This is a genomic window from Pseudomonas sp. P5_B3 (assembly GCF_056400405.1).
This window is the reverse complement of record NZ_JBFULI010000019.1, coordinates 1-90,020: the sequence shown is the minus strand read 5'-3', so window position 1 is coordinate 90,020 and position 90,020 is coordinate 1. Positions and strand designations below refer to the sequence as shown.

The window sequence follows — 90,020 nt, the reverse complement described above, 5'->3', positions numbered from 1 at the left end:
CAGGCCGGCGGTGCGTTGCCGGTACTGACGCTCGAAACCGATCAGGCCGCCGAGGATGAAGGCCGCGCTGAGGCTGACCAGGGTGTCGAGCAGGGAGGTCAGGTTGAGGTTGTTGATGGCTTGCATATGAAAATCCTTGAAAAACACACGATCCCTGTAGGAGCGAGCCTGCTCGCGATGACTGAGTGTCAGGCGATATCCATGTCAACTGATACACCGTCATCGCGAGCAGGCTCGCTCCTACAGGGATCGTGTGTTTTTCAAGGATTTTCATATGCAAGCCATCAACAACCTCAACCTGACCTCCCTGCTCGACACCCTGGTCAGCCTCAGCGCGGCCTTCATCCTCGGCGGCCTGATCGGTTTCGAGCGTCAGTACCGGCAACGCACCGCCGGCCTGCGCACCAACGTGCTGGTGGCGGTGGGCGCGGCGATTTTCGTCGACATGGCCAACCGGCTCGGCGGGGCCGAAGGGGCCGTGCGGGTGGTGGCGTACGTGGTTTCCGGTATCGGCTTTCTCGGCGCCGGGGTGATCATGCGCGAAGAAGGCAATGTGCGCGGCCTCAATACCGCCGCCACGCTCTGGACCTCGGCGGCAGTCGGTGCCTGCGCCGGTGCCGACCTGCTGGCCGAAGCGTTGCTTGGCACGCTGTTCGTGCTTGCGGCCAACACCTTGCTGCGGCCGATCGTCAACACCATCAACCGTCAGCCGCTGGATGTGATTTCGGCGGAAGTCACCAACATCGTCTATGTCATTGCCCGGCGTACGCAGCAGAAAACCGTGCTGGCCCTGCTCGAGGCCGAGCTTGCGCGCAGCAACTATCCGGCCAGCGATGTCGATGTGCATGCCTTCGGCACGGACGAAATTGAAATCGAAGCCACCCTGGCGACCACCTCGGTCGATGGTGATGAACTGGATGCGCTGGTGGCACGGATTTCGACGTCGAGCCTGGTGGTGCAGGCGTTCTGGAGTCCGAGTACCACGGAGTAACGGCCAAGGTTTCCCGGGCAAGAGTCAGATTAACCGGCATTATTTTAGGAATATTCCTACATAAAACCAGGAAGGTCTTCCGTAGGCTTTGCGACCTCTTGAAACCGACATCCTTTTGGAGGTCACCTTGCCGAACAAATCCTTGCGCATCCTGATCGCCGATGCGCAGCACTTCAACAGCCTGCGGATCGAGCGACTGTTCAACCAGCTCGGCTATTTTCGGGTGGCTCCGGTGCAGAGCCTCGACGAGCTCCTTGCACTGGTGGAGTACGGTTGCGAGCCTCTGGACCTGGTGCTGGTCAATGGGGCGATGGCAATTGGAGCGCTGGACCTGTTCAGTTTCCTTGACGACAACCCGCAGGTTCATCACGCGTTTATCTTCAATGAACGGCAGGCGCCGTTGTCGCCAGTCGCGGGCAAAGTCCAGTTGAGCCAGGCCGCTCTGCCGGACCTGGCGTCCATTACGCAGTTGATGAGCGCTGTCGATCGTCAGATACCGTTCGTCGGAACTGTCATTTCTGTCAGGTAGTACTTTCCAGCCTTCCATGCAAAAGTCTATGCGCAGCGTTGTGCCCAACCGCTGCGGTGCCTGGAGGGCATTTTTTGCCCGATCGTGTTGTTTTGCACGGGAGTTGTCATGAAGTCAGCACTGATTGTGGAAGATCATCCGGTGGTTCGCTCCATGATCAAACTCGTACTCAAGGGTGAAGGATTCAAGAGTATTTACGAGGCCTCCCGTGGCGATGAGGTCCTGGCATTGATCCGGGAGCATCAACCGGATGTCGTGTTGCTTGATCTGGGCCTCCCGGGTGTGGCGGGGCTTGAGGTGATGGACCGTATCAAGGCCGAAAAGACGCGATGTCGCGTGGTGGTGTTCACTTCACTGGAGGCCCAGTTCTATCAGGACCGCTGCATGCGGGCCGGGGCGGTTGCCTATGTTTCCAAGAGCAAGGACCTGGATGACTTGAAGGCGGCGGTGCATTCGGTGATGGCCGGCTATACCTATTTTGCCCAGATCCCTTCGAGTTCCGTGTCGATGGGGGATTTGCAACGCAGTGAAAGGCAGTTGATCGACAAGCTCTCCAATCGTGAGTTGACCATTCTGCAGTACCTGGCCCGGGGTTCGAAAAACCTGGAAATCGCCGAGATCATGCACCTGAGCTACAAGACCGTCAGTACCTACAAGACCCGCCTCACCCTCAAGCTCAACGTGAGCTCGTCGGTGCACTTGAGGGATTTCGCCCTGCGCAATCATTTGATCTGAATGAACGCTCTCCGACGATTGGCAGGCGGGGTGCTGATTGGCCTTCTTCTCTGGGCATCGACGGTCTGTGCACAACAATCGTTGACCCTGTTGGGACGCTCGAGTGCCGAAGGCCTGAGCGTCAGGTGGTCGGAAACCGAGTTACGCTGGTTGCAGCAAAAGGGCCGATTGGTGCTGGCTGTCTCGGCTCCCGACTATCCCCCCTTCGAGTTCAACACGGCAGGCAAGGTGTTCGAAGGCGTAACAGCCGATTACGCCGGGTTGCTCGAACAATTGTTGAACGTCGTCATCGAGGTTCAATGTTATCCATCGCGGGCCGACGCGGTGCAGGCCATCAAGAACGGGCAGGCCGACCTGCTGGGAACGGCCAACCGATTCGAAGCCGAAGATCCGCAGCTACAGATGTCCAGCGCCTACGCGGTGGATCAACCGGTGCTGGTCACCCGCACCGATTTCCCTCCGGTGCTCGACCCGACACTGGCCGGCAAGCGACTGGTGATGCTGTATCACTACTTGCCCGAATACAGCGTGCAACAGTTCTATTCCAAAGCGCAGGTCCAGCTGTTTCCCTCGACACTGGCGGCGATGGGTGCCGTGGCGTTCGGCCAGGCCGATGTCTACCTCGGTGATGCGATCAATGCCCATTATCTGATCAGCAGGAATTACCTGAACAACGTTCACCTGACGGACTTCTCGCCCATGGAGTCCGGGCGTTTTGCCTTTGCGATGACCCGCGACAACGTTTCGCTATTACGCATCGTCAACAAGGCGCTGGCGGCCATCACCGCCAATGAACAAATGAACATCCTGCGCCGTTGGGGGGCCAACGGGGTATCTATCCCGGGCACTCAGTCTTTGCAATTGAGCGTGGCCGAACAGCACTGGCTCGAACGGCACCCGCGGGTGAAGGTCGCAATCAACGAAAATATCCCGCCGATTTCATTTGTCGACAGCGAAGGCAAGTTTCGCGGCATTGGCGTCGATGTGCTGACGAAAATCAGTTTGCGCACCGGGCTGCAATTTGACATCCAGGGCATGAAGTCGGTGGCCGAGATGATGACGGGCATCACGAGCGGCCAGATCGATGTGTTGGCCGGTATCGGCCTCAGTTCCCAGCGTGAAGACGAATTGCGGTTCACCCGGTCGTTTCTGAGCAGCCCGTCGGTGCTGGTGACCCGCGTGGACGCGGACAGCCCCAGGACGCTGGATGACATGGCGGGGAAAACCCTGGCGCTGACCCAGGGCAACATTGCCGCCGAGTACCTTCGCCAGCATTACCCGCTGATCCAGCTGGCGGATGCGCCACTGTCCACGGACGCCATGGAGATGGTCGCCCAGGGCAAGGCCCATGGCGGCATCAACTCGTTGATCAGCGCCCGTTACCTGATTTCCCGGCAGTATCGCGATCGTCTGCAAGTGACCAGCACCGTGGGCACCGACCCCGCCCGAAGCACCCTGGCAACCAGTCGCGAGGCCACCGAGCTGCATTCGATTCTGGACAAGGCATTACTGAGTATTCCCCCCGAAGAAATTGACGAGCTGACTCAACCCTGGCGCTATGACGCGATGGTCGAGCAGAGTTACTGGCTGCGACACCGACAAGCGATCGTGCAGGCGTTTGCGGCGGCGGGTGTCTTGTTGTTGCTCGCGTTGGCCGGGATCGTCTGGCAGCGGCGGCAGATTCGCCAGCGTCAGCAATTGCTTGGGCAATTGCAGGAAGCCAAGGACGCGGCGGATGACGCCAACCGGGCCAAGACCACGTTCCTGGCCACCATGAGCCATGAAATCCGCACGCCGATGAACGCCTTGATCGGCATGCTCGAACTGGCACTCAAACGCGCCGATGAAGGGGTGACCGACCGCGCCGCCATCGAGGTGGCGTCCAACGCCGGGCAGCAGTTGCTGGATTTGATCGGCGACATCCTGGACGTCGCGCGGATCGAATCCGGGCATTTGTCGCTGGCGCCGGAGCGGGTCAATCTGCACGCGCTGGTGACGTCGGTCTGCCGGGTTTTCGAAGGGCTGGCGATGCAAAAGAATCTGCAGTGGCGGGTCGATCTCGACGCGCGCAGTGACTGTGACGTGATGCTCGATCCCACGCGCTTCAAACAGGTGCTGTCCAATCTGCTGAGCAATGCGATCAAGTTCACCCGAGAAGGTGAGGTGAGCCTGACACTGCGGGTGCTGCCTCAAGCCCCGGCGCTTCTGTCTGTCAGGCTGAGTATCGAGGACAGTGGCATCGGTATCAGCGCTCTCGACCAGCAACGCCTGTTCAGTCCGTTTGTGCAGGCGGGCAATAGCCAGCAGACCGCCCGGCAGGGTTCCGGCCTGGGCCTGGTGATCAGTCGTACCCTGTGTGAAATGATGGGCGGCCGGTTGCAACTCGACAGTGAGCCTGTGCGCGGCACGCGGGTGGACATCAGCCTGGTGCTGCCCGTCCTGCAAACGTTACCCGCCGAGGTGGTGTCCCAGGATCCGGCGCAGCTCACGACCCGGGCATTGTCGATTCTGGTGGTTGACGATTATCCGGCCAATCGCCAGTTGCTCTCGCGGCAGTTGAGCTATCTGGGCCATCGCGTGGTGCTGGCGGAGGACGGGGCGCAGGGGCTTGAACAGTGGCGCGGGCAGGGGTACGGGTACGGTTTCGATCTGGTCATCACCGACTGCAATATGCCGCAGCTCAGTGGTTATGAATTGGCGGGCGCGATACGTGAGCAAGAGCAGGTGCAGGGGCTGTCGTCGACGCCGATTCTGGGCTTTACCGCCAATGCGCAGGCTGAGGAGAAGGACCGGTGCAAGGCGGCGGGCATGGACGATTGCCTGTTCAAACCCATTCGCCTGGTGGACTTGCAGGCGTGGCTGGCCCGGCGGTTTTCCAGTGCACCCCAAGCGGCGATCGTCGACCCTGGCTTCGCCGAGTTCGATTTGAGCGGGCTGGAACGTTATGCGGATTCGGATCGTGAGTTGATCGATCAACTGATACGCGATCTGGCGCTGACCAACCGCGAGGATCGCGTGCATTTGCTGGCCTTGCACGCCGGCGGCAATCGCCCGGGCTTGCAGGAACTGGCACACCGGATCAAGGGCGGGGCGCTAATGGTGCGAGCGCTCGCCCTGGTCGAGTGTTGCGAACAACTGGAACAGGCGTGCAATGACGGCCGCGCGGCACTGATCGACGATGCTGTCGACCAGTTGCAGCAAGCCATGGCCCGCCTGGACCAGAGTATCGGGCAGGATTGAGGCTCAATCCCAATGCGGCGCGATGCCCTTGGGGCTGGTCAGCCGGTGGCCGCGATCCAGCGTTGCGATCATGGCCATATCGGCCTCGCTCAAGGTCAGCTCGCGAGCCTTCAAGTTGCTTTCGAGGTTGGCCCGGCGCGTGGAGGATGGGATCACCGCGTAACCCGATTGCATGGCCCAGGCCAGAGTGACTTGGGCCGGCGTCGCGTGCAGGCGTTCGGCGATCTGCTGGATGAGCGGGTCGTTGAGGACTTCACCGTAGGCCAGGGTCATGTATGACGTAATGCCGATGCCCTGGCTCTGTGCGAACGCGACGACGTTGCGGTTTTGCAGGTACGGGTGCAGTTCGATCTGGTGGGTGGCGATGTGCTCGGCGCCGATGGCTGCAATCGCTTGCTGCATCAGGTCGATGGTGAAGTTGGACACGCCGATCTGCCGGGTCAGGCCCAGGCGCCTGGCTTCAAGCAGGGCGCCCATAAATTCTGCGACAGGCACTTGATCGTCCGGCGACGGCCAGTGGATCAGGGTCAGGTCCAGGTAATCGGTCTGCAGTTTGCGCAGGCTTTCCTTCAGACTGTCGATCAGACGATCACCGGCCAGGTTGGCGACCCAGATCTTGCTGGTGATGAACAGTTCTTCCCGGGCGATGCCGCTGGCAGCGATAGCCTCGCCGACGTCGGCTTCATTCTCGTAGATTTGTGCGGTATCGATCACCCGGTAGCCGAGCGCCAGGGCGGTGCTTACCGAATCGATGACCACCTGGCCTTGCAGGCGAAACGTGCCCAGACCGAAGGCGGGAATAGACATTGATGACTCCAGAGGTTGCAGTGGGAATGGGCGGCAGTATCGGCGCCTGCATCCGTGAGAAAAACCGCTGGAGCGGCAAAGCAATGTTTACCGAAAGTCATGAATCATCGGCAGTCTGGTTCGGTGAGGGTGCTTGATCCGGCGCCTTCGCTGGCAAGCCAGCTCCTACAGGGTTTGCGCAAACCCTGTAGGAGCTGGCTTGCCAGCGAAGGCCGCGACTCGTTCTGAAGCCTTACCCCATCAACTTTCCGCTTGCAGCTGAAAGCTTGTAGCTGCCTTCAGGCAATATCACTACGACTGAATTCCTCCCCAAGAAAATCGATCAACGTGCGCACCGATGGCAGCAAGCCCCGACGCGAAGGAAAGATCGCATGGATGACACCGCTCTTCGGCGCCCAGCCCGGCACCAGCTCCACGAGTTGCCCGGCAGCGATTTCATCGCGCACCACCACACTGGGCAGGTGCACGATGCCGATCCCGGCGACCGCCGCATGGCGCAACGCCAACAGGTCATCGGTGACCATCCTCGGCGCGTGACGAATCATTGCAGTGCTGCCATCGGCACCGAACAGTTCCCACTGATATTCGCGCTGCGCCGCACCCCAGTGCAGGCTCGGCAAGCCGCTGAGGTCGGCCGGGGAGACCGGTGTCGACAGGCGCGATAAATAGGCCGGGCTGCCGACCACGCTCTGGGTGCTGTTGCCCAGCACCTTCATCACCATGTCGGTGTTTTCCAGCGGCGGAAAGCGTACCCGCAAGGCAATGTCGAAGCCTTCGTGAATCAGGTCGACCCGGCGATTGGTGCTCTCGATGAACAACTCCACCAGCGGGTACTTGAGCATGTAGCGGGTCAACATCGGCCCGACCCAGGAATTGAGCAGCGCCGTCGGGCAACTGACACGCACCAGGCCTTGGGGCTCGGAGCGGTTGCGCTCGATCAGTTCGGCGGCGCTTTCCGCCTCCACGCGCATGGCCAGGCAGCGCTGGTAGTAGGCCTGGCCGATTTCCGTCAACGAGCAATGCCGGCTGGTGCGATGCAGCAGGCGTACGCCGAGGCGTTCTTCGAGTTCGGCAATGCGTCGGCTGAGCTTGGACTTGGGCATGTCCAGCGCCCGGCCCGCTGCGGCGAAACCGTGATGCTCCACTACCTGGGTGAAGTAGTAGAGGGTGTTGAGGTCTTCCACCATCGTTCTCCAAATAGAACGCTAAAGCTGATTTTTGCAGTCTAGCGCAGCAAAGGTCACGGTTTTAAGCTCTGTCCATGGCTTCACTCACCTCATTAGGAGACACCATGAAAAACATCATCGGTATCTACACCAGTCCACGGGCCCATTGGGTTGGCGACGGTTTTCCGGTTCGCACGCTGTTTTCCTACGACAACCTGGGCAAACACATCAGCCCGTTCCTGATGCTGGATCACGCCGGCCCCGCTGAATTCACCCCGACCACCGAACGACGTGGCGTTGGTCAGCATCCTCATCGTGGCTTCGAAACCGTGACTATCGTTTACAAGGGCGAACTGGAGCACCGGGACTCCACCGGCAGTGGCGGCAAGATCGGCCCCGGCGATGTGCAATGGATGACCGCTGCCTCGGGGATCCTGCATGAAGAGTTTCACTCCCAGGGTTTCGCCAAGAGCGGTGGCACCCTGGAGATGGTGCAACTGTGGGTCAATCTGCCGGCCAGGGACAAGATGGCCGACCCCGGTTACCAAACGATCCTCGACGGCGACATCCCGAACATCGCCTTGAAGGACAACGCCGGCAGCCTGCGCCTGATCGCCGGTGAGTTCGACGGTCACCAAGGCCCGGCGCGCACCTTTACCCCGGTCGACGTGTGGGACATTCGTTTGAATGCCGGCAAGTTGCTCACGCTGGATCTGCATGAAGGGCGCAACACCGCACTGGTGGTTTTGCGCGGCACGGTTCAGGTCAATGGCCTGGAGTCGGTGCGCCAGGGGCAGTTGGCCCTGTTCGACCGCAAGGGCGAACAGATGACCCTCGAAGCCAGCGAAGATGCTGTAGTGCTGTTGCTCAGCGGCGAGCCGATCGATGAACCGATCGTCGGTCACGGGCCGTTCGTGATGAACACCGAGCAGGAGATTCACCAGGCCTTCGCCGACTTCCAGTCCGGTCGATTCGGCCGGATGCACGCTTAATTCGCAGCGCTTTTACACCCGACTCTACACAGGATGAGTAGGCCGGTTTTCAGGCCAGGGATGGCTGTTGCCCAAAAGAAAGAGGAAACGCACATGAACACTGTCTACGCGGCCAACTTCAACGGCCAGAAACCGACCATCGACCCCAACGACAGTGCGATGCTGTTGATCGATCACCAGAGCGGACTGTTCCAGATCGTCAAGGACATGGACGTGCCCCAACTGCGCGCCAACGCCATTGCCCTGGCCAAGGCCGCGACCCTGCTGAAGATGCCGGTGATCACTACCGCTTCCGTTCCCCAGGGGCCGAACGGGCCGTTGATCCCGGAAATCCACGAGGCCGCACCCCATGCGCAATACGTGGCGCGCAAAGGTGAAATCAACGCCTGGGACAACCCGGAGTTTCACGCGGCGGTCAAAGCCACCGGCAAGAAAACCCTGGTGATCGCCGGCACCTTGACCAGCGTGTGCCTGGCGTTCCCGTCCATCGCCGCCGTGCATGAAGGCTACAAGGTGTTTGCCGTGGTCGACGCCTCCGGCAACCACTCGAAACTGGCCACCGAGCTGACCGTTGCCCGTCTGGCCCAGGCCGGGGTGGTGCCGATCGACATCATGGCGACGTTATCCGAACTGCAAGGTTCGTGGAACCGTCCGGATGCCGAACAGTGGGCCGCTGTCTACGCCCAGGCCATGCCGCATTATCAGTTGCTGATCGAGAGTTACCTCAAGGCCCAGCAAGTAGCGAACGAACACGAGGCGCTGGACTCCCAGCGCTGACCGGTGACCCCACGCCGATTTCGCCTGGCCCCTGTGGGAGCGAGCTCGCTCCCACATTGGTTTTGTGGTGTTTTTGGGAGGGTGTTCATCCCGCCAAATCAATTGCTCCTACACTATGGCCAATCTGTGCGATCTTCGCGTTATTAGCCCTGGCTGGAGTTGCTTGATGCTGTCTTTCCTCACCGAACACCCATTGATCTGCGCCATGGCGCTGATCCTGATTGACCTCGGGTTGTGGCGTTTAATCGGTGACAACCGCAACCCTTGGAAGCTTCTGTTGCGGGTCACGATTTTCGCGCTATACAGCCTGCTGCTGTTCAACGAAGGCCTGAACCCGATGGAGCCGCCGCCCTGGGCCGACAACGTACCGTTGCACCTGGCGGCCACCGGACTGCAGATCGGCTGGTGGTTGTTCGGCGCGCGGATGCTGACGGTGCTGATCGGCGCGGTGATGATGCAACGGGTGGGGCATACCGGGCGATTGCTCCAGGATTTGCTCGGAGCGGTGATTTTCCTGATCGCGATCATTGCCGCCCTGGCCTATGTACTCGATCTGCCGGTCAAGGGCGTGCTGGCGACGTCCGGTGCGTTGGCGATCATCGTCGGCCTGGCCTTGCAAAGTACCCTCAGCGATGTGTTCTCCGGGATCGTCCTGAACACCACCAAACCCTACCAACTGGATGACTACATCTCCATCGATGGCATGGAAGGCCGGGTCACCGATATCGACTGGCGTGCCACGCGCCTGCAGACCTCCCAGGGTTGCATGGCGGTCATACCCAACTCCCTGGCCGCCAAGGCCAAGATCATCAACTTCAGTCGGCCGAACGATATGTTCGGCATTTCCGTCTCGTTGGAAGTGAGCCCGCATGCGCGACCGAACACGGTGATCGAAGCCCTGGAGCGGGCCATGCAGGGCTGCCGCTTTCTGCTGGAGACACCGTCGCCGAGTGTCGGCCTGAAAAATGCCAGCAACACCGGAGTGGTCTATGAAATCAGCGGGTTTGTCGCGTCGATGGACGAGAAGCGTTCGGTGCGCAATCAACTGTTCGACCTGGCCTACCGGCACTTGCAGGCGTCCGGCGTCAACCTGCTGTCGAGCGTGGAGCCCAATCCGTCGGGCAACCTGTCGCGGCCCCGGGCGTTGCTCGACAGCTCGCCGATTTTCTCCACCTTGCGCCAGGAAGAGAAAGAGACCTTCAGCCAGAACATGACGTTGCAATCGTTCCGCGCCGGGGAAACGATCCTGGAGGCGGGGGAGGTCAGTGATCACTTGTTCATCATTGAGTCCGGTGTGGTCTCGGTGACGTTGTTGCGCCACGGAGCGCCATTCGAATCCGGGCGCATGGGGCCGGGGGAAGTGATCGGCGAGGCCGGCATTCTGACCGACAGTTCGGTGCCGGCGCGGTTTACCGCCAAGACCTTCTGTGGCCTGTACCGCATCGAAAAGTCATACCTCAAGCCGTGCCTGGATGCCCGCCACGACATCAACGATGCGATGCAGGCCTTGCTCGATTACCGGCTGCACAAAGCGAAAACCCTGACCCAGGAGTTGCCGGTGACGGTGGCGAAAAAGGGCTTTTTGCAGTGGTTGCGCAATCGGGTTTGAACTCGGTGGTGAATGGCCGCTGCGCGGCTCGTCGGATCGCCGCCCGGAGCAAGCTCGCTCCCACAGGGAAGTGCGGTCAAATGTGGGAGCGAGCTTGCTCGCGATGACGGCAGTGAACTCACCAAAAGTGAAGAGTGAAATCCATCACACCCGCGCCAGTGGCCTCCTCGACTTCTGAAAAATTGGCTATTTGTGTAAACCGGCCGCGGGACTAACGTAGTGGCACACCCACTTGCCCTGGAGCACGCCATGAAAACCCGTATCGATTTCTACACCGCGTCCCCTGACGCCCTCAAAGCGATGATCGCTTTGGAAACAGCGGTGTCGAAACTGCCGCTGGAAAAAAACCTGATCGAACTGGTCAAGCTGCGTACCTCGCAAATCAACGGCTGCGCCTTCTGCCTGGACATGCACAGCGCCGATGCGCGCAAGGGCGGTGAATCCGAGCGTCGCCTGGCCACACTGTCGGCCTGGCGCGAAACGCCGTTCTTCACCGAGCGTGAACGCGCCGCACTGGCCTGGACCGAGTCTCTGACCCTGATCAGTCAGACCCATGCCCCGGACGAAGACTATGAACTGGCTACCGCACAGTTCGATGCCAAGGAAATGGTCGACCTGACTGTCGCCATCACCACCATCAACGCCTGGAATCGCCTGGCCATCGGCTTCCGAAAAATGCCTCAGGCCTGACCCGCACAAGCATCAATGCGCATCGGCACTCGGCGCGGCCGGTGGTTGCACTTTGCGCATCAAGGGCACCATCGCCGTGGCGACGATGAAGCAGACCATGATCATCAAGAACGCATCGCCATAGGTTTGTGTCTGGGCTTCGCGGTAGGTCAGCAACCATAGTTGATGCAGGCTGGCGGTGACCCCGGCGTCACCACTCTGGCCGAGGGTGGCGAAATTGTTGCCGACCTGGGACAGCCATTGGTTGAGCGCCTCGTTGGTGCTGTTGAGGTTCTCCGCCAGCCGGGTGAAATGCAGGTTGGTACGGTCATTGAGAATGGTCGCACACGCGGCGATGCCGATAGCCCCACCCAGGTTACGCATCAGGTTGAACAACCCCGACGCATGTTTGAGCCGCGCCGGCGCCAGGCCACCGAGCGTCAGCGTCACCGCGGGCGGCACCGCCAGTTGCTGGGCAATCCCGCGCAAGGCTTGCGGCAGCATCAGTTCCTTGGCCCCCCAGTCATGGGTGATCGGGCTGAAATCCCACATCGACAAGGCGAACAGCCCAAGGCCGGTCATCATGATCCAGCGCAGGTCGACGCGGTTGGCCAGAAAGGCGTACAGCGGAATCGCCATGATCTGGAACACCCCGGTGGAGAAAACCGCCAGTCCAATGTCCAGCGCTCCATAGCCCCGCACCCGGCCGAGAAACAGCGGCGTCAGGTAAATGGTGGCGAACAGGCCGATGCCGGTGACGAACGAGAAGAAACAGCCAAGGGCGAAGTTGCGATCCTTCAAGGCGCGCAAATCGACAATCGGATTGGCTACATGCAAGGTCCGGCCGATGAATGCCAGGCCGGCCAGGCCACTGATCCAGGCTGTGGTCAGGATCGTGCGGTCGCTGAACCAGTTCCAGCGCGGGCCTTCTTCGAGGGTGTATTCCAGGCAGCCGAGGAACAGCGCCAGAAACACCATGCTCAAGTAATCCGCGCCTTTGAGCAGCGACAGTTCCGGCTGGTCGATTTTCACCAGCATCGGCACGGCCACGGCGACAAAGATGCCGGGGACCAGGTTGATGTAGAACAGCCAGTGCCAGGACGATATGTCAGTGATCCAGCCACCGATCACCGGCCCCAGGGTCGGTGCCAATGAGGCCACCGCGCCGATGGTCGCGGCGGCGATCACCCGTTGCTTGCCGGTGAAGAACACGAACGCGGTGGTGAACACCATCGGGATCATCGAGCCGCCCAGAAACCCTTGCAGGGCACGGAAGGCGATCATGCTCTGGATGTTCCAGGCCACGCCGCACAGCAGGCTGGTCAGGGTGAAGCCCACGGCGGACGCGCAGAACAGCCAGCGCGTCGAGAACACCCGGGACAGCCAGCCCGACAGCGGGATCACGATGATTTCGGCGATCAGGTAACTGGTTTGCACCCACGCGGTTTCGTCGGTGCCGGCGGAGAGCCCGCCGCCTATGTCACGCAACGAAGCCGAGACAATCTGGATATCCAGCAGCGCAATGAACATGCCGATGCACATGCTGGCAAAGGCGAAGACCTTGGTCGCCGTCGCCATGTTCGCGGCATTGAACGGTTGCGCCGGGGCGGCGAGGGCGCGGCTCATGGCGCGCTGGCCACGGCTGGCGCTTCAGGCTCCTTGCGCGTGTCCACTTCAGCGGTGACCGACAACCCCGGACGCAGGTGGCCGAGTACGCTGTCGGCCGGATCGAGGTGAATCCGCACCGGCACCCGCTGCACGATCTTGGTGAAGTTGCCGGTGGCGTTTTCCGGTGGCAACACACTGAATTGCGAACCGCTGGCGGGGGCGAGGCTGTCCAGGTGACCGTGGAACTCCTGACCCGACAGCACATCGGCATGGATCACCACCCGTTGCCCCGGCACCATGTGCGCCAGTTGGTCTTCCTTGAAGTTGGCATCGACCCACAATCCGCTGGAAGGCACCACCGAGAGCAATTGCGAGCCGGCCTGGGCATAGGCGCCGACCCGTGCCCGGCGATTGCCGATCACACCGTCAACCGGTGCCTTCAGTTCGGTGTAGCCGACATTCAATTGCGCCAGATCGCGCTCGGCCCTGGCCTGGATCAAGGCGGCCCGGGCTTGTTGTTTCTGGGTGTCGATCACATTCAACTGGCGTTGCGCGGCCAGCAGTTCAGCCTGGGCGCGGTTGCTTTGGGCCTGGGCCGTCTTGAACGTGGCGTTGGCCCGCTGGGCGCTTTCCACCGAGACGGCGTTGGTGGTCACCAGTTTTTTGTAGCGGGCATCGTCATCCCGCGAACGGTCAGCTTCCGCACCGGCGGCGTCGATGCCGGCACGGGCCTGGCCGATGACGGCCTGTTGCAGTTGTTCGGTGGCATCGAGGTTGGCCAGCAAGGCCTCCTGGGCGGCCACGGCGCCTTCGGCCTTGGCCAGGTTGGCGCGGTAGTCGCGCGAATCGAGACGGATCAGCACGTCGCCGGCCTTGACCTTCTGATTGTCGGTCACCAGCACTTCGTCGATATAACCCGCCACTTTCGGCCCGATCACTGTTACGTCACCACCAATGTAGGCGTCGTCGGTTTCCTCGATGAAGCGGCCGGCGCTCCACCAATGCGCGCCATACACACCGGCCAATACCAGCGCTGCGATTGCCACGGCGGGCAAAAGCAGGCGTTTGAGCAGGGGGGGCTTGGCGGCAGTCACCGGGGCAGCCAGGTCGGGTTCAACGGTGGACATGCTGGTCATGGAGGATTACCTGTTGGAGCGGGGGGTTAATTATTACGGATGTAATATGATGTATGTAATATTTCGTGGCAAGTGGTTTTTGCTGCCGGTCGTCAGGTGTTATTTCAGCCAGTCGCCGGGGGTGAGGCCGGTCATGTCCTTGAAGAACGCGATGAACGCGCTGTCACTGGCAAATCCCAGTTCAAAGGTGCTGTAGCCGATGTTTCGTCCCGTCGCGAGCAATTCGATGGCGCGCATCAAGCGCCACTGTTGCCGCCATTGCTGATAGCTCATGCCGGTCTCGCGCTGGAAGATTCGTCCGATGGTTCGGCCGCTGGCACCGATTTGATCCTGCAGCACCTGAAGTTGGGGCGGCAGCTTCTCCACGTTGTTGAGCAGTGGTGCCAGACGCTTGTCAGTCGGCAACGGCAGCAGCATGGGCTGACGGGCCGCGTCGCGAATTTCGCTCAGGCACAGTCCCAGCAGATGGACGTATTTTCCCTGCTGCCAGGCGGTGTCGAAGCTGGCGTGGGCTATCGACTCCAGCACGACCCGCAGCAACGGGCTGACTTCAATCACGCAGACCTGTTGCGGCAGGTCCGCGCATAACGCGGGGCTCAGGTAAATGGAACGGTAATCGACGCTCTGTTGCATCACGGCGCGATGGGCCACACCGCAAGGAATCCAGGCCGCGCGCGAGGGTGGCAACAGGCACAGCTGCTGCGCCAGGGTAATGCGCGTACAGCCCTGGCGGGTGAACAGCAGTTGCCCGCGTTGATGTCGATGCATGCCCGAATCGTGAACGCCGAGGGTGGCGGCGATGCCGACAACCGGTGCGGTGAAGCTGTCGGGATCGAAGGGTGCGTGGGCGTCGAGCCAGGCCATGGGTTGTCCGATTTCAACTATAAATTGGCAGAATCTTGATATTACGTCAGTCACGACTTCTTAAGCTGCATCGCAGTTTCTTTCAGGAGTGAAGTCGTGATGGATGACAGGAAAATCGTGGTATTGGCTGTCGCGCTGCTGATGTTCCCGCAGTTGGCGCAATCCATTTATAGCCCGGCGCTGGCGGACATTGCCCGGGTCTTCGGCGTCGGTCCGCAGGCGTCGGCGCAAATGCTTTCCGTGTATTTCCTGGCGTTCGCGTTCGGTGTGGTGGTGTGGGGCCGGATGTGCGACCTGATCGGGCGTCGCCCGACGATGCTTGCCGGGTTCGCCCTGTACGCCGCTGCTTCGTTGATGGCGCTCAGTGTCAGCACATTCGATGCACTGTTGGCGACCCAAGGCCTGGCCGCCTTTGGCGCAGCGGTGGGCTCGGTCGTTACGCAAACCTTGTTGCGCGACCGCTTCAAGGGGGCGGCACTGGCCCAGGTGTTTTCGGTCATGGGCATCGCACTGGCTGCCAGCCCGGCCATTGGGCTGTTCACCGGCGCAAGCCTGGTGCAAGGCTTCGGTTATCCAGGCGTGCCGGGAGGGCTTCTGGTGCTATCGGTTGGACTGTGGTTCTGGTGCCTGCGGGTTTTACCGGAAACCCGCCCACGGCAGGTGGCTTCGCCCGCGCTGTTCGAGACACTGTGGCAAATGCTCCGGGATCGCGATATCTGGCGTTCGACGTTGTTGGTAGCAACCTTCAACATTGCCCTGTTCAGCTACTACAGCCTGGGGCCCTTCATGTTTGAGCGGCTGGGGCTGAGTGCGCAAATGTTCGGCTACAGTGGCGTCATCCTGGCCCTGGGTTCCGGCCTTGGCGCCTGGCTCAACAAGAGGCTGTTGCAACGAGGGTTGAGTGGTGCCCAATTGATCCAGATGTCGGGATCACTGACATTGCTTGGCGCCAGTTTCGTCTGGCTGATGGAGGACAGTGTGCTGTTCGTGCTGGCGATGTTGTTGGTGGTGCTGGCCTTCGGCATGGCCATCCCGAACATCCTTGGTTCAGCCCTGGTCAACTATGGCGATCGACTGGGTACGGCGGGGGCATTGTTTGGTTTGCTGTATTACTTGTTGATCGGTGGCGGGCTGATGCTCGTGGCGTGGGGGCAAGCACTGGGTGAAACCTTGATGGTATGCGCTGTGCTGGCGATGGTGATTGCCGGACGAGCCCGTCATGCGCGGATTTGCGTCGGTTGAAGAGGTCTATGTGGGAGCAAGCTCGTACCCACATAGAATCGCTACTGGTTTACTGGAATGAAAAAGGCCGGTGATCAGCGCGATCACCGGCCTTTTTTACTGCTATTGCTTAGGTGCGTTCGAAAATCGCCGCAATCCCCTGGCCACCACCGATGCACATGGTCACCAGCGCATAACGGCCGCCGGTGCGGTGCAATTCGTGGATGGCCTTGGTGGCGATGATCGCGCCGGTGGCGCCCACTGGGTGACCCAGGGCGATGCCCGAGCCGTTCGGGTTGACCTTGGCCGGGTCGAGATCGAGTTCCTGGCTCACTGCACAGGCCTGGGCGGCGAAGGCGATGTTGGCTTCGATTACGTCCAGGTCGGCGACGGTCAGGCCGGCGCGCTTGAGCGCCAGGCGGGTGGCCGGGATCGGGCCCAGGCCCATGAATTCCGGTTCGACGCCGGCGTGGGCGTAACTGACCAGGCGGGCGAGGGGTTTCAGGTTGTTGGCCTGGACCGCGTTGCCGCTGGCCATGACCAGTGCCGCTGCACCGTCGTTGAGACCCGAGGCGTTGCCGGCGGTGACTGAGCCGTCCTTCTTGAACGCTGGCTTCATCGCCGCCAGTTGTTCCAGGGACGTGGCGCGCGGATGTTCGTCGACGCTGAACAGTTTAACGCCTTTGCGATCCTGGATTTCCACGGTCGCGATCTGCTCGCTGAAGTAGCCGTTGGCAATCGCGTGGGCCGCGCGTTGCTGGTCTTCCAGGGCCAGGGCGTCCTGCATTTCGCGGGTGATGCCGTTGCGCGCGGCGACGTTCTCGGCGGTGATGCCCATGTGGATGCCATGGAAGGGGTCATGCAGGATACCGAGCATGTAGTCGATGACCTGGGCGTTGCCCATGCGCGAACCCCAACGGGCGGCCGGCATCAGGTACGGGCCGCGGCTCATGGATTCGGCACCGGCGCCGACGACGATGTCGGCATCGCCGAGCATCAGGGTCTGGGCGGCGTTGATGATCGCTTGCAGGCCCGAACCGCACAGGCGGTTGACGTTGTAGGCCGGGGTTTCTTTCGGAATGCCGGCGTTCATCGCGGCGACGCGGGAGATGTAGGCATCGCGGGTTTCAGTCGGGATCACGTTGCCCATCACCAGATGGCCAACGAGCGCCGGGTCCACGGCGGCTCGCTCCAGGGCGGCTTTCACGGCCGTGGTCGCGAGGTCGGCCAGTGGCACGTCCTTGAGCGAACCGCCGAAGGTACCGATGGCGGTACGGGCGGCGCTGACGACGTAGATTTCCGGAGTGTTCATGGCTGGTTTCCTTTCGGTGGATTCTTGTCTGTACTGCGATTGAGCAGGGCGCTCAAGGCGGTTTTCGCCTCGTCGGTATTCAAGCGCTGAATGAACAGCGTGTTTTCTTCGCGCAGGGTGGTTTCCAGTTCGGCCAGGGAAGCCTGCTTCATCAACTGACGGGACTGACGCAAGGCTTGCTGGGGCATCGCCAAAAAGCGTTGGGCGATTTTCTGCGCCGCCGCCAGGCATTGCTCGCCATCGTCGAAGGCTTCGTTGGCAATGCCCCAGTTCACCGCGTCATTGCCATCCAGACCGTCACCCAGCAACAGCAGACGAGCTGCACGGGCATGGCCGAGCCGGCGTGGCAGCAGCAGGCTGGCGCCGAATTCGGGACACAGGCCGATGTTGACGAACGGCATGCGCAGCTTGGCGTTACGGGTGACCAGCACCTGATCGCAATGCAGCAGTAACGTGGTGCCGATGCCGATGGCCGCCCCGCAGACTGCCGCGATCAGCGGTTTTTGCAGGCGCGTAACGACCTTCATCAGGTGGAATGCCGGGGCATCCAGATGAGTGGGCGGGTGCTGGAGGAAATCCACCAGATCATTGCCGCTGGTAAAGCAGGTCGGGCCGCCAGTGATGATGATCACGCCGGTCTGCGCGTCTTCGTCGGCGGCCTGCAACAGGTCGGCCAGGTGCGTGTACATGGCGTTGTTCAGCGCATTGAGCTTGTCCGGGCGGTCGACGGTCAGCGTCAACACGCCGTCGCGTCGCTCGTGTTTGATCAGGTCGGTCATCGCAGGCTCTGCAGGGTCGGTTCAGGGCTGCCACTTTAAGCGCCGGACAAACCCCGGATCTATGGCAAAACGGGTCAACTGCACTGCCGCTTTTTGCCATGCCGGTGAGCCAAAGGCGACACACACCCATTCGGGGTATGGCCGCGCCCGGCGAATCCACCAATAGTGAAGGCATCCGCTCATCCAGAGCCGAACTCGCTATAAGGTGCATTTGCTATGGGCAAGACGCTGCTTAAGGTGATTTCCAGTCTGTTTGTTGTACCGCTGACATTGAATGCCTACGCCGCTCAGGTGGACGACAGCAAGACGCTGCGGCTTTACAACTGGGCGGACTACATCGGTGCAAAAACCGTGGCCGATTTCGAAAAGGCCACCGGTATCAAGGTGGTCTACGACACCTTCGATTCTTATGAAACGGTGCAGGCCAAGTTGCTCACCGGCCATTCCGGTTATGACCTGATCGTGTTGAACGCCTCCCTCGCGCCGCCGTTGATCAAGGCCAAGGTGTTCCAACCGCTGGACAAGAAGCTGCTGCCGGGCTGGACCAATCTGGACCCGAAAGTCCTGGAGGATTTACAAGGGTATGATCCGGGCACCACCTATTCGGCGCCGTACACCTGGGGCAGCAACGGGGTCACCTACAACGTCGACAAGATCAAGGAACGCATGCCGGATGCGCCGATCGGTTCGCTGGCGATGGTCTTCGATCCGAAGATCGTCTCGCGCTTCGCTGACTGCGGCGTGACCCTGCTCGATGCCCCGACCGAAGTCATCCCCATGGCCCTGAAGTACCTGGGGCGTGATCCACGCAGCGCCGCACCGGAGGATCTGAAAGCCGCCCAGGACTTGCTGCTGTCGGTGCGGCCGTACATCCGCAAGTTCGACTCGGTCAATTACCTGACCAGCCTGCCCAACGGCGATGTGTGCGTGGCCATGACCTGGTCCGGCGACTACGCCACCGCCATGGCCCGCGCCGCGGAAGCCAAGAAGAAGATCGACCTGGCGTACTTCATCCCCAAGGAAGGCTCGCTGATCTGGTTCGACAACCTGTACATCCCGGCCGACGCGCCCCACGTCGCCAATGCCCACAAGTTTCTCGAATTCCTGATGCAACCGCAGGTGATGGCAGACGTGAGCGACTTCATCAATTACGCCAACAGCAACGCCGCGGCTACGCCCTTGTTGAACGCCGCTGTGCGCGACAACCCGGCCATCTACCCCGACGCGCAAACCCGCGAGCGGCTGTTCCCGCAGAAGACCCAGGACGCCAAGGACATGCGGGCGATTACCCGGGTCTGGAGCACCGTGAAAAGCGGCATCTGATGGGTTCGAACGTTAGTCAATTCGGTTAGAGGATTATTTATGGCGACGCCAACACGCAGCGTTTTTTCCCCAGCGGACGAGTCCCGGCTGGTCAAGGCCGACAAGGCTCACCATATGCACGGCTATCACGTGTTCGACGAACACGCAGAACAAGGCTCGCTGAACATTGTCGCTGGCGATGGCGCCTACATCTACGACACCCAGGGCAACCGCTTTCTCGATGCGGTGGGCGGCATGTGGTGCACCAACATCGGTTTGGGCCGTGAGGAAATGGCCGAAGCCATCGCCGATCAGGTACGCCAGTTGGCCTATTCCAATCCGTTTTCCGACATGTCGAACAACGTGGCGATCCAGCTGTGCGAAAAACTCGCCAGCCTCGCTCCCGGCGACCTCGACCACGTGTTCCTGACCACCGGCGGCTCCACCGCCGTGGACACTGCGTACCGGCTGATCCAGTACTACCAGAACTGCCGTGGCAAACCCGAGAAGAAGCACATCATTGCGCGGTTCAACGCCTATCACGGCTCCACCACCCTGACCATGTCGATCGGCAACAAGGCCGCCGACCGGGTGCCGGAGTTCGATTACGCCAACCCGCTGATCCACCACGTCTCCAACCCGAACCCGTACCGTGCACCCGATGGTATGGACGAAGCGCAGTTCCTCGAGTTCCTGGTCAAGGAGTTCGAAGACAAGATCCTCTCGATTGGCGCGGACAAGGTCGCCGGATTCTTCGCCGAACCGATCATGGGCTCGGGCGGGGTGATCATTGCGCCCCAGGGTTACCTCAAGCGTATGTGGGATGTGTGCCAGCGCTACGACATCCTGTTCGTCGCCGACGAAGTGGTGACCTCGTTCGGGCGTTTGGGCAAGTTCTTCGCCTCCCATGATGTGTTTGACGTGCAGCCCGACATCATCACCACCGCCAAGGGCCTGACCTCGGCTTACCTGCCGCTGGGTGCGTGCATCTTTTCCGAGCGCATCTGGAAGGTCATCGCCGAGCCGGGCAAGGGCCGCTGCTTCACCCACGGCTTCACCTACAGCGGGCATCCGGTGTGCTGCACCGCGGCGCTGAAGAACATCGAGATCATCGAGCGGGAAAACCTGCTGGCCCATGTCGATACGGTGGGGGCTTATCTGGAAGAGCGCCTGGCAACCCTGCGGGACTTGCCGCTGGTGGGGGATGTGCGCTGCCAGAAACTCATGGCCTGTGTGGAGTTCGTTGCCGATAAACGCACCAAGGCACTGTTCCCCGACGAGATCAACATCGGCGAGAAAATCCACGTGCGGGCCCAGGCCCGGGGCTTGCTGGTGCGGCCGATCATGCACCTCAACGTCATGTCGCCACCGTTGATCCTGACGTTCGCCCAGGTCGATGAAATCGTCGAGACCCTGCGCGAGTGCATTCTGGAAGTGGCCGCCGAGCTTGAAGCGAGCGGACAGTACGCAGGCCAATGATTTCGTCAGTCAGGCTGTTACCAAGGGCGTGCCCAGCCGCTAGACTGCGGGGCATGAGCAAACCAGACGACGATACGCTGATCGCGATGCCCTTCGGGGCATTGCACAAATGGCATGGGGGAATGCGCGAGGCATTCGCCCATATCGACGGGCCTGACGCCCTGCAACACCTGGCGTCAGCGTTGGCGCAGCTGGTGTCCGTGGAGTCGATGATGATCAGCCTGGAGCGCAAGGACCGCGCGCCCCAGTTACTGCATCAGCGCGGGATTGCCCAGGAGTATCAGGTCTCGATTCTGGAGCGATATTTTTCCGGGGGCTATTTGCTCGACCCGTTCTGCCTGGCGGTGGAGCAGGGCTTGGCGCAAGGCTTCTATCACCTGGAGGAAATTGCCCCGGACAACTTCTTCGATAGCGACTACTACAAATCCTATTACCTGAAGGCGGGCTGCTCGGAAGACAGCTACTACATCGTCGATACCGGCAATGACACGAAGATTTCGGTCAGCCTCTATCAAGGTTTTGGCGGTGAATGCCTGAGCGTCGAACAGTTGAATCTGTTGCGTGCCGTAGAGCCGTTGGTGCGTGAATTCATCAGCGAATTCAGCCAACGTGGACTGCTGCGCAGTACCGGGATTGAGCGCGATAACGAGCAAGGCAAGCGCGATGATCTCAAGCATCGCGTGCAGGCGGCGTTCGAGAACTTCGGTTGTGAGTTGCTGACTGAGCGCGAACGGCAAGTGGCGCACATGGTGTTGCGCGGGCATTCGGTGAAATCCACGGCCAGCCAGATGAACATCTCACCGGAAACCGTGCGCATGCACCGCAAGAACCTGTACCTGAAGCTGGAGGTGGGCTCGCAGTCGGAGTTGTTTGCGCTGTTTATCGAGTGGTTGCGCAGGCACTGACCAAAATTTTTGGCCTGCCGATACCTCTGTAGGAGCGAGCCTGCTCGCGATGGCGATCTGTCAGGACCAATGATGTTGGCTGACACGCCCTCATCGTCGGAACGCCGCCCGGAGCAAGCTCGCTCCCACAGGTGCCGTGTGATCCCTGTGGGAGCTGGCTTGCCAGCGAAGCTTTTCAGACCTTCAACACCTTCCCGCCAATCGCCACCGCCACCAGCAACAGCGCCATCAAGGCAAAGGCAAAACTCAGGCTGCTGCCGTGGGCGATGAAGCCGATCACTGCCGGTCCCGCCAGAATGCCCGCATAGCCCAGGGTGGTAATGGCTGGCACGGCGATGCTTTCGGGCATGACCGTCTGCTTGCCGACCGCGGTGTACAGGACCGGCACGATGTTCGAGCAACCGGCACCCAGCAGCGCGTAACCCACCAATGCGGCTTCCCAACTCGGTGCGAACGTCGCCAGGAACAAGCCTGCGGCAGCCGTCAGCCCGCCGAATACAATCACCCGCGTCGCGCCCAACCGCCGTACGATTTTGTCACCGGTCAAACGCCCGGCGGTCATGGTCAAGGCAAACGCCGCATACCCGAGCCCCGCATACGCCGTGTCTATACCGCGTTCCTGCGCCAAAAACACCGCGCTCCAGTCCAGCGCCGCGCCTTCGGCGAGGAACACGATGAAGCACATGCCGCCGATAAACAGGACGATGCCATGGGGAACCGCAAACGCCGGCCCCGAACTCTCGCTGCCGTAGGGCAACAGATGCGGCACGGCCTTGGCCAGCGCGATCAGCAGCATCACGATCACCACCAACGTGGCCCCCAGCGGGGAAATCCCCAGGCCAAGCAACCCGCTGACACCCGCCGCACCGACAATTCCGCCCAGGCTGAACAAGCCATGGAAACCCGACATCATGTTTTTGCCGCTGGCGCGCTCGACGATCACGGCTTGCAGGTTGACTGTCGAATCCACCGTGCCCAGGCCCGCGCCGAACATGAACAGCACCGCAATCAAGGCCGGAATCGTTGACACCGTCGCCAGCAGCGGCAGGGCGGCACAGATCAGCAGGGTGCCGCCGGCCGTCACCCGCCGGCAGCCGAAACGCGAGGCCAGGATGCCGGCCAACGGCATCGCCAGGATCGAACCCACCCCCAGGCACAGCAGCAACAATCCCAGGGTGCCTTCATCCAGCCCGGCCCGGGCCTTGGCATAGGGTACCAGCGGCGCCCACGCGGCGATGCCGAACCCGGCGATGAAAAAGGCGATGCGCGTGGACATTTGTTCCAGGCGTCCGGGAACGAAGGTGGTTTGACTGTTGAGGCTGGTCATATCAATCCCTGGCAAAAAAACGTCACGTCCTCAACGGACAGTGATCGACCGGTGAGGGTTCGATCAGCGCCCGGAAGTTTTGCGTTGAAACAAAGCGACATCGTTGCACAGCGCCGGTGTCTTTCGCGATATGTTGAGCCATACCAATGACACACGGAGGGCGCCATGGCGCAGAGGTACGATGCACGGGGTAATATTTACATCGTGGTAGCGCCCGAAGAACTGCGCCGCCAGGGCATCGACCTGCCCCATCAGGCCAGCCTCGCCGCACAAACCCGGCAGGCATGGACAGTGGCGGCCATCGACGCATGCTGCAACTGGGCACCCGGCACGCAACCACCCGGCAGCAAGGATCATCGCAGCGACGGTTTGCTGGTCGGACCGTTTCAGTCCTCGCCACCCTTTGATCTGTTGATCGTCAATACCGACGGCACCCTGGCCGAGCGCAGCGGCAATGGGCTGACAATTTTTTCTCAGGCCCTCGGCGACCAAGGGTTGTTGCCAAAGAACGAAGCCTGTCTGCTCAGGGTTCATCACGACAAGGCTGATACACCTTCGCCGGGGCAGACTTCGGTGAAAGCCGCAGAGGTCGATGGCGTAAAGGGTTTCTGGCTCGACTTGGGCCAGCCGGGATTCGGGCCGTCGTCGGTCAGTGCTCACGGGGTTGAAGCGGTGGTGTTCAATGGTCGCGAACTCAGCCACGTTGAACAATTGGCGGTACTCAATAGTGCATGGTCGCGCAGCCAGTTCGCGCGGGTCGGCAATCCCCATTGCGTGACGCTGGTGGAAAGTGCCGAGGACCTGCCGAGCAACGAGCAGATGCGCGAGCCGGCGCTGGGTGAGGGGCTGACGCGGATTGCCTATGCCATGCCGGTTGGTGCAGGCAAACCTTGTCCGGCGGGGATCAATCTGCAATGGGCAATGCGCGTGTCCGAAGGGCACATCGCCGCACGGGTATTCGAGCGGGGCGAGGGGCCGACGGCGTCGTCGGGGACCAGTGCCAGCGCGGTGGCCTGTGCGGCCTGGCGGGCAGGTTGGGTCGGCGCCGGGGAGGTCAAGGTGACGATGCCGGGTGGCACGGCGCCGATCTTGCTGGAGGAAGAGTTGGGGGAATTGAGTCGGGTCAGCCTGTTTGGTACGGCTCGAATGATCGATTGACTTCGAAATAGCCATCGCGAGCAGGCTCGCTCCTACAGGTTTTGTGAACGACATATAACCACTGTAGGAGCGAGCCTGCTCGCGATGGGGCCAGTCCAGTCAGTGCAAATTTCAGCTCAGCCCACTGAACTCCACCACCGGCATCGTCCGCTTCATCAACACTTTGCCATCGCGTATCGAGTACAACGGCAACCCCTGGCTGCGGATCACCTCGTAATCACTCTCTGCCGACAGAATCAGCAGGTTCGCCGGTCGCCCGCGCTCCAGGCCATAGCGATTGCCGAGGTTCATGGCTTTGGCGCTATTGTCCGTCACCAGGTCCAGCGCACTTTGCAGGTTGCGATAACCGAGCATGTGGCAGATGTGCAACCCGGCTTCCAGCACCCGCAAAATGTTGCCATTACCCAGCGGATACCACGGATCGACGATCGAGTCCTGGCCGAAGCACACGTTCATGCCCGCTTCCAGTAGCTCGTTGACCCGGGTCACGCCCCGGCGTTTCGGGAAACTGTCGAAGCGCCCTTGCAGGTGGATACTCTCAGTGGGGCAGGAGACAAAGCTGATCCCCGAATGCCCGAGCAGGCGAAACAGTTTGGCGCAGTAGGCGTTGTCGTAGGAGCCCATGGCCGTGGTGTGGCTGGCCGTCACCCGCGAACCCATGTCGCGGCTGCGGGCCTCTTCGGCGAGCACTTCGAGAAAACGCGAATGCGGGTCGTCGGTTTCGTCGCAATGCACGTCCACCAGGCAACCGCTGCGTTCGGCCAGGTCCATCAGGAACTTCACCGAGCTGACGCCCTGGTCGCGGGTGTATTCGAAATGCGGGATGCCGCCCACCACGTCCGCGCCCATGCGGATGGCTTCCTCCATCAATTCTCGACCATTGCGGTAGGACTCGATGCCTTCCTGGGGGAACGCGACGATTTGCATATCGACCAGATGCCGGCTTTCCTCGCGCACTTCGAGCATCGCCTTGAGCGCGGTCAATTGCGGGTCGGTGACGTCGACGTGGGTGCGCACATGCTGGATGCCGTGGGCGGCGAGGGTCTGGATGGTTTTCCTGGCCCGGGTCTTGGTGTCCTCAAGGGTGATGGTCGCCTTGCGTTCGCCCCAGCACTCGATGCCTTCGAACAGCGTGCCGCTCATGTTCCAGCGCGGATCACCGGCGGTCAGGGTCGCGTCGAGGTGGATGTGCGGCTCGACAAAGGGCGGCACCACCAGATTGCCGCCGGCATCCAGATCGTCGGGGCCCAGGGTCGGGGCTTCGATCTGGCGGGTGATGCTGCTGATCAGGCCGTTTTTCAGGTACAACTCATGCAGGCCTTCCTGGTTGCGCAGACGGGCATTGATGATGTGCATCGGGCGAGTCCTTTTAGCGAATCGTGTAGGCAATACCTCTACGTTAGCTCGCCAGTGGCGGTCCCCGCCAGTGACATTGATCACTGTAGAACCAATGTGGGATTGGGTTTGTTCAGGAAATTTTTTGCAGGTGCAAAAAGCGCATCAAGGCAGCAATGACCGCTTCAGGTGCATCTTCCTGAACCAGATGCCCGGCATTGGCGACGGGATAAAACTGCGACCCTGGAATCATCCGGTGCAGCGCGCGCCCGCGTTCGATGGGAATCCACTGATCGTCTTCACCCCAGAGAATCTGCACCGGGCAGCGTATCGTCGGGTACAGCCCCTCAGCTTCACGGGTATGACGCTCGTCCATCTGCGCGATCTGCCGATAGAACGCCGCTTGCCCCGGCTCTCCCAGCCATGGCTGCACGTAGGGGGCGAGTTCGGCATCGGGGATTTCGCGCTGGATTGCCCCGCGAATATAGGCCGGCACGATGGCGCGCTGGATGTAATCGGGCAGTCCGCTGAACGCCGCCTCATGCTGACGCACATGCTGCACGAACGGCGAACCCCAGGGCGTTAGCGCCACCGGGTCGATCAGCGTCAGGCTGCGGTAATCCTTGCCGTTGAGCAGATGCGTGCGCAGGGCGGTGGCGCCGCCGAAGTCGTGGGCCACCACGTCGGGGCGATCCAGGCCCCAATGTTCCAGCAACTGTGCCAGCAACTGGTTTTGCACGCCGAGCGAGACATCGGCGTCGGGTTGCGCCGACTGCCCATAGCCCAGCAGATCGAAGTAGTAGACGCGGTGAGTGGCCGTGAAATACGGCGCGATCCGATGCCAGACACAGGAAGAAAACGGCGTGCCATGCACGAACACCAGCGGCGGGCCGTCGCCGTGCATGGCGTAGCGCACCTGATGTCCGTTGAAGGCAAAGACCTGATCCAGCGGCCAGTCAGTCATGGGCTTTTCCTCTTGGCGGGGGCGAGGTGAAAAGCATAGGCATAAAAAAACAGCCGATGAAGGCTGTTTTCTTGATTTCAGACTAAGCGCATTTCCTGTGGGAGCGAGCTTGCTCGCGATAGCGGTGGGTCAGGCACATCGATGTTGGATGTGCCGCCGTCATCGCGAGCAAGCTCGCTCCCACAGGTAATTGGTGATGCCTGACCTATTCACCGCGATAGATGCAACCGCTGGTGCAGGTTTCGTGGATGCGAATCGCACTGAGCTCCGGCAGCAGGGGCTTCATTTCCTGCCAGATAAACTTGGCCAGCACTTCACTGGTCGGGTTTTCCAGGCCGGGAATGTCGTTCAGGTAGTTGTGGTCCAGGCGCTCGTACAGCGGCTTGAAGATTTCCTTGATTTCCGAGAAGTCGCGGATCCAGCCAGTGTGCGGGTCGAGGTCGCCGCTCAGGTGGATCGCCACTTTGAACGAGTGACCGTGCAGGCGGCCGCACTTGTGGCCGTCCGGTACGTGGGGCAGGCGGTGGGCGGATTCGAAGGTAAATTCTTTGAAGATTTCCACAGTTTTTCAGCTCTGTTCAGGTGGCGTTCGCCGCAGCGATTCGGGCAGGAGGCGAGTTTACCAGTTTGTCCTGACTAAAGGGTCAGCAAGCGCTCGCCGAGGCGACCGTTGGCGGCCAGTTCGAGGAATTCGTCGCCCAGGCGGCGGCTTTCGTCCATGGTCGTGCGCCAGTATTTCTGCCGGCTCGGAGCGTCGCCCATGAAGCGCTTGAAGTCGCTACGGTCCGGCAGTTTGCCGTAGGGCAGGCGCGCCAGGTAGTCCTTTGACGGCGCCAGCAGCAGCACGTTTTGCAAGCGTGCCGGGCAGGCGCGGCGCCATGGCAGGGTCTTGTCGAACCAGCCGGGAATCACCCGGTCGGTGAAGTGCGGGTAGAGCACGATGTCGTTGCCGCTGTAGGGCAGGTCCAGGTGATAGTCCAGCAGGCCGCCGTCGCGGTAGGTTCCCGCACCGGCGCCCGGCAAGTCGCGCACGCCCTCCATCACCATCGGAATCGAGCCCGAAGCGAGCAAGGCCTGGCGCAAATTGCCGGCGTTGAGGGCGACGAAGCGCGACGGGAAGTCATTCAAGGCATTGACCGGCGGCGCCAGGCGCGGGTCGTGGACGATCAGGCGTTCGAAGTGCCGGGCCAGCCGCGCCCGGCCACGCAGGTTGTCGGCGATAACCGAGGACAGGCCCAGCCCCAGGCGGGCGCGATGATCGTCGGCCAGCAGGCCGTGGCTTTTGACCACCATGATGTTCAGGCGGTAATCGCTGTTGCCGAGGATCGAGGCATCGCAACCGTCGAGCAGGTCATTGAGCATGCGCCGGGAGCTCTGGCTGATCTGCGCCATGGTCACGCCCTTGGCGAAATTCTGCTCGGTGTACAGCTGCCCGAGACGCCGGATGCCCTCGGCGGCGTCCGGCAGGCAGGCGCTGGCGAAGCGCCAGGAACCCACCGATGCACCAATCAGCGAGCGTTCCCGCGGTGCCGCCGGCAGCCACTCGCCGAACAGCGCCAGGTCCAGTCCCTGAATCCCCAGCGCCTTCGGACCGCCGGCCGCGCCAGGCAAGGTGCCGACGTCGGCGGCGCTCAAGCCGCTGTCACGGATGCGCGCAAAGGCACGCGGGCCGGCCTTGAGGGTCAGGGAAGGGAACTTGATGTGGATGGCGGTCATTGCGGTCTCGAAGTGTGGCAAGGGGGCAATTGTAAACGCGATCATTGTGGGAGCGAGCTAGCTCCCACAGGGACTGGGGGTGTCAGCAATGATGGCAATTCAGTTTCAATTAAGTTCAGCTGGTTAAGGTGGCTCGCCTGGACCCCGATGCAACGCTGAGGTAGCGCGACGCTGATACCATAGTGGCTTTCGAGAAGCTCACACCACTGGCACCGACCGGGACCTGGAATTAGACGCTGTCAGCGGGCAGGTTCTCAAGAATCATCAGGATTGGTAATGAAGGTGTTTCTATTCAAGCGATGCACCGGCAGCTGGATAGCGCTGGTGCTTCTGGCTTTTTGCTCGGCAGTGATGGCCCGCGACCTGGACCAGGATGAAGCCCTGCGCCTGCGTCAACAGGGCGTGATCCTGCCGCTGGAGCAACTGTTGCAACAGGCGATGGATCGCTACCCCGGCGCGAAACTGCTGGAAGCCGGGCTCGAAGAAAAACATGACGTCTACATTTATGAAGTCGAGCTGCTGACCCCTGAAGGCGTGGTTCGCGAACTGGACATCGAAGCCGCCACCGGCCGTTTACTCAAAGACAAGGAAGACTGATCCATGCGTTTGCTGCTGGTGGAAGACCATGTGCCCCTGGCCGACGAACTGCTGGCCGGTCTTAACCGCCAGGGCTATGCGGTGGACTGGCTGGCCGATGGTCGCGATGCGGTGTATCAGGGCAGCACTGAACCTTACGACCTGATCATCCTCGACCTCGGTTTGCCGGGCGTGCCGGGGCTTGAGGTGCTGGCGCAATGGCGCGCGACAGGGCTGGCCACGCCGGTGCTGATCCTGACCGCCCGTGGTTCCTGGTCAGAGCGCATCGAAGGCCTGAAGACCGGCGCCGATGATTACCTGACCAAACCCTTTCATCCCGAAGAGCTGTTTTTGCGCATCCAGGCGTTGCTGCGCCGTTCCCATGGCCAGGTCAACCAGCCAACGCTCAAGGCCGCCGGGCTGCATCTGGACGAAGGTCGGCAGTGCGTTGTCCGCGACGGTGCGGACATTCAGCTGACCGCCGCGGAGTTTCGCCTGTTGCGTTATTTCATGCTGCACCCCGAGCGGATCCTCTCCAAAAGCCACCTCGCCGAGCACCTCTACGACGGTGAAACCGAGCGCGACTCCAATGTGCTGGAAGTCCACGTCAACCACTTGCGCCGCAAACTCGGCAAAAGTGTGATTGAAACCCGTCGCGGCCAGGGTTACCTGTTCGGCGGGCAAGCCCGGTGAGATCGATCCAGCGCCGCTTGAGCCTGGGCCTGATCAGCGTGATGGTGGTCGTTGGCCTGGTGCTGGCGCAAACCAGCCTGTGGCTGTTCGAAATGGGTTTGCAGCGCTACCTCGAAGCCGGGTTGCGCAATGACAGCGAGAACCTGCTGGCGGCACTGGTGCGCGGGCCGCAAGGCTTGCAACTGGATGAACGACGTCTGTCACCGGCCTATCAGCGGCCGTTTTCCGGGCAGTATTTCCGCATCGATTTCGCCGACGGCCATTGGCGTTCCCGTTCTTTATGGGACCAGGAACTGCCGGCGCTCGATCACCCCGGCCTGCACGATGACCTGCAACTGGGGCCGGAAGGGCAACAGTTGCTGGTTTTGCGTACAGACTATCGACGTTCGGGGGTGCCGATCTCGATCAGCGTCGCCGAGGATTACACGCCGATACGTGAAAGCTTTCGGCGCATGCAACAACTCGGATTGGGCCTCGGTTTGACCGGGCTGCTGCTGATCCTGTTGCTGCAACGGATTACTGTGCGCCGCGCCTTGCGTCCGCTGGAACAGGCGCGCGAGCAGATCGCGCAGTTGCAACAGGGCCAGCGCTCGCAACTCGATGATCAGGTGCCGGTGGAACTGGAGCCACTGGTGGCGCAGATCAACCACTTGCTGGCCCACACCGAAGACAGCCTCAAACGCTCGCGCAATGCCCTGGGCAACCTCGGCCACGCACTGAAAACGCCGCTGGCGGTGCTGTTGAGCCTGGCCTCGAGCGAGCAACTCGACGCGTACCCGCAATTGCGCAAGACCTTCAAGGAACAACTGCAACAGGTCGAGCAACGGCTCAATCGCGAGCTCAATCGTGCACGGTTGTCCGGCGATGCGTTGCCAGGCGCACTGTTTAATTGCGATGCGGAACTCCCCGGATTGCTGGCCACCCTGAACATGATCCATGGCGAACACCTGGCGCTGAGCTACCGCGCACCGACCGGCCTGCAATTGCCCTGGGATCGTGAAGACCTGCTGGAACTGCTGGGCAACCTGCTGGATAACGCCTGTAAATGGGCGGATGCCGAGGTGCGGCTGAGTGTGGTCGAGCGGGCGGAGGGGTTTGAACTGAGTGTGGAAGATGATGGACCGGGCATTCCCGAAGAGCGTCGCGATCAGGTGTTTGGCCGAGGTACGCGGCTGGATGAGCAAACGGAGGGGCATGGCCTGGGGCTGGGTATCGTGCGCGACATCGTCGCCAGTTGGGGCGGGAAACTGTCGCTGCTGGAAAGCGAGTGGGGCGGGTTGAAGGTCGTCATCGAGTTGCCCAAACACGCCTGAAGCTACACCAGCCCCCCTGTGGGAGCGAGCTTGCTCGCGATGGCAATCTGTCTGACACATTGATGTCGAATGTGCTGACGCTATCGCGAGCAAGCTCGCTCCCACAGTGGTTTTTCATGGCCGCCGATTGTGAGTACACCCTATTCCACCGGGTGAGGTGTCAGGCTTATGTGTGATGAATCTCCCGATCCTTGGTTTCCGGCATGAAGAAAATACCCAGCACAGCCGTCATCACCGCGATGACGATCGGATACCACAGCCCGTAGTAGATATCCCCCGTGGCCGCCACCATGGCGAACGCCACCGTCGGCAGGAAGCCACCGAACCAGCCATTGCCGATGTGATAGGGCAGCGACATCGAGGTGTAGCGGATGCGCGCCGGGAACAGTTCCACCAGCCAGGCGGCAATCGGCCCGTAGACCATGGTCACGTAGATCACCAGGATGGTCAGCATTAGCAACACCATCGGATAGTTGGTCTTGGCCGGGTCGGCCTTCTCGGGGTAGCCGGCGTCCTTGAGGGCAGTGACGAGGTTGGCGGTAAAGGCGTCGTTTTTGGCCTTGAAGTCGGCGGCGGGCATGCCGGTGCCCTCGAAGCTCTCGATCACTTTCTCGCCAATGCGCACCTGCGCAACAGCGCCCGGCTCGGCGTTCACGTTCTTGTAGGGGATGGCCTTTTTGGCCAGCACGGTTTTGGCCAGGTCACAGGAGCTGGTGAATTTGGCCTTGCCCACCGGGTCGAACTGGAACGAACACTGGCCGGGATTGGCGATGACCGTGACCGGATTTTTCTCCTGTGCAATGAACACGTCCGGGCTACCGTACTGGGTCAACGCATGGAAGATCGGGAAGTAGGTCACGGCCGCAAGGATGCAGCCGGCCATGATGATGCCTTTACGCCCGATGCGGTCGGACAGGCTGCCGAAAATGACGAAGAACGGCGTACCGATCAGCAGCGAGCCGGCGATCAGCAAATTGGCGGTCTGCGGGTCGATCTTCAGCGTCTGCAGCAGGAAGAACAGCGCATAGAATTGCCCTGTGTACCAGACCACGGCCTGGCCAGCGGTACCACCGAGCAGGGCCATGATCACGATCTTGAGGTTTTCCCAGCGGGCGAAGGATTCGGTCAGCGGTGCCTTGGACGCCTTGCCTTCAGCCTTCATTTTCATGAAAACCGGTGACTCGCTCAGTTGCAGGCGGATGTACACCGAGATAATCAACAGCAGGATCGACAGCAGGAACGGAATCCGCCAGCCCCAGGCTTCGAAGGCTTCAGTGCCCAGAGCGGTACGGCAGGCGAGGATCACCAGCAGTGAAAGAAACAGGCCGAGGGTTGCAGTCGTCTGAATCCACGAGGTGAAGTAGCCTCGTTTGCCCTTGGGTGCGTGTTCGGCCACGTAGGTCGCTGCGCCGCCGTACTCACCGCCCAGCGCCAGGCCTTGCAGCAGGCGCAGGCTGATCAGAATGACCGGCGCGGCTACGCCGATGGTTGCATAGCCCGGCAGCAAACCCACCACAGCCGTGGAAATACCCATGATCACGATGGTGATGAGGAAGGTGTGTTTGCGCCCGATCATGTCGCCCAACCGGCCGAACACGATGGCGCCGAAGGGCCGGACGGCGAAGCCGGCGGCGAAGGCGAGCAGGGCGAAGATGAAGGAAGTCGTTTCGTTGACGCCGGCAAAGAAGTGCTTGGCGATGATCGCCGCGAGGGAGCCGTACAGGTAGAAGTCATACCATTCGAACACGGTGCCCAGGGACGAGGCGAAGATGACCTTGCGCTCCTCCCGGGTGATACCGCGGTTGGGCGTGCTGCCCGTGGCTGTAGTGTCGATTGCTGCCATGAGTATTCTCCGTCTTGCTCTTGTTGTAGGCCGGAGTTCCCACTAAAACTTACCGTACCCAGGCCATGGGGCTGATGTCATCGGATTACGGGTCTTGCATTGAGGTTGACGCCGCAAAATGCTGCAAGGTTCCTTGAAGCATAATCACCTTGCGGCAGATATCCACTCGCCATCACGGCTGAGGTCGGAAAGAGGGGTATGACTGGCACATCCAGGCCAGCAGGGTGATTTTCCATTGAATGGAAAGTTGTCTGAGCGACATGGAGATGTCCTTATTCGATAAATATCTGAGACTTTGCACTGTAGCGGCCACGATCCGGCGTTCTTTTTGCCGTCCGTTGAATATCGAATCACCCCTTGTAGGAGCTGGCTTGCCAGCGAAGACGGCTGAAAGATCGATGCAAAGCTCACGGCCGCCTTCGCTTGCAAGCCAGCTCCTACAGAGGGGGCGTTGGCTTTGACAGCGCGCCGACTCTGCGGCAAAGTGCGCGCCCTCTAATAAAACCCATTCCTTTTATCCGCTGGCGGCTCACGCAGACTGCCGGACGGACTCTTTTCGTTTGCCCAGAGGTATGACAATGAATGCAGTAATTGCCGCGGTCGGCATCATGCTGGTACTCAGCCTGTCCCGCGTGCATGTGGTGATCGCCCTGATCGTCGGTGCGCTGGTCGGTGGTTTGACCGGTGGCCTAGGGATCGAGGCGACCCTCAAGGCCTTCAACAGTGGCCTCGGTGGCGGGGCGACGGTGGCGTTGTCCTACGCCTTGCTCGGCGCTTTCGCCGTGGCCATTGCCAAGTCCGGCATGGCCCATGCGCTGGCCGACAAGGCCCTGGCGATGGTCGATCGCCAGCACGCCAACGGCGGTGGCCAGGTCAAATGGCTGCTGATCGGCCTGCTCTGGGTCGTGGCCATTGCCTCGCAGAACATCCTGCCGATCCATATCGCGTTCATTCCGTTGCTGGTGCCGCCGCTTCTATATGTGCTGACCAGGCTGCAACTGGACCGTCGCCTGATCGCCTGTGTCATGACCTTCGGTTTGATCACGCCCTACATGTTTCTGCCGGTGGGCTTCGGCAACATCTTCCTCAATGAGATCCTGCTGGCCAACGTCGCCCGCAGCGGTGTGGACATCAGCGGCATCAATGTGACCCACGCCATGGGCATTCCGGCCCTGGGCATGGTGGCGGGCCTGCTGATCGCGTTTGTCAGCTACCGCAAGAAGCGTGTCTATGACCTGGAAAAGATCGAACAAGTCGAGCAGGTGGCGGTGCAATACAACCCGCTGAGCCTGATGGTGGCCGGTGTGGCCATCGCGGCGGCGTTCATCATTCAGTTGTTGCTGGATTCGATGATTATCGGTGCATTGGCCGGTTTCCTGATTTTCTCGGTGTCGGGCATCGTCAAATGGCGTGACACCGACGATCTGTTCACCGAAGGCATGAAAATGATGGCGATGATCGGCTTCATCATGATCGCCGCCTCCGGGTTTGCCGAAGTGATGAAGGCCACCGGCGAGGTGCAGACGCTGGTCGAGTCGTCGGCGGCGTACATCGATCACAGCAAAGGCATCGGCGCCTTGCTGATGCTGCTGGTGGGGTTGCTGGTGACCATGGGCATCGGCTCGTCGTTCTCCACCGTGCCGATTCTGGCGGCGATCTTCGTGCCGTTGTGCGTGCAACTGGGTTTCAGCCCGATTGCCATCGTGTGCATCGTCGGCACCGCCGGTGCCCTGGGCGACGCCGGTTCGCCGGCTTCGGACTCGACCCTCGGCCCGACCTCCGGCCTGAACATCGACGGCCAGCACCATCACATCTGGGACACCGTGGTCCCGACCTTCCTGCACTACAACCTGCCGCTGCTGGCGTTTGGCTGGGTGGCCGCGATGGTTCTGTAACCCCGGAACCCCTGTAGGAGCGAGCCTGCTCGCGAWGGTGTGTCAGCCGACACCAAGGTAGCTGACACACCWTCGCGAGCAGGCTCGCTCCTACAAGGGATCTTCATTGGTCCGACTGACTGCGTTCAACTTTTGACCCGGCGTGCCGTTAAAGCTTTTAACCACGCTAACAAAATCAAAAGAGTGAACGTCATGCGCATGAGCCTCAAGGCCAAAGTCCTGTCCCTTGCCGTCCTTCCGGTGTTGCTGTTTGCGCTGGTCATCAGCCTGACCACGCTGTTCATTCTGCAGGATCAGGCGCGCAAGGAAGTCGAGCAGACCCGCGAGCGCCTGCTCAGCGATGCCAAGGCGACCTTGCAAAGCTACGTGGCCGTGGCCATGACCACGATCAAACCGCTCTACGACGCGGCCGCGCCCGGCGATGAGACGGCGCGGGCCCAGGTGATCAAGCTGCTGTCGAGCATCACCTATGGCAAGGACGGCTACTTCTTCGGCTACGACTCCAACACCGTGCGCCTGTTCAAGGCCAACAGCCCCGAAGGCGTGGGCCAGAGCTTCAAGGACAACCGCGACCCGAACGGTGTCTACGTCAACCGCGACCTGGTGAAAGTCGCCAGGGACGGTACGCACTACCTGCAATACAGCTCGCCATTGCCCGGCAATACCCAGGTGCTGGTGCCCAAGCTCGGTTACACCGAATACCTGCCGAAGTGGGACATGGCGGTCGGCACCTCGGTCAACCTCGACGGCATCGAAGCGCAAGTGGCGGTGGTCGAAGCCAAGGTCCAGGAGCGCATGCAAGGCATGGTGCTGAGCATCGTCGGCGTGGCGATCGTGGTGCTGTTGGTGATCGCTGCCGCCGGGATGTTGCTGGCCAACACCATTCTGCGTCCGCTGCATCTGATGAAAGCCAACCTCGACGACATTGCGGCAGGCGAGGGCGACCTGACCCGCCGCCTGACCATCACCAGCCAGGACGAACTCGGTGAGCTGGCCGGCTCGTTCAACCGTTTCGTCGACAAGATCCACGGCCTGGTACGGCAGATCACCGAAATGACCTCGCAACTGACCGGGCTGGTGAATCAGGTGTCCGACCAGGCCAATCGCTCGGACCAGGCCATGGAGCGGCAGCGCCATGAGACCGATCAGGTGGCCACGGCGATCAACGAAATGTCGGCCGCCGCCCAGGAAGTGGCCAAGAGCGCGCAGAGCGCCGCGGTCGCCGCCCAGCAGACCGACGAAGAAGGGCAGGCAGCCAAGCGTGTGGTGGCCGGCAGCATCGAGAAAATTCATGCGTTGGTGGACGACATCCGCAGCAGCGGCGTGTCCCTGGACAGCCTGCAAAAAGACGTGTCGTCGATTGTCAGCGTGCTCGGGGTGATTCGCTCGATTGCCGAGCAGACCAACCTGCTGGCGCTCAACGCGGCCATCGAAGCCGCCCGCGCCGGTGAGGCCGGGCGCGGCTTTGCGGTGGTGGCCGATGAAGTGCGGGCGCTGGCCAGCCGCACGCAAATCAGCACCCAGGAAATCCAGGGCATGATCGACCGCTTGCAGGCCGGCACCCGGTCGGCGGTGGAGGCGATGCGTCGTTCCAGCGAAGCCGGCGACGGCACCTCGGCCCAGGCCAACGAGGCGGGGGCTTCGCTGGACGCCATGGCGCAGCTGATCGCGACCATCAATTCGATGAACGCGCAGATCGCCAGTGCCGCCGAAGAACAGACCGCCGTGGCCGAAGAGATCAATCGCAGCGTGCATCAGATTGCCGTGGCGGTGGACAGCGTCGCCGACGAAACCCAGCTCGGCGCGCAGACTTCCCGTAGCCTGGCCGACCTCGGTCAGCGCCTGGGCGGTCTGGTGGGGCAATTCCGGATCTGACTGGTTTGCAACCTGTGGGAGCGAGCTTGCTCGCGATGGCGGCAGCACATTCAGCATTGATGTTGGCTGAGCCACCGCTATCGTCGGAGCGCCGCCCGGAGCAAGCTCGCTCCCACAGGGAAAGTGGGGTTCGGAACCTGCCGGGCAACCAGCCTGGACGGAGTTCCACGCACCTTTCGACTCAACTCCTACACTTGGTAAGGCGGGTTACATCGCAAGCCCCCCGACGACCACTACCCTAGGAGTCAACCCCATGACCGACCGTAAATGCGATTGTCCGAAGTGTTCGTGCAAGCTCGGCGAGCACCCGATCGTGCGCCACGGCAAGCACTATTGCTGCGAAGCCTGTGCCAAGCATCACGAGCATGGCGAAGAGTGCGCTTCCCAAGGCTGCAAGTGTGCCCACTGATAACCACGGCATACGCAAAAGTGGAGCCTAGTCCGGCTCCACTTCGAGCCTGAGGCTGTCATCTTCCAGGCGTACGCTGTGGCGGACGGTGCCTTGCAGGCGCCGGCCTTCGACCCGCACCACCAATGTCTTCGCTTGCTCCAGATCTTCCGGCAGTGGTGCCAGGACGCGTATGGCGAAGCAAAATGGGTCATTTTCGACCTGTTCCAGTCCAATCAGGCACTCGGCGCTTTTGCTGGTGCGCCCCGATAGCGTGTCCAGACCGTAGTCCAGCCGGGCAGGGCTGCTGACAGGTGTCGCGGTCATTTTCATTCTCCCCCGATCCTGATGGTTGCCTGTGATCAGTTCGCCGGCCGCCACTTGACGTTTTCCACGCCGAACTTTTCTGCCATTGGCTTGCTGGTCTTTTGCACCTTCTCGCGTCCGAATCGGGGGATCCGCCCCACCCCTGCGTCGCAGCTCGCCCAATGCCAGGCTTCTGCGTTATCCATTTTTTCCAGGCGGATAATGAATGATTTTGGAGCGCCATGGAGGGTGTACTCGATGACGAATAATTTTGCACTGTTCATAAAGCTCCGGTTCCTCCCTGTTGTACATAAAAGGATCGCGCGCCATCTGGAAAATTCATTCGGTTTGTCGGACGGCGGCGGTTGCTGGCGACAAGTTCGGTGCCTCGTTACCATGGGGCCTTCCCGCCCCCCAATGAACATAGACCATGGCCCTCGCCGCACCCCCTGACCTGAGTGACACCGATGTGCCCGTGCAACCGCTGGCTCGCACCTATCCGCGCGGGTTGTACATCGAGCCTCACGAGCACGTCTGGGGCCAGTTGCTGTATGCGATGAGCGGGGTGATGTGGGTCGAGACGCCGCACGAGGCGCTGGTGGTGCCGCCGCAGCGGGCGGTGTGGTTGCCGCCTGGCGTACTTCATGGAATTCGCGTGGTGTCCGACCTGCAAATGCGCAATATCTACTTGCGCCCGTCCCTGGCGGCGACCCTGGATGACAGCGTGCAAGTCATTGAGGTCGGCGGCTTGCTGCGTGAGCTCATCGTCGGTCTGGTGGAGCAGGGCAATGACGGGGCGCCCGAGTATTACGACGCGCTGGTGGGCCTGGCGCTGCTGGAGCTCAAGCGCGCCAGGCGTTCGCTGCTGAAAATTCCGCTGCCGGACGATTCCGACCGGCGATTGATGAATTTGTGTCAGGCGGTCATGGCTGCGCCTTCACTGGATATTCCTTTCGAACAGCATGCGGATAACGCCGGTGCCAGCGTGCGCACCCTCGCGCGGCTGTTCAAGGACGGTCTGGGCATGGGCTTCGCCGAGTGGCGGCGTCAGGTGCAACTGGCGACGGCGGTAGCCGAATTGATCCAGGGCGTGCCGGTCAGTGCGATTGCCCGGGAGCTGGGCTATTCGCCGAGCAGCTTCAGCGACATGTTTCGTCGTGAACTGGGCGTTGCCCCTTCGCAGTTTCCGGTGGCGCAACACCAGGACTGAATTCGCCGAGGCCGGGCTTTGGCCGAAATTCAGAAGCACTTGGCCGATGCTCAAAGGTGTCGCCCTCTAGACTCAGCGCATACCTCAATTGCCCCCGGAGTCTGCCATGAACTACCTCGTGTCTGTGGCCATCGGTCTGGGTGTCGGTCTGCTCTACGGCGCCCTGGATTTTCGTTCCCCCGCACCCCCGGCCATCGCGTTGGTAGGCCTGCTTGGCATGCTCGCCGGCGAAAAACTCTGGCCGATGGGCCGAGAACTGGTGGCTGGCTGGATCTCCTGAACCCTTTCTTTATTCAATGGACACGCCCATGAAAGCTCTGCAATTCGACAAAACCGGCGATCTCTCGGCCCTGCGCTACGTCGAGGTGCCGACCCCCGTGCCCGGCGCCGATGAAGTGCTGGTCCAGATCAAGGCCGCCGGCCTCAACCCCAGCGATGTGAAGAACGTGCTGGGACGTTTTCCCTACACCACCTTGCCGCGGATTCCCGGTCGTGACTTTGCCGGTGTTGTCGTGGCCGGCCCGCAGGCGCTGATCGGTCAGGAAGTCTGGGGCACGGGCAAGGAACTGGGCTTTTTCGCCGACGGTTCCCACGCGCAGTTCGTCAAGCTGCCGGCCAACGGCGTGGCGCTCAAACCCACGCACCTGAGCTTCGCCCAGGCCGCCAGCCTCGGCGTTCCGTACACCACGGCGTGGGATGCGCTGGAGCGCAGCCTGGTGACGGCCGAAACCCGATTGCTGGTCATCGGTGGCGGGGCGGTCGGCAGTGCCGCGCTGGCCCTGGCCAAGGTGCGCGGTGCCCGGGTGCTGGCAGCCGCGCGGCGTCCGGAGCAGGTCAAGGACTTGCAGGATCAGGGCTATCAGACCCTGCAACTGGATAAACCCGAAGACCTCGGGGCTCAGGTCAACGCCGTGTATGCCGGCGGCGCCGACGTGATTTTCGACACCACCGGTTTCTGGCTGCCGGCCTCGGTGCCAGCCCTGGCCGCGTTCGGCCGTATCGCAATCATCGCGGCGCCGGTGGACGGTCACGTGCAGTTGCCGGCCCTGGCGTTGTATCGCAAGGGTGGCTCAGTGGTGGGGATCAACTCGTTGTTGTACGGGGTACAGGCGTGTGCGGCGATGCTCGAGCAGTTCGGCCGGTTTTTCGATCAGGAATTGTTGCCATTGCCGCAAGGGTTGTTCGAATCGCCTCTGGCCGAAGGCCTGGAGCGTTATGCCGAGGTGAATCAGGGCAGCGGCGACAAGGTGATTCTGCTGCCTTAACCGCTCCCACAAAGTCCATGGCTGTGCACCGCCTTGCGCATGCTTCGCTCTGCTAGAATCGGCCCCATTGACCCAATGAGGTACCCCTATGAGCGAGCCGATTCGCCTGACCCAATACAGCCACGGCGCCGGTTGYGGTTGCAAGATTTCCCCCCAGGTGCTGGAAGTGATCCTGGCCGGCAGCGGGGCGCAGAACCTCGACCCGAAACTCTGGGTCGGCAACGCCTCGCGCGACGACGCGGCGGTGTATGCCATCGACGAAGAGCGCGGCGTGGTCTCGACCACCGACTTTTTCATGCCGATCGTCGACGATCCTTTCGATTTCGGTCGAATTGCCGCCACCAATGCCATCAGCGACATCTACGCCATGGGCGGCGATCCGTTGATGGCGATTGCGATTCTGGGCTGGCCGGTGAACGTGCTGGCCCCGGAAGTTGCCCGGGAAGTGATACGCGGCGGCCGTGCGGTGTGCGACGCGGCGGGCATCCCGCTGGCAGGCGGGCACTCCATCGACGCGCCAGAACCGATCTTTGGCCTGGCCGTCACCGGCCTGGTGGAAAAGCGCCACATGAAGCGCAACGACACCGCCACCGCCGGTTGCCTGCTCTATCTCACCAAGCCCCTGGGGATCGGCATCCTGACCACCGCCGAGAAAAAGGGCAAGTTGCGTCATGCCGACATCGGCCTGGCCCGGGACTGGATGTGCACCCTGAACAAACCCGGTAGCCGCTTCGGCAAGCTCGACGCCGTGACCGCGATGACCGACGTCACCGGTTTCGGCCTGCTCGGGCATCTGGTGGAAATGGCCGACGGCAGCCAGCTCACGGCGCGCATTGAATATGACCGCGTACCGCGCCTGCCGGGGGTGGAGTATTACCTGGAACAGGGCTGCGTACCGGGCGGGACGCTGCGCAATTTCGACAGCTATGCCAGCAAGCTCGGACGCCTTCAGGAGCTGCACAAACGCGTGCTCTGCGACCCGCAGACCAGCGGCGGCCTGCTGATTGCCGTGACGCCCGAAGGCAACGAGCAATTCCTTTCTGTGGCCGCTGAGCTGGGCCTGAGCCTGGAGCCGATCGGTGAACTGGTCGAGCGACAGAGCAACGCGGTCGAGGTGTTTTGATGTCTGTCGATTACACCGATTACCGCGACATTTTCCTCAACGACCGGCCCATGATGGACACCCGCGCGCCGGTCGAATTCAACAAGGGTTCATTCCCCGGTGTGATCAACCTGCCGTTGATGAATGACCATGAACGCCAGCGGGTCGGCACCTGCTACAAACAGCACGGCCAGCAAGCGGCCATCGTGCTGGGGCATCAACTGGTGTCGGGCGCGGTCAAGGCCGAACGCATCCAGGCCTGGGCCGATTTTGCCCGGGCGCATCCGGATGGCTTGCTGTATTGCTTTCGCGGCGGCCTGCGCTCGCAGATTGTCCAGCAATGGCTCAAGGACGAAGCCGGCATCGACTATCCACGGGTGGGTGGCGGCTACAAGGCTATGCGCACCTTCCTGCTGGACACCCTCGATCAAGCCGTGACCCAGTGCAATTTCGTTCTGCTGGGCGGGATGACCGGCACCGGCAAGACCGAGGTGCTCACGCAACTGGACAACGCCGTGGACCTTGAAGGTCATGCCAACCATCGCGGTTCCAGTTTCGGCAAGCGCGCCACGGGCCAACCCTCGAATATCGATTTCGAAAACCGCTTGGCCATCGACGTGTTGAAAAAACGCGCCCGGGGCATCGAGCAGTTCGTATTGGAAGACGAAAGCCGTGCGGTGGGCAGTTGTGCGCTGCCGTTGCCGCTGTACCAGGGCATGCAGCAGTTTCCGATGGTCTGGCTGGAAGACAGCCTTGAAGGTCGGGTCGAGCGGATCCTGCGCGACTACGTGGTGGATCTGTGCGCCGAATTCATCGGTGTGCATGGCGAGGAGGGCTTTGCGCTATTTTCCGAACGCTTGCTGGCGAGCCTGAACAATGTGCAGAAACGCCTGGGCGGCGAACGTCATCGGCGCCTGCTGGTTTTGATGGAAGAGGCATTGGCCGAGCAGGCCCGCAGTGGCGCGGTGGATCTGCACCGGGGCTGGATCGAAGGGTTGCTGCGCGAGTATTACGATCCGATGTATGCGTTCCAGCGGGAGAAAAAAGACGCGCGGATCGAGTTTGCCGGGGAGCGGGGGGCGGTTCTCGAGTATCTGCGTGAGCGGGGCAGCCAGCGGGGGTGATGTTGTTTGTGCCGGCCCCATCGCGAGCAGGCTCACTCCTACACTGGATCTGCGCCGTACACAAATACTGTGTTCACAGAAGATTACTGTAGGAGCGAGCCTGCTCGCGATGAGGCCCGATCAGGCAATGCACAACCTCAGGTCGGGCAAGTCTCTGAGCCATTATCCAGACCCTGCTTGTACACATGGCTCTGCAAACTGGCCTTGCCGTTGTGCCAGGTCAGGGTCAGCACATACAGCGAGTCGTAATCACTGGACTCCCAGTCGTCGATGATCTTCGCATCCTTGCCGGTGGCTTCGCCGGCCACCGTGTTGATCAGCTCCGGCAGGTAGCCGTGGGACCAGGCGGTGTAGATGACCGAGTTGTGATACTTGCCCTGGAGCAGTTCTTCGGCCAGGTCATCGGTGTCATTGGCGGAAAAGTTGATGTTCACCGGCAGGCCCAGCTTGATGGCGGTGGGGTTGATGGTCATCAGGGGGCGGATGTAACTGTAGGAATTGTCGAACTCGCCTTCCTCGACGTTACGGGTCGGGTTGGCCGCGAACACATAGTTGGCCTTGCCGAACTTTTCCGGCAGCAGGGTGGCCAGGCCGATGGCGCGGTTCAGGCCCTGGCAATTGAGCTGGCCCAGGCCGCCGGCGGGTTTTTCCCCGTGGCGCAGGAACACCAGCGTCTGGGTGCCATCCATCGGTTGGGCGCGGCTTGGGCCGGACTCCAGCGACAGGAACAACGCGCTGACCACCAACAAGGCGGGCAACAAAAGGTAAGCGCGATGTTTAAAGCGTTGGGCAAAATTGAACAGGTTCATGAATAAAGGGATCTTCAGCACTATTCGGTTAAGGCTGACAAACCTTTACACCACGATTTTCCTGGTGCTTTCCATGTCGTTGAAACCGGTCCGTTTTCAAAGGAGTGGTGCTCAGAGTCCCCTGGGCCCGTTTGGTTCGATTCCGGCCAAAAACGCAGCAATGTACCGGTAACCTTCAACGGGTTGCAGCGAAGGTTATCGACAGGATATTTCGAAATAATGGACACACTACACCCGATGGCGCTGAAACCGTCGTGATCTCTTTTGATCTCCTCTATCAGCGATATCGATGGCTTCAAGGGATCGCTGGCCCGATATCTCCATTATGATCGTCACTCTCAATGTCTTCGTGGATCCAGCCCATGACCGATTTGTCCGCATTCCCCATCACCCGCAAATGGCCTGCCCAGTACCCGGAGTGGATTCAGCTGTATTCCTTGCCAACCCCCAACGGCGTCAAGGTTTCGATCATGCTCGAAGAGATCGGCCTGCCTTATGAACCGCACCGGGTCGGCTTCGACACCAATGACCAGATGTCCCCGGAATTCCTGTCGTTGAACCCCAACAACAAGATCCCGGCGATCCTCGACCCCCACGGTCCGGACGACCGGCCGCTGGCGCTGTTCGAGTCGGGGGCGATCCTGATCTACCTGGCCGACAAGAGCGGGCAACTGCTGGCCCAGGAATCGGCAGCGCGCTACGAAACGATTCAGTGGCTGATGTTCCAGATGGGCGGGATCGGTCCGATGTTCGGCCAGCTCGGCTTTTTCAACAAGTTCGCCGGCAAGGACTACGAAGACAAGCGTCCCCGTGACCGCTACGTCGAGGAAAGCAGACGCCTGCTCAAGGTACTCGACGGCCGGCTTGAAGGGCGCGACTGGATCATGGGCGAGCGCTACACCATCGCCGACATCGCCACCTTCCCGTGGGTACGCAACCTGATCGGCTTCTATGAAGCCGGCGATCTGGTGGGCATTGAAAATTTCCCTAATGTCACGCGGGTGCTGGAACGGTTCCTGGCACGGCCGGCGGTGGTGCGCGGGTTGCAGATTCCGAGCCCCGTTTCAGGTTGATACAGAACCTGTGGGAGCGGCGCACCGCCGCTCCCACAAGGGGTTGTGGTGTTTTCAGGTCGCGCCAAAAAACGGCCGGATCCCGTGATCACGGAAGTACCGTTCGATCACTTTCGGGTCCGCACACGTTTCGGCAATCGCCACATAGGTATCGGGCCGCAACAGATAAAAGCCGTTGCGCCCCAGACCCGCCGCTTCGAACGCCGGTCGCCAGTCGAACACATGCAGCGGCAGATGGTGCTCGTGGCACCAGGCGATCATCTCGTCGCTGGTGTCGCCATACACATGCACCTGCCAGGTCAGGCATTTCAGTGACTCAAAGTTATCCCCCTCACCGTCATGGGCCCAGGGCAGGCGATCGCCGCCATGCACGTGCCCGGCAACGCCCGTGCTCAATGGCATGCCCCGATAATTCAGGGTGATCTGCGACACTGTGCGAAACAGGAACTGACGGGAGGTTTCGAATGAGGTCATTTTCGGTAACAAGAACGGGGCCAGGCGCGTACGCAGCAGATCGGCAATCGGCCCGTCAGCGGTGACGAAAGTGAAGACCCGGTCGGTGGTGGCCACCAGTTTGCGGGCGAAAGCGATGCGCTCGGTTTCATAGGTGTCGAGCAGTCTGGCCTCGGCGCCGCCGCTCAACACTGCCGCCAGTTTCCAGGCCAGGTTGATGGCGTCGCCGATCCCGGTGTTCATGCCCTGGCCGCCCGCAGGACTATGGACGTGGGCAGCATCGCCCAGCAAAAACGCCCGGCCGTTGCGGAAGTGATCCGCCACCCGATGATGCACGCGGTAGGTCGAAAACCAGTTCAGTTGCTCGATCTTCACCTTCATATGCTCGATGGCCCGGCTGCTGACGTCCTCGAAACGCAGGGTCTCGGCGTGTTCGGCGCGCTCGTCGCGCACCGTGCCGATCAGGCGCGCGCGACCCGTGCCTGCCAGCGGGAACACGGCGAGGAAGTCCGCCTCGTCGAGATCCACATGCAATTCGCCGTTGAATGTCGGGCCGCTGGCCTGCACGTCGGCGACGTAGAAAATCTGCTGGTAGGTCCCGCCGGGAAACCCGGTGTCGAGGGTCTTGCGCACAATCGACCGGGCACCGTCGCATCCGGCCAGGTAACAGGCCTGGCAGATTTCCTGCTGGCCGTCGGGCAGATGCAGCGTGGCCGTGATGCCGTCCGCGGTTTGCTCGAAGCTTGCCAGTTCGGTGTTGCGTTCCACTGTGATACCGAAGGCTTCCAGGCGCTCGATCAACAGCCGTTCGTGTTCGTCCTGCGGGAAAATCTCGAGAAACGAGTAGGGGGTCAGGCCTTCACCGATCTGAGACAGGGGCAGGCGCGCCACGGGCTCACCCTTGACCCAGAAGTTGCCGGCCTTTACTTGATGGCCGTTTTGCACCACGGCGTCGTCCAGTCCGAGCTGGCGATACAGCTCCAGCGTCCGAGCCTGGACGGCCAGCGCCCGGGAGGTTGTGCCGGGGGCGGAGGTTTTGTCGACGATCCGCACGCGCACGCCCAGTTTGCTCAGCCACAACGCCAGGACCAGCCCGGTCGGGCCGGCGCCGACGATCAACACGTCGCTGCGGTGCATGAACCTGTCCTCCTCGCTGTGTGAATCAAGTATGGTCCAGTCGGGGAGGGCGGCAACCATCGGACTGCCACGGCCGTAGCGGCTGACCTGCCATTGGTCGTATGGTTAGCCCGGACCAACGGATCAGATGGAGCGACATGCAAATCAGATTGATCACAAGCGTCGGCGTGTTGCTGGTATTGGCCGGTTGCGGCAGCCAACGGACCCAGGAGCCGGCGGCGCGCACTCCGGCCCAAGTGAAGGCCGAGATTGTGCGTTTGCTGCCGGCGAAGGCTGCCGATCCCCAGGGTTGGGCCACGGATATCCAGGTGGCATTTACCGCGCAAGACATCTCGCCGACCACGAAAAACCTGTGCTCGGTGCTGGCCGTGACCGAACAGGAGTCGACTTTTCAGGTCGATCCGAGCGTGCCGGGGCTGGGCAAGATCGCCCGTGACGAGATCGACCGTCGCGCCGCCAGGGCGCACATTCCCGGCCTGCTGGTGAGCGGTGCGCTGAAGCTCGATTCGCCCAATGGCAAAAGCTACAGCGACCGCCTGAATGCCGCGCGCAGTGAAAAGGAACTGAGTGCGATTTTCGACGACTTCATCGACATGGTGCCGATGGGCAAAAAACTGTTCGGCGGCTTCAACCCGGTGCATACCGGCGGACCAATGCAGGTCGGCATTGATTTTGCCGAGCAGCAGGCCAAGGGCTATCCATACCCGGTGAAGGGTTCGATTCGTCATGAAGTGTTCACCCGGCGCGGCGGCATGTATTTCGGCATCGCGCATCTGCTTGGGTACCCGGTGAGCTACCCGCAGCCGTTGTACCGTTTTGCCGACTTCAACGCGGGTTGGTACGCCAGTCGCAACGCCGCGTTTCAGAACGCAGTGAGCCGGGCGTCCGGTATTCCGTTGGCGCTGGATGGCGATCTGGTGAACTACGGTTCGATCATGCCCGGCACCACGGAACTGGCCGTGCGCACCCTCGGCAAGCAATTGGACATGCGTAATCCGACGATCCGCGAACAACTGGAGGAGGGGAAAACCCTGGCTTTCGAAGACAGCAAACTCTATCGGCGGGTTTTCGAACTGGCCGAACGGGCCGAGGGCCGGCCGTTACCCCGTGAAGTGGTGCCGGGGATCGTGTTGCAAAGCCCGAAAATCACCCGAAAACTCACCACCGCGTGGTTCGCCAAACGGGTCGATGAACGTTACCAGCGCTGCATGGCGCGGGCAGGGAAGTAATCGCGGCGCAAAAAAAGCATAAAAAACCCGACGGGTGAGGCCGGGTTTTCGTTGAGTCCTGCGGTAAAGCACTGCATTCAGACAGCGCGGCTTTCGATCAGACGGTCGGAACCACCTTCGGCAACGCGGTTTTCCAGCAGTTTGTCAGAGCCGCCTTCAGCAACGCGGTTCTGCAGCAGTTTGTCGGAACCGCCTTCAGCGACGCGGTTTTCCAGCAGCTTGTCGGAACCGCCTTCGGCAACACGTTTTTCCAGCAGGCGATCTGAACCACCTTCGGCCACACGATTCTCGATCAGGCGATCGGAACCACCCTCGGCCACACGGCTTTCAATCAGACGATCCGAGCCGCCTTCAGCGACCACAGGTTGAGCAGAAGTTGCGGCGAAAGCGTTAACTGCGAAAACCGAGAAAGCGATGCTGAGGAGGGTCTGGCGTTTCATGATGGTGTGCTCCGGGGTGCTGATGGGTGGGTATGGAGCAGATGTTACGCCGGGGATTTTTTATGAGAACTTCATTGCGCTGATGGTGAACATCGACGGCAATGATAGGACCGGCGCCATACCCCTTCTGAGCGTGATGGTGCGATCGTCGGATGGTCGCTGTGTGACGGTTGGCGGCTTCTACACTGGATAGCTGGCGCGTTCCTCTGCCGGGACGATTGATGAGGCACTGCAGAGATCGCGGTGAACAAGGAGATGTTTATGTACCAGCTCTACGGTTATCAGAACTCCGGGGCGGCGGCCATCGAGGCCGCCCTTGAACTCTGTGATGTTCCTTATCGCTTCATCGATGTCGAGACATCTGCGGAGGCGGCCCAGGCGCTGGAGAAACTCAACCCGCTCAAACAGATTCCGACCTTGCAGCTACCTGATGGCAGCGTCCTGACCGAGAGCGCGGCGATCCTGATTCACCTCGGGCTGACCTTTCCCGCATCGGGGTTGTTGCCGTCAGACCCGGCCGAGCGGGCCCAGGCCATTCGCGGCATGGCGTACATCGTCAGCAATTGCTATGCGGCCATCGGCATCATTGATTACCCCGAACGCTGGCTGGCCGAGGCGGATGAGTCGTCCAGGCACAACCTCATGGAGGGCGCCCGCCGGCGCCTGCACTGGAGTTGGGAGGTGTTTGCCGATCAGTTCTCGGGCGAGTTGTACCTGGGTAGCGAGAAGCCGGGGGCGCTGGATGTGCTGGCAGCGGTGATCTCGCGATGGGCGGGCAGTCGGGAGCATTTGCGTAATGCCAGGCCGGGTTTTTTCGCCTGGCTGGAACGCATCGACCGCTACCCGGCGCTGACGCCGGTATTCACCCGGCATTGGCCCGCCTGAGAACACTTAACACCAAATGTAGGAGCGAGCCTGCTCGCGATAGCGGACTGACAGCCAACATCTTTGTTGAATGTTAATCCGCTATCGCGAGCAGGCTCGCTCCTACAGGTGGAGTGCAACGTGTTCGGATTTATTCCCCGCGAATGTACTGTTCCAGCTGCTTGATCAGCTCCGCCTGTTCGGCAATCGCCTCCTTGACCAGGTCACCGATCGACAGCAGCCCAATCAATTTGCCGTTTTCGACCACCGGCAAGTGACGCAGGCGCCTATCGGACATGATGCCCAGGCAGGTCTCCACGGTTTGATGGGGGTCGACGGTGATCACCGGTGACACCATGATGTCGCGTACCGGCGTACCCACCGAAGAGCGGCCGTGCAGCACCAGTTTGCGTGCATAGTCCCGTTCGCTGATGATGCCCAGCACTTCATCATTCTCCACCACCAACAAGGCGCCGACGTTTTTCTCGGCCATCTTCATCAGTGCTTCGAGCACCATGTGATCGGGTTTGATCTGGTGCACTTCCTGATTCTTCTGATCTTTGAGCTTGAGCAGTTGGGCGACGGTTTTCATGGTGGTTACTCGGGTGTTGTCGTTGTTCTTGAAGAATCGTAGACGCGAGCGTTCAGGGCAAGGGCGAATGCGGCAGATAACACGCAAAAAACGTCATTCGGCGGTTTTTCTTCGGTAAACCCCTCATTTCAGGCCCGGCGCACTACCTGTAGGAGCGAGCCTGCTCGCGATGACGGACTAACAGCCAATATCTTCGTTGAAGGTTAATCCGYYATCGCGAGCAGGCTCGCTCCTACAAGTAGTGTGTCTGCCTGGCAGGCCTGCGGCAAACGCGCTATCCCGGCCGATGACGGGTAGAATCCCCCTCTGAATCAACGTTGAGGTTTGCAGTGGTGGATCTACAGCAGGGCTTCGTCCTGACCCGGCATTGGCGCGACACCCCGGCCGGTACGGAAGTCGAGTTCTGGCTGGCGACCGATATCGGTCCCCGGCGCATCCGCCTGCCTCATCAACCGTCGGTGGCGTTCATCCCTGCTGCGCAGCGTCAGGCGGCCGAAAGCGTTTTGCATGACGAGAAGAACGTCGAGCTCAGGCCCCTGGCCCTGCAGGATTTCGAACATCGCCCGGTCCTCGGGCTTTACTGCCAGCAACATGGCCAGTTGATGCGCCTGGAAACCGCGCTGCGCCGGGCCGGTGTCGAGGTGTTCGAAGCCGACGTGCGCCCGCCGGAACGCTACATGATGGAACGCTTCATCACCGCGCCGGTGCGTTTCAGTGGCACGCCGAATGCCGAGGGCCTGCTGCTCGACGCCCAGATGAAACCCGATCCCGACTACCGGCCGAGCCTCAGACTGGTGTCCCTGGACATCGAGACCACCGCCCAGGGCGAGTTGTATTCCATTGCCCTGGAAGGTTGCGGCGAACGTCAGGTGTACATGCTCGGTCCGCCGAATGGCGACGCCAGCCAGGTGGATTTCCAGCTCGAATACTGCGATTCGCGGACCCTGCTGCTGAAAAGACTCAATGAATGGTTTGCCCGCTTCGACCCCGACGCGATCATCGGCTGGAACGTCGTGCAGTTCGACTTGCGGGTGCTTCACGAACACGCCCGGCGCCTGGCGGTGCCCTTGAAACTGGGGCGTGGCGGTGAGGAAATGCAGTGGCGCGAACATGGCAGCGGCAACCATTACTTCGCCTCGGCGGCAGGACGCCTGATCATCGACGGTATCGAGGCCCTGCGCTCGGCAACCTGGAGTTTCCCTTCGTTCAGCCTGGAAAACGTCGCGCAAACCTTGCTCGGCGAGGGCAAATCCATCGACAACCCGTACCAGCGCATGGACGAAATCAATCGCATGTTCGCCGAGGACAAACCGGCGCTGGCCACATACAACCTCAAGGACTGCGAACTGGTCACGCGGATTTTCGCCAGGACTGAGTTGCTCACCTTCCTGCTGGAGCGGGCCAGCGTCACCGGTTTGCCGGCCGATCGCATGGGCGGTTCGGTGGCGGCGTTCACACACCTGTACATGCCGCTGATGCACCGTCAGGGTTTCGTTGCGCCGAATCTCGGTGGCAAGCCACCCGAAGCCAGCCCCGGCGGTTTTGTCATGGATTCACAACCGGGACTGTACGAATCGGTGTTGGTGCTCGACTACAAAAGCCTCTATCCGTCGATCATCCGCACCTTCCTGATTGACCCCGTGGGGCTGATTGAAGGGCTCGAGCATCCGGACGACAGCGAGTCGGTACCGGGTTTTCGTGGCGCGCGCTTTTCGCGCACCCGGCATTGCCTGCCATCCATCGTCGCCCGGGTGGCCGAAGGCCGGGAAACCGCCAAGCGCGAACACAACGCACCGCTGTCCCAGGCGCTGAAAATCATCATGAACGCGTTCTACGGTGTGCTCGGCTCCAGCGGTTGTCGCTTCTTCGACACGCGCCTGGCTTCGTCCATCACCTTGCGCGGGCACGAGATCATGCTGCGCACCCGCCAGTTGATCGAGGCCCAGGGGCATGCAGTGATTTATGGCGACACCGATTCGACCTTCGTCTGGCTGCGTCGCGCCCATGGTCAGCAGGAGGCGGCGCAGATCGGCCACGCGCTGGTGGCGCACGTCAATCAGTGGTGGCGCGAGCACGTGCAGCAGGAATACGGCTTGCAAAGCGTTCTCGAGTTGCAGTTCGAAACCCACTACAAGCGCTTTTTGATGCCGACCATCCGCGGCGCCGAAGAAGGCAGTAAAAAGCGCTACGCGGGGCTGGTGACCCGGGCCGATGGCAGCGACGAAATGATCTACAAAGGCCTGGAAACCGTACGCACCGACTGGTCGCTGTTGGCCCGGCAATTCCAGCAGGAGCTGTATTCGCGGATCTTCCTGCGCCAGCCCTATCAGGATTATGTGCGTGACTACGTGCGCAAGACCCTGGCCGGTGAATTCGATGACCGGCTGATCTACCGCAAGCGCCTGCGCCGCAGCCTCGATGACTATCAGCGTAACGTACCGCCCCATGTGCGCGCGGCGCGCCTGGCCGACGAGTACAACGACCGCCAGGGTCGCCCGCGGCAATACCAGAACGGCGGCTGGATCAGCTACGTGATCACCGGCGCCGGCCCCGAGCCGCTGGAAGTGCGCAGCGCGCCCATCGATTACGACCACTACATCACCCGGCAACTGCAACCGGTGGCGGACGCGATACTGCCGTTTGTCGACGACGACTTCTCAACCCTGATTGGGGGGCAACTGGGCCTGTTTTGAGTCCATCAGCGACAAGGTCCAGTCATCCAGGATGCCGTGGAAGTATTGGTTCAGGGCTTGCTGGAAAAGGCTGTCGGCGGCGGTGACCTGGGCAAACAGGGTCATCGAGGAATGAAACTTCAGGTCGTCGGGATGGCCGAAAATCCCGGCCACCGAGCACTCCCGGATGTTCAGTACTTCCTGGGTGCAGGTGCGTAGCCGGGCGCCCAGCAACGGGTGCTCAAGGTAGGCCAGGGCTTCCTCCCGCGAGCGGATGGCAAAGCGGCGCGACATCTCGCTGCCGCCGAGCCCGGCAAATTGCGGAAAAATGAACCACATCCAGTGACTGCGCTTGTGTCCATTGCTCAGCTCGTTTTGAACCCGCTCGAATATCGGCTCCTGAGCCAGGAGAAAACGTTGCAGATTGAACGGGTCCAGGTGGTCGGTGCTCCTCATGGCGAAGCTCTCTGACTGACTGCGGTGGTTCAGACCATGGCCAGCCGCTGTTTGCGTTGTGGCGCGTGAAACGCTTGGTCCAGCGCCTCCAGATCCCCGGCTTCAAGCTGCAATCGGGCAGCTTGGGCATTGAGCCGTACATGCTCGGGGCGGACCGCTTTGGGGATAGCGATCACGCCGTCCTGACGCACAATCCATGCCAGCGCGACTTGTGCCGGCGTCACGCCGTGTCGGGCGGCCACCTGTTTGAGAGTGGCATTGGCGAGCATTTTTCCGCCCTGGTCGATCGGACAGTAAGCCATGACCGGCAGCCGTCGTTGATGGCTCCAGGGTAATAAATCAAATTCTATGCCCCGTTGTGCCAGGTTGTAGAGCACCTGATTGGTGGCGCAGGCCGGGGCGTCCAGTTCCAGCAAGTCGTCGAGGTCGAAATTGGACACGCCCCAACGACCGATCTTGCCGTCTTCGCGCAGGCGTTCGAAGGCTTCAACGGTTTCCTCCAGGGGATACTGGCCGCGCCAATGCAGCAGATACAGATCGATGTAATCGGTGCCGAGCCGGCGCAGGCTTCGCTCACATGCCAGGGGAATGCCCTGGCGGCTGGCATTGTGCGGGTACACCTTGCTGACCAGAAAGACGCTGTCGCGCTGGTCGGCGATGGCATCGCGGACCACTTCCTCGGCGCCGCCTTCGGCGTACATTTCAGCGGTGTCGATCAGGGTCATGCCCAGTTCGATGCCCAGGCGCAGGGCCGCGACTTCTTCCGTGTGCCGTGAGCGGTCTTCGCCCATCTGCCAGGTCCCCTGGCCGATAACAGGGACCCTGGCGCCAGCCAATTCAAGCGTGCGCATGCAAACCTCCTTTATGAATGCCGATGGTTGTTTCAATGGGCAGCACAATAGTCCATCGGTTCCCCCGCAGGGGTTGCTGCAGGCTGCGATCTTTTGAGCTGGACCTTGTGTGCCGATACTGCACTTTTTCGCCATGCCCGACTCTATCCATGGCAGCCAGCGGCGATCCCCACCGTCGGCCCCCCCTTCAAGTCTAAACATACAGGTGAAATTACTCCCACAAGGGAAGTGCTTAAGGTATAAAGATAGATCGCATCGATATAACTGGTTATAAGAAATATCGCTATGCTGCGGGCCAGATTTCCCTTGCGATCTTTGTGGACGTATTCATGGATTTAGTGAACATCGGGTTGGTCGTTGCCGGGCTGGTCGTCGGCTTCATCGTCGGCATGACTGGCGTGGGTGGCGGGTCGCTCATGACGCCGATCCTGCTAGGGTTCGGCATCAACCCGGCGACGGCGGTCGGTACCGACCTGCTGTACGCCGCCATCACCAAGTCCAGCGGTGTACTGGTTCACCGCAAGAACAACAACATCGACTGGGCGATTACCGGCTGGCTGACCCTGGGCAGCGTGCCCGCGGTGGCGTTGACGCTGTGGTTCCTCAGCACCCTGCACAGCGCCCCCGAGGCGATGAACGCGATCATCAAGCAGGCCCTGGGTTTTGTGTTGTTTGCCACGGCACTGGCGATCCTGTTCAAGAAGCGCCTGCTCGACTTCGCCCACAAACGTGCGGGCGGCAACTACCACCCCAGCGGATTGCGCCTGAATGTGATGACGGTCATCACCGGGCTGGTCCTTGGCGCCATGGTCGCGCTGACATCCATCGGTGCTGGTGCGCTGGGCACCGTGGCACTGTTCATCCTCTATCCGATGCTGCCGACCCGCCGCCTGGTGGGGACTGAAATCGCCCACGCCGTGCCGCTGACCCTGGTCGCGGGCCTTGGCCATGCCAGCATGGGCAACATGGATTGGCACGTCCTGGGTTACTTGCTGGTGGGCTCATTGCCGGGGATTTACCTGGGCAGCCACCTGACCGGGCGCATCTCCGACGAACTGCTGCGCCCTTGCCTGGCGACCATGCTGTTGTTGATCGGCTACAAACTGGCGTTCTGATACAAGCCGCCACGCCAGTTTCATTCGCGGGTGAATATTTCCAGCAGATGCCCGTCCGGGTCATCGAAATACACCCGCCTTCCTCCCGCGTAATCATTGATCTCCCTCAGTCGCTGCTTGCACGGGTCGGCCCACCATGGCTGACCGTTGGCTTGCAGGCGTGCGAAGGCCGCATCGAAATCCTCGTCACCCATCAAGAATGCATAGTGCTGGGACGCTATCGGCGGGTCGTTGTCGTAGAAATCCAGTGACACGCCGTTATCCAGCTTGACGATCAGCATGGGCCCGAAAGGCTGCGGGGCGGGCAGGCCAAGGAGGCTGGCCAGGAAATTCGCCGAAACCTGCTTGTCCCGGCACCAGACGATGGTGTGGTTCAACTGAGCGCTCATGGGCAAGTCCTCACGACGGATCAGGCGGGTTGTCATGTGTCTTCAGATTAGCCCAGCCTGTTGCGCAATGACCGCCCTGACCTAAGCTTGGGGCAAGGCGAGACATATTTGCGGTACGTCACCCGGAACGATCGCCGCAATGCGCAATCATTAGAGCGTGGATATCAAAAGGAGATGCGCATGCTCATCAGGTCACTGACCCTGGCTACCTTGCTGGCGATTGCCGGCACTTCGTTCGCCGCTGATGGCGACTCACCGCTGGACATGGACAAGGGCAGGGCCCGGCCACTGATAGTCATCGCTCCGAGTGCTGTTGATCCGGTCTGGACCGGCCTGAAAAAGTCGCTGGATGAACCGGCCAATCGCCAGGGATTCACCGACCGCAACATGGTGCTCTACACCGTGCTCAACCTGATGGGCCAGCGCGACGGCAAAGACCTCGGGCCACAAGACACGGCGGCACTGATCCGCTCGCTCAAGCTGGGTGCCGGCGCCAAGACCAAGGTCATCCTGGTCGGCAAGGACGGCGAAAAGAAACTCGAACAATCGGACGCCATCAAGCTGGAAACGATTTTCAGCGCTGTCGATCAGTTGCCGGCGACCGAGAAAGAATTCACCGCGACCGTGGCGGCTCCGGTCACTGAGGCGGAGCCTGCGGCCAAGGGCGCCAAGCCCGCGAAAAACAGCAAACCGGCGAAGGCCGCCAAGCCGGCTGAAATGCCGGATGATTGAACTGACACTGAATTCTGGTGGTGAGCAATTAACCTGTGGGAGCGAGCTTGCTCGCGATGGCGGACTGTCAGGCAACGCAGGTGTCGACTATGCGATCGTCATCGCGAGCAAGCTCGCTCCCACAGGGTTTCGGTGTTCGAAGCGTTAACTGATCGGCATTACCTCTAGAGGTCGCCCTTATCTATGGAGAAGGCGGCAAGGCTTATTGAGTCAGGGCACTCAGAATCTGATGAGCAATCCTGACCCGCTGCGCATTCGGGTAGTTCTTGTTGGCCAGCATCACAATGCCAATGTCCTTCGATGGCACGTACGCCACGTAAGCACCAAAGCCCCCGGTTGAACCGGTCTTGTTGACCAGTACGTTCTGCGGCTGCGCCTGCGGCGGGTTCAGCCATTGGACCTTGTGGGCCTCTATGGCCATCGGCGTGGAGTTGCCGTCCAGCAGGCGATCCAGTGTGATCGGGTAGCGATACATCTCCCAGCCCAGGCCCTGGGTCATATCGCCGACGGTGTAGTAACCGCTATGAGTCAGGGCGATGGCTTGCTGCAACGGCTTTTCCAGGGACGCCGGCTTCATGTTCGCGCCGACATAGCCCAGCAAGTCCGCGGCGCTGGTTTTCACCCCATACGCCTCGGAATCCAGCGCCCCCGGAGTGACCCGTACCGGTTTGCCGTCCTGGTTGTAGCCCTGGGCGTACAGCGCCATCTGATCCTGTGGCACATGCACATAGGTGTGCTTGAGGCCCAGTTTTGGCAGCAGGGTTTTCTCCATCAGCTCATCGAACGGCTGGCCCATGCTTTGCGCAGCGAGGTAGCCGAACAGGCCAAGACTGGGGTTCGAGTACAGTCGGTGGCTGCCGGGGGCGTAGAGCGGTTTCCATTGTTTGTAGTAGCCGAGCATCTTGTCGGCCGAATCAGATTCGGCAGGGAATTGCAGCGGCAGGCCGCCAGCGCTGTAGGTACCCAGTTGCAGCACGCTGATATGGTCGAACGCACTGCCGCGCAAGGCCGGCAGGACCTGGCTGGCCTTGTCCGACAGCGACAGCTTGCCCGAGGCCTGTGCATAAGCTGTGAGGGTGGCGGTGAAGGTCTTGCTGACGGAGCCGATTTCGAACAGGGTGTCTTGCGTGACGGGGTTGCCGGTTTCTGTCGAGGCGACGCCATAGTTGAAGTAATGCGCCTGGCCGTTGACGGTGATCGCCACGGCCATACCGTTGATACCCTCGGCTTGCATCACCGGTTGTACAGCGGCGTTCACCACTGTCTCGATTTGATCCTGTGCCACGCATTGGCCTGCGGCGACTATCGCCATGCAAGCGGCGATGGTTTTCAGCCTGTCCATGTTGGTTTCATCCGTCGTTGATTCAGTTGCGCGCCATTTTAGGGCGTGAAGCGCCATGCTCCGAGCGTTTTTTAAAATCGGCCGCCAACAGGCGGCCTCGCGCAACCGTCAACTCAACGCACCAGGCAAGGCCGCTTGTTATCGAACTTCCAGCCGGGAATCAGGAACTGCATCGCCACGCTGTCATCCCGCGCCCCCAGGCCCATGCCTTTGTACAGTTCATGAGCTTTGGCAACCTGGTCCATGTCCAGTTCCACCCCCAGCCCCGGTTTCTGCGGTACCTGCACGCAGCCGTCGACGATTTGCAGCGGGGCCTTGGTCAGGCGCTGGCCGTCCTGCCAGATCCAGTGGGTGTCGATGGCGGTGATTTCGCCCGGAGCGGCCGCCGCCACATGGGTAAACATCGCCAGGGAAATATCGAAGTGGTTGTTGGAGTGCGAACCCCAGGTCAGGCCCCATTCGTGGCACATCTGCGCCACGCGCACCGAGCCTTGCAGGGTCCAGAAGTGCGGGTCGGCCAGGGGAATGTCGACCGACTGCAACTGGATCGCGTGGCCCATCTCACGCCAGTCGGTGGCGATCATGTTGGTCGCGGTTTTCAGGCCCGTGGCGCGGCGGAATTCGGCCATGACTTCGCGCCCCGAGTAACCGTTTTCCGCCCCGCACGGGTCTTCGGCGTAGGCCAGCACGCGGTGCTGATCGCGGCACAGGCGGATGGCTTCTTTCAGTGACCAGGCGCCATTCGGGTCGAGGGTGATGCGCGCATCGGGGAAGCGTTCGGCGAGGGCCGTGACTGCTTCGATTTCCGCGTCGCCGCTGAGCACGCCGCCCTTGAGTTTGAAATCCTTGAAGCCGTAACGGGCATGGGCCGCCTCGGCCAGGCGGACCACCGCATCGGCGGTCATGGCTTTCTCGTGTCGCACCCGGAACCAGTCGTTGTCGGCGTCCGGTTCGCTGCGGTAGGCGAGGTCGGTTTCGTTGCGATCGCCGACATAAAACAGATAGCCGAGCATCTTCACTTCATCGCGCTGCTGGCCTTCGCCGAGCAGGGCGGCCACCGGCACGTCCAGGTGCTGGCCGAGCAAGTCGAGCAATGCGGCTTCCAGGCCGGTGACGGCGTGGATGGTGATGCGCAGGTCGAAGGTCTGCAAACCGCGCCCACCGGCATCGCGGTCGGCGAAGGTCTGGCGCACCTGATTGAGGATCTTCTGGTAAGTGCCAATCGGGCTGCCGACCACCAGGCTACGTGCGTCTTCGAGGGTCTGGCGAATGCGCTCGCCCCCCGGTACTTCGCCGACGCCGGTGTGGCCGGCGTTGTCCTTGAGGATCACGATATTGCGGGTGAAAAACGGGCCGTGGGCGCCGCTCAGGTTGAGCAGCATGCCATCGTGGCCGGCCACCGGAACCACTTGCATGCTGGTGATGACCGGGGCTTTTGCGGTGTCTTGTGGGTTCATTTTCCAATCCTTAAAAAGCTGAATTCAGGCGTGGTTGGGTGCGGGATTGCCCGGCGCGCCGGCGGGTGCGGGTTTCGGTGTGTTGCGGGCGGCAAACACAATGATGGCGGCGATGATCGAGGTCGCGGCCAGGCCGTACAGCCCGCCCTGAATCGAACCGGTGTTTGCTTCGAGCAGGCCGAAGGTGGTCGGCGCAACGAAACCGCCGAGGTTGCCCACCGAGTTGATCAGCGCGATGACGCCAGCGGCAATGCGCGCATCCAGGTAGGCCTGGGGAATCGGCCAGAACAGTGACGAGGCCGATTTGAAGCCCAGTGCGGCAAAGCAGATCGCAACGAAGGCGAACACTGGCCCTCCGGTGGTGGACATGAACATCCCGGCAGCGGCGATCAGCAGGGCGGCAGCGACCCAGGCTTGCTGGTGTTTCCATTTGGCCGACAGGGACGCGAAGGCATACATGCCGACAATCGACAGCAACCACGGAATCGAGTTGAACAGCCCGACCTGGATGTCGCTCAGGTCGCCCATCTTCTTGATGATGCTCGGCAGCCAGAACGTAGCGGCGTAGATGGTCAGCTGGATAAAGAAGTAGATCAGGCAGAACAGGATGATCTGGCGATCCTTGAGCAACTTGCCCAGTGACGGCTTGATCGGCGTCGCCGCTTCCCGGGCCAGTTGTTCGTCGTCGATGGCCTTGACCAGTGCGTCCTGCTCCTCGCGGCTCAGCCATTTGGCGTCATGGGGTCTGGAGTCCAGCCAGAACCAGACAAACACGCACAACCCCACCGAAAACATGCCCTCGATGAAGTACATCCACTGCCAGCCGTGCAGGCCCAGCCCTTCGATTTGCAGGAGCAGACCGGACAGCGGGCCGGAGATCAGCGAGGCAATCGCCGAGCCACTGAGGAAAATGGCAATCGCCTTGCCGCGCTCTACGCCGGGCAACCAGCGGGTGAAGTAGTAGATCACTCCGGGAAAGAACCCGGCTTCGGCCACACCCAGCAGAAAACGCAGGATGTAGAAGTGGGTTTCGTTCTGGATGAACGCCATGCCCGCGGCGACCAGGCCCCAGGTCAGCATGATCCGCGTCAGCCAGATACGTGCGCCGACTTTCTGCAGAAGGATGTTGGAGGGCACTTCGAACAGTGCATAGCCGATGAAGAACAGACCGGCACCGAGGCCATAGGCGGCAGCGCCAATGCCCAGGTCGTGCTCCATGTGGGTGCGGACGAAACCGATGTTCACGCGATCGATGTAATTGACGATGAACATGATGACGAACAGCGGCAGGACATGACGTTTGACTTTGGCGATGGCGGACTTCAGCGCTGAATTGGCGTCGTCGTGCATCCCGGAGATGGATGTATTCACTGCGTTTTCTCCCACTCGTTATTTTTATGCGGGGTAGGGCTGGGTGCTGCGATGTTGCTAGACATCATACAACTAGATTTTTTCTTCGTGCAACCCCGTTTGTCCAATGAAATGGCGCTTTATCAGCAAATTTTTATTCTGCTAGCGCAACTGGCTGACTATCGAAGTGACTCGTTATGGGCTTGTTGTTGAGTGTTGTCATACAAGTTGGGTGGAATTTTTACAGGATTCCCGCCAAGCGCGGTGCTACGATTCGATAGCCCTGTTTTCCGGATATCCCCATGCAAGAAGACCTCGACGCGCCTGCCCGCAAGCGCACTCACAACCTGGCCCATGATCTGGTCGAAAAATTGACCCAGCGCATCCTGCTCGGCCAGATGTTGCCCGGCGACAAGTTGCCGTCAGAGAACACCATCGTTCAGGAGCACGGGGTCAGTCGCACGGTGGTGCGTGAGGCGATCTCGAAGTTGCAGGCTTCGGGACTGGTGGAGACCCGGCATGGCATTGGCACGTTCGTGATCGAGCGCGCGCCGGAGCAGGGGTTGCGGCTGAATGTCGATACGGCGTTGGGGGTGCGCAGTATTCTGGAGTTGCGCATGGGCCTGGAAACCCAGGCGGCGGCGCTGGCGGCAACGCGCCGCAGCGATCTGCAGCTGGCGCAGATGCGTGAAGCACTGGACGACTATCAAAGCCTGCTGGCCAACAACGACAGCTGTGTCGAAGCGGACCGGCGTTTTCATCTGCTGATCGCCGAAGCCACCGGCAATGTGTGCTTCACTGAGATCATGCAGCACCTGGGCAGTGCGATGATCCCGCGCACCCGGGTCAATGCCGCCGAGCGCGGTGCGGTGGACTTGAGCAAGCTCGGCGAGTTGGCCAACCTTGAGCACGAGGCGATCCTCAATGCCATCAAGCGCCAGGACCCGGACGCGGCGCGCGCGGCCATGTGGCTGCACCTGACCAACAGTCGTGACCGGTTTTCGGCTAGTTGAGGTTGTCTGTTTTTCAGATGCACTGCGTCATCGTTCATCGCGAGCAGGCTCGCTCCCACATTGGAATGCGTACCCCTGTAGGAGCGGGCTTGCCCGCGAAGGCGTCAGTCCAGGCAACAAAAAGCATGGATCAGACCCGAGCAACCTGAACAACCACAACCCGCCGTTCCAGATTCAACGCCAGCACACTCGCCAGCACCACCAGCCCACCAACCACGATCATCAATGTCGGCCGCTCGCCGAGTGCATAAGACGCAATGACCATCGCCGTCGGCGGCGTCAGATACAGCGTCATCGTCGCCCGGCTCAAGTCGACATGCGCCAGCACATAGGCCCAGGCCAGGTACGCCAGGGCACTCGGGAAAATCCCCAGCGCCAGCACGGCGAACTGCACATGCAGCGGCGCAATCGCGACTTGATCCATCAGGCCGGGCAGATAAATCAACAACAACACCGTCCCGGACCACACCGTGTAACACACCAGCGTCAGCCCGTCGTAACGCCCGGTGTGATGCTTTTGCAGGGCAAAGTAGAGACTCCAGGACACCGCCGCCAGCAGGATCAGCAATCCGTGGGCATCAATACTGCCCAGGCCATGATCACCCGCCACCACAATCAGCACGCCAAACAACCCGAGCAGCACACAACCCCAGCGCCACAGGCTCACCTGGTCCTTGAACACGAAGCGCGCAATCAATGTGCTGAACAGCGGCGTGGTCTGGGCCAGGACGCTCGAAGCCCCAGCGCTGACACCCTGCTGCCCGAAGTTGATCGCCACGTGGTGCAGGCTCACGGCAAAGAAACCCAGGCCGAACATCAGCGGCAGATCTCGAAGCCTGGGCAAACGAATGCCCTTGAATATCGCGACCACAGACATGAACACGGAGGCCAGCAGGAAGCGCAGGAGTGCCAGGTGCACGGGGTCGTAGGCCTGCAGGCCGATATGGATGCCGGTTGGGGAATACCCCCAGCACGCCACGACAAACGTCATGGCCAGGATGATTTTCCAGGGTGAAACGGGGGAGGGTGTGAGCGGCGTCATGGTCGTGCACCTGTGAGCGGATGCACCGAGTATCAGAAAGCGCATCGTTCGCCACAACTGACTTATACTGCGCTAACCGTTCACTATGGGTGATGTATGGAGCTGGCACAGATTCGCATGTTCAAGACCGTGGCCGACGTCGGCAGCATCGCCCGTGCGGCCGAGGTGCTGCATTGCGTGCCGTCGAACATCACGGCACGGATCAAGGCTCTGGAGGTCGAACTCGGCGTCGCGCTGTTTCTGCGTGAGGGTCGAGGGCTGCGCATCAGCCCGTCGGGGCAGACCTTCCTGGCCTACGCCTCGAAAATTCTCGCCCTCACCGCCGAGGCCAAGCGTGCGGTCGACCCTTCGGCCGAACCCTCGGGGCCATTGCGAATCGGGGCAATCGAGTCGTCGGCCACCGGGCGTTTGCCGCGTCTGCTGGCGAAATTCCACAAGCGTTTTCCGCAGGTGGCGCTGGAGCTGACCACCGGCTCCTGGGGGCAGTTGCTCGACGACACGCTCAATCACAAACTCGACGGCGCCATCGTGGCGGTGGATGTCGAGCGTTCGCACCTCAAGCGCACGCCGATGTACCGCGAGGATTTATTGCTGATCGCCTCGACCTCCCTGGGGCCGCTGCGGGACATCAGCGACTTGCGGGACCAGACCGTATTCATGTGGCCGCAGGGCTGTCCGTACCGGGCGGCGCTGGAACACTGGTTGCTGCGACAGGGTCAGGCACTGCCGATTGTCAGCCTGGCCAGTTATGGCGCGATTGTCGGTTGTGTCAGCGCCGGGGCTGGGGTGGCACTGGTGCCCAAAGGCGTGTTCGACCAGTACGCCAAAGGTGCCGGCTGTGCGGGGTTTGAATTCCCCGAACTGACCGCCGTCGACAACCTCTTTTACTGGCACGAAAACGCCGGGGTGCACCCGGCGCGTGAGGCGTTCGTGGCGATGCTGCGCGAGGAGTTTGCCTGATTTGCACTCGTGGGGGCGAACCGTTATGAGGCAATCAACTGCCGCAACACGTAATGCAAAATTCCTCCCGACTTGAAGTATTCCACTTCATTGAGCGTATCGATCCGGCACAACACCTCGACCTTTTCCTTGCTGCCGTCTTTACGGGTGATGACCAGCGACAGGTTCATCCGTGGCGTCAGTTCGACACCGGTCAAGCCGAGGATGTCCAGGGTTTCACTGCCGTTGAGCTTCAGGCTCTTGCGGTTCTGATCCAGCTTGAACTGCAGCGGCAACACGCCCATGCCCACCAGATTGGAGCGGTGAATCCGTTCGAAGCTTTCGGCGATGACCGCTTTCACCCCCAGCAGATTGGTGCCCTTGGCCGCCCAGTCGCGGCTCGATCCGGTGCCGTATTCCTGGCCGGCGATCACCACCAGCGGCGTGCCCGAAGCCTGATAGCGCATGGCGGCGTCGTAGATCGGCATTTTCTCCCCTGTGGGAATGTAGCGGGTGTTGCCGCCTTCCTCGCCGCCGAGCATTTCGTTGCGTATGCGGATGTTGGCGAAGGTGCCGCGCATCATCACTTCATGGTTGCCGCGCCGCGAGCCGTAGGAGTTGAAGTCCCGTGGCTCCACGCCTTTGTCGCGCAGGTATTGCCCTGCCGGGCTGTCGGCCTTGATGTTGCCGGCCGGGGAGATGTGGTCGGTGGTCACCGAGTCGCCGAGCAGTGCGAGAATGTTCGCTGCGCAGACATCCTTGATCACAGGCGGCGGGCCGCCGATGTCATCGAAGAACGGTGGGTGCTGGATGTAGGTCGAATCGTCCTGCCAGACATAGGTCGCCGCCTGCGGAACCTTGATCGCCTGCCATTGCGCGTCTCCGGCAAACACTTCGGCGTATTCCTTGTGAAACATCGCGGTGTTGACCTGGTTCACCGCGTCGGCAATTTCTTTACTGCTTGGCCAGATGTCCCGCAGGTAAACCGGTTTGCCGTCCTTGTCATCGCCCAACGACTCGCGGCTGAGATCGGTGCGCACTGTGCCTGCCAGCGCGTAGGCGACCACCAGTGGCGGGGAGGCCAGCCAGTTGGTTTTCACCAGCGGGTGCACCCGGCCTTCGAAGTTGCGATTGCCTGAGAGCACCGATGCCACCGTGAGGTCGGCTTGCTGGATGGCTTTTTCGATGGGTTCTGGCAGCGGCCCGGAGTTGCCGATGCAGGTGGTGCAGCCATAGCCGACCAGGGCAAAGCCCAATTCATCGAGGTAGTGGGTCAGACCGGCCGCCTTGTAGTAGTCGGTGACCACTTTCGAGCCGGGGGCCAGCGAACTCTTCACCCAGGGTTTGCGTTTCAGGCCTTTTTCCACGGCCTTCTTCGCCAGCAGCCCAGCCGCCATCATCACGCTCGGGTTGGAAGTGTTGGTGCAGGAGGTGATCGCGGCAATCACCACCGCGCCGTTTTTCAGGCGATAGGTCTGGCCTTCGTGGTGGTAATCCGCTTCACCGGCCATATCGGCATTGCCGACGGCAACACCGCCACCGCCTTCGCTTTCCAGGCGGCCTTCTTCCTTGCTGGCGGGTTTGAATTGCAGGTCGACGAAGTCGCTGAAGGCTTGGGCGACATTCGGCAGCGATACCCTGTCCTGCGGGCGTTTCGGCCCCGCGAGGCTGGCTTCGACGCGCCCCATGTCCAGCGCCAGGCTGTCGGTGAACAGCGGTTCCTGGCCAGGCAGGCGCCACAGGCCCTGGGCCTTGCTGTAGGCCTCGACCAGTTGCACCGTTTCGAGGGGGCGGCCTGAGAGGCGCAGGTACTCCAGCGTGACGTCGTCCACCGGGAAGAAGCCGCAGGTGGCGCCGTATTCCGGGGCCATGTTGGCGATGGTCGCGCGGTCGGCGAGCGGCAGGTCGGCGAGGCCATCGCCGTAGAACTCGACGAATTTGCCCACCACGCCTTTCTTGCGCAGCATCTGGGTCACGGTCAGCACCAGGTCGGTAGCGGTGATGCCTTCCTTGAGCTTGCCGGTGAGTTTGAAGCCGATGACCTCCGGAATCAGCATCGACACCGGTTGCCCGAGCATCGCCGCTTCCGCCTCGATACCGCCGACGCCCCAGCCGAGCACGCCGAGGCCGTTGATCATGGTGGTGTGGGAGTCGGTGCCCACCAACGTATCGGGGAAGGCATAGGTGCGGCCGTCCTCGTCCTTGGTCCACACCGTGCGGCCGAGGTATTCAAGATTCACCTGGTGGCAGATCCCGGTGCCCGGCGGCACCACGCTGAAATTGTCAAAGGCACTCTGGCCCCAGCGCAGGAACGCATAACGCTCGCCATTGCGCTGCATTTCAATGTCGACGTTCTGCTCGAAGGCGCTGCTGCTGGCGAACTTGTCGACCATCACCGAGTGGTCGATCACCAGGTCTACCGGCGACAGCGGGTTGATCCGCTGCGGATTGCCGCCGGCCTTGGCCATTGCCGCGCGCATCGCGGCCAGGTCGACCACCGCCGGTACGCCGGTGAAGTCCTGCATCAGCACCCGCGCCGGGCGGTACTGGATCTCGCGCTCGGAGCGACGCTCCTTGAGCCAGGCGGCGAGCGCCTTGAGGTCGGCGCCGGTGACGGTTTTTTCGTCCTCCCAGCGCAGCAGGTTTTCCAGCAGGACTTTCAACGACATCGGCAACTTGTCCAGGTCGCCCAGGCTTCTGGCGGCTTCCGGCAGGCTGAAGTAGTGGTAGGTCTTGTTGCCGACTTGCAGAGTCTTGAGCGTTTTCAGGCTATTAAGCGACGGCATTACGATCACTCCTTTCAGACTGTCTGAAAACTACTGTGCTCGGCAATCCTGCGTTAAAAACAGGCTCGGAATGCTCATTTACAACTCGTAAACTCCGCTTCCAAGCCTGTTTTTGCCTTGTCTTGCCTTCGCTCGCTACGTTTTCAGACAGTCTGTTCAAGTCCGCATGGCGACGGACTGAGGGGACGGGCAGAACATTAAACCTAGCCCTGTTTTAAGTAGCTGGCTAATAACTGGACTCTATCGCTAAGTCCGAGGTTCCGAAGTCGGCTATCATGCGCGGGTTTTCGTGACAGGCTTTGCTTCAACGCAAGCCTGGGCATCGCGCAGTGGCTGAATTTCCTCGCCATTGCCCAGGAGTAAGAATGAACACCCTATTCATGCATTGCCGGCCGGGCTTCGAAGGTGAAGTCTGTTCCGAGATTTCCGACCTTGCCGCACGGCTGAACGTGGCCGGTTATGCCAAGGCCAAAGCCGCCACGGCTTGCGCCGAATTCGTCTGCACCGAAGAAGACGGCGCCGAGCGCCTGATGCGCGGGCAGCGTTTTGCCGAGCTGATCTTCCCGCGCCAGTGGGCCCGGGGGATCTTCATCGATCTGCCGGAAACCGACCGCATCAGCGTGATCCTCGCGCATATGGCGGACTTTCCGCTGTGCGGCAGCCTGTGGCTGGAAATGGTCGACACCAACGATGGCAAGGAGCTGTCGAACTTCTGCAAGAAATTCGAAGTGCACCTGCGCAAGGCGTTGATGGCCGCCGGCAAGCTGGTGGAAGACGCGCACAAGCCGCGCCTGTTGCTGACCTTCAAAAGCGGCCGCGAAGTGTTCATGGGCCTGGCCGAGTCGAACAACTCGGCCATGTGGCCGATGGGCATTCCCCGTTTGAAATTCCCCCGCGAGGCACCGAGCCGTTCGACCCTCAAGCTGGAAGAGGCCTGGCACCACTTCATCCCGCGCGACCAGTGGGACGAGCGCCTGCACGGCGATATGACCGGCGTCGACCTCGGGGCCGCTCCTGGTGGCTGGACCTGGCAATTGGTCAACCGCGGCATGCTGGTGACCGCCATCGACAACGGGCCGATGGCCGAAAGCCTGATGGACACGGGGCTGGTGCAACATCTGATGGCCGACGGTTTCACCTTCAAGCCCAAGCAACCGGTGGACTGGATGGTCTGCGACATCGTCGAGAAGCCGGCACGCAACGCCGCGATGCTGGAAGAGTGGATCGGCGATGGCCATTGCCGCGAGGCGGTGGTCAACCTCAAGCTGCCGATGAAACAGCGCTATGCCGAAGTGAAGCGTTTGCTCGAGCGCATTGCCGATGGCTTCAAGGCACGGGGTATCAAGGTCGAGATCGGCTGCAAGCAGCTGTACCACGACCGTGAGGAAGTGACGTGCCATTTGCGCCGGCTGGATGTGAAGAAGCCCAAATCCCGCTGAAGCACCGCAATCCCCCTGTAGGAGCGAGCCTGCTCGCGATGAGGCCATCACATTCAACATTTTTGTTGATTGACCCACCGCCATCGCGAGCAGGCTCGCTCCCACAGGTGTCATAGATGACGTTACACCCGGCAATGCGCGACAATGCCGGCCAGTTTCAGGAGTGAATCATGAGTGAAATGCTTGATACGCCGGTAGACGGCACCCTCGACGCCACCGGCCTCAACTGCCCCGAGCCGGTGATGATGCTGCACCAGCACATCCGTGACCTGGTGCCCGGCGGCCTGCTCAAGGTGATCGCCACTGACCCGTCGACCCGTCGCGACATTCCCAAGTTCTGTGTGTTTCTTGACCACGAACTGGTGGCGCAGCACGAAGAAGCGGGCACCTACCTCTACTGGATTCGCAAGAAGTCCGGCTGATCAGCCCCCCCCCTGTAGGAGCGAGCTTGCTCGCGAAAAAACCGAAGGCGCCGTTGGGCATCTGGTTTACGCGTTATCGTTCACGACCTTCGCGAGCAAGCTCGCTCCTACAGGGTTGCGGCGATCAACCCTGACTGTTACGAATCCGTTTGCGCGCACTGAGCGTCAGGCGGATCGACAACATCAGCGCCGCACAGCTCAAGCCGGCAATCAACCCTTCCCACAGCCCGCTCGGGCCGCTGGCCGGACCGAACCAATCGGTCAGTCCCAGCACGTAACCGACCGGCAGACCGATGCCCCAATAGGCGAACAAGGTCAGGATCATCGTCACCCGGGTGTCCTGGTAGCCACGCAACGCGCCCGCGCAAATCACCTGGATGGCATCGGAAAACTGATACAACGCGGCATAGACAATCAGCATCGATGCAATCTGGATCACGTTCCTGTCAGGCGTGTAGATCGAGGCGATGGGTTCGCGCAGCAGCAGGATCAGGCTCGCCGAGAACGCTGCGAACACCAGTGCCGCGCCGAGCCCGACCTTCGCCGCGAAGCGCGCCTGCCAGGGGTTGCCGGCCCCCAGTGCCTGACCGACGCGCACGGTCACCGCCATGCCCAGCGAATAGGGAATCATGAACAGCAACGAGCTGATATTCAGGGCGATTTGATGCCCGGCCACCACCGTGGAGCCAAGACTGCCAATCAATAGCGCAATGACCGCAAAAATGCTGGACTCTGCGAAGACGGCGATACCAATCGGCAGGCCAATGCCGACCAGGCGCTTGATCACGGCCCATTGCGGACGGTCGAAGCGCACCAGCACACGGGTGCGGGAATAGAAGGGCGCCCAGAACGTCCAGCCGGCCATGCTCAACGCCATGAACCACATCACGATGCCGCTGGCCCAGCCGCAACCGACGCCGCCCAGGGCCGGTGCGCCGAAATGGCCATAGATCAACGCATAGTTCAGCGGAATGTTCAGCAGCAGGCCGCACAAGCCAATGACCATGCTCGGACGGGTGCGCCCCATGCCATCGCTGTAGCAGCGCAGTACGTAATAAAAAGCCATGCCCGGCAAGCCGAAGGCGATCCCGTGCAGGTAGCCCATGCTCGGCTCGATCAATTGCGGATCGACTTTCATCCAGTGCAGGATCGGCTCGGCACCGAGCAGCAGGCCGCTGCCGATCAACCCGACACACAGTGCCAGCCACAGCGCCTGGCGTACCAGCGGACCGATCTCGTCAAACTGCCCGGCGCCAAAACGTTGCGCGACCTTGGGTGTGGTAGCCAGCAGAACGCCGGACATCAACAGGTAGACGGGAATCCAGATCGAGTTGCCCAGGGCCACCGAAGCCAGGTCCCGTGGGCTGACGCGGCCGGCCATCACCGCATCGACGAAGCCCATGGCCGTGGTGGCCAGTTGCGCGATCATGATGGGCAGGGCCAGGTTGAGCAGGCCTTTGAGTTCCAGGCGAACGGGTGTTGTCCGCGCAGGCGAAATGGCGGCGGTATTCTCGATTACAGGATTCAATGGCGAAACGTCCAAAAGGTGTTGATGCACAGGCGCGCATTCTACGCGTTGACGCGGCGGTCAGGAAAAGACCCGTGTTGTGGATTTGTAATCAACCCTCCTACAGATACAGAGAGATGCGTCTAGGCGCGATGCGTCATCTACGCCTACACTGCCGATCCGCCAAAGGAGCCTGCCATGCTGATTGTTGCCGACGAAAATATCCCCCTGCTCGATGCCTTCTTCGAAGGCTTCGGTGATATCCGCCGGGTGCCGGGTCGTTCCATCGACCGTGCCACGGTCGAACAGGCCGATGTGCTGTTGGTGCGTTCGGTGACCAACGTCGATCGCGCACTACTCGAAGGCAGCAAGGTGCGCTTTGTCGGTACATGCACCATCGGCACCGATCATCTGGACCTGGATTACTTTCAGCAGGCCGGTATCACCTGGTCCAGCGCACCGGGCTGCAATGCCCGCGGCGTGGTCGACTATGTGCTCGGCAGCTTGCTGACCCTGGCCGAAATCGAAGGCGTCGACCTGACCCGGCGTACCTATGGCGTAGTCGGTGCCGGCGAAGTGGGCGGGCGATTGGTCAAAGTCCTGCAAGGCCTGGGCTGGAAAGTGCTGGTGTGCGATCCGCCACGGCAGGCCGCTGAAGGCGGTGACTACGTCAGCCTCGAGCAGATCATCGAAGCGTGCGACGTCATCAGCCTGCACACGCCGCTGACCAGGCAGGGACAGCTATCGACCTGGCATTTGTTCGATAAGACACGCCTGAACCAGCTCAAGTTCGGCACCTGGCTGATCAATGCCAGTCGCGGGCCGGTGGTGAACAACTCAGCCCTGCGCGAAGTGCTGCTGGAACGCGAAGACCTGCAAGCGGTGCTCGATGTGTGGGAAAGCGAGCCTGAAGTCGACGTGGCGCTGGCCGAGCTGTGCGTGCTGGCAACGCCGCACATTGCCGGTTACAGCCTCGACGGCAAGCAGCGAGGGACCGCGCAGATTTATCAGGCGTATTGCGATTTCCTCGGGCAACCGGCCCGCGTCAGCCTGAGCGATTTGCTGCCGGCACCGTGGCTGTCGCACGTGACCCTGAATGCGCAAAGCGACCCGGCCTGGGCCTTGGCGATGCTGTGCCGTGGCGTATATGACCCGCGTCGTGACGATGCGGATTTCCGTCGCAGCCTGGTCGGCAGTGTCAGCGAGCAGCGTGCGGCATTCGACGTGCTGCGCAAGCAGTACCCGTTGCGCCGGGAGATCGACGGATTGCAGGTGCGGATCGAAGGTGAATCGCCTGAGTTGCAGAGGATTGTGGCGGCGTTGGGGGCGACGGCAATCTGATAGTTCGTGGCGGCCCTATCGCGAGCAGGCTCGCTCCTACACTGGATCTTCATGCACAACAAATCCCCTGTAGGAGCGAGCCTGCTCGCGATGGGCGCGCCACAGTCCCGGATTGGATAAGCAGGCATAAAAAACCCGGCCAACCATGGGCCGGGCCAAGAAGACGGTGGCTATATCACTCTTGTTCGGCAGGTTTGACCAGTCGCTTTTCCAGTTCGCGGCAAGCTTTCTGGATCATTTTTTCAGTGATCGGTACTTCGCGCCCCTGCTCGTCAATAATCGAGCAACCCAGAGACTGGTCTGGTTGCGTGCGGATCACTTGAATCTTGTCATCGCTGCTGTGTTGCAAGGACATGGCCTGTCTCCTCATCAGGTTGTGTGCTTACTGTAGAACCGCCAGGTGACCGCGCTATGACAACTCCCTGCGATCTTTCCGGGCGGACAGTACCAGTCCACCAGAAATGCCGGCACGTGGCTAGCCGAACTTTAGACCAATAGCGTCTAGCCTCTAGTGTTGGTGGACATAATTAACCTGACTCATTGTGATTTGCAGCGAGCCACCCCATTGAGCGGTGTAGGCTGACCCTAATGACTGCTTTGTCCTGGATGATTGCGATGCTCTCTGCCCGTCACCGCCGTGCCGTTCGCCTGGCCCGTCGTTTCATTGCGCCGTATCGCTGGCAGGCCTTTGGCGCCTTGCTGGCGCTGATCGCCACCGCCGGCATCACCTTGTCCATGGGGCAGGGCATCCGCCTGCTGGTGGACCAGGGGTTCATGACCCAGTCACCGCATCTGCTCAATCAGTCCATCACTCTGTTCATGTTGCTGGTCATGGGGCTGGCAATCGGTACGTTTGCGCGGTTTTACCTGGTGTCGTGGATCGGTGAACGCTGCGTCGCCGATATCCGGCGTCGGGTGTTTAACCATCTGATTTACCTGCACCCGGGGTTTTACGAAGACAATCGCAGCTCCGAAATCCAGTCCCGCCTGACCGCCGATACCACTCTGCTGCAATCGGTCATCGGTTCTTCGCTGTCGTTGTTCCTGCGCAATCTGTTGATGGTGATCGGCGGGATCGTCTTGCTGTTCATCACCAACCCCAAGCTCACCAGTATCGTGGTGGTGGCCTTGCCTTTGGTGGTCGCGCCGATCCTGATCTTCGGCCGCCGGGTGCGTAACCTCTCGCGCCTGAGTCAGGACCGGATTGCCGACATCGGCAGCTATGTTTCCGAAACCCTGGGCCAGATCAAGACCGTGCAGGCCTACAACCATCAGGCCGAGGACGAGCGCCGGTTTGCCGTGACCGTGGAGGAGGCGTTCAACACCGCGCGCAAGCGCATCTTCCAGCGGGCCTGGCTGATTACCCTGGTGATCGTCCTGGTATTGGGCGCGGTCGGGGTGATGCTCTGGGTCGGCGGCATGGACGTCATCGCCGGGCGAATTTCCGCCGGCGAGCTGGCGGCGTTCGTGTTCTATAGCCTGATCGTCGGCAGCGCGTTCGGCACCTTGAGCGAAGTGATTGGCGAATTGCAGCGGGCAGCCGGCGCGGCCGAGCGGATTGCCGAGTTGCTGCGTTCGCAAAACATCATCCTGCCGCCGGTGGCAGGCGCGGTGACACTGCCGGACCGGGTCGACGGCCAACTGCAACTGCAAAATGTGCGTTTTTCCTACCCGTCGCGGCCGCAAAGTTATGCCGTCGACGGGTTGAGCCTGACCGTCAATGCCGGTGAGACGCTGGCGCTGGTCGGGCCATCGGGAGCCGGAAAATCGACGGTGTATGACTTACTGCTGCGTTTTTACGACCCGGCCGAGGGACGCATCCTGCTCGATGGCGTGCCGTTGACTCAACTCGATCCGCTGGACCTGCGTCGCTGTTTCGCCCTGGTGTCGCAAACCCCGGCACTGTTTTTCGGCAGCATTGAAGAAAACATTCGCTACGGCAGTCCGAAGGCGACTTCGGCCGAGGTACAGGAAGCGGCAAAAATCGCTTATGCCCATGACTTTATCGAAGCCATGCCCAACGGTTACCAGACTCATCTGGGGGACGGTGGTCTCGGTTTGTCCGGTGGTCAGCGCCAACGCCTGGCCATCGCCCGCGCGTTGCTGGTGGACGCCCCGATCCTGCTCCTCGACGAAGCCACCAGCGCCCTCGACGCCCAGAGTGAACACCTGATCCAGCAGGCGCTGCCGAGCCTGATGAAAAACCGTACCACCCTGGTAATCGCTCATCGCCTGGCCACGGTGAAAAACGCCGACCGAATTGCGGTGATGGACCAGGGGAAACTGGTGGCGGTGGGCACGCATCAGGAGCTGATTGCCAGCAATGCGTTGTATGCACGGTTGGCGGCGTTGCAGTTCAGTGATGGCAAGGTTACCGCCGAACTGTAGGTGCTGCCGCAGGCTGCGATCTTTTGATCTTTGCGTCTTCAAGGCCTCTGACAAAAAAATGCCCGCATCGTTTGATGCGGGCATTTTTTAGAGCGCCGGCACTACCGATCATTGATCGTCGAAAAACCGCTCATGCCAATCCACGATCGGCTGTGGCGCATTGAGCTTCTGACCGTAGATCACCGAGTACGACAACACGTTTTGCACGTACTGGCGGGTTTCGTCGAACGGGATGCTTTCCACCCACACGTCGAAACTCAGGTGGTCCGCACCACGCAACCATTGGCGTACGCGGCCGGGGCCGGCGTTGTAGGCGGCGGAGGCGAGGACCCGGTTGCCGTTGAACTGGCTGTGCACCTGGCTCAGGTAGGCGGCACCGAGCTGGATGTTCTTGTCCGGATCCAGCAGTTGCTGTGGCGAGCTATAGGGAATACTGAACTTGCGTGCGGTTTCCTTGGCGGTGGCGGGCATCAGTTGCATCAGGCCCGAGGCGCCGACCCCGGAGCGGGCGTCGTCCATGAACGCACTTTCCTGGCGGGTGATGGCGAACGCCCAGCTCGGATGCAGGCCGCGATTCTTCGCTTCACGCACCAGGGTCTCGCGGTGGGCCATCGGGAAGCGGATATCCAGGTCATCCCAATACTGCGCCTGGCTGATGGTGCGGATCGCCGGGAAGTACCATTTCAGGTCGTAGGCCAGTTTGGCCTGGGCGACCATTTCGTCGCGGCTGAAGTGACGGCTGACGTAGTACCACTCACGGCGGCCATCGACGATCTGCCCGCGGGCGTGCAGTTCCAGGGCGCGGCGTACGCCGGGCGTGTTACGCACCTTGTTGATGGTGGCCTGACTGAGCACCAGCGGCTTGTTGAGCAAAGAGTAGGGCGACTGCGAGCGATCGGCGGCGAGGAAACCATAGAAGTCGCGTTCGCGGGCCAGGCTTTTATAGAGCGTCTGCGCTTCCGGATTCTGCGGTTGCGCCAGTTCCAGGCTGCGGGCCTGCCAGTAACGCCAGCGGTTGGTGGTGGCCAGGTCCTGGGGCAGGCGGCGGGTCAACTGGTAGGCATCGTCCCAGCGCGCCAGGCGCAGGAGCAGGCGCAGGCGCCACTCGGAAACGGTGTTGTCGCGCAGCTCGGGGTCGTATTTGGTCATGACATCCAGTGCGCGACTGTCGAAACGTCGTGCGAGGGTCAGGCCGATTTCCCGGGCGATCGCCACTTTTTCATCCCGGGAGAAGTGCATGCTGCTGGCGTAACCGTCGAGCAGGTCCATGGCCTTGTCCGGGTCCTGGCGAGCCAGGCGGCGCAGGCCGAGGCTGACCACATCGGACATGGCTTCGTCGGCCGGGGTGAAGCGTGACGACTGGTTGAGCAGTTCCGGTTTCTGCGCGACGTCCACCAGCAAGCGACCGCGAGGGGCGAGGTTGGTCATGCCGTTGATCAGGCTGTTGGCCAGCGGGTAGTTGCGCGCCTGGGCGGCGAGTTTGGTGCGCTCCCAGCGTTTTTGTTCGGTCAACTGACCTTCGGCGGCCCACATGCCGAACAACGTGTCACAGGCTTCGGGTTGGGATTTGCCGGTCAGCCAGAGTTTTTCGGCGTTGGCGTTACCTTCGGTCTTGAGATTGTGGCTGAGCTGGTACTGCGCATTCAGGCAGTCCAGTTCGGTGAAGTTCATTTTCGGGTCGTAATACTTGACGAAGGTCGCCCAGTCACCCCGATCCGCCTGCCAGCGCAACCAGCGCAGCTTCATCCAGTTGGCCTGGGGCAGGTCGCCGTGTTCGGCGAGGAACTTCTCGATTTCGGCGTTGCTCGCGGTTTTCAGGCGCGCGGTCAGCTCGTCGTACGCCAGGTAAGGTTCCAGCGGATAATCGGCGAGGGCCTGGCTGTAACGGAAATACGGGCCACTGTCGCCCTTGGCCAGGGCGCGCTTGGCTTCATCGTAATACTGGCGTTGGGTGGACAGGTCCACCGCCTGGGCGGATTGGACGGCAGCGGCAGACAGTAAAAATGCAGATAAAAGATTGAAAAGGCGACTGCGCATGAGACGTCCGGGCAGAGAAAATCATGACAAGCGCGGGCCAGGCCCGCGCTGAATTGTCTGTAGCTTAGCCTTTTGCCAGCAGCCGGTGAAAGCTTTGCGGGTGTTCCCGCATCAGTTCGCAACATTTGTCATGCAGAGTGCTGCGAGAGTGAAATTGCCGGCCTTCTGAAGCCTCAAGTCAGGTAGAATGCGCGCCCGGTTTTTGGAGAAGCTCATGACCCTGCTCAAATTCAGCGATGTGTCCCTTGCTTTCGGCGCTATGCCGTTGTTGGACAAGGTGTCCTGGCAGATCGCCCGTGGTGAGCGGGTGTGCATCATCGGCCGCAACGGCACTGGCAAGTCCAGCATGATGAAGCTCGTCAAGGGCGACCAGAAGCCCGATGACGGCTCCGTTTGGCGTGCACCCGGGCTCAAGATCGGCGAATTGCCGCAAGAATTGCCGGTGGCCGACGAGCGGACAGTATTCGACGTGGTGGCCGAAGGCCTGGACGGCGTTGGCGCCCTGCTCGCCGAATATCACCACCTGAGCCAGAACATCGTCACTGACGCCGATCTGGACAAACTGATGCACGTCCAGCACGACCTCGAGGCCCGCGATGGCTGGCGCCTGCAGACCCTGGTCGACAGCACCCTGAGCCGCCTGCAACTGCCGGCCGACAAGACCCTCGCCGAGTTGTCCGGCGGCTGGCGTCGTCGCGTGCTGCTGGCCCAGGCCCTGGTGTCCGAGCCGGACCTGCTGCTGCTCGACGAACCGACCAACCACCTGGACATCGGTGCCATCGCCTGGCTTGAAGAAGCACTGAAGGATTTCCAGGGCGCCGTGCTGTTCATCACGCACGACCGTTCTTTCCTGCAGAACCTGGCCACCCGCATCCTCGAACTGGATCGCGGCGGCCTGATCGACTGGAACGGCGACTACGCCAGTTTCCTCGTGCACAAAGAAGCCGAACTCGCTGCCGAAGCCACCGCCAACGCGTTGTTCGACAAGCGCCTGGCCCAGGAAGAAGTGTGGATTCGTCAGGGCATCAAGGCCCGTCGCACCCGTAACGAAGGCCGCGTACGTGCCCTCAAGGCCCTGCGTGTCGAGCGTAGCGAACGTCGTGAGCGTACCGGCAAGGCCAATATCCAGCTGGATACTGCCGACAAGTCCGGCAAGCAAGTGATGGTGCTCGAGAACGTGAGCTTCGCTCACCCGGGCGGCCCGTTCCTGATCAAGGACTTCTCCATGGTGCTGCAGCGCGGCGACCGTATCGGTCTGCTTGGCGCCAACGGTACCGGCAAGACCACGTTGCTGAAGCTGATGCTCAGCGGCCTGCAGCCGACCAGCGGCAAAGTGGAAGAGGGCACCAGGATCGATGTTGCCTACTTCGACCAGTTGCGCCATCAGCTGGACCTGGAAAAAACCGTGATCGACAACGTCGCCGAAGGTCGCGACTTCATCGATATCGATGGTCAGAGCCGCCACGTGCTGAGCTACCTCGGCGACTTCCTGTTCAGCCCGCAGCGTGCCCGCACGCCGGTCAAGGCGCTGTCCGGTGGTGAGCGTGCCCGTCTGTTGCTGGCCAAGTTGTTCAGCAAGCCGGCGAACCTGCTGGTACTCGACGAACCGACCAACGACCTCGACGTTGAAACCCTCGAACTGCTCGAAGAAGTCTTGCTGACCTTCAATGGCACCGTGCTGATGGTCAGCCACGACCGGGCATTCCTCGACAACGTGGTCACCAGCACTCTGGTTTTCGAAGGTGAAGGCCAGGTTCGCGAGTACGTCGGTGGCTACCAGGACTGGCTGCGTCAGGGCGGCTCGCCGCGCCTGCTGGGCGTGACCGAGAGCAAGTCCGGCAAGGCCGACCTGAATTCTGCGGTGGTGAAGGCCGAGCCTGCGCCGGTTGCGGCGGCCGTCGAAGCGCCAGTAGCGAAGAAAAAGCTCAGCTACAAGTTGCAGCGCGAACTGGAAGCGTTGCCGGGGCAGATCGAAGCCATGGAGCAACAGATCGCCGCCGTTGAAGCACAGATGGCGGATGCGGGCTTCTATCAGCGTCCTGCCGCCGAAACGGCTGCGGTGATTGCTCAGCTGGAGCAGTTGCAGGCTGAACTCGACATCATGGTCGAGCGTTGGGCCGAACTGGATGCCTGATTGATCCCGCAATAAAAAAGCCCGGCGTTCAGTGATGAACGCCGGGCTTTTCGTATGAAGATTTGAAGGTTGTTAATTTTCAATGTGGGAGCGAGCTTGCTCCGGGCGGCGTTCCGACGATGGCGGCCTGTCAGTCAACGTTGATATCGACTGTCAGTGCCTCATCGTCGGAACGCCGCCCGGAGCAAGCTCGCTCCCACAGGGGGTACCTACAACTTCAGGATTTGGTTTGCAGGCGCACCGCCAGCACATCGCAAGGCGCGCCATGCAGCACGTCATTGGCGGTGGAGCCCAGCAGCAGTGCCAGGCCGTGCCGGCCATGGCTGCCCACCACGATCAGGTCGCAGGTCTGCTCCTTGGCCATGTGGTGAATTTCCTGGCGTGGCTGGCCGTAGGTCAGGTGGCAGTTGGCGCCTTCGAGTTCGGCGTATTTGTGCTTGAGGCGCTCCAGTCGCTCCTTGGCCTGATCGAACTGCTGCTGTTGCAGTTGTGACAGGTCCATCGGCACGTCGCCGCCGAAGGCCATCGCCATCGGTTCGACAATGTGCACCAGGGACAGCTTCGCGCCGTTGCTCACCGACAGTTCGCGAGCGCGGTGGATCACAGGGTCGCACTCTTCGGTCAGATCTACAGCGACCAGAATATGGTTGTAGGGCATGAGGTGCTCCTCCTGAGGGATGCAATATTGGTAAGTATGGCTGGTTTCAAGCGCATTGGTTCCAAAGTGACACAATGGGCTCATCAAGAATCGGGAGTACAGATATGACGGTCTGGATAGTGGTGTCAATCCTGCTGGTGGTACTCAGCCCGCTGGCATGGTTGCGCCCCTCGCGTGCCCAGAGTGGGCGCATAGCCCTGCGGATGGAGGCCCGGCGCATCGGCCTGGCCATGCAACTGGCACCTCAGCAATGGCCGCACTGGCTGAGCCAGGAGCCGCCAAGCCCCTGTGCGCAGTACCATCGCCCGCGACGTGGCAGTCAGCCGGCGTGCTGGAGTTACTGGCAAAAATCACCGGGTGTCTGGGTCAATCAATGGCAGGAAATCTGTGAAGATCGGGCGCTGCTCGATCATTTCGAAAAATTGCCAGGCAATGTCTTCAAGGTCGAGGCTGACAAGCAAATAATCGCCTTGTATTGGGGCGAGAAGGGTGAGGCCGAGGTGTTGCAACAGATCGATGCCACCCTCAAGGCACTGGCCTGAAACCGGGTCCCCTGTAGGAGCGAGCCTGCTCGCGATGGTCGTCAACGATGACGCTGGCAACCTGACACCCCTGCGGCGTCCTCAGGTTCATCGCGAGCARGCTCGCTCCTACAGGAAGCGATCAGGCAATAAAAAGCCCGACAACTTCATCGGGCGGGTTGGCCAGGCAGGCCGGTAAAACGGTGTGGGCTGATCTTACGCTGGGCATTCGCCAAAGCGTTCAACTTTTTCCCCTGGTTTCGCCAGCGTAGCGTGTTAAACACGGGCTGCAGCGAATTAGGGCGACTTTTCTAACAATTGATTCTATGAATGACCTTGCATGCTTCGGCGTGTTTAAGGTCTTCGCAGTACGGAAATGACCGGAAAGTCGCGTTTCAACCCGTTTTTCAGGCGATTGACAATTGTCGGAAATTCCGTGAAGGTGACGTACCCAAATCAAACGGGCGTATGAATTGAGCGTTTGTATTTCAGACCGCTCCTACAGAATCCCGACTATCGCGTTGGCGGGTGTGCCGGGGGAATGGGCGTAGCATTGACGATCAACGTCCCTGCCAAGCCATTCGCCTGCGTCCGACGTGTACTGTTCAGCTTCCATATCGTGGAGATCAGTTGATGATTTACGAAGGTAAAGCCATCACGGTTAAGGCTCTTGAAAGTGGCATCGTCGAACTGAAGTTCGACCTCAAGGGTGAGTCCGTCAACAAGTTCAACCGTCTAACCCTGAACGAACTGCGTCAGGCCGTAGACACCATCAAGGCAGATGCTTCGATCAAGGGCGTGATCGTCAGCAGTGGCAAGGACGTGTTCATCGTCGGCGCCGACATCACCGAATTTGTCGACAACTTCAAGCTGCCGGATGCAGAACTTGTTGCTGGCAACCTCGAAGCCAACAGGATTTTCAGCGATTTCGAAGACCTCAACGTCCCGACTGTAGCCGCAATCAACGGCATCGCATTGGGTGGCGGTCTGGAAATGTGCCTGGCGGCGGACTACCGCGTCATGTCCACCAACGCCAAGATCGGTCTGCCGGAAGTCAAGCTGGGCATCTACCCGGGCTTCGGCGGTACTGTGCGCCTGCCGCGCCTGATTGGTGCCGACAACGCCATCGAGTGGATTGCCGCCGGCAAGGAAAACCGTCCTGAAGACGCGCTGAAAGTTGGCGCTGTCGATGCAGTGGTTGCTCCAGAGAAGCTGCAGGACGCCGCGCTGGAACTGGTCAAACGCGCCATTTCCGGCGAGTTCGACTACAAGGCCAAGCGCCAGCCGAAGCTGGAAAAGCTGAAGCTCAACGCCATCGAACAAATGATGGCTTTCGAAACCGCCAAAGGTTTTGTGGCTGGCCAGGCTGGCCCGAACTACCCGGCGCCGGTTGAAGCGATCAAGACCATCCAGAAAGCCGCGAACTTCGGTCGCGACAAGGCGCTGGAAATTGAAGCAGCCGGTTTCGTCAAACTGGCCAAGACCTCGGCCGCGCAGAGCCTGATCGGCTTGTTCCTGAACGATCAGGAACTGAAGAAAAAGGCCAAGGCCTACGACGAAATCGCCAGGGACGTGAAGCAGGCCGCCGTACTGGGCGCCGGCATCATGGGCGGCGGTATCGCCTATCAGTCGGCTTCCAAAGGTACGCCGATCCTGATGAAGGACATCAACGAGCACGGTATCGAGCAGGGTCTGGCCGAAGCCGCCAAACTGCTGGTTGGCCGCGTTGATAAAGGTCGCATGACCGCCGCGAAAATGGCTGAAGTGCTCAACGGCATTCGTCCAACCCTGTCTTACGGAGACTTCGGTCACGTGGACCTGGTGGTTGAAGCGGTCGTCGAGAACCCGAAGGTCAAGCAAGCGGTACTGGCTGAAGTGGAAGACCAGGTCAAAGAGGACACCATCCTCGCGTCGAACACTTCGACCATTTCCATCACCTTGCTGGCCAAGGCCCTCAAGCGTCCGGAAAACTTCGTCGGCATGCACTTCTTCAACCCGGTGCACATGATGCCRCTGGTGGAAGTGATCCGTGGCGAGAAGTCCAGTGAGCTGGCTGTCGCCACCACCGTTGCCTACGCCAAGAAAATGGGCAAGAACCCGATCGTCGTCAACGATTGCCCGGGCTTCCTGGTCAACCGCGTCCTGTTCCCGTACTTCGGCGGTTTCGCCAAGCTGGTCAGCGCCGGTGTGGACTTCGTCCGTATCGACAAGATCATGGAAAAGTTCGGCTGGCCAATGGGCCCGGCCTACCTGATGGACGTGGTCGGCATCGACACCGGCCACCACGGTCGTGACGTGATGGCTGAAGGTTTCCCGGACCGCATGAAGGACGACCGCCGTTCGGCCGTTGACGTGCTCTACGAAGCCAAGCGCCTGGGCCAGAAGAACGGCAAGGGCTTCTACGCCTACGAGACCGACAAGAAGGGCAAGCAGAAGAAAGTCGCCGATCCGTCGGTGCTGGAAGTGCTCAAGCCGATCGTTTACGAGCAGCGCGAAGTCACCGACGAAGACATCATCAACTGGATGATGATCCCGCTGTGCCTGGAAACCGTGCGTTGCCTGGAAGACGGCATCGTCGAAACCGCTGCCGAAGCCGACATGGGCCTGGTCTACGGTATTGGTTTCCCTCCATTCCGTGGCGGTGCGCTGCGCTACATCGACTCGCTCGGTGTGGCAGAGTTCGTTGCCCTGGCCGACCAGTACGCTGATTTGGGCGCGCTGTACCACCCGACCGCGAAGCTGCGCGAAATGGCCAAGAACGGCCAGAGCTTCTTCGGTTAAGCGCCCCCAACTAGAGTGAGAGTGAACTTATGAGCTTGAATCCTAGAGACGTCGTGATTGTCGACTTCGGTCGTACTCCGATGGGCCGCTCCAAGGGCGGCATGCACCGCAACACCCGCGCCGAAGACATGTCGGCGCACCTGATCAGCAAACTGCTGGAACGCAACGTCAAGGTTGACCCGAGCGAAGTCGAAGACGTGATCTGGGGCTGCGTTAACCAGACCCTGGAGCAGGGCTGGAACATCGCGCGCATGGCGTCGTTGATGACCCAGATCCCGCACACCTCGGCCGGCCAGACCGTCAGCCGCCTGTGCGGCTCGTCGATGAGTGCCCTGCACACTGCTGCGCAAGCGATCATGACCGGCAACGGTGACGTTTTCGTGGTTGGTGGCGTCGAGCATATGGGCCATGTGAGYATGATGCACGGTGTCGATCCGAACCCGCACATGTCGCTGTACGCGGCGAAAGCCTCGGGCATGATGGGCCTGACCGCGGAAATGCTGGGCAAAATGCACGGCATCACCCGCGAGCAACAGGACGCTTTCGGCGTGCGTTCCCACCAACTCGCCCATAAGGCGACCGTGGAAGGCAAGTTCAAAGACGAAATCATCCCGATGCAGGGCTACGACGAGAACGGTTTCCTGAAAACCTTCGACTACGACGAAACCATTCGTCCGGAAACCACCCTGGAAAGCCTGGCGGCCCTGAAGCCGGCGTTCAATCCGAAGGGCGGCACCGTGACAGCGGGCACCTCGTCGCAGATCACCGATGGTGCTTCGTGCATGATCGTGATGTCGGCGCAGCGCGCACAGGACCTGGGCATCCAGCCTCTGGCGGTGATTCGCTCGATGGCAGTGGCAGGTGTGGATCCGGCGATCATGGGCTATGGTCCAGTACCGGCCACACAAAAAGCACTGAAGCGCGCGGGTCTGGGCATCTCCGACATCGACTTCTTCGAGCTCAATGAAGCTTTCGCCGCACAGGCCCTGCCAGTGCTGAAAGATCTGAAAGTGCTCGACAAGATGAACGAGAAGGTTAACCTGCACGGTGGCGCGATCGCCCTGGGCCACCCGTTCGGTTGCTCCGGTGCGCGTATCTCCGGCACTTTGCTCAATGTGATGAAGCAGAATGGCGGCACCTTCGGGGTGGCCACCATGTGCATTGGTCTCGGCCAAGGCATCTCCACCGTCTTCGAACGCGTTTAAGCGTCTCGCTGATGGAAGCCGGGGCCAAGTGCCCCGGTTTTTGTTTTTCCGGATTTATTTTTGTTTTTATTTTGAAAAAATTTGAGTGAGGGCCAAAGCATGCCGATACAACCAGGGCTCTACCAACATTACAAAGGTCCGCAGTACCGCGTATTCAGTGTCGCGCGGCATTYGGAAACCGAAGAAGAAGTGGTCTTCTATCAAGCCCTGTATGGCGATTACGGCTTTTGGGTGCGTCCCTTGAGCATGTTCCTGGAGTCCGTCGAAGTTGACGGTGAACAGGTGCCACGCTTTGCTTTGGTGCAGGCCGAAGAAAGCCTTTTTACCAAGCCATAAGCTGGGTGCGCGCAAAACCCTGCGCTTGACCTCACCTTGTTGCCACTATATATAGCGGTGCCGCGTCAGGCGCCAACCGCCTTTCACTTCTCGAATTCAGGAATTTTCTGATCCATGGGCAAATCGCTGGTCATTGTGGAATCCCCGGCTAAGGCCAAGACCATCAACAAGTATTTGGGCAACGAATACGTGGTGAAGTCGAGTATCGGCCATATCCGAGACCTGCCCACCAGCGGTTCGGCTAGCGCCAGCAAAGAGCCAGCCGCCAAGCGCGGCAAGGCTGCTGCGGGTGAAGTGCCGGCACTGTCACCGAAAGAAAAGGCGCGCAAGCAGCTGGTCGCGCGCATGGGTGTCGATCCGGACCATGGCTGGAAAGCCAAGTACGAGATCCTCCCGGGCAAGGAAAAAGTCATCGAAGAGCTGCGCCGGCTCGCCAAGGATGCTGACACCATCTATCTCGCAACCGACTTGGACCGCGAGGGGGAAGCCATTGCCTGGCACCTGCGCGAAGCCATCGGTGGTGACGACACCCGCTACAAGCGCGTGGTGTTCAACGAAATTACCAAGAAGGCGATCCAGGAAGCCTTCTCGAAACCAGGCGAGCTGGACATCGATCGTGTCAACGCCCAGCAGGCGCGTCGATTCCTCGACCGTGTCGTGGGTTACATGGTTTCGCCACTGCTGTGGGCCAAGATCGCTCGTGGCTTGTCTGCCGGTCGCGTGCAATCGGTTGCCGTGAAGCTGGTCGTCGAGCGCGAACGTGAAATCCGCGCGTTCATCCCGGAAGAGTACTGGGAAGTCCATGCCGACCTCGGCACCGCCAAAGGCGCGACCGTGCGTTTCGATGTGGCCCGCGAGAAAGGCGAAGCCTTCAAACCGCTCAACGAAACCCAGGCCATGGCCGCGCTGGAGAAGCTCAAGTCTTCCAGCTACAGCATCGTCAAGCGCGAAGACAAACCGACCAGCAGCAAGCCGTCGGCGCCGTTCATCACTTCCACCCTGCAGCAGGCCGCAAGCAATCGCCTGGGCTTTGGTGTGAAGAAAACCATGATGATGGCCCAGCGTTTGTACGAAGCCGGCTACATCACCTACATGCGTACCGACTCCACCAACCTTTCGGTTGATGCCGTGGCGATGGCGCGTACCTATATTGAAGGCGAGTTCGGCAAGAAGTACCTGCCGGAAACCCCGAACGTCTACAGCAGCAAGGAAGGCGCACAAGAGGCTCACGAAGCGATTCGTCCGTCCGACGCCAATACCGAGCCAAGCAAGCTGTCGGGCATGGAGCGTGACGCTGAACGCCTCTACGAGCTGATCTGGCGCCAGTTCCTCGCTTGCCAGATGCTGCCGGCGCAATACCTGTCGACTACCGTCACCGTGGGTGCCGGCGACTTCGAGCTGCGCGCCAAGGGCCGCATCCTGAAGTTCGACGGTTACACCCGTGTCATGCCGCAAATCGCCAAGCCGGGCGACGACGATGTATTGCCGGACATGGCCCAGGGCGACGCGATGAAGCTGATCAAGCTTGATCCGACCCAGCACTTCACCAAGCCGCCGGCGCGTTACTCGGAAGCCAGCCTGGTAAAAGAAATGGAAAAGCGTGGCATCGGTCGTCCTTCGACCTACGCGGCGATCATTTCGACCATCCAGGACCGTGGTTACGTGGCGCTGCACAACCGTCGCTTCTACTCGGAAAAGATGGGCGACATCGTTACCGAGCGTCTGGCGGAGAGCTTCTCCAACCTGATGGACTACGGCTTCACCGCCGGCATGGAAGAGCATCTCGATGACGTGGCCCAGGGCGAACGCGACTGGAAAAACGTGCTCGACGAGTTCTATGGCGACTTCAAGAAGAAACTCGAAGTGGCCGAAAGCCCGGAAAGCGGCATGCGTGCCAATCAACCGGTGATGACCGACATCCCGTGCACCACCTGCGGTCGTCCGATGCAGATTCGTACTGCGTCGACCGGCGTGTTCCTCGGTTGCTCAGGCTACAGCCTGCCGCCGAAAGAGCGCTGCAAGGCCACCGTCAACCTGGTGCCGGGCGACGAAATCGCCGCGGACGACGAGGGTGAGTCGGAGTCGTTGGTGTTGCGTGGCAAGCATCGCTGCCCGATCTGCAGCACGGCGATGGATGCCTATCTGCTTGATGAGAAGCGCAAGTTGCATATCTGCGGTAACAACCCGGATTGCAATGGCTACGAAATCGAAGAGGGCACCTATCGCATCAAGGGCTATGAAGGCCCGAGCCTGGAATGCGACAAGTGCGGCAGCGAGATGCAGCTCAAGACTGGCCGCTTCGGCAAGTTCTTCGGTTGCACCAATGCGACCTGCAAGAACACCCGCAAGTTGTTGAAGAGCGGCGATGCGGCACCGCCGAAGATGGATCCGGTGAAGATGCCTGAGCTGAAGTGCGAAAAGGTCAACGACACCTACATTCTGCGCGACGGTGCATCAGGCTTGTTCCTGGCCGCCAGCCAGTTCCCGAAAAACCGCGAGACCCGTGCTCCGCTGGTGATGGAAATCATCCCGCACAAGGATGAGATCGATCCGAAGTATCACTTCCTCTGCGAGGCGCCGAAGAAAGATCCGGATGGTCTCCCGACTGTGATTCGTTACAGTCGCAAGACCAAGGAACAGTACGTGCAGACCGAGGTTGACGGGAAACCGACTGGCTGGAAAGCGTTCTACGACGGCGGCAAGTGGGCGGTCGAAGACAAGCGTCCGGCAGCCAAGGCTTAACAGCCTGGGGTAATGAAAAGGCCGCATGACCACCCTCGGGTGTTCATGCGGCCTTTTTTGTTTTTGCTGCTTTCTCTGTAGGAGCGAGCCTGCTCGCGAAAAACGTAAACGATAACGTGTACATCCTGGAAAAACGTGTTGTCCTTGAGTTTTTCGCGAGCAGGCTCGCTCCTACAGTGTTGGCGTCGGCATCGGCATCGGCATCGGCAGAGGACTTGCGGTTTGCCTGGCTGATCCACGACACTGTCCAACCTGCGTGAAGCAATTATTTCGTTGTGGAGGCTGCCGTCATGGCCCACGAACTTTATACCCGTACCAATCAGAAGATTTACTTCGCCGGCTTGTCGCTGGAAGCACTGGCTCGCACTGAAGAGGGGCGGGCGATGAATTCGCTGGCGCTGATCCAGGCGGGACGCGAATCCGCGCTGTTTCACCTGTACGGCGCGCTGTTGGGGCTGTGTCACGAAATCGCCGGTTACTATCGCTTGCCTCAGGCCAATGCGCCCCGTGCAGAGTTATTGCTGACTCGCGAGGTGCTGGATGCCATCGCCATTCCGGAAATGGCTGAGCTGGTCGAGCTGGCCAATAACCCGGAGACCTGGCTGGCCAAACTCCTGGCCGCCCATGCTGCGCTGTTTCAACCGCCGCGCGCGCCGCACAAGCCGAAAGGGGACGTGACCCAGCCACTGATCCAGGCTGTCAATCTGGATGAAGAGGATGCGCCGGAGGAGCTGAGCCGGGAGGAGCTGGAGAGTTGGCGTCAGAACCTGAAAGCATTGGCGATCCGGTTTCGTGAAGGGTTGAACGAGTGCTGACGCACACATTTGGGTAATGACATCTGGTCAAGATCTCAAGCGAACCCCGAACGATGCCTATATAATCCCCGCCTTTCGTGGAGAACAGTCCTTTATGCCAACGTCCTTTCTAGAAATTGTCGAGTTACCAGACGGCCGTATCGAGCTGCGCAGGGCCGAGGACGAGGGTTCTCTGGTTACTTTGGATTTCTCCGAGGACGCCAAAGCGTTCCTGCAAGGACAGTACGTGGAAGTCGCCAAGGCGATGTTGAGCGTCGGTGTACAGATGGCCGGTCGCCTGGTTGAAGGCGAATTCGACAAGGACGAGGGGTCGCGGGTGCTTCATTGATCCCCGCCTGTCGTTTTTCTTGATGTCGCTATTCATTGGCTTCTCTGTCCCTGGAGAAGCCTCGCGCGGTGAAGCTCGCACCCTGTCTGTCAGTTAGCCCAAACGAATATTCAGGCTCTGAGCGTCCCCGGTGCGGGCGGCGCTGATCAGTTGTTGCCGCGATTGCGGGCTCAACGGGTTGATCCAGCTGACCACCGTGTGGCTGCGACCCAGGCGCAGCGCTTCGCAGGTCAGTTGCTGCGCGCTCTGGGTACCCCGCGGTTGCAGCAACAGAATGCGCTCGCGGTTGAGGCCGGCATCTCGCAGCCAGGCTTGAGTCAGGCTGGCGGGTGGCGCGATCAGTGTCAGCCAGCGTGCATCCTGATCCTGGCTCAATTCCCTGAGGATCGGTGCCAGCAGGCTCAGGCAGTTCCCGGCTGCACCACGCAGTGACAGCTCGCTGAAAACGTCAGGTTCGGCGCTCCAGGGGGACTCGACTACGTCTTTCAGAATCGGCGCCAATGGCTGTGCCATGAACGCTTCGAACAACGGCAGTTGGGTTTGCTGTGGTGATGTCTGTGGGAACTGCATGGTGCCTCCTTTAGCGGCGAATGACGCCGACACTCAAGCCTTCGATCACCAGTTCCTGGTCTTGAAGGTTCACTTCAATCGGGGCGAACTCGGGGTTCTCGGCGATCAGCCAGACTTTGCTGCCGTCACGCTTGAAGCGCTTGACGGTCACTTCGTCGCCGATTCGCGCCACCACGATCTGGCCGTTACGGGCTTCGCGGGTGGTGTGGACCGCCAGCAGGTCGCCGTCGAAAATGCCGATATCCTTCATGCTCATCCCATGGACGCGCAGCAGGTAGTCGGCGCGCGGATGGAAGAAGGCGGGGTTGATGTTGCAGGACTCTTCGATGTGTTGTTGCGCAAGAATCGGGGCGCCGGCTGCGACCCGGCCAATGATCGGCAGGGTGGAATCGTCGGCCTTGGCTTCGAAGCCGGGGATGCGAATGCCGCGGGAGGCGCCAGGCGTCATCTCGATTGCACCCTTGCGAGCCAGGGCCTTGAGGTGTTCTTCCGCCGCATTGGGTGATTTGAAACCCAGTTCCTGAGCGATTTCCGCACGGGTTGGCGGGTAGCCGTTGTCTTCCAGGCAGCGTTTGATGAAGGCCAGAATCTCGGCTTGGCGTGGCGTCAGCTTTAGCATATTGATCGCTCTGTTTTTTTATACAGTGACTGGGATTATATACAGTGAGGCGGTCTTGGCAATGCTCCTTTTTTTAGCGGCCGCCGGACGGTCAATCAGTCAGTGGATTGAAGCTTCGCCGTTGTGTGGTTAAATGTCTGACCGACCATTCCCGAAACGAACTGCCAGGCTTGACAAGGCGCAGGCTGAAACGTATGTTTCAAACAAGTGTTTGTCAGGCGGAGTAGCCATGGCCCAGTCGGAAACCGTTGAACGCATTCTCGATGCTGCCGAGCAGTTGTTCGCGGAAAAAGGTTTCGCCGAAACCTCGTTGCGCCTGATCACCAGCAAGGCCGGTGTCAACCTGGCGGCGGTGAACTATCACTTCGGTTCGAAGAAGGCGTTGATTCAGGCGGTTTTCTCGCGGTTCCTCGGGCCGTTCTGTATCAGTCTCGATAAAGAGCTGGAGCGGCGTCAGGCCAAACCTGAAATCAGGCCGACACTCGAAGAGTTGCTGGAAATCCTCGTCGAGCAGGCACTGGTGGTGCAGCCGCGCAGTGGCAACGACCTGTCTATCTTCATGCGTTTGCTGGGACTGGCGTTCAGTCAGAGCCAGGGGCACTTGCGTCGTTATCTGGAAGACATGTACGGCAAGGTGTTCCGCCGCTACATGATACTGGTCAACGAAGCGGCGCCGCGTATTCCGCCCATCGAGCTGTTCTGGCGCGTGCACTTCATGCTCGGTGCTGCGGCGTTCAGCATGTCCGGTATCAAGGCCTTGCGCGCGATTGCCGAAACCGACTTCGGCGTGAATACCTCGATCGAGCAGGTCATGCGCCTGATGGTGCCATTCCTGGCCGCCGGCATGCGTGCCGAATCCGGTGTGACTGACGCGGCCATGGCCACTGCCCAGTTGCGTCCACGCAGCAAATCGACGCCGGTTGCCGCCAAGGTATAACCGCGCATGGGTGGGCGCGGCAGCTGACATCCGCTAAGCTAGCCGCCCATGCCGACTCTCGTTCTGAACCCGTTCCTCATTGAACTCGCCAATCTGCCGGGCCATGCCCTTGGCGGCGAATTCGTGTGGGCCGGGTTTTCTGTTATCAAGGAATTCTTATGACTGCTGGCTTGCAAGGCTCGTTGATGGTGGACGTCGCCGGTACCTGGCTGACGGCTGAAGATCGCCAATTGTTGCGCCAGCCCGAAGTGGGTGGCCTGATCATCTTTGCCCGCAACATCGAGCATCCACGCCAGGTGCGTGAATTGAGTGCGGCGATCCGCGCCGTCCGTCCCGACTTGTTGCTGGCTGTGGACCAGGAGGGCGGCCGCGTGCAGCGCCTGCGCCAGGGTTTCGTGCGCTTGCCCGCCATGCGCGCCATCGCCGACAACCCGAACGCCGAATACCTGGCCGAGCAGTGCGGCTGGATCATGGCGACCGAAGTGCTGGCTGTCGGCCTGGACCTGAGCTTCGCCCCGGTGCTGGACCTGGATTACCAGCGCAGTGCCGTTGTCGGCACCCGTTCGTTCGAAGGTGATCCCGAGCGCGCTGCCTTGCTCGCGGGTGCATTCATCCGCGGCATGAGCAGCGCAGGCATGGCCGCCACCGGCAAGCACTTCCCCGGCCACGGCTGGGCCGAGGCTGATTCCCACGTCGCGATCCCGAATGATGAGCGCAGCCTCGACGAGATCCGCGCCAATGACCTGGTGCCGTTTGCCAAGCTGAGCAAGCAACTGGCCGCCGTCATGCCGGCCCACGTTATTTATCCACAAGTCGATTCTCAACCCGCAGGTTTCTCCCGCCGCTGGTTGCAGGACATCCTGCGCGGCGAGTTGCAGTTCGATGGCGTGATCTTCAGTGACGACTTGTCCATGGCGGGCGCCCACGTGGTCGGCGATGCCGCCAGTCGAATTGAAGCTGCGCTGACTGCCGGTTGCGACATGGGCCTGGTGTGCAACGACCGTGCGGCTGCCGAGCTCGCCCTGAGCGCTGCCCAGCGTCTGAAGGTCAAGCCTTCCGAGCGCATTGCACGGATGCGCGGCCAGTCGTTCGCCAACACCGAATACCGTCAGGACCCGCGCTGGCTGGCTGCTGTCGGCGCGCTCAAAGAAGCTCAATTGATTGATTAAGGACTGTTCGTTATGACGGTTTACGCGATTATCGGTGGCACTGGCCTGACTCAACTCGAAGGCCTGAGCATTCGCCAGTCACTGACAGTGGACACGCCTTATGGCGCACCTTCGGCCGACGTTCAGATCGGCGAGTATGCTGGCAAGGAAGTGCTTTTCCTCGCGCGTCACGGTCATCCCCATCGTTTTCCGCCGCATCAGGTCAACTACCGCGCCAACCTCTGGGCGCTGAAGCAGGCCGGTGCGCAAGCCATTCTGGCGGTAAACGCCGTGGGCGGTATCCATGCAGCCATGGGCACCGGGCATTTCTGCGTGCCGCATCAGTTGATCGACTACACCAGCGGTCGTGAGCACACCTACTTTGCCGATGACCTGGAACACGTCACCCATATCGACTTCAGCTACCCCTACAGCGAACCGTTGCGCCAGCAACTGATTGCGGCATTGGCGGCGGAAGGTGTGGGCTACAGCAGTCATGGCGTGTATGCCTGTACTCAAGGGCCGCGCCTGGAGACAGTGGCTGAAATCGCCCGGCTGGAGCGCGATGGCTGCGACATCGTCGGCATGACCGGTATGCCGGAGGCCGCCCTGGCCCGGGAACTGGAACTGGATTACGCCTGTCTGGCGCTGGTGGTGAACCCGGCGGCGGGCAAGTCGACGGCGGTAATTACCATGGCCGAGATCGAGCAGGCATTGCATGACGGCATGGGCAAGGTGAAATCGACGCTGGCGCGGGTGCTCAAGGGCTGAGTCCCGCTTGGTACCGAGTTGACTTCATCGCGAGCAAGCTCGCTCCCACAGGTTCAGTGGCGTTCGCAAAAAATGTGTTCGACGCTATTACTGTGGGAGGTGAAGTCGACGCTGGCGCGGGTGCTCAAGGGCTGAGTCCCACTTGATACCGAGTTGACTTCATCGCGAGCAAGCTCGCTCCCACAGGGTCCGCGTCGAACACAACTTTTGCGGACACCATAGAACCTGTGGGAGCGAGCTTGCTCGCGATGAAGTCAACTCGGTATCAAGTGGGACTCAGCCCTTGAGCACCCGCGCCAGCGTCGACTTCACCTCCCACAGTAATAGCGTCGAACACATTTTTTGCGAACGCCACTGAACCTGTGGGGG

Annotated in this window: 80 protein-coding genes and 2 pseudogenes; 48 read left to right on the top strand and 34 right to left on the bottom strand. The window is 60.9% G+C overall.

Annotated elements, in window-relative coordinates:
• Positions 1 to 126, bottom strand: a pseudogene (locus AC1DRN_RS13835) (MgtC/SapB family protein); the annotation flags it as partial.
• Positions 127 to 274: 148 nt separating this feature from the next.
• On the opposite strand from AC1DRN_RS13835, the gene AC1DRN_RS13830 reads away from it, so the two are divergent.
• The 4 genes from AC1DRN_RS13830 to AC1DRN_RS13815 all read left to right on the top strand — a co-directional run bounded on the left by AC1DRN_RS13830 (position 275) and on the right by AC1DRN_RS13815 (position 5,495).
• Positions 275 to 991, top strand: a complete 717-nt coding sequence (locus AC1DRN_RS13830; RefSeq protein WP_223462394.1) for an MgtC/SapB family protein — start codon at positions 275 to 277, stop codon at positions 989 to 991.
• A gap of 127 nt (positions 992 to 1,118) precedes the next feature.
• Complete coding sequence (locus AC1DRN_RS13825; protein ID WP_223462393.1) at positions 1,119 to 1,520, top strand: chemotaxis protein CheY; 402 nt, start codon at positions 1,119 to 1,121, stop codon at positions 1,518 to 1,520.
• A 108-nt stretch (positions 1,521 to 1,628) separates the two neighbouring features.
• On the top strand, positions 1,629 to 2,255 hold the full coding sequence (locus AC1DRN_RS13820) for a response regulator transcription factor (RefSeq protein WP_223462392.1): 627 nt from the start codon (positions 1,629 to 1,631) through the stop codon (positions 2,253 to 2,255).
• On the top strand, positions 2,256 to 5,495 hold the full coding sequence (locus AC1DRN_RS13815) for a transporter substrate-binding domain-containing protein (RefSeq protein WP_223462391.1): 3,240 nt from the start codon (positions 2,256 to 2,258) through the stop codon (positions 5,493 to 5,495).
• A 3-nt stretch (positions 5,496 to 5,498) separates the two neighbouring features.
• On the opposite strand, the gene dkgB is transcribed toward AC1DRN_RS13815, so the two are convergent.
• Positions 5,499 to 6,302 (bottom strand): 2,5-didehydrogluconate reductase DkgB, encoded by an 804-nt coding sequence (gene dkgB / locus AC1DRN_RS13810; RefSeq protein WP_223462390.1) that lies wholly within the window; start codon positions 6,300 to 6,302, stop codon positions 5,499 to 5,501.
• Between the two features lie 278 nt (positions 6,303 to 6,580).
• A complete protein-coding gene (locus tag AC1DRN_RS13805) occupies positions 6,581 to 7,489 on the bottom strand; it encodes a LysR family transcriptional regulator (protein ID WP_223462389.1) in 909 nt (302 codons plus the stop codon).
• A gap of 104 nt (positions 7,490 to 7,593) precedes the next feature.
• On the opposite strand from AC1DRN_RS13805, the gene AC1DRN_RS13800 reads away from it, so the two are divergent.
• The 4 genes from AC1DRN_RS13800 (at position 7,594) to AC1DRN_RS13785 (ending at position 11,536) form a co-directional block, all read left to right on the top strand.
• A complete protein-coding gene (locus AC1DRN_RS13800) occupies positions 7,594 to 8,460 on the top strand; it encodes a pirin family protein (protein ID WP_223462388.1) in 867 nt (288 codons plus the stop codon).
• Positions 8,461 to 8,553: 93 nt separating this feature from the next.
• Positions 8,554 to 9,237 (top strand): isochorismatase family protein, encoded by a 684-nt coding sequence (locus tag AC1DRN_RS13795; protein ID WP_223462387.1) that lies wholly within the window; start codon positions 8,554 to 8,556, stop codon positions 9,235 to 9,237.
• A gap of 166 nt (positions 9,238 to 9,403) precedes the next feature.
• The gene (locus AC1DRN_RS13790) at positions 9,404 to 10,846 is read left to right on the top strand and encodes a mechanosensitive ion channel family protein (RefSeq protein WP_223462386.1); all 1,443 of its coding nucleotides are present in this window, start codon (positions 9,404 to 9,406) and stop codon (positions 10,844 to 10,846) included.
• 249 nt (positions 10,847 to 11,095) lie between these two features.
• On the top strand, positions 11,096 to 11,536 hold the full coding sequence (locus AC1DRN_RS13785) for a carboxymuconolactone decarboxylase family protein (RefSeq protein WP_046043133.1): 441 nt from the start codon (positions 11,096 to 11,098) through the stop codon (positions 11,534 to 11,536).
• A 12-nt stretch (positions 11,537 to 11,548) separates the two neighbouring features.
• On the opposite strand, the gene AC1DRN_RS13780 is transcribed toward AC1DRN_RS13785, so the two are convergent.
• The 3 genes from AC1DRN_RS13780 to AC1DRN_RS13770 all read right to left on the bottom strand — a co-directional run bounded on the left by AC1DRN_RS13780 (position 11,549) and on the right by AC1DRN_RS13770 (position 15,123).
• Positions 11,549 to 13,141, bottom strand: coding sequence for a DHA2 family efflux MFS transporter permease subunit (locus AC1DRN_RS13780; protein ID WP_223462385.1), 1,593 nt, complete (start codon positions 13,139 to 13,141; stop codon positions 11,549 to 11,551).
• The gene (locus tag AC1DRN_RS13775; protein ID WP_223462384.1) at positions 13,138 to 14,259 is read right to left on the bottom strand and encodes an HlyD family secretion protein; all 1,122 of its coding nucleotides are present in this window, start codon (positions 14,257 to 14,259) and stop codon (positions 13,138 to 13,140) included. The genes AC1DRN_RS13780 and AC1DRN_RS13775 overlap by 4 nt, the downstream gene beginning before the upstream one ends.
• A 99-nt stretch (positions 14,260 to 14,358) precedes the next feature.
• Positions 14,359 to 15,123 carry an AraC family transcriptional regulator gene (locus AC1DRN_RS13770; RefSeq protein ID WP_223462383.1) on the bottom strand — a complete coding sequence of 255 codons (765 nt, stop codon included), beginning with the start codon at positions 15,121 to 15,123 and terminating at the stop codon, positions 14,359 to 14,361.
• Positions 15,124 to 15,222: 99 nt separating this feature from the next.
• Between AC1DRN_RS13770 and AC1DRN_RS13765 the strand changes: the two genes are divergently transcribed.
• Positions 15,223 to 16,365, top strand: coding sequence for an MFS transporter (locus AC1DRN_RS13765; protein WP_223462382.1), 1,143 nt, complete (start codon positions 15,223 to 15,225; stop codon positions 16,363 to 16,365).
• A gap of 109 nt (positions 16,366 to 16,474) precedes the next feature.
• Here the strand turns inward: AC1DRN_RS13765 and AC1DRN_RS13760 are convergent, their stop codons facing one another.
• Complete coding sequence (locus tag AC1DRN_RS13760) at positions 16,475 to 17,656, bottom strand: acetyl-CoA C-acyltransferase family protein (protein ID WP_223462381.1); 1,182 nt, start codon at positions 17,654 to 17,656, stop codon at positions 16,475 to 16,477.
• Positions 17,653 to 18,435 carry an enoyl-CoA hydratase-related protein gene (locus AC1DRN_RS13755; protein WP_223462380.1) on the bottom strand — a complete coding sequence of 261 codons (783 nt, stop codon included), beginning with the start codon at positions 18,433 to 18,435 and terminating at the stop codon, positions 17,653 to 17,655. The genes AC1DRN_RS13760 and AC1DRN_RS13755 overlap by 4 nt, the downstream gene beginning before the upstream one ends.
• Before the next feature lie 216 nt (positions 18,436 to 18,651).
• On the opposite strand from AC1DRN_RS13755, the gene AC1DRN_RS13750 reads away from it, so the two are divergent.
• Genes AC1DRN_RS13750 through AC1DRN_RS13740 form a run of 3 tightly spaced genes read left to right on the top strand, consistent with a single transcriptional unit; the run spans position 18,652 to position 22,121 of the window.
• Positions 18,652 to 19,758, top strand: a complete 1,107-nt coding sequence (locus AC1DRN_RS13750; protein ID WP_223462379.1) for a polyamine ABC transporter substrate-binding protein — start codon at positions 18,652 to 18,654, stop codon at positions 19,756 to 19,758.
• Between the two features lie 39 nt (positions 19,759 to 19,797).
• Positions 19,798 to 21,216, top strand: coding sequence for an aminotransferase (locus AC1DRN_RS13745; protein WP_223462378.1), 1,419 nt, complete (start codon positions 19,798 to 19,800; stop codon positions 21,214 to 21,216).
• A complete protein-coding gene (locus tag AC1DRN_RS13740; RefSeq protein WP_223462377.1) occupies positions 21,213 to 22,121 on the top strand; it encodes a LuxR C-terminal-related transcriptional regulator in 909 nt (302 codons plus the stop codon). Before AC1DRN_RS13745 ends, AC1DRN_RS13740 begins: the two co-directional genes overlap by 4 nt.
• A gap of 175 nt (positions 22,122 to 22,296) precedes the next feature.
• Here AC1DRN_RS13740 and AC1DRN_RS13735 read toward each other — a convergent pair whose 3' ends face one another.
• Positions 22,297 to 23,448, bottom strand: coding sequence for an MFS transporter (locus tag AC1DRN_RS13735; protein ID WP_223462376.1), 1,152 nt, complete (start codon positions 23,446 to 23,448; stop codon positions 22,297 to 22,299).
• 165 nt (positions 23,449 to 23,613) lie between these two features.
• Here AC1DRN_RS13735 and AC1DRN_RS13730 point away from each other — a divergent pair, with 165 nt between their 5' ends.
• A complete protein-coding gene (locus tag AC1DRN_RS13730) occupies positions 23,614 to 24,606 on the top strand; it encodes a diaminopimelate epimerase (protein WP_223462375.1) in 993 nt (330 codons plus the stop codon).
• A gap of 111 nt (positions 24,607 to 24,717) precedes the next feature.
• Here AC1DRN_RS13730 and codA read toward each other — a convergent pair whose 3' ends face one another.
• The 4 genes from codA to AC1DRN_RS13710 all read right to left on the bottom strand — a co-directional run bounded on the left by codA (position 24,718) and on the right by AC1DRN_RS13710 (position 28,621).
• Entirely contained in the window at positions 24,718 to 25,962 is a 1,245-nt protein-coding gene (gene codA, locus AC1DRN_RS13725; RefSeq protein WP_223462374.1) for a cytosine deaminase, read from the bottom strand.
• Positions 25,963 to 26,074: 112 nt separating this feature from the next.
• Positions 26,075 to 26,905, bottom strand: coding sequence for an alpha/beta fold hydrolase (locus tag AC1DRN_RS13720; RefSeq protein ID WP_223462373.1), 831 nt, complete (start codon positions 26,903 to 26,905; stop codon positions 26,075 to 26,077).
• Between the two features lie 205 nt (positions 26,906 to 27,110).
• A complete protein-coding gene (gene queD, locus AC1DRN_RS13715; protein WP_108219187.1) occupies positions 27,111 to 27,467 on the bottom strand; it encodes a 6-carboxytetrahydropterin synthase QueD in 357 nt (118 codons plus the stop codon).
• 74 nt (positions 27,468 to 27,541) lie between these two features.
• The gene (locus tag AC1DRN_RS13710; protein ID WP_223462372.1) at positions 27,542 to 28,621 is read right to left on the bottom strand and encodes a patatin-like phospholipase family protein; all 1,080 of its coding nucleotides are present in this window, start codon (positions 28,619 to 28,621) and stop codon (positions 27,542 to 27,544) included.
• A gap of 276 nt (positions 28,622 to 28,897) precedes the next feature.
• Between AC1DRN_RS13710 and AC1DRN_RS13705 the strand changes: the two genes are divergently transcribed.
• The 3 genes from AC1DRN_RS13705 to AC1DRN_RS13695 are packed head-to-tail and all read left to right on the top strand — an operon-like array spanning position 28,898 to position 31,203.
• Positions 28,898 to 29,218 (top strand): PepSY domain-containing protein, encoded by a 321-nt coding sequence (locus tag AC1DRN_RS13705; RefSeq protein ID WP_223462371.1) that lies wholly within the window; start codon positions 28,898 to 28,900, stop codon positions 29,216 to 29,218.
• A gap of 3 nt (positions 29,219 to 29,221) precedes the next feature.
• Positions 29,222 to 29,890 (top strand): response regulator transcription factor, encoded by a 669-nt coding sequence (locus tag AC1DRN_RS13700; protein ID WP_223462370.1) that lies wholly within the window; start codon positions 29,222 to 29,224, stop codon positions 29,888 to 29,890.
• On the top strand, positions 29,887 to 31,203 hold the full coding sequence (locus AC1DRN_RS13695; RefSeq protein WP_223462369.1) for a sensor histidine kinase: 1,317 nt from the start codon (positions 29,887 to 29,889) through the stop codon (positions 31,201 to 31,203). The genes AC1DRN_RS13700 and AC1DRN_RS13695 overlap by 4 nt, the downstream gene beginning before the upstream one ends.
• Before the next feature lie 166 nt (positions 31,204 to 31,369).
• Here the strand turns inward: AC1DRN_RS13695 and AC1DRN_RS13690 are convergent, their stop codons facing one another.
• Positions 31,370 to 33,046: an MFS transporter gene (locus AC1DRN_RS13690; protein ID WP_223462368.1), complete on the bottom strand. Its 1,677-nt coding sequence runs from the start codon at positions 33,044 to 33,046 to the stop codon at positions 31,370 to 31,372.
• A 578-nt stretch (positions 33,047 to 33,624) separates the two neighbouring features.
• Between AC1DRN_RS13690 and AC1DRN_RS13685 the strand changes: the two genes are divergently transcribed.
• From AC1DRN_RS13685 to AC1DRN_RS13670, 4 genes and pseudogenes are all read left to right on the top strand, one after another.
• The gene (locus AC1DRN_RS13685) at positions 33,625 to 34,941 is read left to right on the top strand and encodes a Na+/H+ antiporter family protein (protein ID WP_223462367.1); all 1,317 of its coding nucleotides are present in this window, start codon (positions 33,625 to 33,627) and stop codon (positions 34,939 to 34,941) included.
• Between the two features lie 192 nt (positions 34,942 to 35,133).
• Positions 35,134 to 35,958, top strand: a pseudogene (locus tag AC1DRN_RS13680) (cache domain-containing protein); the annotation flags it as partial.
• A gap of 36 nt (positions 35,959 to 35,994) precedes the next feature.
• The gene (locus AC1DRN_RS13675) at positions 35,995 to 36,816 is read left to right on the top strand and encodes a methyl-accepting chemotaxis protein (protein WP_411740720.1); all 822 of its coding nucleotides are present in this window, start codon (positions 35,995 to 35,997) and stop codon (positions 36,814 to 36,816) included.
• Positions 36,817 to 37,069: 253 nt separating this feature from the next.
• Entirely contained in the window at positions 37,070 to 37,225 is a 156-nt protein-coding gene (locus AC1DRN_RS13670; protein WP_150814244.1) for a metallothionein, read from the top strand.
• Between the two features lie 27 nt (positions 37,226 to 37,252).
• Here AC1DRN_RS13670 and AC1DRN_RS13665 read toward each other — a convergent pair whose 3' ends face one another.
• Together AC1DRN_RS13665 and AC1DRN_RS13660 are read right to left on the bottom strand one after the other, a co-directional pair.
• The gene (locus AC1DRN_RS13665; protein ID WP_223463440.1) at positions 37,253 to 37,531 is read right to left on the bottom strand and encodes a hypothetical protein; all 279 of its coding nucleotides are present in this window, start codon (positions 37,529 to 37,531) and stop codon (positions 37,253 to 37,255) included.
• A gap of 35 nt (positions 37,532 to 37,566) precedes the next feature.
• Positions 37,567 to 37,794 carry a DUF6555 family protein gene (locus AC1DRN_RS13660; protein ID WP_057714008.1) on the bottom strand — a complete coding sequence of 76 codons (228 nt, stop codon included), beginning with the start codon at positions 37,792 to 37,794 and terminating at the stop codon, positions 37,567 to 37,569.
• 146 nt (positions 37,795 to 37,940) lie between these two features.
• Between AC1DRN_RS13660 and AC1DRN_RS13655 the strand changes: the two genes are divergently transcribed.
• From AC1DRN_RS13655 to mnmH, 5 genes are all read left to right on the top strand, one after another.
• The gene (locus AC1DRN_RS13655) at positions 37,941 to 38,720 is read left to right on the top strand and encodes an AraC family transcriptional regulator (RefSeq protein WP_223463439.1); all 780 of its coding nucleotides are present in this window, start codon (positions 37,941 to 37,943) and stop codon (positions 38,718 to 38,720) included.
• 106 nt (positions 38,721 to 38,826) lie between these two features.
• Positions 38,827 to 39,000, top strand: a complete 174-nt coding sequence (locus AC1DRN_RS13650; RefSeq protein ID WP_223463438.1) for a DUF1427 family protein — start codon at positions 38,827 to 38,829, stop codon at positions 38,998 to 39,000.
• A gap of 28 nt (positions 39,001 to 39,028) precedes the next feature.
• Positions 39,029 to 39,985: a quinone oxidoreductase family protein gene (locus AC1DRN_RS13645; protein ID WP_223463437.1), complete on the top strand. Its 957-nt coding sequence runs from the start codon at positions 39,029 to 39,031 to the stop codon at positions 39,983 to 39,985.
• Between the two features lie 88 nt (positions 39,986 to 40,073).
• Positions 40,074 to 41,108 carry a selenide, water dikinase SelD gene (gene selD / locus AC1DRN_RS13640; protein ID WP_223463436.1) on the top strand — a complete coding sequence of 345 codons (1,035 nt, stop codon included), beginning with the start codon at positions 40,074 to 40,076 and terminating at the stop codon, positions 41,106 to 41,108.
• Positions 41,108 to 42,211, top strand: a complete 1,104-nt coding sequence (mnmH, locus tag AC1DRN_RS13635) for a tRNA 2-selenouridine(34) synthase MnmH (RefSeq protein WP_223463435.1) — start codon at positions 41,108 to 41,110, stop codon at positions 42,209 to 42,211. Before selD ends, mnmH begins: the two co-directional genes overlap by 1 nt.
• A gap of 137 nt (positions 42,212 to 42,348) precedes the next feature.
• Here the strand turns inward: mnmH and AC1DRN_RS13630 are convergent, their stop codons facing one another.
• On the bottom strand, positions 42,349 to 43,020 hold the full coding sequence (locus AC1DRN_RS13630) for a histidine phosphatase family protein (protein ID WP_223463434.1): 672 nt from the start codon (positions 43,018 to 43,020) through the stop codon (positions 42,349 to 42,351).
• A 362-nt stretch (positions 43,021 to 43,382) separates the two neighbouring features.
• On the opposite strand from AC1DRN_RS13630, the gene AC1DRN_RS13625 reads away from it, so the two are divergent.
• Positions 43,383 to 44,093 (top strand): glutathione S-transferase family protein, encoded by a 711-nt coding sequence (locus AC1DRN_RS13625; RefSeq protein WP_223463433.1) that lies wholly within the window; start codon positions 43,383 to 43,385, stop codon positions 44,091 to 44,093.
• Positions 44,094 to 44,147: 54 nt separating this feature from the next.
• On the opposite strand, the gene AC1DRN_RS13620 is transcribed toward AC1DRN_RS13625, so the two are convergent.
• Positions 44,148 to 45,683, bottom strand: coding sequence for an FAD-dependent oxidoreductase (locus AC1DRN_RS13620; protein WP_223463432.1), 1,536 nt, complete (start codon positions 45,681 to 45,683; stop codon positions 44,148 to 44,150).
• Positions 45,684 to 45,820: 137 nt separating this feature from the next.
• Between AC1DRN_RS13620 and AC1DRN_RS13615 the strand changes: the two genes are divergently transcribed.
• Entirely contained in the window at positions 45,821 to 46,912 is a 1,092-nt protein-coding gene (locus tag AC1DRN_RS13615; protein WP_223463431.1) for a DUF1615 domain-containing protein, read from the top strand.
• A 77-nt stretch (positions 46,913 to 46,989) separates the two neighbouring features.
• Here the strand turns inward: AC1DRN_RS13615 and AC1DRN_RS13610 are convergent, their stop codons facing one another.
• Complete coding sequence (locus AC1DRN_RS13610; RefSeq protein WP_223463430.1) at positions 46,990 to 47,352, bottom strand: hypothetical protein; 363 nt, start codon at positions 47,350 to 47,352, stop codon at positions 46,990 to 46,992.
• Positions 47,353 to 47,613: 261 nt separating this feature from the next.
• On the opposite strand from AC1DRN_RS13610, the gene AC1DRN_RS13605 reads away from it, so the two are divergent.
• Positions 47,614 to 48,237: a glutathione S-transferase family protein gene (locus AC1DRN_RS13605; protein WP_223463429.1), complete on the top strand. Its 624-nt coding sequence runs from the start codon at positions 47,614 to 47,616 to the stop codon at positions 48,235 to 48,237.
• Positions 48,238 to 48,367: 130 nt separating this feature from the next.
• Here the strand turns inward: AC1DRN_RS13605 and AC1DRN_RS13600 are convergent, their stop codons facing one another.
• Complete coding sequence (locus AC1DRN_RS13600; protein ID WP_223463428.1) at positions 48,368 to 48,808, bottom strand: CBS domain-containing protein; 441 nt, start codon at positions 48,806 to 48,808, stop codon at positions 48,368 to 48,370.
• A gap of 332 nt (positions 48,809 to 49,140) precedes the next feature.
• Here AC1DRN_RS13600 and AC1DRN_RS13595 point away from each other — a divergent pair, with 332 nt between their 5' ends.
• Positions 49,141 to 51,501: a DNA polymerase II gene (locus tag AC1DRN_RS13595; protein ID WP_223463427.1), complete on the top strand. Its 2,361-nt coding sequence runs from the start codon at positions 49,141 to 49,143 to the stop codon at positions 51,499 to 51,501.
• On the opposite strand, the gene AC1DRN_RS13590 is transcribed toward AC1DRN_RS13595, so the two are convergent.
• Together AC1DRN_RS13590 and AC1DRN_RS13585 are read right to left on the bottom strand one after the other, a co-directional pair.
• Positions 51,466 to 51,936 (bottom strand): DUF1810 domain-containing protein, encoded by a 471-nt coding sequence (locus AC1DRN_RS13590; protein ID WP_223463426.1) that lies wholly within the window; start codon positions 51,934 to 51,936, stop codon positions 51,466 to 51,468. The two genes, AC1DRN_RS13595 and AC1DRN_RS13590, sit on opposite strands and share 36 nt — an antisense overlap.
• Positions 51,937 to 51,965: 29 nt before the next feature.
• Complete coding sequence (locus AC1DRN_RS13585; protein WP_223463425.1) at positions 51,966 to 52,787, bottom strand: aldo/keto reductase; 822 nt, start codon at positions 52,785 to 52,787, stop codon at positions 51,966 to 51,968.
• A gap of 329 nt (positions 52,788 to 53,116) precedes the next feature.
• Here AC1DRN_RS13585 and AC1DRN_RS13580 point away from each other — a divergent pair, with 329 nt between their 5' ends.
• Complete coding sequence (locus tag AC1DRN_RS13580; protein WP_223463424.1) at positions 53,117 to 53,902, top strand: sulfite exporter TauE/SafE family protein; 786 nt, start codon at positions 53,117 to 53,119, stop codon at positions 53,900 to 53,902.
• A 20-nt stretch (positions 53,903 to 53,922) separates the two neighbouring features.
• On the opposite strand, the gene AC1DRN_RS13575 is transcribed toward AC1DRN_RS13580, so the two are convergent.
• Positions 53,923 to 54,291 (bottom strand): VOC family protein, encoded by a 369-nt coding sequence (locus AC1DRN_RS13575; protein ID WP_223463423.1) that lies wholly within the window; start codon positions 54,289 to 54,291, stop codon positions 53,923 to 53,925.
• Between the two features lie 180 nt (positions 54,292 to 54,471).
• Here AC1DRN_RS13575 and AC1DRN_RS13570 point away from each other — a divergent pair, with 180 nt between their 5' ends.
• On the top strand, positions 54,472 to 55,023 hold the full coding sequence (locus tag AC1DRN_RS13570) for a DUF4174 domain-containing protein (protein ID WP_223463422.1): 552 nt from the start codon (positions 54,472 to 54,474) through the stop codon (positions 55,021 to 55,023).
• 202 nt (positions 55,024 to 55,225) lie between these two features.
• On the opposite strand, the gene ampC is transcribed toward AC1DRN_RS13570, so the two are convergent.
• From ampC to AC1DRN_RS13555, 3 genes are all read right to left on the bottom strand, one after another.
• Complete coding sequence (gene ampC / locus AC1DRN_RS13565) at positions 55,226 to 56,335, bottom strand: class C beta-lactamase (protein ID WP_457266113.1); 1,110 nt, start codon at positions 56,333 to 56,335, stop codon at positions 55,226 to 55,228.
• 143 nt (positions 56,336 to 56,478) lie between these two features.
• A complete protein-coding gene (gene gudD, locus AC1DRN_RS13560; protein WP_223463420.1) occupies positions 56,479 to 57,822 on the bottom strand; it encodes a glucarate dehydratase in 1,344 nt (447 codons plus the stop codon).
• 24 nt (positions 57,823 to 57,846) lie between these two features.
• A complete protein-coding gene (locus tag AC1DRN_RS13555; protein WP_223463419.1) occupies positions 57,847 to 59,193 on the bottom strand; it encodes an MFS transporter in 1,347 nt (448 codons plus the stop codon).
• A 281-nt stretch (positions 59,194 to 59,474) separates the two neighbouring features.
• Between AC1DRN_RS13555 and AC1DRN_RS13550 the strand changes: the two genes are divergently transcribed.
• Positions 59,475 to 60,185 carry a FadR/GntR family transcriptional regulator gene (locus AC1DRN_RS13550; RefSeq protein WP_223463418.1) on the top strand — a complete coding sequence of 237 codons (711 nt, stop codon included), beginning with the start codon at positions 59,475 to 59,477 and terminating at the stop codon, positions 60,183 to 60,185.
• Between the two features lie 130 nt (positions 60,186 to 60,315).
• Here AC1DRN_RS13550 and AC1DRN_RS13545 read toward each other — a convergent pair whose 3' ends face one another.
• Entirely contained in the window at positions 60,316 to 61,227 is a 912-nt protein-coding gene (locus tag AC1DRN_RS13545) for a DMT family transporter (RefSeq protein WP_223463417.1), read from the bottom strand.
• Between the two features lie 96 nt (positions 61,228 to 61,323).
• On the opposite strand from AC1DRN_RS13545, the gene AC1DRN_RS13540 reads away from it, so the two are divergent.
• A complete protein-coding gene (locus AC1DRN_RS13540) occupies positions 61,324 to 62,187 on the top strand; it encodes a LysR substrate-binding domain-containing protein (protein ID WP_108219222.1) in 864 nt (287 codons plus the stop codon).
• A gap of 23 nt (positions 62,188 to 62,210) precedes the next feature.
• On the opposite strand, the gene acnA is transcribed toward AC1DRN_RS13540, so the two are convergent.
• On the bottom strand, positions 62,211 to 64,952 hold the full coding sequence (acnA, locus tag AC1DRN_RS13535) for an aconitate hydratase AcnA (protein WP_223463416.1): 2,742 nt from the start codon (positions 64,950 to 64,952) through the stop codon (positions 62,211 to 62,213).
• 365 nt (positions 64,953 to 65,317) lie between these two features.
• Between acnA and rlmM the strand changes: the two genes are divergently transcribed.
• Both rlmM and tusA read left to right on the top strand, forming a co-directional pair.
• Positions 65,318 to 66,391 (top strand): 23S rRNA (cytidine(2498)-2'-O)-methyltransferase RlmM, encoded by a 1,074-nt coding sequence (rlmM, locus tag AC1DRN_RS13530; protein ID WP_057715663.1) that lies wholly within the window; start codon positions 65,318 to 65,320, stop codon positions 66,389 to 66,391.
• Positions 66,392 to 66,561: 170 nt separating this feature from the next.
• Positions 66,562 to 66,813 (top strand): sulfurtransferase TusA, encoded by a 252-nt coding sequence (tusA, locus tag AC1DRN_RS13525; RefSeq protein ID WP_007987255.1) that lies wholly within the window; start codon positions 66,562 to 66,564, stop codon positions 66,811 to 66,813.
• A 124-nt stretch (positions 66,814 to 66,937) separates the two neighbouring features.
• On the opposite strand, the gene AC1DRN_RS13520 is transcribed toward tusA, so the two are convergent.
• On the bottom strand, positions 66,938 to 68,341 hold the full coding sequence (locus tag AC1DRN_RS13520) for an MATE family efflux transporter (RefSeq protein ID WP_223463415.1): 1,404 nt from the start codon (positions 68,339 to 68,341) through the stop codon (positions 66,938 to 66,940).
• 177 nt (positions 68,342 to 68,518) lie between these two features.
• Between AC1DRN_RS13520 and pdxB the strand changes: the two genes are divergently transcribed.
• Positions 68,519 to 69,661, top strand: coding sequence for a 4-phosphoerythronate dehydrogenase PdxB (pdxB, locus tag AC1DRN_RS13515; RefSeq protein WP_223463414.1), 1,143 nt, complete (start codon positions 68,519 to 68,521; stop codon positions 69,659 to 69,661).
• Positions 69,662 to 69,836: 175 nt separating this feature from the next.
• Here pdxB and AC1DRN_RS13510 read toward each other — a convergent pair whose 3' ends face one another.
• A complete protein-coding gene (locus AC1DRN_RS13510) occupies positions 69,837 to 70,016 on the bottom strand; it encodes a PA1571 family protein (RefSeq protein ID WP_223463413.1) in 180 nt (59 codons plus the stop codon).
• A 251-nt stretch (positions 70,017 to 70,267) separates the two neighbouring features.
• Here AC1DRN_RS13510 and AC1DRN_RS13505 point away from each other — a divergent pair, with 251 nt between their 5' ends.
• On the top strand, positions 70,268 to 72,049 hold the full coding sequence (locus AC1DRN_RS13505) for an ABC transporter transmembrane domain-containing protein (RefSeq protein WP_223463442.1): 1,782 nt from the start codon (positions 70,268 to 70,270) through the stop codon (positions 72,047 to 72,049).
• Positions 72,050 to 72,157: 108 nt separating this feature from the next.
• Here AC1DRN_RS13505 and AC1DRN_RS13500 read toward each other — a convergent pair whose 3' ends face one another.
• Positions 72,158 to 74,086, bottom strand: coding sequence for a transglycosylase SLT domain-containing protein (locus tag AC1DRN_RS13500; RefSeq protein WP_223463412.1), 1,929 nt, complete (start codon positions 74,084 to 74,086; stop codon positions 72,158 to 72,160).
• Between the two features lie 214 nt (positions 74,087 to 74,300).
• Between AC1DRN_RS13500 and AC1DRN_RS13495 the strand changes: the two genes are divergently transcribed.
• Complete coding sequence (locus tag AC1DRN_RS13495) at positions 74,301 to 76,220, top strand: ATP-binding cassette domain-containing protein (protein WP_223463411.1); 1,920 nt, start codon at positions 74,301 to 74,303, stop codon at positions 76,218 to 76,220.
• A 217-nt stretch (positions 76,221 to 76,437) separates the two neighbouring features.
• Here the strand turns inward: AC1DRN_RS13495 and AC1DRN_RS13490 are convergent, their stop codons facing one another.
• Positions 76,438 to 76,878, bottom strand: coding sequence for a universal stress protein (locus AC1DRN_RS13490; protein ID WP_218428798.1), 441 nt, complete (start codon positions 76,876 to 76,878; stop codon positions 76,438 to 76,440).
• A gap of 104 nt (positions 76,879 to 76,982) precedes the next feature.
• On the opposite strand from AC1DRN_RS13490, the gene AC1DRN_RS13485 reads away from it, so the two are divergent.
• The 7 genes from AC1DRN_RS13485 (at position 76,983) to AC1DRN_RS13455 (ending at position 85,606) form a co-directional block, all read left to right on the top strand.
• Positions 76,983 to 77,420, top strand: coding sequence for a hypothetical protein (locus AC1DRN_RS13485; protein ID WP_223463207.1), 438 nt, complete (start codon positions 76,983 to 76,985; stop codon positions 77,418 to 77,420).
• A gap of 612 nt (positions 77,421 to 78,032) precedes the next feature.
• Positions 78,033 to 80,180 carry a fatty acid oxidation complex subunit alpha FadB gene (fadB, locus tag AC1DRN_RS13480; RefSeq protein ID WP_223463208.1) on the top strand — a complete coding sequence of 716 codons (2,148 nt, stop codon included), beginning with the start codon at positions 78,033 to 78,035 and terminating at the stop codon, positions 80,178 to 80,180.
• Between the two features lie 29 nt (positions 80,181 to 80,209).
• A complete protein-coding gene (gene fadA / locus AC1DRN_RS13475) occupies positions 80,210 to 81,385 on the top strand; it encodes an acetyl-CoA C-acyltransferase FadA (protein WP_053160736.1) in 1,176 nt (391 codons plus the stop codon).
• Between the two features lie 99 nt (positions 81,386 to 81,484).
• Positions 81,485 to 81,721, top strand: a complete 237-nt coding sequence (locus AC1DRN_RS13470) for a DUF1653 domain-containing protein (RefSeq protein WP_477786729.1) — start codon at positions 81,485 to 81,487, stop codon at positions 81,719 to 81,721.
• Positions 81,722 to 81,835: 114 nt separating this feature from the next.
• Positions 81,836 to 84,463, top strand: a complete 2,628-nt coding sequence (topA, locus tag AC1DRN_RS13465) for a type I DNA topoisomerase (RefSeq protein WP_223463209.1) — start codon at positions 81,836 to 81,838, stop codon at positions 84,461 to 84,463.
• A gap of 290 nt (positions 84,464 to 84,753) precedes the next feature.
• A complete protein-coding gene (locus AC1DRN_RS13460) occupies positions 84,754 to 85,278 on the top strand; it encodes a DUF6586 family protein (RefSeq protein WP_223463210.1) in 525 nt (174 codons plus the stop codon).
• A gap of 94 nt (positions 85,279 to 85,372) precedes the next feature.
• A complete protein-coding gene (locus tag AC1DRN_RS13455) occupies positions 85,373 to 85,606 on the top strand; it encodes a hypothetical protein (RefSeq protein WP_223463211.1) in 234 nt (77 codons plus the stop codon).
• Positions 85,607 to 85,699: 93 nt separating this feature from the next.
• On the opposite strand, the gene sulA is transcribed toward AC1DRN_RS13455, so the two are convergent.
• Positions 85,700 to 86,176, bottom strand: a complete 477-nt coding sequence (gene sulA, locus AC1DRN_RS13450; protein ID WP_007991406.1) for an SOS-induced cell division inhibitor SulA — start codon at positions 86,174 to 86,176, stop codon at positions 85,700 to 85,702.
• Between the two features lie 10 nt (positions 86,177 to 86,186).
• On the bottom strand, positions 86,187 to 86,795 hold the full coding sequence (gene lexA, locus AC1DRN_RS13445) for a transcriptional repressor LexA (RefSeq protein WP_007995278.1): 609 nt from the start codon (positions 86,793 to 86,795) through the stop codon (positions 86,187 to 86,189).
• A 229-nt stretch (positions 86,796 to 87,024) separates the two neighbouring features.
• Between lexA and AC1DRN_RS13440 the strand changes: the two genes are divergently transcribed.
• The 3 genes from AC1DRN_RS13440 to AC1DRN_RS13430 all read left to right on the top strand — a co-directional run bounded on the left by AC1DRN_RS13440 (position 87,025) and on the right by AC1DRN_RS13430 (position 89,651).
• The gene (locus AC1DRN_RS13440) at positions 87,025 to 87,732 is read left to right on the top strand and encodes a TetR/AcrR family transcriptional regulator (protein WP_108219237.1); all 708 of its coding nucleotides are present in this window, start codon (positions 87,025 to 87,027) and stop codon (positions 87,730 to 87,732) included.
• A gap of 158 nt (positions 87,733 to 87,890) precedes the next feature.
• Entirely contained in the window at positions 87,891 to 88,901 is a 1,011-nt protein-coding gene (gene nagZ / locus AC1DRN_RS13435; protein ID WP_223463212.1) for a beta-N-acetylhexosaminidase, read from the top strand.
• Positions 88,902 to 88,913: 12 nt separating this feature from the next.
• Complete coding sequence (locus AC1DRN_RS13430) at positions 88,914 to 89,651, top strand: S-methyl-5'-thioinosine phosphorylase (protein WP_223463213.1); 738 nt, start codon at positions 88,914 to 88,916, stop codon at positions 89,649 to 89,651.
• Positions 89,652 to 90,020 lie beyond the last annotated feature (369 nt).

Bases quoted from the DNA above. Each gene is read 5' to 3' on its own strand.
- AC1DRN_RS13830 (WP_223462394.1), top strand. From the start codon at position 275: ATGCAAGCCATCAACAACCTCAACCTGACCTCCCTGCTCGACACCCTG.
- AC1DRN_RS13820 (WP_223462392.1), top strand. From the start codon at position 1,629: ATGAAGTCAGCACTGATTGTGGAAGATCATCCGGTGGTTCGCTCCATG.
- AC1DRN_RS13815 (WP_223462391.1), top strand. From the start codon at position 2,256: ATGAACGCTCTCCGACGATTGGCAGGCGGGGTGCTGATTGGCCTTCTT.
- dkgB (WP_223462390.1), bottom strand. From the start codon at position 6,302: ATGTCTATTCCCGCCTTCGGTCTGGGCACGTTTCGCCTGCAAGGCCAG.
- AC1DRN_RS13805 (WP_223462389.1), bottom strand. From the start codon at position 7,489: ATGGTGGAAGACCTCAACACCCTCTACTACTTCACCCAGGTAGTGGAG.
- AC1DRN_RS13800 (WP_223462388.1), top strand. From the start codon at position 7,594: ATGAAAAACATCATCGGTATCTACACCAGTCCACGGGCCCATTGGGTT.
- AC1DRN_RS13795 (WP_223462387.1), top strand. From the start codon at position 8,554: ATGAACACTGTCTACGCGGCCAACTTCAACGGCCAGAAACCGACCATC.
- AC1DRN_RS13790 (WP_223462386.1), top strand. From the start codon at position 9,404: ATGCTGTCTTTCCTCACCGAACACCCATTGATCTGCGCCATGGCGCTG.
- AC1DRN_RS13785 (WP_046043133.1), top strand. From the start codon at position 11,096: ATGAAAACCCGTATCGATTTCTACACCGCGTCCCCTGACGCCCTCAAA.
- AC1DRN_RS13780 (WP_223462385.1), bottom strand. From the start codon at position 13,141: ATGAGCCGCGCCCTCGCCGCCCCGGCGCAACCGTTCAATGCCGCGAAC.
- AC1DRN_RS13775 (WP_223462384.1), bottom strand. From the start codon at position 14,259: ATGACCAGCATGTCCACCGTTGAACCCGACCTGGCTGCCCCGGTGACT.
- AC1DRN_RS13770 (WP_223462383.1), bottom strand. From the start codon at position 15,123: ATGGCCTGGCTCGACGCCCACGCACCCTTCGATCCCGACAGCTTCACC.
- AC1DRN_RS13765 (WP_223462382.1), top strand. From the start codon at position 15,223: ATGGATGACAGGAAAATCGTGGTATTGGCTGTCGCGCTGCTGATGTTC.
- AC1DRN_RS13760 (WP_223462381.1), bottom strand. From the start codon at position 17,656: ATGAACACTCCGGAAATCTACGTCGTCAGCGCCGCCCGTACCGCCATC.
- AC1DRN_RS13755 (WP_223462380.1), bottom strand. From the start codon at position 18,435: ATGACCGACCTGATCAAACACGAGCGACGCGACGGCGTGTTGACGCTG.
- AC1DRN_RS13750 (WP_223462379.1), top strand. From the start codon at position 18,652: ATGGGCAAGACGCTGCTTAAGGTGATTTCCAGTCTGTTTGTTGTACCG.
- AC1DRN_RS13745 (WP_223462378.1), top strand. From the start codon at position 19,798: ATGGCGACGCCAACACGCAGCGTTTTTTCCCCAGCGGACGAGTCCCGG.
- AC1DRN_RS13740 (WP_223462377.1), top strand. From the start codon at position 21,213: ATGATTTCGTCAGTCAGGCTGTTACCAAGGGCGTGCCCAGCCGCTAGA.
- AC1DRN_RS13735 (WP_223462376.1), bottom strand. From the start codon at position 23,448: ATGACCAGCCTCAACAGTCAAACCACCTTCGTTCCCGGACGCCTGGAA.
- AC1DRN_RS13730 (WP_223462375.1), top strand. From the start codon at position 23,614: ATGGCGCAGAGGTACGATGCACGGGGTAATATTTACATCGTGGTAGCG.
- codA (WP_223462374.1), bottom strand. From the start codon at position 25,962: ATGCACATCATCAATGCCCGTCTGCGCAACCAGGAAGGCCTGCATGAG.
- AC1DRN_RS13720 (WP_223462373.1), bottom strand. From the start codon at position 26,905: ATGACTGACTGGCCGCTGGATCAGGTCTTTGCCTTCAACGGACATCAG.
- AC1DRN_RS13710 (WP_223462372.1), bottom strand. From the start codon at position 28,621: ATGACCGCCATCCACATCAAGTTCCCTTCCCTGACCCTCAAGGCCGGC.
- AC1DRN_RS13705 (WP_223462371.1), top strand. From the start codon at position 28,898: ATGAAGGTGTTTCTATTCAAGCGATGCACCGGCAGCTGGATAGCGCTG.
- AC1DRN_RS13700 (WP_223462370.1), top strand. From the start codon at position 29,222: ATGCGTTTGCTGCTGGTGGAAGACCATGTGCCCCTGGCCGACGAACTG.
- AC1DRN_RS13690 (WP_223462368.1), bottom strand. From the start codon at position 33,046: ATGGCAGCAATCGACACTACAGCCACGGGCAGCACGCCCAACCGCGGT.
- AC1DRN_RS13685 (WP_223462367.1), top strand. From the start codon at position 33,625: ATGAATGCAGTAATTGCCGCGGTCGGCATCATGCTGGTACTCAGCCTG.
- AC1DRN_RS13675 (WP_411740720.1), top strand. From the start codon at position 35,995: ATGACCTCGCAACTGACCGGGCTGGTGAATCAGGTGTCCGACCAGGCC.
- AC1DRN_RS13670 (WP_150814244.1), top strand. From the start codon at position 37,070: ATGACCGACCGTAAATGCGATTGTCCGAAGTGTTCGTGCAAGCTCGGC.
- AC1DRN_RS13665 (WP_223463440.1), bottom strand. From the start codon at position 37,531: ATGACCGCGACACCTGTCAGCAGCCCTGCCCGGCTGGACTACGGTCTG.
- AC1DRN_RS13660 (WP_057714008.1), bottom strand. From the start codon at position 37,794: ATGAACAGTGCAAAATTATTCGTCATCGAGTACACCCTCCATGGCGCT.
- AC1DRN_RS13655 (WP_223463439.1), top strand. From the start codon at position 37,941: ATGGCCCTCGCCGCACCCCCTGACCTGAGTGACACCGATGTGCCCGTG.
- AC1DRN_RS13650 (WP_223463438.1), top strand. From the start codon at position 38,827: ATGAACTACCTCGTGTCTGTGGCCATCGGTCTGGGTGTCGGTCTGCTC.
- AC1DRN_RS13645 (WP_223463437.1), top strand. From the start codon at position 39,029: ATGAAAGCTCTGCAATTCGACAAAACCGGCGATCTCTCGGCCCTGCGC.
- mnmH (WP_223463435.1), top strand. From the start codon at position 41,108: ATGTCTGTCGATTACACCGATTACCGCGACATTTTCCTCAACGACCGG.
- AC1DRN_RS13630 (WP_223463434.1), bottom strand. From the start codon at position 43,020: ATGAACCTGTTCAATTTTGCCCAACGCTTTAAACATCGCGCTTACCTT.
- AC1DRN_RS13625 (WP_223463433.1), top strand. From the start codon at position 43,383: ATGACCGATTTGTCCGCATTCCCCATCACCCGCAAATGGCCTGCCCAG.
- AC1DRN_RS13620 (WP_223463432.1), bottom strand. From the start codon at position 45,683: ATGCACCGCAGCGACGTGTTGATCGTCGGCGCCGGCCCGACCGGGCTG.
- AC1DRN_RS13615 (WP_223463431.1), top strand. From the start codon at position 45,821: ATGCAAATCAGATTGATCACAAGCGTCGGCGTGTTGCTGGTATTGGCC.
- AC1DRN_RS13610 (WP_223463430.1), bottom strand. From the start codon at position 47,352: ATGAAACGCCAGACCCTCCTCAGCATCGCTTTCTCGGTTTTCGCAGTT.
- AC1DRN_RS13605 (WP_223463429.1), top strand. From the start codon at position 47,614: ATGTACCAGCTCTACGGTTATCAGAACTCCGGGGCGGCGGCCATCGAG.
- AC1DRN_RS13600 (WP_223463428.1), bottom strand. From the start codon at position 48,808: ATGAAAACCGTCGCCCAACTGCTCAAGCTCAAAGATCAGAAGAATCAG.
- AC1DRN_RS13590 (WP_223463426.1), bottom strand. From the start codon at position 51,936: ATGAGGAGCACCGACCACCTGGACCCGTTCAATCTGCAACGTTTTCTC.
- AC1DRN_RS13585 (WP_223463425.1), bottom strand. From the start codon at position 52,787: ATGCGCACGCTTGAATTGGCTGGCGCCAGGGTCCCTGTTATCGGCCAG.
- AC1DRN_RS13580 (WP_223463424.1), top strand. From the start codon at position 53,117: ATGGATTTAGTGAACATCGGGTTGGTCGTTGCCGGGCTGGTCGTCGGC.
- AC1DRN_RS13575 (WP_223463423.1), bottom strand. From the start codon at position 54,291: ATGAGCGCTCAGTTGAACCACACCATCGTCTGGTGCCGGGACAAGCAG.
- AC1DRN_RS13570 (WP_223463422.1), top strand. From the start codon at position 54,472: ATGCTCATCAGGTCACTGACCCTGGCTACCTTGCTGGCGATTGCCGGC.
- ampC (WP_457266113.1), bottom strand. From the start codon at position 56,335: ATGGCGATAGTCGCCGCAGGCCAATGCGTGGCACAGGATCAAATCGAG.
- gudD (WP_223463420.1), bottom strand. From the start codon at position 57,822: ATGAACCCACAAGACACCGCAAAAGCCCCGGTCATCACCAGCATGCAA.
- AC1DRN_RS13550 (WP_223463418.1), top strand. From the start codon at position 59,475: ATGCAAGAAGACCTCGACGCGCCTGCCCGCAAGCGCACTCACAACCTG.
- AC1DRN_RS13545 (WP_223463417.1), bottom strand. From the start codon at position 61,227: ATGACGCCGCTCACACCCTCCCCCGTTTCACCCTGGAAAATCATCCTG.
- AC1DRN_RS13540 (WP_108219222.1), top strand. From the start codon at position 61,324: ATGGAGCTGGCACAGATTCGCATGTTCAAGACCGTGGCCGACGTCGGC.
- acnA (WP_223463416.1), bottom strand. From the start codon at position 64,952: ATGCCGTCGCTTAATAGCCTGAAAACGCTCAAGACTCTGCAAGTCGGC.
- rlmM (WP_057715663.1), top strand. From the start codon at position 65,318: ATGAACACCCTATTCATGCATTGCCGGCCGGGCTTCGAAGGTGAAGTC.
- tusA (WP_007987255.1), top strand. From the start codon at position 66,562: ATGAGTGAAATGCTTGATACGCCGGTAGACGGCACCCTCGACGCCACC.
- pdxB (WP_223463414.1), top strand. From the start codon at position 68,519: ATGCTGATTGTTGCCGACGAAAATATCCCCCTGCTCGATGCCTTCTTC.
- AC1DRN_RS13510 (WP_223463413.1), bottom strand. From the start codon at position 70,016: ATGTCCTTGCAACACAGCAGCGATGACAAGATTCAAGTGATCCGCACG.
- AC1DRN_RS13505 (WP_223463442.1), top strand. From the start codon at position 70,268: ATGATTGCGATGCTCTCTGCCCGTCACCGCCGTGCCGTTCGCCTGGCC.
- AC1DRN_RS13500 (WP_223463412.1), bottom strand. From the start codon at position 74,086: ATGCGCAGTCGCCTTTTCAATCTTTTATCTGCATTTTTACTGTCTGCC.
- AC1DRN_RS13495 (WP_223463411.1), top strand. From the start codon at position 74,301: ATGACCCTGCTCAAATTCAGCGATGTGTCCCTTGCTTTCGGCGCTATG.
- AC1DRN_RS13490 (WP_218428798.1), bottom strand. From the start codon at position 76,878: ATGCCCTACAACCATATTCTGGTCGCTGTAGATCTGACCGAAGAGTGC.
- AC1DRN_RS13485 (WP_223463207.1), top strand. From the start codon at position 76,983: ATGACGGTCTGGATAGTGGTGTCAATCCTGCTGGTGGTACTCAGCCCG.
- topA (WP_223463209.1), top strand. From the start codon at position 81,836: ATGGGCAAATCGCTGGTCATTGTGGAATCCCCGGCTAAGGCCAAGACC.
- AC1DRN_RS13460 (WP_223463210.1), top strand. From the start codon at position 84,754: ATGGCCCACGAACTTTATACCCGTACCAATCAGAAGATTTACTTCGCC.
- AC1DRN_RS13455 (WP_223463211.1), top strand. From the start codon at position 85,373: ATGCCAACGTCCTTTCTAGAAATTGTCGAGTTACCAGACGGCCGTATC.
- sulA (WP_007991406.1), bottom strand. From the start codon at position 86,176: ATGCAGTTCCCACAGACATCACCACAGCAAACCCAACTGCCGTTGTTC.
- lexA (WP_007995278.1), bottom strand. From the start codon at position 86,795: ATGCTAAAGCTGACGCCACGCCAAGCCGAGATTCTGGCCTTCATCAAA.
- AC1DRN_RS13440 (WP_108219237.1), top strand. From the start codon at position 87,025: ATGGCCCAGTCGGAAACCGTTGAACGCATTCTCGATGCTGCCGAGCAG.
- nagZ (WP_223463212.1), top strand. From the start codon at position 87,891: ATGACTGCTGGCTTGCAAGGCTCGTTGATGGTGGACGTCGCCGGTACC.
- AC1DRN_RS13430 (WP_223463213.1), top strand. From the start codon at position 88,914: ATGACGGTTTACGCGATTATCGGTGGCACTGGCCTGACTCAACTCGAA.